86 protein-coding genes (1 of these 86 cut by a window edge) are annotated in these 88,289 nt (G+C 70.0%); 50 read left to right on the forward strand and 36 right to left on the reverse strand.

Annotation, left to right across the window (positions count from 1 at the left end):
* Together JI746_RS04910 and tsaE are read right to left on the reverse strand one after the other, a co-directional pair.
* On the reverse strand, window positions 1–62 hold the 5' end (the start) of the coding sequence (locus JI746_RS04910) for an N-acetylmuramoyl-L-alanine amidase (RefSeq protein WP_201687671.1). The gene continues 1,258 nt to the left of window position 1, outside the view; only the first 62 of its 1,320 coding nucleotides appear in the window; it begins with the start codon at window positions 60–62; the stop codon falls past the left edge of the window.
* Window positions 59–565, reverse strand: a complete 507-nt coding sequence (gene tsaE, locus JI746_RS04915) for a tRNA (adenosine(37)-N6)-threonylcarbamoyltransferase complex ATPase subunit type 1 TsaE (protein ID WP_201687672.1) — start codon at window positions 563–565, stop codon at window positions 59–61. The genes JI746_RS04910 and tsaE overlap by 4 nt, the downstream gene beginning before the upstream one ends.
* 15 nt (window positions 566–580) lie before the next feature.
* Between tsaE and queG the strand changes: the two genes are divergently transcribed.
* Window positions 581–1,621 (forward strand): tRNA epoxyqueuosine(34) reductase QueG, encoded by a 1,041-nt coding sequence (gene queG, locus JI746_RS04920; protein WP_408004079.1) that lies wholly within the window; start codon window positions 581–583, stop codon window positions 1,619–1,621.
* Here the strand turns inward: queG and JI746_RS04925 are convergent.
* A complete protein-coding gene (locus JI746_RS04925; RefSeq protein ID WP_201687673.1) occupies window positions 1,618–2,082 on the reverse strand; it encodes a hypothetical protein in 465 nt (154 codons plus the stop codon). The genes queG and JI746_RS04925 overlap by 4 nt on opposite strands.
* A 37-nt stretch (window positions 2,083–2,119) precedes the next feature.
* Window positions 2,120–3,034: an AEC family transporter gene (locus tag JI746_RS04930; protein WP_201687674.1), complete on the reverse strand. Its 915-nt coding sequence runs from the start codon at window positions 3,032–3,034 to the stop codon at window positions 2,120–2,122.
* Between the two features lie 157 nt (window positions 3,035–3,191).
* On the opposite strand from JI746_RS04930, the gene JI746_RS04935 reads away from it, so the two are divergent.
* From JI746_RS04935 to JI746_RS04970, 8 genes are all read left to right on the forward strand, one after another.
* Window positions 3,192–4,163 (forward strand): tripartite tricarboxylate transporter substrate binding protein BugE, encoded by a 972-nt coding sequence (locus JI746_RS04935; RefSeq protein ID WP_201687675.1) that lies wholly within the window; start codon window positions 3,192–3,194, stop codon window positions 4,161–4,163.
* 39 nt (window positions 4,164–4,202) lie between these two features.
* On the forward strand, window positions 4,203–5,084 hold the full coding sequence (gene xerD, locus JI746_RS04940; protein ID WP_201687676.1) for a site-specific tyrosine recombinase XerD: 882 nt from the start codon (window positions 4,203–4,205) through the stop codon (window positions 5,082–5,084).
* 25 nt (window positions 5,085–5,109) lie between these two features.
* Window positions 5,110–6,081, forward strand: coding sequence for a Bug family tripartite tricarboxylate transporter substrate binding protein (locus JI746_RS04945; protein ID WP_201687677.1), 972 nt, complete (start codon window positions 5,110–5,112; stop codon window positions 6,079–6,081).
* 133 nt (window positions 6,082–6,214) lie between these two features.
* Window positions 6,215–6,739 (forward strand): DUF4142 domain-containing protein, encoded by a 525-nt coding sequence (locus tag JI746_RS04950; protein ID WP_236599561.1) that lies wholly within the window; start codon window positions 6,215–6,217, stop codon window positions 6,737–6,739.
* Window position 6,740: 1 nt separating this feature from the next.
* Window positions 6,741–7,061: a cupredoxin domain-containing protein gene (locus tag JI746_RS04955; protein ID WP_201687679.1), complete on the forward strand. Its 321-nt coding sequence runs from the start codon at window positions 6,741–6,743 to the stop codon at window positions 7,059–7,061.
* 5 nt (window positions 7,062–7,066) lie between these two features.
* Window positions 7,067–7,756, forward strand: coding sequence for an RNA polymerase sigma factor (locus JI746_RS04960; RefSeq protein ID WP_236599562.1), 690 nt, complete (start codon window positions 7,067–7,069; stop codon window positions 7,754–7,756).
* Between the two features lie 287 nt (window positions 7,757–8,043).
* Complete coding sequence (locus tag JI746_RS04965; protein WP_201687681.1) at window positions 8,044–8,856, forward strand: formate/nitrite transporter family protein; 813 nt, start codon at window positions 8,044–8,046, stop codon at window positions 8,854–8,856.
* A 27-nt stretch (window positions 8,857–8,883) separates the two neighbouring features.
* A complete protein-coding gene (locus JI746_RS04970) occupies window positions 8,884–10,677 on the forward strand; it encodes a bifunctional protein-serine/threonine kinase/phosphatase (RefSeq protein WP_330892942.1) in 1,794 nt (597 codons plus the stop codon).
* A 66-nt stretch (window positions 10,678–10,743) separates the two neighbouring features.
* Here the strand turns inward: JI746_RS04970 and JI746_RS04975 are convergent, their stop codons facing one another.
* The 3 genes from JI746_RS04975 to JI746_RS04985 form a co-directional block, all read right to left on the reverse strand.
* Window positions 10,744–12,528, reverse strand: a complete 1,785-nt coding sequence (locus JI746_RS04975) for a cation:proton antiporter domain-containing protein (RefSeq protein WP_201687682.1) — start codon at window positions 12,526–12,528, stop codon at window positions 10,744–10,746.
* 59 nt (window positions 12,529–12,587) lie between these two features.
* Window positions 12,588–13,727 (reverse strand): flavin-containing monooxygenase, encoded by a 1,140-nt coding sequence (locus tag JI746_RS04980; RefSeq protein ID WP_201687683.1) that lies wholly within the window; start codon window positions 13,725–13,727, stop codon window positions 12,588–12,590.
* 108 nt (window positions 13,728–13,835) lie between these two features.
* Complete coding sequence (locus JI746_RS04985; RefSeq protein ID WP_201687684.1) at window positions 13,836–14,171, reverse strand: hypothetical protein; 336 nt, start codon at window positions 14,169–14,171, stop codon at window positions 13,836–13,838.
* A gap of 81 nt (window positions 14,172–14,252) precedes the next feature.
* On the opposite strand from JI746_RS04985, the gene JI746_RS04990 reads away from it, so the two are divergent.
* From JI746_RS04990 to JI746_RS05000, 3 genes are all read left to right on the forward strand, one after another.
* Entirely contained in the window at window positions 14,253–15,041 is a 789-nt protein-coding gene (locus JI746_RS04990) for a trypsin-like serine peptidase (RefSeq protein WP_201687685.1), read from the forward strand.
* 242 nt (window positions 15,042–15,283) lie between these two features.
* Complete coding sequence (gene infA, locus JI746_RS04995; protein WP_201687686.1) at window positions 15,284–15,553, forward strand: translation initiation factor IF-1; 270 nt, start codon at window positions 15,284–15,286, stop codon at window positions 15,551–15,553.
* 8 nt (window positions 15,554–15,561) lie between these two features.
* On the forward strand, window positions 15,562–15,864 hold the full coding sequence (locus tag JI746_RS05000; protein WP_201687687.1) for a GlsB/YeaQ/YmgE family stress response membrane protein: 303 nt from the start codon (window positions 15,562–15,564) through the stop codon (window positions 15,862–15,864).
* A gap of 12 nt (window positions 15,865–15,876) precedes the next feature.
* Here the strand turns inward: JI746_RS05000 and JI746_RS05005 are convergent, their stop codons facing one another.
* On the reverse strand, window positions 15,877–16,674 hold the full coding sequence (locus JI746_RS05005; RefSeq protein ID WP_201687688.1) for a ferritin-like domain-containing protein: 798 nt from the start codon (window positions 16,672–16,674) through the stop codon (window positions 15,877–15,879).
* Window positions 16,675–16,710: 36 nt separating this feature from the next.
* Here JI746_RS05005 and JI746_RS05010 point away from each other — a divergent pair, with 36 nt between their 5' ends.
* The 3 genes from JI746_RS05010 (at window position 16,711) to JI746_RS05020 (ending at window position 18,552) form a co-directional block, all read left to right on the forward strand.
* On the forward strand, window positions 16,711–17,232 hold the full coding sequence (locus tag JI746_RS05010; protein WP_201687689.1) for a gamma carbonic anhydrase family protein: 522 nt from the start codon (window positions 16,711–16,713) through the stop codon (window positions 17,230–17,232).
* Entirely contained in the window at window positions 17,232–18,197 is a 966-nt protein-coding gene (gene hslO, locus JI746_RS05015) for an Hsp33 family molecular chaperone HslO (protein ID WP_201687690.1), read from the forward strand. The genes JI746_RS05010 and hslO overlap by 1 nt, the downstream gene beginning before the upstream one ends.
* Before the next feature lie 127 nt (window positions 18,198–18,324).
* Complete coding sequence (locus JI746_RS05020) at window positions 18,325–18,552, forward strand: hypothetical protein (RefSeq protein ID WP_201687691.1); 228 nt, start codon at window positions 18,325–18,327, stop codon at window positions 18,550–18,552.
* Between the two features lie 34 nt (window positions 18,553–18,586).
* Here JI746_RS05020 and JI746_RS05025 read toward each other — a convergent pair whose 3' ends face one another.
* From JI746_RS05025 to JI746_RS05050, 6 genes are all read right to left on the reverse strand, one after another.
* Window positions 18,587–19,303, reverse strand: coding sequence for an ATP-binding protein (locus JI746_RS05025; RefSeq protein ID WP_330892943.1), 717 nt, complete (start codon window positions 19,301–19,303; stop codon window positions 18,587–18,589).
* 10 nt (window positions 19,304–19,313) lie between these two features.
* A complete protein-coding gene (locus JI746_RS05030) occupies window positions 19,314–19,589 on the reverse strand; it encodes a septum formation initiator family protein (protein ID WP_201687692.1) in 276 nt (91 codons plus the stop codon).
* Window positions 19,590–19,605: 16 nt separating this feature from the next.
* Window positions 19,606–20,898: a phosphopyruvate hydratase gene (eno, locus tag JI746_RS05035; RefSeq protein WP_201687693.1), complete on the reverse strand. Its 1,293-nt coding sequence runs from the start codon at window positions 20,896–20,898 to the stop codon at window positions 19,606–19,608.
* A gap of 137 nt (window positions 20,899–21,035) precedes the next feature.
* Window positions 21,036–21,326 (reverse strand): DUF1330 domain-containing protein, encoded by a 291-nt coding sequence (locus JI746_RS05040; protein ID WP_201687694.1) that lies wholly within the window; start codon window positions 21,324–21,326, stop codon window positions 21,036–21,038.
* Window positions 21,319–22,173 (reverse strand): 3-deoxy-8-phosphooctulonate synthase, encoded by an 855-nt coding sequence (kdsA, locus tag JI746_RS05045; protein WP_201687695.1) that lies wholly within the window; start codon window positions 22,171–22,173, stop codon window positions 21,319–21,321. Before kdsA ends, JI746_RS05040 begins: the two co-directional genes overlap by 8 nt.
* Window positions 22,173–23,855, reverse strand: coding sequence for a CTP synthase (locus tag JI746_RS05050; RefSeq protein ID WP_201687696.1), 1,683 nt, complete (start codon window positions 23,853–23,855; stop codon window positions 22,173–22,175). The genes kdsA and JI746_RS05050 overlap by 1 nt, the downstream gene beginning before the upstream one ends.
* Before the next feature lie 152 nt (window positions 23,856–24,007).
* Between JI746_RS05050 and coaBC the strand changes: the two genes are divergently transcribed.
* The 3 genes from coaBC (at window position 24,008) to JI746_RS05065 (ending at window position 26,349) form a co-directional block, all read left to right on the forward strand.
* Entirely contained in the window at window positions 24,008–25,231 is a 1,224-nt protein-coding gene (coaBC, locus tag JI746_RS05055) for a bifunctional phosphopantothenoylcysteine decarboxylase/phosphopantothenate--cysteine ligase CoaBC (RefSeq protein ID WP_201687697.1), read from the forward strand.
* 15 nt (window positions 25,232–25,246) lie between these two features.
* Window positions 25,247–25,693: a dUTP diphosphatase gene (dut, locus tag JI746_RS05060; RefSeq protein WP_201687698.1), complete on the forward strand. Its 447-nt coding sequence runs from the start codon at window positions 25,247–25,249 to the stop codon at window positions 25,691–25,693.
* Between the two features lie 164 nt (window positions 25,694–25,857).
* Complete coding sequence (locus JI746_RS05065; RefSeq protein WP_201687699.1) at window positions 25,858–26,349, forward strand: outer membrane lipoprotein; 492 nt, start codon at window positions 25,858–25,860, stop codon at window positions 26,347–26,349.
* 200 nt (window positions 26,350–26,549) lie between these two features.
* Here JI746_RS05065 and JI746_RS05070 read toward each other — a convergent pair whose 3' ends face one another.
* On the reverse strand, window positions 26,550–27,044 hold the full coding sequence (locus JI746_RS05070) for an FKBP-type peptidyl-prolyl cis-trans isomerase (RefSeq protein ID WP_201687700.1): 495 nt from the start codon (window positions 27,042–27,044) through the stop codon (window positions 26,550–26,552).
* A gap of 22 nt (window positions 27,045–27,066) precedes the next feature.
* Here JI746_RS05070 and JI746_RS05075 point away from each other — a divergent pair, with 22 nt between their 5' ends.
* The 3 genes from JI746_RS05075 to JI746_RS05085 all read left to right on the forward strand — a co-directional run bounded on the left by JI746_RS05075 (window position 27,067) and on the right by JI746_RS05085 (window position 29,124).
* Window positions 27,067–28,197: a JmjC domain-containing protein gene (locus tag JI746_RS05075; protein ID WP_201687701.1), complete on the forward strand. Its 1,131-nt coding sequence runs from the start codon at window positions 27,067–27,069 to the stop codon at window positions 28,195–28,197.
* A complete protein-coding gene (locus tag JI746_RS05080; protein ID WP_201687702.1) occupies window positions 28,194–28,706 on the forward strand; it encodes a hypothetical protein in 513 nt (170 codons plus the stop codon). Before JI746_RS05075 ends, JI746_RS05080 begins: the two co-directional genes overlap by 4 nt.
* Before the next feature lie 160 nt (window positions 28,707–28,866).
* Complete coding sequence (locus JI746_RS05085) at window positions 28,867–29,124, forward strand: hypothetical protein (RefSeq protein WP_201687703.1); 258 nt, start codon at window positions 28,867–28,869, stop codon at window positions 29,122–29,124.
* Window positions 29,125–29,202: 78 nt separating this feature from the next.
* On the opposite strand, the gene JI746_RS05090 is transcribed toward JI746_RS05085, so the two are convergent.
* The 6 genes from JI746_RS05090 to JI746_RS05110 all read right to left on the reverse strand — a co-directional run bounded on the left by JI746_RS05090 (window position 29,203) and on the right by JI746_RS05110 (window position 34,284).
* Complete coding sequence (locus JI746_RS05090; protein WP_201687704.1) at window positions 29,203–29,982, reverse strand: MBL fold metallo-hydrolase; 780 nt, start codon at window positions 29,980–29,982, stop codon at window positions 29,203–29,205.
* A 1-nt stretch (window position 29,983) separates the two neighbouring features.
* Window positions 29,984–31,060 (reverse strand): outer membrane protein assembly factor BamC, encoded by a 1,077-nt coding sequence (gene bamC / locus JI746_RS05095; RefSeq protein WP_201687705.1) that lies wholly within the window; start codon window positions 31,058–31,060, stop codon window positions 29,984–29,986.
* A gap of 28 nt (window positions 31,061–31,088) precedes the next feature.
* A complete protein-coding gene (gene dapA, locus JI746_RS05100) occupies window positions 31,089–31,976 on the reverse strand; it encodes a 4-hydroxy-tetrahydrodipicolinate synthase (protein ID WP_201687706.1) in 888 nt (295 codons plus the stop codon).
* The gene (locus JI746_RS05105; RefSeq protein WP_201687707.1) at window positions 31,973–32,545 is read right to left on the reverse strand and encodes a class I SAM-dependent methyltransferase; all 573 of its coding nucleotides are present in this window, start codon (window positions 32,543–32,545) and stop codon (window positions 31,973–31,975) included. Before JI746_RS05105 ends, dapA begins: the two co-directional genes overlap by 4 nt.
* Window positions 32,546–32,932: 387 nt before the next feature.
* Entirely contained in the window at window positions 32,933–33,064 is a 132-nt protein-coding gene (locus tag JI746_RS27955) for a hypothetical protein (RefSeq protein ID WP_269129402.1), read from the reverse strand.
* On the reverse strand, window positions 33,064–34,284 hold the full coding sequence (locus tag JI746_RS05110) for an MFS transporter (protein ID WP_201687708.1): 1,221 nt from the start codon (window positions 34,282–34,284) through the stop codon (window positions 33,064–33,066). The genes JI746_RS27955 and JI746_RS05110 overlap by 1 nt, the downstream gene beginning before the upstream one ends.
* A 161-nt stretch (window positions 34,285–34,445) precedes the next feature.
* Between JI746_RS05110 and JI746_RS05115 the strand changes: the two genes are divergently transcribed.
* The 7 genes from JI746_RS05115 to JI746_RS05145 all read left to right on the forward strand — a co-directional run bounded on the left by JI746_RS05115 (window position 34,446) and on the right by JI746_RS05145 (window position 42,924).
* Window positions 34,446–36,410, forward strand: coding sequence for a DNA topoisomerase IV subunit B (locus JI746_RS05115; protein WP_201687709.1), 1,965 nt, complete (start codon window positions 34,446–34,448; stop codon window positions 36,408–36,410).
* 24 nt (window positions 36,411–36,434) lie between these two features.
* Window positions 36,435–36,986, forward strand: a complete 552-nt coding sequence (locus JI746_RS05120; RefSeq protein ID WP_201687710.1) for a GNAT family N-acetyltransferase — start codon at window positions 36,435–36,437, stop codon at window positions 36,984–36,986.
* Complete coding sequence (locus JI746_RS05125) at window positions 36,983–37,825, forward strand: lytic transglycosylase domain-containing protein (RefSeq protein ID WP_201687711.1); 843 nt, start codon at window positions 36,983–36,985, stop codon at window positions 37,823–37,825. The genes JI746_RS05120 and JI746_RS05125 overlap by 4 nt, the downstream gene beginning before the upstream one ends.
* A 31-nt stretch (window positions 37,826–37,856) precedes the next feature.
* Window positions 37,857–39,008: a diguanylate cyclase domain-containing protein gene (locus tag JI746_RS05130; protein WP_236599596.1), complete on the forward strand. Its 1,152-nt coding sequence runs from the start codon at window positions 37,857–37,859 to the stop codon at window positions 39,006–39,008.
* 6 nt (window positions 39,009–39,014) lie between these two features.
* Complete coding sequence (parC, locus tag JI746_RS05135) at window positions 39,015–41,348, forward strand: DNA topoisomerase IV subunit A (RefSeq protein ID WP_201687713.1); 2,334 nt, start codon at window positions 39,015–39,017, stop codon at window positions 41,346–41,348.
* A gap of 105 nt (window positions 41,349–41,453) precedes the next feature.
* Entirely contained in the window at window positions 41,454–41,654 is a 201-nt protein-coding gene (locus JI746_RS05140; protein ID WP_201687714.1) for a hypothetical protein, read from the forward strand.
* A gap of 319 nt (window positions 41,655–41,973) precedes the next feature.
* On the forward strand, window positions 41,974–42,924 hold the full coding sequence (locus JI746_RS05145) for a universal stress protein (protein ID WP_201687715.1): 951 nt from the start codon (window positions 41,974–41,976) through the stop codon (window positions 42,922–42,924).
* 3 nt (window positions 42,925–42,927) lie between these two features.
* Here the strand turns inward: JI746_RS05145 and JI746_RS05150 are convergent, their stop codons facing one another.
* From JI746_RS05150 to JI746_RS05170, 5 genes are all read right to left on the reverse strand, one after another.
* Window positions 42,928–43,380: a RidA family protein gene (locus JI746_RS05150; protein ID WP_201687716.1), complete on the reverse strand. Its 453-nt coding sequence runs from the start codon at window positions 43,378–43,380 to the stop codon at window positions 42,928–42,930.
* 65 nt (window positions 43,381–43,445) lie between these two features.
* Window positions 43,446–44,393, reverse strand: a complete 948-nt coding sequence (locus JI746_RS05155) for a transglutaminase family protein (RefSeq protein WP_201687717.1) — start codon at window positions 44,391–44,393, stop codon at window positions 43,446–43,448.
* A complete protein-coding gene (locus JI746_RS05160; protein ID WP_330892944.1) occupies window positions 44,368–46,992 on the reverse strand; it encodes a circularly permuted type 2 ATP-grasp protein in 2,625 nt (874 codons plus the stop codon). Before JI746_RS05160 ends, JI746_RS05155 begins: the two co-directional genes overlap by 26 nt.
* Window positions 46,993–47,041: 49 nt before the next feature.
* Window positions 47,042–47,803, reverse strand: coding sequence for a metallophosphoesterase (locus JI746_RS05165; RefSeq protein ID WP_330892945.1), 762 nt, complete (start codon window positions 47,801–47,803; stop codon window positions 47,042–47,044).
* A gap of 6 nt (window positions 47,804–47,809) precedes the next feature.
* The gene (locus JI746_RS05170; RefSeq protein ID WP_201687718.1) at window positions 47,810–51,301 is read right to left on the reverse strand and encodes a transglutaminase family protein; all 3,492 of its coding nucleotides are present in this window, start codon (window positions 51,299–51,301) and stop codon (window positions 47,810–47,812) included.
* Between the two features lie 219 nt (window positions 51,302–51,520).
* Here JI746_RS05170 and JI746_RS05175 point away from each other — a divergent pair, with 219 nt between their 5' ends.
* From JI746_RS05175 to JI746_RS05240, 14 genes are all read left to right on the forward strand, one after another.
* The gene (locus JI746_RS05175; RefSeq protein WP_201687719.1) at window positions 51,521–53,134 is read left to right on the forward strand and encodes a serine/threonine-protein kinase; all 1,614 of its coding nucleotides are present in this window, start codon (window positions 51,521–51,523) and stop codon (window positions 53,132–53,134) included.
* The gene (locus tag JI746_RS05180) at window positions 53,134–53,982 is read left to right on the forward strand and encodes a serine/threonine-protein kinase (RefSeq protein WP_201687720.1); all 849 of its coding nucleotides are present in this window, start codon (window positions 53,134–53,136) and stop codon (window positions 53,980–53,982) included. Before JI746_RS05175 ends, JI746_RS05180 begins: the two co-directional genes overlap by 1 nt.
* A complete protein-coding gene (locus JI746_RS27960; protein ID WP_201687721.1) occupies window positions 53,979–54,854 on the forward strand; it encodes a response regulator in 876 nt (291 codons plus the stop codon). The genes JI746_RS05180 and JI746_RS27960 overlap by 4 nt, the downstream gene beginning before the upstream one ends.
* Entirely contained in the window at window positions 54,851–55,213 is a 363-nt protein-coding gene (locus JI746_RS05190; RefSeq protein WP_201687722.1) for a response regulator, read from the forward strand. Before JI746_RS27960 ends, JI746_RS05190 begins: the two co-directional genes overlap by 4 nt.
* A gap of 24 nt (window positions 55,214–55,237) precedes the next feature.
* Entirely contained in the window at window positions 55,238–57,442 is a 2,205-nt protein-coding gene (locus JI746_RS05195; RefSeq protein WP_201687723.1) for a chemotaxis protein CheA, read from the forward strand.
* A gap of 128 nt (window positions 57,443–57,570) precedes the next feature.
* Complete coding sequence (locus tag JI746_RS28155) at window positions 57,571–59,250, forward strand: methyl-accepting chemotaxis protein (RefSeq protein ID WP_330892946.1); 1,680 nt, start codon at window positions 57,571–57,573, stop codon at window positions 59,248–59,250.
* 93 nt (window positions 59,251–59,343) lie between these two features.
* Window positions 59,344–59,853 carry a chemotaxis protein CheW gene (locus JI746_RS05205; protein WP_408004077.1) on the forward strand — a complete coding sequence of 170 codons (510 nt, stop codon included), beginning with the start codon at window positions 59,344–59,346 and terminating at the stop codon, window positions 59,851–59,853.
* An 88-nt stretch (window positions 59,854–59,941) separates the two neighbouring features.
* Window positions 59,942–61,363, forward strand: coding sequence for a methyl-accepting chemotaxis protein (locus JI746_RS05210; RefSeq protein WP_201687724.1), 1,422 nt, complete (start codon window positions 59,942–59,944; stop codon window positions 61,361–61,363).
* A gap of 7 nt (window positions 61,364–61,370) precedes the next feature.
* Window positions 61,371–62,249, forward strand: coding sequence for a CheR family methyltransferase (locus JI746_RS05215; protein ID WP_236599598.1), 879 nt, complete (start codon window positions 61,371–61,373; stop codon window positions 62,247–62,249).
* A complete protein-coding gene (gene cheD, locus JI746_RS05220; RefSeq protein WP_236599563.1) occupies window positions 62,246–62,866 on the forward strand; it encodes a chemoreceptor glutamine deamidase CheD in 621 nt (206 codons plus the stop codon). The genes JI746_RS05215 and cheD overlap by 4 nt, the downstream gene beginning before the upstream one ends.
* A complete protein-coding gene (locus JI746_RS05225) occupies window positions 62,863–63,906 on the forward strand; it encodes a protein-glutamate methylesterase/protein-glutamine glutaminase (RefSeq protein ID WP_201687726.1) in 1,044 nt (347 codons plus the stop codon). The genes cheD and JI746_RS05225 overlap by 4 nt, the downstream gene beginning before the upstream one ends.
* 61 nt (window positions 63,907–63,967) lie before the next feature.
* Entirely contained in the window at window positions 63,968–66,421 is a 2,454-nt protein-coding gene (locus JI746_RS05230) for a DNA internalization-related competence protein ComEC/Rec2 (protein WP_330892947.1), read from the forward strand.
* A gap of 68 nt (window positions 66,422–66,489) precedes the next feature.
* Window positions 66,490–67,989: a circularly permuted type 2 ATP-grasp protein gene (locus JI746_RS05235; protein WP_201687727.1), complete on the forward strand. Its 1,500-nt coding sequence runs from the start codon at window positions 66,490–66,492 to the stop codon at window positions 67,987–67,989.
* A gap of 19 nt (window positions 67,990–68,008) precedes the next feature.
* Window positions 68,009–68,962, forward strand: coding sequence for an alpha-E domain-containing protein (locus JI746_RS05240; RefSeq protein WP_201687728.1), 954 nt, complete (start codon window positions 68,009–68,011; stop codon window positions 68,960–68,962).
* 8 nt (window positions 68,963–68,970) lie between these two features.
* On the opposite strand, the gene JI746_RS05245 is transcribed toward JI746_RS05240, so the two are convergent.
* From JI746_RS05245 to JI746_RS05270, 6 genes are all read right to left on the reverse strand, one after another.
* A complete protein-coding gene (locus tag JI746_RS05245; protein ID WP_201687729.1) occupies window positions 68,971–69,348 on the reverse strand; it encodes a SpoIIAA family protein in 378 nt (125 codons plus the stop codon).
* A gap of 132 nt (window positions 69,349–69,480) precedes the next feature.
* The gene (locus tag JI746_RS05250; RefSeq protein WP_201687730.1) at window positions 69,481–70,101 is read right to left on the reverse strand and encodes an HD domain-containing protein; all 621 of its coding nucleotides are present in this window, start codon (window positions 70,099–70,101) and stop codon (window positions 69,481–69,483) included.
* A 22-nt stretch (window positions 70,102–70,123) separates the two neighbouring features.
* Complete coding sequence (gene mltB / locus JI746_RS05255) at window positions 70,124–71,251, reverse strand: lytic murein transglycosylase B (RefSeq protein ID WP_201687731.1); 1,128 nt, start codon at window positions 71,249–71,251, stop codon at window positions 70,124–70,126.
* Window positions 71,251–73,257, reverse strand: a complete 2,007-nt coding sequence (locus JI746_RS05260; protein WP_201687732.1) for a transglutaminase family protein — start codon at window positions 73,255–73,257, stop codon at window positions 71,251–71,253. Before JI746_RS05260 ends, mltB begins: the two co-directional genes overlap by 1 nt.
* Window positions 73,251–74,300: a DUF58 domain-containing protein gene (locus JI746_RS05265; RefSeq protein ID WP_408004078.1), complete on the reverse strand. Its 1,050-nt coding sequence runs from the start codon at window positions 74,298–74,300 to the stop codon at window positions 73,251–73,253. The genes JI746_RS05260 and JI746_RS05265 overlap by 7 nt, the downstream gene beginning before the upstream one ends.
* A 10-nt stretch (window positions 74,301–74,310) precedes the next feature.
* Window positions 74,311–75,231 carry an AAA family ATPase gene (locus JI746_RS05270; RefSeq protein ID WP_201687733.1) on the reverse strand — a complete coding sequence of 307 codons (921 nt, stop codon included), beginning with the start codon at window positions 75,229–75,231 and terminating at the stop codon, window positions 74,311–74,313.
* Window positions 75,232–75,276: 45 nt separating this feature from the next.
* On the opposite strand from JI746_RS05270, the gene JI746_RS05275 reads away from it, so the two are divergent.
* Genes JI746_RS05275 through JI746_RS05285 form a run of 3 tightly spaced genes read left to right on the forward strand, consistent with a single transcriptional unit; the run spans window position 75,277 to window position 78,260 of the window.
* Entirely contained in the window at window positions 75,277–76,230 is a 954-nt protein-coding gene (locus JI746_RS05275) for a histone deacetylase family protein (protein ID WP_201687734.1), read from the forward strand.
* A complete protein-coding gene (locus JI746_RS05280) occupies window positions 76,223–77,002 on the forward strand; it encodes an enoyl-CoA hydratase (RefSeq protein WP_201687735.1) in 780 nt (259 codons plus the stop codon). The genes JI746_RS05275 and JI746_RS05280 overlap by 8 nt, the downstream gene beginning before the upstream one ends.
* A gap of 19 nt (window positions 77,003–77,021) precedes the next feature.
* Complete coding sequence (locus JI746_RS05285) at window positions 77,022–78,260, forward strand: mechanosensitive ion channel family protein (RefSeq protein ID WP_201687736.1); 1,239 nt, start codon at window positions 77,022–77,024, stop codon at window positions 78,258–78,260.
* A 229-nt stretch (window positions 78,261–78,489) separates the two neighbouring features.
* On the opposite strand, the gene JI746_RS05290 is transcribed toward JI746_RS05285, so the two are convergent.
* From JI746_RS05290 to JI746_RS05300, 3 genes are all read right to left on the reverse strand, one after another.
* On the reverse strand, window positions 78,490–79,782 hold the full coding sequence (locus JI746_RS05290) for a TRAP transporter large permease (protein ID WP_201687737.1): 1,293 nt from the start codon (window positions 79,780–79,782) through the stop codon (window positions 78,490–78,492).
* Complete coding sequence (locus JI746_RS05295) at window positions 79,779–80,264, reverse strand: TRAP transporter small permease (RefSeq protein WP_201687738.1); 486 nt, start codon at window positions 80,262–80,264, stop codon at window positions 79,779–79,781. Before JI746_RS05295 ends, JI746_RS05290 begins: the two co-directional genes overlap by 4 nt.
* 89 nt (window positions 80,265–80,353) lie before the next feature.
* Complete coding sequence (locus JI746_RS05300; RefSeq protein ID WP_201687739.1) at window positions 80,354–81,376, reverse strand: TRAP transporter substrate-binding protein; 1,023 nt, start codon at window positions 81,374–81,376, stop codon at window positions 80,354–80,356.
* A 230-nt stretch (window positions 81,377–81,606) separates the two neighbouring features.
* On the opposite strand from JI746_RS05300, the gene JI746_RS05305 reads away from it, so the two are divergent.
* The 5 genes from JI746_RS05305 (at window position 81,607) to JI746_RS05325 (ending at window position 87,497) form a co-directional block, all read left to right on the forward strand.
* Window positions 81,607–82,356: an electron transfer flavoprotein subunit beta/FixA family protein gene (locus JI746_RS05305; protein WP_201687740.1), complete on the forward strand. Its 750-nt coding sequence runs from the start codon at window positions 81,607–81,609 to the stop codon at window positions 82,354–82,356.
* A gap of 160 nt (window positions 82,357–82,516) precedes the next feature.
* On the forward strand, window positions 82,517–83,449 hold the full coding sequence (locus tag JI746_RS05310; protein WP_201687741.1) for an electron transfer flavoprotein subunit alpha/FixB family protein: 933 nt from the start codon (window positions 82,517–82,519) through the stop codon (window positions 83,447–83,449).
* Between the two features lie 91 nt (window positions 83,450–83,540).
* Complete coding sequence (locus tag JI746_RS05315) at window positions 83,541–85,331, forward strand: acyl-CoA dehydrogenase (protein ID WP_201687742.1); 1,791 nt, start codon at window positions 83,541–83,543, stop codon at window positions 85,329–85,331.
* A complete protein-coding gene (locus JI746_RS05320) occupies window positions 85,331–86,299 on the forward strand; it encodes an NAD(P)H-dependent flavin oxidoreductase (protein ID WP_201687743.1) in 969 nt (322 codons plus the stop codon). The genes JI746_RS05315 and JI746_RS05320 overlap by 1 nt, the downstream gene beginning before the upstream one ends.
* An 85-nt stretch (window positions 86,300–86,384) precedes the next feature.
* A complete protein-coding gene (locus tag JI746_RS05325) occupies window positions 86,385–87,497 on the forward strand; it encodes a PA0069 family radical SAM protein (protein WP_201687744.1) in 1,113 nt (370 codons plus the stop codon).
* Window positions 87,498–87,500: 3 nt separating this feature from the next.
* On the opposite strand, the gene JI746_RS05330 is transcribed toward JI746_RS05325, so the two are convergent.
* Complete coding sequence (locus JI746_RS05330) at window positions 87,501–88,049, reverse strand: hypothetical protein (RefSeq protein WP_201687745.1); 549 nt, start codon at window positions 88,047–88,049, stop codon at window positions 87,501–87,503.
* Window positions 88,050–88,289: the final 240 nt, after the last annotated feature.

Raw genomic sequence — 88,289 nt, forward strand, 5'->3', positions numbered from 1 at the left:
ATCTGGTGGGCGCCGAGCGCCAGCACCACGCTGCCCTGCAGGAGGCGTCGGCGCTGCATCATGACAGCAGCTCCGCGCCGCGGCGCGTGTTGGCGCGCAGGATGACGCGCCGCTGCGCCTCGTCGTCGGCCAGCGCCAGGTGGATGTCGAGATCCGCCAGCGGCAGCAGCGCGCCGGCCTTCTCCGGCCATTCGGCCAGCTTCAGGCCCGGGCCGGAGAAGATGTCGCGCAGGCCCGCGTCCTCCCACTCGCGCGGGTCATCGAAGCGGTAGAAGTCGAAGTGCCAGGCGGCGTGCGCCGGCAGTTCGTACGGTTCGACCACCGCATAGGTCGGGGACTTGATGCGGCCCTGCGCGCCCAGCGCGCGCAGCAGGTGGCGCACCAGGGTGGTCTTGCCGGCGCCCAGGTCCCCGTGCAGCGCGATGAAGGCATCGGCGATGGCGGGGTGCGCCGCCAGGCGCTCGGCGAAGGCGCGCGTGTCTTCCTCGCCGGCCCAGAGCAAGGGTCGGGAGGTGCTTCCTACAATCGGCGGGTGCTGGTCGACCGTGTTCAATTCGATGCTCATGTCCTGCTCGCCCGGATACGGCAGTGGGCGCGCGAGCTCGGATTCTCCCAAATCGGAGTGGCCGGTGTGGACCTTTCCGCCGCCGAACCCGGCTTGCTCGCCTGGCTGGCCAACGGATTCCACGGCGAAATGGCCTACATGGAAACCCACGGCGTGCGGCGCGCGCGCCCCGCGGAACTCGTTCCGGGCACCGTCAGCGTGATTACCGCACGCATGGATTACCTCGCCGCCACACCCGAAGGCTGGCAGGCGATCGAATTCGACCGATTGCAAAGATCGCGTGAAGGCGTCGTCTCGCTGTACGCAAGGGGCCGCGATTACCACAAGGTGCTGCGTTCACGGCTGCAGAAACTCTCGGAGCGCATCGCGGCGGAGATCGGACCCTTCGGCCACCGCGTCTTCACCGATTCGGCGCCGGTGCTGGAAGTGGAACTGGCCGCCCGCAGCGGACAGGGCTGGCGCGGTCGCCACACGCTGGTGCTGAACCGCGAAGGCGGCTCGATGTTCTTCCTGGGCGAGGTCTATGTCGACCTGGCGCTGCCCGCCACGGAGGCGGTGGCGGACCACTGCGGCACCTGCAGCGCGTGCATGGACGTCTGCCCGACGGGTGCGATCGTCGGCCCCTACCGGCTCGATGCGCGCCGGTGCATCTCGTATCTCACCATCGAGCACGCGGGTGCGATTCCGCCCGAACTGCGTCCGCTGATCGGCAACCGCATCTACGGTTGCGACGACTGCCAGCTGGCGTGCCCGTGGAACAAGTTCGCCCAGCCCGCCGTGCTGCCGGACTTCGCGCCGCGCGCGGGCCTGGTCGGCCAGCCGCTGGCGGCGCTGTTCGCCTGGACCGAAGAGGAGTTCCTGCGCCACACCGAAGGCAGCCCGATCCGCCGCATCGGCCACGAGCGCTGGCTGCGCAACATCGCCGTGGCCATGGGCAATGCGCTGCGCGCAGCCGACGATCCGCAGATCCGCGCTGCCCTGCAGGCGCGGGCCGAACATCCCAGCGAAGTGGTGCGCGAGCACGTGGCCTGGGCGCTCGCGCAGGGGGGCGACTAGTCGCGCGGGCAGTTGCCGTCGTCGAGGTTGGACTCGATGCCGCGCAGCTGCCGCTGGTACATCCGGATCGTCTCGGGCCGGCCGCCGGCACTCAGGCGCGCCTCGATGGCGGTGCGCTGCTCGCGCAGGTTGGGGCAGGCGAGGCTGGGCGGCCCCTTGCGCACGCGCGGCGGCGGGGCCGGGAGGGGCACGGACGCCGCGGCCGCCGCGGACGCTTCCACGGTGGGTGCAGCCGATGCCGGCGGCTGCGCCGCATGGGCGGGTTCCGCCGTCGCCGCACTCGCGGCCCGCTTTGGCGCAGGCACGGCGGCGCTGGCGGCGCGCTCGGCCTCCTTCGCGACGGGCACCTCGCACGGCCGATCCTGGAACACGTTGCCGCACCGGTACAGAGCCGCCGAAGCCGGCGCAGCCGCACACAAGGCCAGGGCGCCGAGCAACACGGGCATGTTGTTCTTTTTCATCCCGCTCTCTCCTAACGATGAGGAGATCGTAAACGGCTCAGCCGCCCCGGCCCAGCACCCCGAGTGCAAAAGGCAGGCTCGCCATGCCCAAAAGCGTGGAGAGTGTCACGAGTCCGGCGACATAGGGGCCGTTGTAGCCCATGCGCGAGGCGAGCACATAGCAGCTCGAGGCGGTCGGCAGGGCGGAAAAGACGAGCAGGACGAGGGTCTGGGCGCCGTCCAGCCGCAAGGCCCACGCGAGCAGCGCTGCCACCAGCGGAAGCAGCAGGTGCCGGATCGCCAGCAGCCCCACGGTCAGCGCCTTTTGCTGCGCGAGGTGGCCCAGCTGCATGCCGGCGCCGGCCGCCATCAGCCCCAGGGGCAGCGAGGCGCCGCCGACGCGGTTCACGCTCGGCTCGAGGAAGGCGGGAACGCGCAGCCCGGCGAAATTGGCCGCCAGCCCGAGTGCGGTGGCGATGATCAGCGGGTTGCGCAGCAGCGCCCGGCCGAAGCCGATGCCGCCATGGCGCGCCATCGGCCACACCGCACCGACGTTGAACAGGGGCACGCACACGCCGATCAGCACGGCGATCAGCAGCAGGCCCCGCGGACCGGCGAGCCGCTCCGACAGCGCCAGCGCGATGAAGGAATTGAAGCGAAAGGCCACTTGCGCCGCCCCCGCGTGCTCGCGCGCGTCGATCAGCCGGGCCAATCCGGGCAGGTGGGGCAGCGCATAGGCCAGGCCGATGCCGCTCACCCCCAGCAGCAGGCCGGCGGCCATCATGCTGGAGGCGCCGCCCAGGTCGAGCGGGCTGCGAACGATCGACTGGAACAGCAGCACCGGAAACAGGAAGTAGTACACGAGGCTTTCCACCTGCTCCCAGACCTTGCGGTTCAGGGCCGTGTAGCGGCACACCAGGTAGCCGCACAGGATCAGCGAGAAGTCGGGCAGCAGGAGCTGGACAAGGTGCACGCGCGCGAGGATAGCCGCAGCGCGGCTCCTTCATTTCCGCCGTGTGAACGCAAGCTTGCGGCTGGCTGAGGGCTGCCGAGCTTGCCCCTGGCCGGCCCCGGCAGGGGGCGCATCTGCACTTACGATGGTCCCTTCGGCAAATCGCAAGGAGACTGGAATGAAACGACGTGTCTGGATCGCCGCCGCGGCCACCCTGCTTGGCGCAGCGGCCGCTCCGGCGCTCGCGCAGGGCTATCCGAACAAGGTGGTGAAGCTGACGGTGCCGTTCGCACCGGGCGGCACCACCGACATCATCGGCCGCGTCATCGCCGATCCGCTGGGCCGCGTGCTGGGCCAGCCCGTGATCGTGGAAAACAAGGCGGGCGCCGGCGGCGTCGTGGGCGCCACCGACACGGCCCGCCAGGCGCCGGACGGCTACACGCTGGGCATCGCCACCGTCTCCACCACGGCGGCCAACCCGGCGATCAACCCGAAGATCCCGTACAACCCGCTGACGGACTTCACGCCGATCATCAACATCGCGGCCACGCCCAACATCATCGCAGTCAACCCGAGCTTCCCGGCGAAGGACTACAAGACCTTCATCGAGGTGATCAAGAAGAACCCGGGCAAGTACTCCTATGCCTCCTCGGGCACGGGCGGCATCGGCCACCTGCAGATGGAGCTGTACAAGAGCCTGTCGGGTGCGTTCGTCACGCACATCCCCTACCGCGGCGCCGGTCCGGCCCTGAACGACGTGGTGGCCGGCCAGGTCCCGATCATGTTCGACAACCTGCCGTCGGCGCTGCCCTTCATCAAGGAAGGCCGGCTGGTGCCCATCGTGGTGGCCGCGCCGCAGCGCCTGAAGGAACTGCCGAACGTGCCCACCTTCAAGGAAGTGGGCCTGGAGCCGGTGAACCGCCTGGCCTACTATGGCATCGTCGGCCCCAAGGGCCTGCCCAAGGAAGTGGTGACCAAGATCCACGACGCCACGAAGAAGGCGCTGGAGGATCCCGCGGTGCGCAAGCGCATCGAGGACACCGGCTCGATCGTCATCGGCAACACCCCGGAGCAGTTCGGCGAGCAGATCAAGAACGAGTACGCGGTGTACAGGAAGGTGGTGGAAGGCGCGAAGCTGAAGCTGGACTGATTCCCGTCATCCCCGCCTGCGCGGGGATGACGTCACGTCATGTCCGAAGCCATCGACACCTTCATCGACGCCCTCTGGCTCGAGGAGGGCCTGTCGCGCAACACGCTGGCGGCGTACCGGCGCGACCTCGCGCTGTACGAGCAATGGCTCGCGGCCGAGCGCGGTCGCCGCCTTCCCGCGACCGAGGAACACGACCTCCAGGGCTACTTCGCCGCCCGCGCCCGCGGCAAGGCCACTTCGGCCAACCGCCGGCTGACCGTCTTCAAGCGCTACTTCCGCTGGGCGCTGCGCGAGCGCCTGATCGCCGTCGATCCCACCCTGCGCCTGCAGTCCGCCCGGCAGCCGCTGCGGGTGCCCAAGACCCTGACCGAAGCGCAGGTCGAGGCGCTGCTGGCGGCGCCCGACGTCGACATCCCGCTCGGACTGCGCGACCGCACGATGCTGGAGCTGATGTACGCCAGCGGCCTGCGCGTGAGCGAACTGGTCGGCCTCAAGACCTTCCATCTCGGCATGAACGAGGGCGTGCTGCGCGTGCTGGGCAAGGGCAACAAGGAGCGGCTGGTGCCCTTCGGGGAAGTGGCGCGCGACTGGATCGTGCGCTACCTGGCCGAGGCACGCGCCGCGATCCTGGCCGGCCAGCAGACCGAGGACCTGTTCGTCACCGCGCGCGGCCATGGCATGACGCGCGCCATGTTCTGGGTGATCGTGAAGAAGCACGCGGCGGGCGCGGGGATCACCGCGCCGCTGTCGCCGCACACCCTGCGGCATGCCTTCGCCACCCACCTCCTGAACCACGGCGCCGACCTGCGCGCCGTGCAGATGCTGCTCGGGCACGCGGACATCTCGACCACCACGATCTACACTCATGTGGCCCGCGAACGGTTGAAGGTGCTGCACGCGCAGCACCACCCCCGCGGCTGAGAGCGAGAGCCAAGGGAGCCACGGCATGTCGCATCCATCGCGCCGCGCCCTGCTGGCCGCTGCCGCGGCGGCCCTGGCGCTGCCCGTGCGCGCGCAGCAGTGGCCGGGCCGGCCGGTGCGGCTGATCGTGCCTTACCCCACCGGCGGCATCAGCGACCTGATCGCCCGCGCCATGGCCGAACGCATGGCGGCCGCCATCGGGCAGCCGGTGGTCGTCGAGAACCGTGCGGGCGCGAGCGGCACGATCGGCATGGAGGCGCTCGCCAAGGCGGCGCCCGACGGCCAGACGCTGGCCTTTTCCGCCATCAGCCCGCTGGTGCTGAGCCCCGTGCTCGGCAAGGTCTCCTACGATCCGACGCGCGACTTCACGCCCGTGGCCAGCGTGATGGTCTCGCCGGTGCTGTTGCTCGCCACCCAGGCGATCACGGTGCGCGACTTCAAGGAGTTCCTGCAGCGGGCCCGCGACTGGCCCGACACGATCCGCTGGGCGACCTCGGGGCTCGGCTCGCTGGGGCACCTGATGCTCGAGGAAATCCAGGCCACGGCCAAGGTGCGCTTCGTGCACATCCCCTACAAGGGCGGCAGCCAGCAGATCAACGATGCCTTGGGTGCGCAGTTCGAGGTGCTGTCGGCGAACGCGGCGCCGGCGCTGGTCGACTCCATCCGCTCGGGCCGGCTGCGGCCGCTGGCGGTCGGCGCGCCGCGCCGGCTGGACAGCCTGCCGCAGGTGCCCACGCTGGCCGAGCTGGGCTTTCCGCACGCCAACTTCGCCTCGCACTTTGGCATCTTCGCGCCGGGCAACCTGCCGCTGCGCTTGCTGGACCGCATCAACAGCGAAGTGAACGCGGCACTGGAAGACCCGGCGGTGCGGGCCCGCATGCTGGTGGCCGAGAACGTGCCCACCGGCGGAACGGCGCGGGACTTCGCACACCAGATCGCGGCCGAGGCGGACAGCACGCTGGCCATCGTGCGTTCGGTGGGCATCCGGGCCGAGTGAGCGCTGATCCCACGGCTGCGCGGAAGAGCGTCGCGCCGGCGCCGGAACGCGCGGGCGGGACGTGGCGTCTATGCAGGCAGACCCGGTTTTCCGGACCAAACGGTCCGGCTGGGCGCCTAGGAGAAGCCACACCATGATCCGAACGATGCGTCCCCTCGCACTGGCCGCGCTGGCCGCTTTCGCCCTCTCCGCCCAGGCCCAGGGCGGGCCCACCGACCCGCAGATCGCCCATATCGTGGTGACCGCGAACCAGATCGACATCGACGCGGGCAAGCTGGCCAAGAGCAAGTCGAAGAACAAGGAAGTCGACAAGTTCGCCCAGCAGATGATCACGGACCACGGCGCCGTCAACAAGCAGGCGGTGGCGCTGGCCAAGAAGCTCAAGGTCAAGCCCGAGGACAACGACACCAGCAAGAGCCTGATGAAGGGCGCGCACGAGGAAACGGCCAAGCTGAAGAAGCTCAAGGGCAAGGAATTCGACAAGGAGTACGTCGACCACGAGGTGGCCTACCACCAGGCGGTGCTCGACGCGATCGACAAGACCCTGGTCCCTTCGGCCAAGAACGCCGAACTCAAGGGCCTGATCGAGAAGGTGCGCCCCGCGATCCAGGCCCACCTGGACCACGCCAAGCACCTGCAGGCCGACTTGGGGAAGTGAAATGACTGGAGCGCGCAAGCTGCTGCTCGTCGCCGGCCTGGCCGCAGCCTGCGCGCTGCCCGGGTTGTGCGCCGCCGCCACGCACACGGTGAAGATCGAGGGCATGAAGTACCTTCCCGAGACGATCACGGTCCAGCGCGGCGACAAGATCGTCTGGCAGAACAAGGACATGGTGCCGCACACGGTGACCGCCAAGGGATCGTTCGACTCCGGCAACATTGACGGCGGCAAGAGCTGGAGCCATGCCATGAAGAAGGCCGGGCGTTTCGACTACGTCTGCACCTTCCATCCTGGCATGAAGGCCGTGGTCGTGGTGGAATGACAGGCATGAACCTCAAGACCGAAGCCGTCCGCCAGGAGCTGGACGACGTCACGCTGGCGCAGCGGGTGCAGGCGGGCAGTGCAGGGGCTTTCGAGCTGCTGATGCGCCGCTACAACCAGCGCCTGTACCGCCTCGCGCGCTCGATGCTGCGCGATGCGGCCGACGCCGAGGACGCGGTGCAGGACGCCTACCTTGCCGCCTACCAGGCCATGGGCACGTTCCGCGGCGAGGCGAGCCTGGCGACCTGGCTGTCGCGCGTGGTGGTGAACCAGTGCCTGGCCCGCATGCGCCGGCAGGCGCGCCGCGACAACATCATCCCCATGGTTTCCATGGGCGGCCCGGACGAACAGGAGGCCCCGGTCATGCCTGCCGACGAGAAGGACACGCCGGACCGCGCCCTCCTGCGGGCGGAACTGCGGGCGGTGCTGGAGCGCAAGCTCGACGAACTGCCCGAAAGCTTCCGCACCGTGTTCGTGCTGCGCTCGGTCGAGGAACTGAGCGTGGAAGAAACGGCGCAGACGCTCAACCTGCCCGAAGCCACGGTGCGCAGCCGGCACTTCCGCGCCCGCAGCATGCTGCGCGAGTCCCTGGCGCAGGACATCGACATCGCCGAACGCGACGTGTTCTCCTTCGACGGCGAACGCTGCGACCGCATCGTGGCAAGCGTGCTGGGCAAGGTCGCCGCCAAGCCCTGACGCTCTTGCTCCCTCCCCCGCCGGGGGAGGGCCGGGGTGGGGGCGCTCCGGTGCACATTCGCGGCGCACCCTTGCGCTCCATGCGCTGCGGCGGTGCGAAATCTCCCCGCCTCCCGCACCAATCCCGCCCTGAACGCCCCTTTCCCTCTGGCACACCCCTTGCGTTGACTCCTGCATCCCGCGCGGTGCACGACGCAGTGCGCCGCGGCTGCACAACGGCGTGCATCCCTGGTCCGGTTCGCAGCGCGTCCGGGCCGCCCGCGATCCCGCATCAGGAGTCAACGTCCGTGGCCTACCTCGTCCCTTCCGAATTCGTCACCAAGATGGTCGACGCCGGAGAGTCCAAGATCTTCATGTCGACGCGCGACACGCTCGTGCGTTCCACCATGGCCGGCGCCATCCTGGCGCTGGCCGCCTGGTTCTCCATCACCATCAACGTGCAGACCGGGCAGCCGCTGGCCGGCGCCATCCTGTTCCCGGTCGGCTTCTGCATCCTCTACCTGCTCGGTTTCGACCTGCTCACCGGCGTGTTCGTGCTGGCGCCGCTGGCCCTGATCGACAAGCGCCCCGGCGTCACCTGGCGCGGCGTGCTGCGCAACTGGGGGCTGGTCTTCACCGGCAACTTCGCCGGCGCCTTCACGGTGGCGGGGATGATGGCGATCATCACCACCTTCGCCTTCTCGACCGAGCCGAACGCCGTCGGCAAGGCGATCGGCGTGATCGGCGAAACCCGCACCCTGGGCTACGCGCACTATGGCGCCGCCGGCATGCTGACGCTGTTCGTGCGCGGCATGCTGTGCAACTGGATGGTTTCCACCGGCGTGGTCGGCGCGATGATCTCCACCACGGTCGGCGGCAAGGTGATCGCGATGTGGATGCCGGTCATGCTGTTCTTCTACATGACCTTCGAGCACTCGATCGTCAACATGTTCCTGTTCCCCTCGGGCCTGCTGCTCGGTGCGAAGTTCTCCCTCATGGACTACCTGGTCTGGAACGAGATCCCCACCGTGCTGGGCAACCTGGTCGGCGGGCTGTCGTTCACGGGGCTCACGCTGTATGCGACGCACCTGAAGACGGCGCCGAAGCGGGCGCTGGCGTGAGGCGTGGAGGCGTTTCGTAGGCTGGCGGTGAGCGCCGAAGGCCGAACCCCAGCGCTTGCGCGCAGCACTGGGGTTCCGGCGCTGGCGCGCGTCACCGCCAGCCTACGGGTCGCCGTCGGCGCGTACTCGGACCAGGGCCCCAAGCCCTCCAACCAGGACGCCCACGGCCTGCACATCCCCCGCGAGCCGCAACGCGCGTCCAAGGGCGTCGCGCTCGCGATCGCCGACGGCATCAGCAGCAGCGACTGCGCCGCGCAGGCCAGCCAGGCCGCGATCCGCGGCTTCCTCGGCGACTACTACTGCACCTCCGAAGCCTGGTCGGTGAAGAAATCCGTGGAGCGCGTGCTGGCCGCCACCAACGCCTGGCTGTTCGCCCACACCCAGGCCGGGCAGGGGCGCTACGACCGCGACCGCGGCTGGGTCTGCACCTTCAGCGCGCTGGTGATCAAGTCGCGCACGGCGCACCTGTTCCACGTCGGCGACGCCCGCATCTGGCAGGTGCAGGGTCGGGCGCTGGAGCAGCTCACGACCGATCACCGCATCGCCGCCGGCGGCGGCCGGAGCTACCTGGGGCGGGCGCTGGGCATCGCCCCGCACCTGGAGATCGACTACCGCAGCCTGCCGCTGCAGGAGGGCGACACCTTCCTGCTCACGACCGACGGCGTCCACGAAGCCCTGGCGCCGCAGGCGATGCTGGCGGCCCTCGACCGCCACGGTGCCGACCTCGATGCCGCGGCGCGCGACATCGCGCAGGAGGCCCTGCGCCAGGGCAGCCGCGACAACGTGACGGTGCAGATCCTGCGCGTGCAGCAGTTGCCGGCGCCGCAGGTCAGCGAGCTGCAGCGGCTGGCCGGCGAACTGCCCCTGCCGCCCTTGCCCGAGCCGCGCGGCGTGTTCGACGGCTGGCGCATGCTGCGCGAACTGCACGCCAGCAGCCGCAGCCACCTGTGGCTGGCGCAGGACCTCGGGACCGGCGCGCGGGCGGTGCTGAAGCTGCCGTCGCTGGACCTGCGGGGCGATCCGGCGACCATCGAGCGCCTGCTGCTGGAGGAGTGGGTGGCGCGCCGCGTGGCCAGCGCGCACGTGCTCCAGGCCGCCGACGTGCCGCGGCCGCGCGGCTTCGCCTACGTGGCGATGGAATACGTGCAAGGCGCGACGCTGCGCCAATGGATGCTCGACCACCCGCGGCCCGCGCTCGAGACTGTGCGCGACATCGTCGACCAGCTCGCGCGCGGCCTGCGGGCGCTGCACCGGATGGAGATGGTGCACCAGGACCTGCGGCCGGAGAACATCATGATCGACGCCGCCGGCACCGTGCGCATCATCGACTTCGGCGCCGTGCAGGTGGCCGGCCTCGCGGAGACCGCGGAGGCGCCTGCGCACCGGCTCGGCACGCCGCAGTACACGGCGCCCGAAGCCCTCCTCGGCGCCCCAGGTTCGCCGCGCAGCGACCTGTTCGCGCTGGCCGTGATCGCCTACGAGCTGCTCTCCGGCCGCTTGCCCTATGGCGCGCAACTGGCGCAATGCCGCACCCTCCCGCAGCAGAAGCGCCTGCGGCTGCCCTCCTTGCGCGCCTCGCGCCCGGAGCTGGCGCACTGGGTCGACGATGCGATCGCCCGCGCGCTGCAGCTCGAGCCGCAGCGCCGCCACGAAGACGTGGCGGAGTTCGCGTACGCGCTCCGCCGGCCCGATCCGGGGCTGCGGCCGCGGCGCGCCCGGCCGCTGATCGAACGCGACCCGGTGGTGTTCTGGAAGGGGCTTGCGCTGCTGCTGGCGCTCGCCTGCGTTGCGCTGCTGGCGGTCCGGGCGTCGGGTTCGTAGGCTGGCGGTGAGCCGCGCAGCGCGAACCCCAGCGATCGAAGCGCTGGGGTTCGGCGCTTCGCGCGCTCACCGCCAGCCTACTTCGGCGCCGCTGCGGCGCGCCCGCTCGGCCGCGATGATGCCTTCGATGTCGCCGGCGCCCAGCCCCTGCGAGCCCAGGGCGTGCGACGTGAGCAGCAGTCCTGCTTCCAGCATCTCGGGCACGACGCGGGTCGCGCCGGCCGCTTCCAGCTCGCGCGCATGCGCCTCGTCGTGCGAGCGGGCGAAGATCTTCAGGTGCGGCGCCTGTTCGCGGGCGGCCTGCACCACGCGCCGGGCCGCGGAAGGCGAGTCCATGGTCACGACCAGGCTGGCCGCCTCGTCCAGCTTCAGCTTGCGCAGCAGCTCGATGCGCGCGGCGTTGCCGTAGTACACGGGGAAGCCCTGTTCGCGCAGCCGCGCCGCCCGGTCGCCGTCGTGTTCCACCGCGATGAAGGGCACCGCCTGCGCGGCCAGCACCTCGCCGAGCATGCGGCCGACGCGGCCGAAGCCGATCACGACCACGTGGCCGGTGGCGCGCGGCAGCACGCTTTCCTGCCCCTCGTGCTGGTGCTGCAGGGATTCGGCGTCGATCCAGCGCCCCACCCGGTGCCCCAGGCGCGCCGCCAGTGGCGTCACCAGCAGGCTCAGGCTGACGACCAGGAACATGAACTGCCCGATCGACTGCGTCAGGGTGCCGGCGGCCATGGCCGTCCCGATCACGATGAAGGCGAATTCGCCGCCCTGTCCGAGCAGCAGGCCGGCCTCGATGGCCTGGCCCCGCTTCAGCCCGGCGACCTTCAGCACGGAGGCGGCGACCACGGCCTTGAGCGCGAGCAGGCCCACCACCGAGGCCGTGAGCCACAACGGCTCGCGCAGCACTTCGCGCGGATCGATCTCCATGCCCACCGACATGAAGAACAGGCCCATCAGGAGGCCCTTGAAGGGTTCGACGGTGATCTCGACCTCGTGCCGGTATTCGGTCTCGGCCAGCAACAGGCCGGCCAGGAAGGCGCCCATGGCCATCGACAGGCCGGCCGCGGCCGTTGCCCCGCCGATGCTCAGGACCACCAGCAGGCACAGGGCGGTGAACACCTCGGGCTGGTGCCGCCGCGCGAAGGTGCGAAACAGCGGCCGGACCAGGCGCGGGCCGAGCGCCAGGACCAGCACCACCACCAGCAGTGCGGCGAGCACCTGGAAGCCCAGCTTCTGGAACAGGCCGCTGCCGGATTCCCTGCCCACCAATTCGACCACGATCAGGATCGGCACCACCGCCACGTCCTGGAACATCAGGACCGAGAAGCTCGCCTGTCCCACCGGCGTCGCGAGCGCGCGCGACTCCACCAGCAGCTGCATCACCACCGCGGTGGACGACAGCGACAGCACGAGTCCCAGCACCAGCGCCACGCTGGCCTTGTTGCCGAACATCCAGGCCAGCGCGGCGATCAGGAAGCCGCTCAGGAGCACCTGGGCGGAGCCGGCCCCGAACACCCATCGGCGCAGCTCCCACACGCGCGGGATCGACAGCTCCAGCCCGATCAGGAACATGAGGAAGATCACGCCCAGGTCCGCCAGGGCGTGCACGCCCTCCTGGCTGGGAAAGGTGAGGACGGACAGGACGGGGAACTGCGCCACCAGGCTGCCGCTGCCATAGGGCCCGGCGATCACGCCGACCACCAGGAAGCCGATCACCTGGTTGATGCGGAAGCGTTGCAGCAGGGGGATCAGGATGCCGACCAGCGCCAGGAACAGCAGGGTCTCGCGGAGAAAGGGCAGGGAGGCGGCGTGGTCCATCAGGGGTGCGGTGCGCGGACGCGCGGGGCGGCCGGGCATGCCGGCTTCGTCCGAAGCTTCATTCTAGAAACGCGCCCGGGCAGGCGCACTGAGCTGGATCAGGCAAGCGGCGCGGCGGCGATCGCGGCCGCGACTTCGCGTGCCTGCTGCCCGATGCTGCGCAGCAGCCCGCCCGGCTGGCGCAGGTCGAAGCCGACGAAATAGAGGCCGGCCAGCGCGCCGGTGCCGATCACGTCGCGCGGCAGCTCGCGTTCGTCCAGCGGCACGTGCACGCCGGCCAGCAGCTTGTGCACGTCCGGCCGGTACCCGGTGGCGAGGATCACGCTGTCGAAGGCTTCGCTGCGGCCGTCGGTGAAGCGCACGCCGTCGGCCGTGAAGGACTCCAGGCCCGGGCGCACCGCGATGCGCCGTTGCCGGATCAGGCGCAGCGTGCCGACGTCGATCACCGGCGTGCGGCCTTCCTCCATCAGCTGCTGCAGCGGCGAAGCCCTGGGCGTGCGCAGGCCGTAGGGCCGCAGGTCGCCGATCGTCCAGTCGCGGAACTTGCCGGCGATCGCGAAGGCGATGGGCCTGGGCAGCCGTGCCAGCAGCATCGCCGTCACCTGCGTCGGGCGACCGAGCACGTCGCGCAGCACCATGTTCACCGGCGAGCGCACCGCCAGCGTCACGTCGGTGCCGGCCTGCGCCAGGTCCAGCGCGATCTCGGCGCCCGTGTTGCCCATGCCGACCACCAGCACGCGCTGGCCGCCATAAGGGGAGGGTTCGGCGTAGCTGCGGCTGTGGATCACCCGGCCGCCGTACTGCGACTGGCCCGGATACGCCGGCTCGTGCGGCCGGTTGTTGGCCCCGGTGGCGAGCACCACGGCCTGCGACAGCACCTGCAGGCCGCTGCGGCAGGCCGTGCGCCAGCGGCCATCGACGCGCGTGATCGCCACGGCCTCCTCGCCGAAGCGCGGCTCGATGCGGAAATGCGAAGCGTAGTCGGCCAGGTAGTCCACCACCTGCTCGCGCGCGACGTAGCGCGGGTAGTGCGCGGGAAAGCCGCGTCGCGGCAGGCCGGAGTGCTCCTTGACGGTGTGCAGGTGCAGGCGCCGGTAGTGGCCGCGCCAGGACTGGCCGACGGCCTCGCCGCGCTCGATCACCTCGGGCCGGATGCCATGTTCGAGCAGGCTCGCGGTGGTGGCCAGCCCCGCGGGGCCGGCGCCGATCACGAGCACGGGAGTGGCGACGGGCTGCATGGCGCGCAGCATAGCCAGACGGGCCGCAGTCCTACACCCTGGCCTGCGCCGCCACGGGCCAAAGCAGGCACACTGGCGCATGAACCAGAAACTGGCGGCGCCCCTTCGTCACCCGCGGGGCCGCCCGCTGGCAGGCGCGTTGCGGATGTCGCTGCCGATGGCGCGCGCCGTGGCGCCGGCGGCGCGCAGCTCCGCTTGCGTGAAGGCGCCGAAGGCCTCGCGCAGCCTGGCCTCCGAGCCCCAGCGATCGGCGATCGCCGCGCAGCGTTCCCGCTCCGCCGCCACCGCATCCGCCACCGCTGCCGCGAGCTGGTCGGCGCTGTATGGCAACGGGCCTTCGACGGGCGTGTGCGTGCCGCCGGCGGCGTGCTGCTGCGCTTCGAGGGCCCTGGCCTCGTCCTCGATGTGCTCGGCCCATTGCTTGCGTTGCTCGTTGCCGCTCATGGGGCGCTCCCTGGTCGTTCTCGGTGCCTGCATTCTCGCCCGATTCCGGCGCGCCACCGGCCGGGCCCGCGGAGGCCGCAAGTGACCGAGCCGCTGCTTTTCAGCGCCACGCGCATGTCGACCTTCCGCGGCAAGCAGTTGCTGACGGCGGCGACCTGCTTCTTCTTCGCCCGCAAGGAGCGGCTGTTCGCCGTGACCAGCCGCCACGTGCTGCACGACGAGCCCACCGGGCACTTCCCGGACCGGGTGGAACTCGTGCTGCACGTCGACGCCACGGACCTCACGCGCCGCACGGTGCTGTCGGTTCCCCTGTACCTCGACGCCCGCGCCGTGTGGCGCCAGGGCATGGATTCCGCCGGGCCGGTCGATGTCGCCGTGCTGGAACTCGATCGCGCCACGCTGCCGGAAGGCATCGTGCTGCGCGCCTTCGAGCCGCACCACGTGCAGGCCTCGATCGCCGACGTGGAGGTCGGCGCCTCGCTGCTGGTGGTCGGCTTTCCGCTCGGCTTCTACGACACGCTGCACCACCTGCCGGTGGTGCGCCACGCGATCATCGCCTCCTCGTTCGGCGTGCGCTTCCAGGGCGAGGGCTACTTCCTCACCGACGGCCGCATGCACCGCGGCTCCAGCGGGGCGCCGGTGGTGATGCGCTGGCCGGCGGCCGAGGGTGCGATGCCCTGGCGGCTGCTGGGCGTGCACTCCGCCCGCATGGACATGGGCGGGCGCGACCTCATGCAGGACGAATCGCTGGGCCTCAACTGCGCCTGGTATGCCGACATCCTGATGACGCTGACCGAGGACCACGCCGCCTGCAGCGCCTCGGAAATGGGGCCGCGTCCGCGCCGCCGGGCCAGCGCCCCCGGCAGCTGAATCGTGCAGTGCGCGGCGACGCCGTACGCGGTACAATACCGTTCCTGCTCCGCCCCGCACCGGCGGCTCTTCTCACAGGCAAATTCCTGATCGACCGAGAGGATCGTTCCTCCGGGATTTGCGTGCCCCGCCCGCCAGGGCCGGCTTTCCACCTTCCCCATGCTCCGCCCGCCTGGCGCGACCCGGACATGGCCCCTCCCTGTCCGGCCGCTTGGCCGGACCGCACGCACAAAGGAATTTCCATGTCCAAAGAGGAGTTGATCGAAATGCGCGGCCGCGTCGACGAAGTGCTGCCCGACTCGCGCTTCCGGGTGACGCTCGACAACGGCCACGAGCTCGTGGCGTACAGCGGCGGCAAGATGCGCAAGCACCGCATCCGCGTGATCGCCGGCGACGACGTGACGCTGGAACTCTCGCCCTACGACCTGAGCAAGGGCCGCATCATGTTCCGCCACCTGCCCGAGCGCAGGGGCGCGCCGCCGGCCGCCCGCCGGCCGCCCGTCAAGCGCTGACAGCGGCCATGAACCCCTTCATCTGGTGCGTCGTGGGCGCCGCTGCGGGCTGGATGGCTGGCACGGTGATGCGGGCACCGGGTCTGGCGAGCCGGGTCGAGAACGTGCTCGTCGCCATCTTCGGCGCCTTCATCGGCGGCGAATTCCTGGCCGCACTGCTCGCCGGCCCCGAGCCGGCCACCGCGTTCCGCACCTCCGCGCTGGGCCTCGCCATCGCCGGTGCGCTCGGCCTGCTGGGCCTGCTGGCCGTGTTCCGCAAGGCGGTCGGGCCGATGCGGCCGCACAAGCTGCGCAGGAAGGCGCGGCCGTAGGAGCCGCGCGGCTCAGGTCCCGCGTTCCAGGTCTTCCAGCTCCGCCGGCGTGAAGCCGGCCCGGCGCCGCGCTTCGGTATTGAACGGCGGATGCAGCCGCGGCGCCCCATGGCGCTGTGCCAGCGTCGCGTAGTGCGCCACCGCATCCAGCCCCTCGCGCTCACACAGGAAGCGGTACCAGCGATTCCCGATCGCGACGTGGCCCACTTCGTCGCGCAGGATCACGTCCAGGATCTCGACCGCGCGCAGCGCGGGCGCCGTCCCCACCTGGCGCAGCCGCGCCTGGATCTGCGGCGTCGCATCGAGGCCCCGCGCCTCCAGCGTGCGCGGCACCAGCGCCATGCGCGCCACGACATCGTCCTTCGTCTTCTCGCACATGGCCCACAGCCCGTCGTGCGCCTCGAAGTCGCCGTAGGCGCAGCCCAGCGTGGCCAGGTGATCGGCCAGCAAGCTGAAGTGCAAGGCCTCCTCGGCCGCGACGCGCAGCCAGTCGTGGTGGAACTCGGCGGGCAATCCTTCGAAGCGCCAGACGGCATCGAGCGCGAGATTGATCGCGTTGAACTCGATGTGCGCGATGGCATGCAGCAGGGCCGCCAGGCCCTCCGGCCGCGTGGGTGAGCGGCGCGGCACCCTGGCGGGATGCACCAGGCGCGGCCGTTCGGGCCGGCCGGGCAGCACGGCCGGCGGTTCCGGTGCAGTCGGGGAGACCGGCAACGGGCGGCCCTGCTCGAACAGCGCGCGCGCCTGCGCGGCTTTGCGGCGCGGGTCGGGCTCGCACAGGGCCCGCAGCGCCTCATGGCGAAGCTCCATCCCTACAATTCTAGTTTTTGCCAAAGGCAGCATCGAATGGCGATCTACGAACTCGACGGCATGGCGCCCAAGCTGGGGCAGGGCGCATGGGTCGCCGACAGCGCGGAGGTGATCGGGCAGGTGGAGATGGCGGACAACGCGAGCGTCTGGTACGGCTGCGTGGTCCGCGGCGACACCGAGCAGATCCGCATCGGCCGCAACACCAACATCCAGGACCTCTCCGTGCTGCACGCCGACCCGGGTTCGCCGCTGGTGATCGGCGACGACGTCACCGTCGGCCACCAGGTCATGCTGCACGGCTGCACCATCGGTGACGGCACCCTGGTCGGCATCCAGGCGGTCATCCTGAACAACGCGAAGATCGGCAAGAACTGCATTGTGGGCGCCGGCAGCGTGATCACCGAGGGCAAGGAGTTTCCGGACAACTCCCTGATCGTCGGCGCGCCCGCCAAGGCGATCCGCACGCTCGACGCCGATGCGGTGGCGAAGTTCCAGCGCATCCCGCCGCACTACGTGCAGAACGCCCAGCGCCACGCCCGCGCGAAGAAGATCGGCTGATGTCCGAGCTGCACAAGTTCCTGTTCGAAGGCCTGCCGGTGCGCGGCAACATCGTGCGCCTGACCGACGCCTGGACGGAGATCCTCTCGCGCCGCCGCGCCGACGACGCCGCCTCCAGCTGGCCCTGGCCGGTGGTGGAACTGCTCGGGGAGATGGCTGCCGCCGGCGCGCTGATGCAGTCCAACATCAAGTTCAACGGTGCGCTGGTGATGCAGATCTTCGGCGAGGGGCCGGTGAAGGTGGCCGTCGCCGAAGTGCAGCACGACCTGAGCCTGCGCGTGACGGCCAAGGTGGTCGGCGAAGTCGCCCCCGGCGCGCACCTGCAGGAGCTGGTGAACGTGAACGGCCGCGGCCGCTGCGCGATCACGCTCGATCCCAAGGACCGCCTGCCCGGGCAGCAGGCCTACCAGGGCGTCGTGCCGCTGAACGCCACCACCGGCACCGGCGCGCCCCGCCTGGCCGACGTGCTGGAGCACTACATGCGGCAGTCGGAGCAGCTGGACACGAAGATCGTGCTGGCGGCGAACGAATCGGTCGCCGCCGGCCTCCTGATCCAGCGGCTGCCGGCCGAGGGCGGCAGCCATGTCGCCGCCGGCACCGAGATGGACCCGGCCGACCAGCTGGAGCACTTCAACCGCATCGCGACGCTGGCGGGCAGCCTGACCCCGAAGGAACTCCTGGAGCTCGACGTCGAGACCATCCTGCGGCGCCTGTTCTGGGAGGAGAAGCTGCTGCGTTTCGATCCGCAGGTCCCGCGCTTCGCCTGCACCTGCAGCCGCGAGCGCGTGACGGCCATGATCCGCGGCCTGGGCGAGGAGGAGGCCGAGGGCATCCTGGAGGAACGCGGCGAGATCGACGTGTCCTGCGACTTCTGCGGCCAGCACTACCGCTTCGACGCGGTGGACACGGCGCAGATCTTCACCTCGCCCGGGGATCGCCCGCCGGGATCGTCCACCATGCATTGAGCGTGCGCGGGCGCAAGGTCGGTACATTCCGAAACGAGCGGGGCGCGCGGCCTGTCACCGCAAAGGCGGGGTCGCGCGTTGCAAGCAGCGGGGCGTCTGTGCGCCCTTTCAACCCCAAGGAACAATGATGAACAAGCTGCTTGCTGCCCTGATCACCTCGCTGGCCGTCTCCTTCGCCTTCGCGCAAGGCACCACCCCGGCCGCGCCGGCCACCGGCGGCGCCACGGCACCCGCCGCCGCCCCGTCTGCCGACACCAGCGCCGACAAGCCGGCTGCCGCCGCCAAGAAGTCCACCAAGGTCGCCAAGAAGACGGCCAAGAAGTCGAAGAAGGTCGCCAAGAAGGACAAGAACTGAGCGCGCACGGTGGCCGGGAGCCTGCCGCGCAGGCTCACTGACCGCTTTCGCCTTTCAGTTGCCTGAAAAGCCGGTGCTCGCAGGCCGGGTCGCTGCACTTGTCGCAGAGCCAGACCCAGCCGGCGGCGCCGGCTTTTCGCGTCTCTTCGCGCAGGTCCCTGGCTTCCGCGAGGATGCCGCAAGCCGTCAGCGCCTGCAGCGCGGAGTGCAGCCGCTGCGGACCGTGGCCGTACACCACCTGGTAGGGCAGGCCGGCGCGCTGCAGGTGGTCGCGCACCAGCGCGTCGACCTGTTCGCGCGAGGCGGCTTCGCGGTGCAGGCCGTCGGGCGTCCAGGCGATGTCCAGGCCGGTGACCAGCGTGGCGTCGTAGCGGCGTTGCCGTGCGAGGGCGAAGCGGTAGAGCGCGCCCTCCTCGAACAGCATGCCGGCGTAGATCGCCACCATCAACGCGCTGGTGTCGGCGATCACGAGGTCGGCCTGCGTGGCGGCGGCGTCGACGCGCGCTTCCTGTTCCTCGGCGATCGCGAGCTGTTCGTCGGGGCGGGGCAGGCGGCCGGTGCGCGTGCACCATTCGCGCAGGACTTCGGGGACGGCGACGGCGTCCAGGCCGCGCCCCCGCAGGTGGTCGGCGAGATCGGCCGCGAGGGTCGTCTTGCCGGTGCTTTCGGCGCCGAGCAGCGCGATGCGCTGGTTCTGGGTCCCCGCCTGCGCGGGGATGACGGCTTCGCCCGAAGCGCCTGCGCGCGTCACGGTTTCGCCGTCACTTCGCGATCTGGACCAGCACCTCGTTGGGCCGCACCATGCCCAGTTCGGCGCGGGCCTTTTCTTCCACGATCTCCAGGCCTTCCTGCAGGTCGCGCACCTCGGCGGCGAGCTGCTCGTTGGCCTGCTGGGCGGCGGCGTTGCGCGCCTTCTGCTCGTCCAGTTTCTGCTGCATCTGGGCGACGTCGCCGACGCTGCCGCGGCCCAGCCAGAGCTGGGCCTGCACCACGGCCAGCAGGCCGATCAGCAGCGCGGTGACGAGGCGGCCCTTCAAGCAGCGATCCTTGCGCTCAGCGCAGGTTGTAGAAGGCCGAGCGGCCGGGATACTGGGCGATCTCGCCCAGGTCTTCCTCGATGCGCAGCAGCTGGTTGTACTTGGCCATGCGGTCCGAGCGCGAGAGCGAGCCGGTCTTGATCTGGCCGGCGTTGGTGCCCACCGCGATGTCGGCGATGGTGGAATCTTCGGTCTCGCCGGAGCGGTGCGAGATCACGGCGGTGTAGTTGGCGCGCTTGGCCATCTCGATGGCGGCGAAGGTCTCGCTCAGCGTGCCGATCTGGTTGATCTTGATCAGGATCGAGTTGGCGATGTTCTTCTCGATGCCTTCCTTCAGGATCTTCGTGTTGGTGACGAACAGGTCGTCGCCCACCAGCTGCACGCGCTGGCCCAGGCGCTCGGTCAGCAGCTTCCAGCCGTCCCAGTCGCCTTCGGCCATGCCGTCCTCGATGCTGATGATCGGGTACTTGCCGGCCCAGCTCTCGAGCGTGTCGACCCACTGGCCGGGCGAGAGCTTCTCGCCTTCCGAGCCGGACAGGTCGTACAGGTTCTCGCCTTCCTTGTAGAACTCGCTGGAGGCGCAGTCCAGGCCGAGGGCGATCTGCTCGCCGGGCTTGTAGCCGGCGCGCTCGATGGCCTGCAGGATCATCTGGATCGCGGCCTCGTGGTTCTCGACGTTCGGCGCGAAGCCGCCTTCGTCGCCCACCGCGACGCTCATGCCCTTGTCGTGGATGATCTTCTTGAGCGCGTGGAACACCTCGGCGCCGTAGCGCAGCGCCTCGCGGAACGACGGCGCGCCCACGGGGATGATCATCAGCTCCTGCAGGTCGAGGTTGTTGTTGGCGTGGGCCCCGCCGTTGACGACGTTCATCATCGGCACCGGCAGCAGGCAGCCGTTCATGCCGCCGAAGTAGCGGTACAGGGGCAGCCCGGATTCCTCCGCGGCGGCGCGGGCCACCGCCATCGAGACCGCCAGCATCGCGTTGGCGCCCAGCCGGCTCTTGTTCTCGGTGCCATCGAGGTCGATCAGCGTCTTGTCGAGGAAATTCTGTTCGGAGGCGTCGAGGCCCAGCACCGCTTCGGAGATCTCGGTGTTGATGTGGTCGACGGCCTTGAGCACGCCCTTGCCCAGGTAGCGCTTGGGATCGCCGTCGCGCAGTTCGATGGCCTCGCGCGAGCCGGTGGAAGCGCCGGAAGGCACGGCGGCGCGGCCCATGGTGCCGGATTCCAGCAGGACGTCGCACTCCACGGTGGGATTCCCCCGCGAGTCCAGGATCTCGCGGCCGACGATGTCAACGATTGCGCTCATTCAGTTTCTTCTCCGGGTTCAAGGATTTTTTCAACGCAAAAACCGCAAAGGTGACGCAAAAGCCGCAAAGAACATCCTTGAACTCTTTTGCGGTCTTTGCGTGACCTTTGCGGCTTTTGCGTTGAAGGTGTTCGTCTTCAGGTGCCCTCGATCAGCACCATGCGCATCACCGCCGCTCCCTCGCGCGCCTTCTTCGCGGCGCCGTATTCGGGGGAGTCGTAGAAGGCGCGCGCCTTTTCGAGCGAGGGGAACTTCAGGAGCACGGTGCGGGCCGGGGTCCAGTCGCCTTCCAGCACCTGCACGGCGCCGCCGCGCACGCAGACTTCGGCGCCATGCGCCTTCATCGCGAGCGTGGACAGGCGCTTGTACTCTTCGTACTGCTGCGGGTCGGTGACTTCGACGTTGGCGAGGATGTAGGCACTAGGCAAAGTCGTTCTCCATGAAACGGTTCTTCTTGGTCACCCGATCGAGCTCCACCAGAGTTTCCAGCAGCGGGCGCATGTGCTTGAGCGGCACCGCGTTCGGCCCGTCGGACAGGGCCTGGGCCGGATCGGGATGGGTCTCCATGAACAGGCCTGCCACGCCCACGGCGACGGCGGCACGCGACAGCACCGGCACGAATTCGCGCTGGCCGCCGGAGCTGGTGCCCTGGCCGCCGGGAAGCTGCACCGAGTGCGTGGCATCGAACACCACCGGCGCACCCGTCTCGCGCAGGATCGCCAGCGCGCGCATGTCCGAGACCAGGTTGTTGTAGCCGAAGCTGGCGCCGCGCTCGCAGGCGAGGAAGCTGTCTTCCGGCAGGCCCTTCTCGCGCGCGGCCTCGCGGGCCTTCCGGATCACGTTCTTCATGTCGCCGGGCGCGAGGAACTGGCCCTTCTTGATGTTCACCGGCTTGCCCGATTGCGCCACGGCGCCGATGAAATCGGTCTGGCGGCACAGGAAGGCCGGCGTCTGCAGCACGTCGACGACCTCGGCGACGTGCGCAATCTCCTGCTCGGTATGGACGTCGGTGAGCACCGGCACCTTCAGCTCGCGCCTGACCTTGCCCAGGATCTCCAGGCCCTTTTCCATGCCCGGGCCGCGGAAGCTCGCGCCGGACGATCGATTGGCCTTGTCGTAGCTGCTCTTGAAGATGAAGGGGATGCCCAGCGCAGCGGTGATCTCCTTGAGCTGGCCGGCAACGTCCATCTGCAGTTGCTCGGACTCGACGACGCAGGGCCCCGAGATGAGGAAGAAGGGGCGGTCGAGCCCCACCTCGAAGCCGCAGAGCTTCATCAGGCCACCGCCTTGAGCGACTTGGGGCTGGTCCCCTGCCGCTGCGCCTGGTGCTGGCAGGCGGCATGGATGAAGGCGTTGAACAGGGGATGGCCGTCCCAGGGCGTGGACTTGAATTCCGGGTGGAACTGCACGCCCATGAACCAGGGATGCACGTCCTGCGGCAGCTCCACGATCTCGGTCAGCTGCTCGCGCTGCGTCAGCGCGGAGATCACGAGGCCGGACTTGCGCAGCTGGTCCAGGTACTTCACGTTGGCTTCGTAGCGGTGGCGGTGGCGCTCGGTGACGACGTCGCCGTAGATCTGGTGGGCCAGCGTGCCCTTGGCGATGTCGGAGCTCTGCGCGCCCAGGCGCATCGTGCCGCCGAGGTCGGACTGCTCGCTGCGCTGCTGGATGGCGCCGCTCGCGTCCTGCCATTCGGTGATCAGCGCGATCACCGGGTGCTTCGTCTGCGGATCGAATTCGGTGCTGTTGGCGCCTTCGAGGCCGGCGACGTCGCGCGCGTACTCGATGGTGGCGACCTGCATGCCCAGGCAGATGCCCAGGTAAGGCACCTTGTTCTCGCGGGCGAAGCGCGCCGCCAGGATCTTGCCTTCCACGCCACGCTTGCCGAAGCCGCCCGGCACCAGCACGGCGTCGAACTTGGCCAGCTGGTCCACCGTTTCCGGCGTGATCGTCTCCGAGTCGACATAGTCGATCTTCACGCGCATGTGGTTCTTCAGGCCGGCGTGGCGCAGGGCCTCGTTCAGGGACTTGTAGCTGTCCGACAGGTCGACGTACTTGCCGACCATCGCGATGTTGACCTCGCCGCGCGGATGCTCCACCTCGAACACCAGCTGGTCCCAGCGCTTGAGGTTGGCCGGCGGCGTGTTCAGCCGCAGCTTGTCGCAGATGAGGCCGTCGAGCCCCTGCTCGTGCAGCACGCGCGGCACCTTGTAGATCGTGTCCACGTCCGGCATGGAGATCACGCCCCACTTGGGCACGTTGGTGAACAGGCTGATCTTGTCGGCCTCGTCCTCGGGGATGTTGCGGTCGGCGCGGCACAGCAGCGCGTCGGGCTGGATGCCGATCTCGCGCATCTTCTGCACCGTGTGCTGCGTGGGCTTGGTCTTCAGTTCGCCCGCCGCCTGGATGAAGGGCACGTACGTGAGGTGCACGAAAGCGGAGTTGTTCGGCCCGAGCTTGAGCGCCATCTGGCGCACGGCTTCGAGGAAGGGCAGGGACTCGATGTCGCCCACCGTGCCGCCGATCTCGACGATCGCCACGTCCACTTCGCCGGCCGTGCCCATGCCGGCGCCGCGGCGGATGAATTCCTGGATCTCGTTGGTCACGTGCGGGATGACCTGCACCGTCTTGCCCAGGTAGTCGCCGCGGCGTTCCTTCTCGAGGACGGACTTGTAGATCTGGCCGGTCGTGAAGTTGTTGGCGCGGCGCATCCGCGTGGTGACGAAGCGCTCGTAGTGGCCCAGGTCGAGGTCGGTCTCGGCACCGTCGTCGGTCACGAACACCTCGCCATGCTGGAAGGGCGACATCGTGCCCGGATCCACGTTGATGTACGGATCGAGCTTGATGAGGGTGACTTTGAGGCCCCGCGACTCCAGGATCGCTGCGAGGGAGGCTGAGGCGATTCCCTTGCCGAGGGAGGACACCACACCGCCGGTGACGAAGACGAATTTGGTCATGTCGGTCGGGAGGCGCGCTCCCGGGAGGTGGTAAAGCGGAATTATACGGTCGCCTCCCGGCGACCTCTCGGTGGGGCGTTCGGCGTTGCGCGTTGGGCGTGAACCCGGACTGCCTCGCTCGACGCCCAACGCTGAACGCTAAACTTCCCCCGATGAACGACCTCGCCGGCAAGCACATCGTCCTCGGGCTCACGGGTGGGATCGCGTGCTACAAGGCCGCGGAGCTGTGCCGCGGGCTGGTCAAGCAGGGTGCGACGGTGCAGGTCGTCATGACGCAGGCCAGCGAGCAATTCATCACGCCGGTGACCATGCAGGCGCTGTCGAACCGCCCCGTCTTCACATCGCAGTGGGATGCGCGCGAGCCGAACAACATGCCGCACATCAACCTGTCGCGGGAAGCGGACGCCATCCTGATCGCCCCCTGCAGCGCCGATTTCATGGCCAGGCTGGTGCAGGGCCGGTCCGACGAGCTGCTTTCGCTGCTGTGCCTGGCGCGCCCGATCGCGAGCGTGCGGCTGCTGATCGCACCGGCGATGAACCGCGAGATGTGGGCCCATCCCGCCACCCAGCGCAACATGGCGCAGCTCGCCGCCGACGGCGCCACGCTGCTGGGCGTGGGCAGCGGGCTGCAGGCCTGTGGCGAAACCGGCGACGGCCGCATGCTGGAGCCGCAGGAACTGCTGGAGGACGTGATCGCCTTCTTCCAGCCGAAGCTGCTGGCCGGCCGCAAGGTGGTGGTCACCGCGGGTCCCACCTTCGAGGCGCTCGACCCGATCCGCGGCATCACCAACCACTCCTCCGGCAAGATGGGCTTCGCGATCGCCCGCGCGGCGCGCGAAGCCGGCGCCGACGTGGTCGTGATCGCCGGCCCGGTGCGGCTGGCCACGCCCCGCGGCGTGCGCCGCGTCGACGTGACTTCAGCGCGCCAGATGCTGGCCGCCACCGAAGCGGAAACCCCGCAGGCCGACGTCTTCGTCGCGACCGCCGCGGTCGCGGACTGGCGGCCGGCCACCGAATCGGGCCAGAAGATCAAGAAGGACGGCAGCGGCCAGCCCCCCGCGCTGAGCTTCACCGAGAACCCCGACATCCTCGCCACCGTGGCGCGCAGCGAACGCGCGCAACGCGGGGCCTTGTTCTGCGTCGGCTTCGCCGCCGAGAGCCACGACCTGGTGGACAACGCCAGGGCCAAGCGCGAACGCAAGGGCGTGCCCCTGCTGGTGGGCAACATCGGCCCGAGCACCTTCGGCCAGGACGACAACCAGCTGCTGCTGGTCGACGCGCAAGGCGTGGTCGAACTGCCCCGCGCCTCCAAGCTGGCGCTCGCGCGGCAGCTGGTGGCGGAGATCGCCCGCCGCGCGCGCCCGGCCGGCACCTGACCTTCTTCCCCTCGAATGCAAGTCGACGTCAAGATCCTCGATCCGCGCATGGCGGACCAGTTGCCCACCTATGCCACGCCCGGCAGCGCCGGCCTGGACCTGCGCGCCTGCCTGGACGCGCCGCTCACGCTGGCGCCCAACGCGTGGCAGCTCGTGCCCACCGGCATCGCCATCTGGCTGAAGGACCCCGGTTACGCGGCGCTGATCCTGCCGCGCTCGGGCCTGGGCCACAAGCACGGCATCGTGCTCGGGAACCTGGTCGGCCTGATCGACAGCGACTACCAGGGGCAGTTGATGGTGAGCGCCTGGAACCGCAGCGACATCGCCTTCACGCTGCAGCCGATGGAGCGGCTCGCGCAACTGGTGATCGTCCCGGTGGTGCAGGCCTCCTTCCAGGTGGTGTCGGACTTCCCGGCCACCGAGCGCGGCGTCGGCGGCTACGGGTCCACAGGGAAGAGCTGATCTCCTGTTGCGTCCGCAGGCGCTGACAGCCTGTCCACTGCTGTCCTACGTGTAAGTGCGGAAAAGACTGCACCCGTGCCCGGCGTGCTCCCGATTCAATGAGCTGTACAGGGCGCACCCGTGGTGGGTGGCGCTGTGCAGATCAGCAAACGAAGGAGAATTCCATGCGCACCATTTCCCGTCTGACATCGCTGGTGACCGGTGGCCTGGCCATCGCGACGCTCGCGGCGTGCTCGTCCTACGGCCCGATGGCTTCGACGTATCCGACCTCGACGTACCCGGTGGCCAGCTACCCGGTGGCGGGCAGCGAGTACGGCCGCATCGTCAACATCGAATACCTGCCCGTGGGCACGACCGCCCCTGGCGGCACCAACATCCTGGGCGCGGTGGTGGGCGGCCTGGCGGGCGGCCTGCTGGGCAACCAGATCGGCAGCGGCGCGGGCCGCACCGCTGCGACGGTGCTGGGTGGCGTGGCGGGCGCCGCGGTGGGCAACCAGATCGCGCGCAACTCGCAGGGCGTGACGACGCAGGCCGGCTACCGCATCACGATGCAGACGGACCAGGGCCAGATGCGCACGTACGAAGTCCCGGCAACGGGCGACCTGCGCGTGGGCGACCGCGTGCGCGTGGACAACGGCGTGATCTATCGCGGGTAAGCGAGCGCATCGCCAGTGAAAACGCCCGGTGCAGGCCGGGCGCCTTTTTTGTGCGCACCTCGCCAAGAATTCGAACGCAAAAGCCGCAAAAGCTACGCAAAAGCCGCAAAGGCAAAGCCATGGTCATGGCTTCGTTTGGCGGCTTTCGTTTTCCTTTGCGGCTTTTGCGTTGAGATTGATCGGTCAACACCGAAACCCGTTCAGTCCCCGATGCGGAAGAAGCCCGTCCCCAGCGTGCCGCGGCCCACTTCTTCTTCCGTCGCCTCGCGCACGTCTTCCACCTTCAGGTGCAGCCGGATCGCGATGCCGGCCAGCGGGTGGTTGCCATCGAGGACGACGTGTTCGGGGTAGATCTCCGTCACCGTGTAGAGCAGGTTCTTCGGCGCGTCCGTGCTGGTCGCGCCGGCCGGCAGGCCCTCGAAGGTCATGCCTTCCTCCAGCTCCTGCGGGAAGACGCCGCGCGGCTCCAGGAACACGCGCTGTTCGTCGTAGTCGCCGAAGGCGTCCTCCGGCTCGATGTGCAGGTCGAGCCGGTCGCCCGGCTCGTGGCCCTGCAGGGCCTCCTCCACCTTGGCCAGCAGGTCGCGGCCGCCGACGAGGAACTCCACCGGCTCCTCGAGTCGGTCCAGCTCCTCGCCCAGCGTGTCCTTCAGCGTCCAGGTCAGGGCGACGACGCAGTTCGGTGTGATTTCCATAGGAGAATTGTCGCAGCTCCCCATGGATCCCACTGCACCCCTGCCCCTGCTCGGCGGCCTCAGCCCGGCCTTGTTCATGAAGCGGCACTGGCAGAAGAAGCCGCTGCTGGTGCGCCAGGCCATCCCCGGCTTCCAGGCCCTGCTGCCGCCGCGCGAGCTGTTCGCGCTGGCTGCACGCGACGAGGTGGAGTCGCGCCTGGTCGCGCGCGAAGGGCGCTCCTGGCGCCTGCAGCGCGGCCCCTTCGCACGGCGCGCCCTGCCGGCGCTGAAGCAGCCCGGGTGGACGCTGCTGGTGCAAGGCGTCGACCTGCACCATGCCGGCGTGCACGCGCTGCTGCACCAGTTCGCCTTCGTGCCGGCCGCGCGCCTCGACGACCTCATGATCAGCTACGCCACCGACAGCGGCGGCGTCGGTCCGCACTTCGACAGCTACGACGTGTTCCTGCTGCAGGCGCAGGGACGCCGCCGCTGGCGCATCGGCCGCCAGACCGATCTGCAGCTGCAGGAAGGCCTGCCGCTGAAGATCCTGGCGAACTTCGAGCCCGAGCAGGAGTTCCTCCTCGAACCCGGCGACCTGCTGTACCTGCCACCGCGGTATGCGCACGACGGCATCGCCGAGGGCGAGTGCCAGACGTATTCGATCGGCTTCCGGGCCCCGGCGCAGGCGGAGCTGGCGCGCGAGCTGCTGCAGCGCATCGCCGACGAAGCGGCGGAAGAGGGGCCGCAGCGCCTGTACAAGGATCCCGCGCAACCCGCGACGCAGTCACCCGGTGCGATCCCCGAAGGGCTGCGCCACTTCGCCCAGGAGGCGCTGGCGGCGGCGCTGAAGGACCCGTCGGCGCTGGACCGCGCCCTGGGCGAATACCTCACCGAGCCCAAGGCCAGCGTGTGGTTCGAACCGGGCCGCGCGCCGCGCCGCCTGCGCTCGCTGGCGCTCGATGCGCGCACGCGCATGCTGCATGATGGGCGCCATGTCTTCATCAACGGCGAGGCCTGGCGCGCCGGCGGTGCCGATGCGAAGCTGATGCGCCGGCTGGCCGATCGGCGTCGCCTCGAGCCGGCGGAGCTGGCGCACGCGAGCGACGGTGCGCGCGCGCTGCTGCTGTCCTGGTGCGAGGCCGGCTGGGCGCACGCCAACGAGGGGGAGCCATGAACGACCAGCCGATCTCCGCGCCGCCAGCGCCGCTGCCCTCGCGCCGCTTCGACAGCCGCGACGACTTCCGCCAGCTCGTTCGCGATGCGCTGGCCTGCGCGACGCGCGAGGGCTGGCGCGAGATCATCCTGAGCGACGCCGATTTCCAGGACTGGCCGCTCGGCGAGCGCGCGGTGGCCGAATCGCTGCAGGCGTGGTCCGCCGGCGGACGCAGGATGGTGCTGCTCGCGCGCAGCTACGACGGGGTGCTGCGCCAGCATGCGCGCTTCGTGCAGTGGCGCCGGCTCTGGTCCCACATCGTCACGCCGCTGGCGTGCGCGGGCGCGGGCCGGCTCGAAATCCCCAGTGCGCTGTGGAGTCCGGCGTGGGTGCTGGAGCGGCGCGACGTGGACCGCAGCAACGGCTATTGCGGCAGCGAGCCGCAGCGCCGGGTGCTTCTGCGCGAGACGCTGAACGAGTGGCTGGCGAAGGCGACGCCCGCCTTTCCGCCCACCCTGCTAGGACTATAGGTTCCGAAGTAAGGGTCTGCCCCGAAGTAAAAACCCTTTGAGGTTATAATTTTTGGCTGAGTTGGAAAGGGCTCGAGCCTCTCCGCTCGGTCACTAGCGGCTTCGCCCGCCAGGACAAAGTTCCGGAATCGTTGTCCCCATCCCTAAGAAGGAAACTGAAATGAAAAAATCGCTCGTTCTGGCCACCCTGGTCGCCGCCGTTGCCCTGGCCGCCTGCGGCAAGAAGGAAGAGCCGGCGCCCGCGCCCGCCCCGGCCCCCGCTGCTGCTCCGGAACCCGCGCCCGCCCCGGCTCCCGCTGCGGCGCCCGCCGCCGACGCTGCCAACAGCGCTGCTTCCGCCGCTGCCGGCTCGGCTTCTGCCGCTGCCGACTCCGCTGCCGCCGCTGCTTCCGCCGCGTCGTCCGCTGCATCGCGCTGATCGCCGCGCTGCGCGACTGCGCAACGCAAGAAAGCCGCCCTCGGGCGGCTTTCTTGTTGCCGCCGTCTGCTGGGCTCGCTAGGCGGTCAGCCAGCCGCTGCCACTGGGGCCATCGGCGACGTGCACGTCGTCGCTGGCGCAGTTCAGGGCCTGCGCGAGCGCGGCGCGCACCAGTTCCGGTTTGTTGTTCTGCTCGCTCAGGTGCCCTGCGACCACCTGCCGCAGCGCGCCGGCGGCCAGCACCGCCTGCGCCAGCGCCGCGGCCGCGCTGTTGGCGAGATGCCCGTAGGGTCCGCCGACGCGGCGCTTGAGGAAGGCCGGATAGCTCGAGGTGCGCAGCAGGTCCTCGTCGTGGTTGCACTCCAGCAGCAGCGTGGCGCAGCCGGCCAGTTCCTGCAGCACGTGCGCGGTGACATGGCCCAGGTCGGTCACGACGCCCAGGCGCGTGCTGCCGTCGGTGCAGGTCAGTTGCAGCGGTTCGCGAGCGTCGTGCGGCACCGTGAAGGGCCGCACCTGCATCGCCCCCACCTCGAAGGCCAGGCCGTCGCAGGCCAGGCGCAGCAGGCCTTCGAAGTCCGGCTGGCCGATGGCCGCATAGGTGCCTTCGCTCATGTAGACCGGGATGCGCTCGCGCAGCGCGAGCGTCCGCGCGCAGCCGATGTGGTCGCCGTGCTCGTGCGTGATGAACACCGCATCGATCTGGTCGGCCATCATGCCGGCGGCGCGCAGGCGCTTGTCGAGCTCGCGGATGCCGAGCCCGCAGTCGACCAGCAGGTGCGCCGCCCCGGCGCCACTGCGCGCCTGGACGACGGTGGCGTTCCCCGAACTGCCACTGCCCAGGCTCTTGAACCGGATCACGCTACTTCAGGTCGTCGGCGATGACCTGCACGATGCGCTGCGCGTTGTCCGAAGTCTCGGGCGCGCCGTTCGCGTTCAGCACGGAGACGGTGGTGGTCTGGCCTTCGGACTTCACGTTGATGCGGTACTTCAGCGGCGCCTCGGCGCTGTCGCGGCGGAACAGGCGGCCGAAGAAGCCCGCATTCTTCTTGTCCGGGTTCGGCGGCACGTAGCGCACGAAGTAGGTGCCCTGGCTGCGATCGCGGTCTTCGACGGTGAAGCCCGTGCGATCCAGCGCCAGGCCGACGCGGCGCCAGGCGCGGTCGAAGCCTTCGTCGATCAGCACCACCGGCTGGCTGTTGACCGTGGCGATGCGCGAGCTCGGGCGGTCGGGCGCGACGTTGGTCGCGGCCGCGGCCTGCAGTTGCGGGGCGCCGAGCTTGACCATCAGGCGGCGCAGGAATTCGGCTTCCAGCTCCGGATCCGAGGGGCGCGGCTGCCAGGCCGTGTTCTCCTTCTGCTGGCTGGTGTAGACCTCCACCATGCCGCGGTGGCTGATGAAGATCTCGGTGCCGCCGGTGGGCGAGCGCTCCAGGCGGGTGCGGAACTTGTCGCGCTCCGACGTGGAGTAGGCCGAGTCGATCAGCTTGCCCAGCGTGTTGCGGATGATGTCCTGCGGGATCTTGGCGCGGTTCTCCGCCCAGTCCGTCTCCATGATGCCCAGGTTCGGCTGGTCCATGGCCAGCAGGAAGCCGGCTTCCTGCCAGAAGTCGCGCACCGGCCCCCACAACTGGTCGGCGGGGCGGTTGACCACCAGCCAGCGCTGGTTGCCGGCGCGTTCGATGCGCACGTCGCCCACCGCGGTGGCGGCCGTCGGCAGGTTGGGCACGGCCTGGCCCAGGCTGTAGCTGTTGGCGGACACGGCGGCGCCGGGGGCGACGTAGCGCGAGTCGCGCGAGAGCTGCGTCAGGTCCGGCGGGACTTCGAGCGTCGGGCCCTTGGTCGCGCTGCGGTAATCGATTCGATCCTCCTGCAGGAACGAGCAGGCGGACAGCGCGGCGGCCAGGGCGACCAGGCCGAACTTCGCGATCAACTTCATGGAATTCCCTCTTGGATACTTGGCGTGCTCAGCCCAGCAGGCCGGCGGCACGCAGCGCGCCCTCGACCACGGCTTCATTGGCCTTGGCGAGCGGCGTCATCGGCAGGCGCAGCGCCCCGCCCATCAGGCCCATGCGGGCCATCGCCCACTTCACGGGGATCGGATTGGCCTCGACGAACAGGTGCTTGTGCACGGGCATCAGGCGGCGCTGGATCTCCATCGCCTTCTTCGCCTCGCCCGCCATCGCGGCGACGCACAGTTCATGCATCAGGCGCGGCGCCACGTTGGCCGTGACGCTCACGTTGCCCTGGCCGCCGCACAGCATCAGGGCCACGGCGGTGGGGTCGTCCCCGGAATAGACCGAGAAGCCCTTCGGCGCTTCCTTGATCAGCCACTGGGCGCGCTCGATGTTGGCCGTAGCTTCCTTGATGCCGACGATGCCGGGCACCTGCGCCAGGCGCAGCACCGTTTCGTGCAGCATGTCCGCCACCGTGCGGCCGGGCACGTTGTACAGCACCATGGGCAGGTCGCCGGTGGCCTCGGCCACGGCCTTGAAGTGCTGGAACAGGCCTTCCTGCGTGGGCTTGTTGTAGTAGGGCACCACCTGCAGTTGCGCGTCGGCGCCGACCTGCTGCGCGAACTTCGCCAGCGCGATCGCTTCGAGCGTGGAGTTGGCGCCGCAGCCGGCCATGATCGGCACGCGCTTGTTCGCCTGTTCGACGGCGACGCGGATGATCTCCTGGTGCTCCTCGACGTCGACGGTGGGCGATTCGCCCGTGGTGCCGACGACGCACACGCAGTCGGTGCCCTGCTCGATGTGCCAGTCGACGAGCTTGCGCAAGGTGGGGTAATCGACGCTGCCGTCGTCCAGCATCGGTGTGACGAGCGCGACGATGCTGCCAGTAATCGGAGTCATGGTTGTTCCCGGGGAATGCCCGATTCTAACGAGAGCATGTAACGCGCCCTTGTAGGGCCGGGTCGCTCGCGCACCGCCGCGATCCGCTGCACGAACCGGGGCGGCGGCTCGAGGAAGCCGTCCTCGAACGCCACCACCCGCAGCTCGCCACCGTAGGCCCGCAGCAGTTCGCCGGGCGCCAGCAGGAAATCCGGCCGGGAGGGCTTGCCGACCGTCTCGTTGCCCAGCGCGAAGGTCTCGTGCAGCAGCACGCCCCCGGGCGCGACGCTGGCCAGGATCTGCGGGAACAGCGGGCGCCAGAGGTAGTTGGTCACGATCACGGCATCGAACTGCCGGCCGGGGAGCGGCCAGGGGGCGTTCTCGATGTCGGTCTGGATGGTTTCTCCCACACCCTGCAAGGTGGCCAGCGCATCGGCATCGCGGTCGACGGCGGTGACGGCGTGACCATTCGCGGCGAAGAAGCGCGCATGCCGGCCTCTACCGCAGGCGAGGTCGAGCACCGTACCGCCGGCGGGCACGAGGTGCGCCCAGCGTCGGATCCAGTCAGAAGGTTCTTCGGTGCCGTGCATTTCAGTCGGTGGGCTGGAGTCCACGGGCGACGGTGCCCCCCGGGGCCGGACCAGGACGTGACAGTCCGCCTCTGCGACTGTCCCCCGGCGCGGATGGGAACCGTTGCCCGTGAGGGCCGCGCGCCCGCGCCTCCTCCTTGATGTCGCCGAGTCGGACTGTCACGCCCTGGTCCTGGAGCGCGCGGGTACGACGGAAGCGGCCTGCGCTACCCGTGTCTTCGGCAGTGCTGGTGGCACGAGTCAGCGAAGCCGCACCGTTGCGGTCCGCACCCGGCAGGGCTGGTCCGGCGAGGCGGCAACGGGTGTGCACCAGCAATGGAACCAGCCATGGCACCAGCAGCGGTGCCTCCTGGATCCCCGCCTGCGCGGGGATGACGGCTTCGCCTGTCACCGGAAGCACGCCCAGATCATGTCCCCGATGCTGACCATCATCTCGGGCCGCGTATAGAGCGTGAACACCCCCACGAGCACGACGACCGCGAGTGCATAGCCAGCGATCCTGCGGGCTCGGGCCGGCATCACGCCCCCTGCGGCACCGGCGTGCGCGCGATCGGCGATTCACGCACGGGCAGGTTCACGATCGCGGCGAAGATGCCCAGCGCGATCGCGAGGTACCAGACGATGTCGTAGCTGCCGGTGCGGTCGTACAGCAGGCCGCCCAGCCACACGCCCATGAAGGAGCCGATCTGGTGGCTGAAGAAGACGAAGCCGCCCAGCATCGACAGGTGCGCCACCCCGAAGATGTTGGCGATGGTGGCGTTGGTGGGCGGCACGGTGGACAGCCACAGCAGGCCGATCACGGCGGAGAAGATGTAGACCGACAAGGGCGTGAGCGGCGCCAGCAGGAACAGCGCGATCGCGATGGAGCGGCCGAAATAGATGCTGGCCAGGATCTTCCGCTTGGCCAGCTTCTGCCCCAGCATGCCGGCGATGTAGGTGCCGAACACGTTGCACAGGCCGATGATCGCCAGCGCATAGCTCGCCACCTGCGGCGATAGGCCCTTGTCCTTCAGGTAGCTCGGCATGTGCACGCCGATGAACACCACCTGGAAGCCGCACACGAAGTAGCCCGCCATCAGGAGCTGGAAGCTGGGGTAGCGGAACGCCTCGGTCAGCGCCTGCAGCATGGTCTGTTCGCGCCGCGCCGCATGCGCGCTGCCGGCACCCGGCTCGCGCAGGCCGATGGCCAGCGGCGCGATCAGCAGGGCGGCCGCGGCCAGCACCAGCAGGGCGTTCTGCCAGCCCAGGCTGCCGATCAGGGTCTGTTCGACCGGCACCATCAGGAACTGGCCGAACGAGCCTGCCGCGGCGGCCACGCCCATCGCCCACGAGCGCTTGCTCGCGTCGATCTGGCGGCCGATCACGCCGTAGACGATGGCGTAGGTGGTGCCCGCCTGGGCGGCGCCGATCAGCACGCCGGAGGTCAGCGCGAACACCAGCGGGTTGGTCGGGAAGGCCATGCCCGCGAGGCCCAGCGCGTAGAGGATGGCGCCGGCCACCAGCACGCGAAAGGCGCCGAAGCGGTCGGCCAGCATGCCGGCGAAGATGCCGATGCAGCCCCAGGCCAGGTTCTGGATCGCCAGCGCGAAGGAGAAGGTCTGGCGGTCCCAGCCCTGCGCCTGGGTGATCGGCTGCAGCCACAGGCCGAAGCCGTGGCGGATGCCCATCGACAGCGTCACGACCAGGGCGCCGCAGGCCAGCACCTGCGTCATCGAAAGCTTGGGAGCGGCGGTTTGCATCCGGGCGAATGTAGCGACAAAAGTGTTCCCCGCGCCGGGCGGGGGGTTGTCCGCGACGATGAAATCCGCGGCCTCGATTGATGACGACTCGGCATCGAGGCAACACCGCGGCTGGATGCCTATCCAGTGAGACGGCACGGGGCCACTACAATCCGGCTCCCATGGCCACGAAACCGTCCGACTATTCCGAAGCCTCGATCCGGGTGCTCAAGGGGCTGGAGCCCGTCAAGCAGCGCCCGGGCATGTACACCCGCACCGACAACCCGCTGCACGTGCTGCAGGAGGCCCTGGACAACGCCGCCGACGAAGCACTGGCCGGCCACGGCAAGCGCATCGGCGTGATCCTGCATGCCGACGGCTCCGTCAGCATCCTGGACGACGGCCGCGGCATCCCCTTCGGCCTGCACCCCGAAGAGAAGGCGCCGGTCATCGAGCTGGTCTACACGCGGCTGCATGCCGGGGGCAAGTTCGACAAGGGCAAGGGCGGGGCCTACAGCTTCTCCGGCGGCCTGCACGGCGTGGGCGTGTCGGTCACGAACGCGCTGGCCAGGCGCATGGAAGTCACCACCTACCGCGAAGGCCAGGTCGCGGCCATCGCCTTCTCCGGCGGCGACGTCGTCGAGAAGCTCCAGGTCCGCAAGGCCGGCCCGGAGGACCGCAAGCAAGGCACCACGGTGCGGGTCTGGCCCGATCCGAAGTACTTCGAGTCCAGCCAGGTCCCGCTGGGCGAGCTGGCCCACCTGCTGCGCAGCAAGGCGGTGCTGATGCCCGGGGTGATCGTGCAGCTCACCGACGAGAAGAAGAAGGACACCCAAAGCTGGCAGTACAAGGGCGGCCTGCGCGACTACCTGATGCAGACGCTGACCTCCGATCCGGTCATCCCGCTGTTCGAGGGCGAGGGCTTCGCCGAGAACAACGAGAACTTCGCCGAGGGCGAGGGCGCGGCCTGGTGCGTGGCCTTCACCGAAGACGGCCAGCCGGTGCGCGAGAGCTACGTCAACCTGATCCCCACCACCGCCGGCGGCACGCACGACAGCGGCCTGCGCGACGGCCTGTTCAACGCCGTCAAGAGCTTCATCGAGCTGCACAACCTGCAGCCCAAGGGCGTCAAGCTGCTGCCGGAGGACGTGTTCGCCCGCGCCTCCTACGTGCTGTCGGCCAAGGTGCTGGATCCGCAGTTCCAGGGCCAGATCAAGGAGCGCCTGAATTCGCGCGACGCCGTGCGGCTGGTCTCCAGCTTCGTGCGGCCGGCGCTGGAGCTGTGGCTCAACCAGCACGTCGAGTACGGCAAGAAGCTGGCGGAACTCGCGATCAAGGCGGCGCAATCGCGCCAGAAGGCCGGCCAGAAGGTGGAGAAGCGCAAGGGCTCCGGCGTCGCCGTGCTCCCCGGCAAGCTGACCGACTGCGAGAGCAAGGACCTGGCGCACAACGAGATCTTCCTGGTCGAGGGCGATTCGGCCGGCGGCAGCGCCAAGATGGGCCGCGACAAGGAATGCCAGGCCATCCTGCCGCTGCGCGGCAAGGTGCTCAATACCTGGGAGGTCGAGCGCGACCGCCTGTTCGCCAACACCGAGATCCACGACATCGCGGTGGCGATCGGCGTCGATCCGCACGGGCCGAACGACACGGTCGATCTCTCCGGCCTGCGCTACGGCAAGATCTGCATCCTGTCCGATGCCGACGTCGACGGCTCGCACATCCAGGTGCTGCTGCTCACGCTGTTCTTCCGCCATTTCCCCGGGCTGATCGCCTCCGGCAACGTGTACGTGGCGCGGCCGCCGCTGTTCCGCGTCGACGTGCCCGCGCGCGGCAAGAAGCCGGCCGGCAAGCAGTACGCGCTCGACGAGGGCGAGCTCACCGCCATCCTCGACAAGCTGCGCAAGGAAGGCGTGGCGGAAGGCAAGTGGACCATCAGCCGCTTCAAGGGCCTGGGCGAGATGAGCGCGGAACAATTGTGGGAGACCACGCTCAATCCCGACACCCGGCGCCTGCTGCCTGTCAAACTGGGCAAGGTCGACTTCTCCGGCACCGAGAACCTGATCACCAAGCTGATGGGCAAGGGCGAAGCGGCGGCGCGGCGCGAATTGATGGAACTGCACGGCGACGCGGTCGAAATCGATATCTGAAGACAGCCAGAGGAGGAGGTCACCATGAGCCCATCGCAACCCGAGACGAAAGCCGATCCGGCGCGCGTGCGCCTGCGCCCCACGATGCAGAGCGACCTGGAATACGTGCTGTCGCTCGAACAGGACCCGGAGAACCTCCCTTACATCACGCCCTGGGAGAAGATGCAGCACGAGGCGGCGATCCGCTTTCCCGACTTCCGCCACTTCATCATCGAGGCCGGCCCGGGCCTGGAGCGCGCCGGCTTCCTGATCCTGATCGGCTGCCGCAACCAGCACGCCTGCATCGAACTCAAGCGCATGGTGGTGCAGAACAAGGGCAGCGGCTACGGTCATGGGGCGGTGCGCGTGATCAAGAAGATCGCCTTCGACGACCTCGGCGCCCACCGCTTCTGGCTCGACGTGAAGATGCGCAACACGCGGGCCCAGGCGCTGTACCTGAAGGAAGGCTTCCTGCAGGAAGGCGTGCTGCGCGAGGCGGTGCGCGTGCGCGACGGCTACGACTCCCTGGTGGTGATGTCCATGCTGGCCGCCGAATACGCGCAGCGCCGCGGCCAGGCGCTGGAGCTGCAGCAATGAGGCTGCGCGCGGCGCTGACCGCGCTGCTGTGCGCACTGTGGCTGGCGCCGGCGCAGGCGGAGATCTGGGGCTTCGTCGATGCCCAGGGCACGGCGCATTTCGCCGCCGAGAAGCTGGATCCGCGCTACGAGCTGTTCTTCCGCGGCGGCGAGAGCTTCGACACGGCCGAAGGCGTAGCGCCGCCGCACACGGCGGCGCCCGCCGTCGCGAGCGGGCGCGTCCTCTCGTTCCTGCAGGTGTCCCCCGGCTTTCGCCAGGCGCAGCCGCAGGTGAGCGAAGCGGCGCGCGAGCACGGCATCGAACTGGCGCTGCTGCAGGCGCTGATCGCCGCCGAATCGGGCTTCGATCCCCGCGCGGTCTCGCCCAAGGGCGCGATCGGCCTGATGCAGGTCATGCCGGCGACGGCGGAACGCTACGGCCTGGCCGGCGACGCACGGGCGCCGCTGGAGAAGAAGCTCAAGGATCCGCGCGTCAACCTGCGCGCCGGCGCGCGCTACCTGCGCGACCTGATCCGCATGTTCCCGGGCCGGCTCGAACTGGCGCTGGCGGCGTACAACGCGGGCGAGGGCGCGGTGCAGCGCGCCGGCAACCGCATCCCGAACTATCCCGAGACGCAGAACTACGTGCGCACCGTCATGCAGCTGTATGCGATGCTCAAGCCGGCGCCCGCGCCCGAGCCGCCGACGGCCGCCGCCACGGGCGGCCAGCAGCCGCGGCGCGTCCGGATGGAACTGCCCGGGCCCGCCGGCACGGCGGCACGACGCAACATGCCCCCGGGCCTGGCCGCCGCGACGCCGCTCGAAGAGCCCGGCGCACCGGCCGGCGTGGTACACGATTGAGCGATCCCGGCAGCAGCAGTACGTGACCGAGATGATCGAACCGGCCCAGCTCTGGCTGGGCGCATTCGTGGGCGCCCAGGTGCTGCTGGTGTTCTTCTGCGCCATCCAGGCCAATGCCTACCACGACCGTTCGCTGCTGCTGCACTCGGCCGGCACGCTGATGGGGGTGCTGTCGACGCTGGCCCTGATCGGGCGGCAGCCGCTGGCGCCGACGGCGGTGCTGCTGCTGGTGCCGGCGCTGGCGGGGCTGCAACTGCTGGATCTCATGAGCCATGCGGGCGGCCTGCGGCAGGGGCGGCGCTGGCTGTTCGCCGCCAGCGCGATCGTGCTGCCGCTGGTGGCCGTGGGCGCGGCCTACAGCGCCTGGGCGCTCGTCGCCGGCATCGTGCTGTGGACGTCGATCGTCGTGCTGCTGATCGTCCGGACCGTGCGCCAGAGCCGGCCCTGGGTCTGGTGGCTGCTGCCGGCCCTGCTGGCTTTGGTGCTGGCGAGTTTCCGGCTGGCCGCCGACGCCCCGCCCTACGAGATGGACGACGCGATCTGGCAGGCCGGCCTGCTCACCGTCTGGTCCGCCTGCACCTACCTGGCCACCCTCTGGCGCGGGCGGATCGTCGGCGAGACGCAGGCGCGCATGCACGCGCGCAAGACGGTCGATCCGCTCACCGGCCTGGTCACGCCGCTGGTGCTGGCCGAACGCGTGCATGCGGCGCGGCACTTCACGCGCCGCTACGGCCACCCCAGCGTGCTGATGATCGTGCACATCGAGAACCTCGCCGCCCTCACGGCCGAATTCGGCCCCGAGGCGGCGGAGTCCGCGGTGCTGGCCGCCGCCAGCCGCATCCGCGAGTGCCTGCTGCGCGATGGCGACGTGGCCGCGCGCCTGACGCATTCGCGCATGGGCGTGCTGGCCGAGGGCTGCGCGCCGGGCGAAGCCTCCTCCACCGTGGCCACGCGCATCCTCGTGGCCGGGCTGAAGGAGCCGTTGGCGGCGGCGCGCGCAGAATACCTGCGGTTCCGCATCGTGCTGGCGGCCGTGCCGCCGGAGGAAATGCCCCCCAAGCTGCTGATGCAGAAGCTCAATCACCGCCTCGACCAGGAACTGCGCGCCGCCTCCGAGCGCCGCATCGTGACCCTGAGCCCGGAAGAACTCATCGCCCTCGATCCCCAGACGACCACCCGATAAGAAGCCATGGAGCAGGAACTCATTCCCCTCGCCGACGGCGGCGACGACGGCAACCTGGATCTCGCCAGCTACGCGCAGCGGGCCTACCTGGAATACGCGCTCAGCGTGGTCAAGGGCCGCGCGCTGCCCGACGTCGCCGACGGCCAGAAGCCGGTGCAGCGCCGCATCCTCTACTCGATGTGGCGCATGGGACTGGGCTTCGGCGGCGGCGCCGGCGGCGCCAAGCCCGTGAAGAGCGCACGCGTGGTCGGCGACGTGCTGGGCCGCTTCCACCCGCACGGCGACCAGGCGGCCTACGACGCGCTGGTGCGCATGGCGCAGGACTTCGCGCAACGCTATCCGCTGATCGACGGCCAGGGCAACTTCGGCAGCCGCGACGGCGACGGCGCCGCGGCGATGCGCTACACCGAAGCGCGGCTGGCGAAGATCGCCAACCTGCTGCTCGACGAGATCGACGAGGGCACGGTCGAATTCGTCCTCAACTACGACGGCAGCACGCAGGAGCCGGTGGTGCTGCCCGCGCGCCTGCCCTTCGCGCTGCTCAATGGCGCCAGCGGCATCGCGGTCGGCCTCGCGACCGAGATCCCTTCCCACAACCTGCGCGAAGTGGCCGAGGCCTGCGTGGCGCTGGTGAAGAACCCCAAGCTGTCCGACGAGGACCTGTTCGCGCTGGTCCCGGGGCCCGACTATCCCGGTGGCGGGCAGGTGATTTCCAGTGCCGCCGACATTGCGGAGGCCTACGGCAGCGGGCGCGGCTCGCTCAAGGTGCGGGCGCGCTGGAAGATCGAGGAACTCGCGCGCGGGCAATGGCAGCTGGTGGTGACGGAACTGCCCCCCGGTGTGAGCTCGCAGAAGGTGCTGGAGGAGATCGAGGAACTCACCAACCCGAAGGTCAAGGCCGGCAAGAAGGCGCTCACGCAGGACCAGACGCAGCTCAAGCAGACGCTGCTGTCGGTGCTGGACGCGGTGCGCGACGAATCGAGCAAGGACGCGGCGGTGCGCCTCGTGTTCGAGCCCAAGACCAGCCGGATCGCGCAGGAAGAACTGACCAACACGCTGCTGGCGCACACCTCGCTCGAAACGTCGGCGCCGGTGAACCTCACCATGGTGGGCCTGGACGGCCGGCCGGTGCAGAAGTCGCTGCGGCAGATGCTGGTGGAGTGGATCGACTTCCGCCAGCGCACGATCGAGCGGCGTTCGCGCCATCGCCTGGACAAGGTGCTGGACCGCATCCACATCCTCGAGGGCCGGCAGCTGGTGCTGCTGAACATCGACGAAGTGATCCGCATCATCCGCACCGCGGACGAGCCGAAGCCGGCGCTGATCGCGCGCTTCCGGCTCTCCGACCGGCAGGCCGAGGACATCCTCGAGATCCGCTTGCGCCAGTTGGCGCGGCTCGAGGCCATCAAGATCGAGCAGGAGCTGAAGGAACTGCGCGGCGAGCAGGCCAAGCTGGAGGAGATCCTCGGCTCGCCCGCGGCGCTGCGCCGGCTGATGATCAAGGAGATCGAGGGCGACGCGAAGCAGTTCGGCGATGCGCGCCGGACCCTGATCCAGGCCGAGAAGAAGGCCGTGGCGGAAGTGAAGGTGATCGACGAGCCGGTGACGGTGGTCGTCTCGCAGAAGGGCTGGGTGCGCGCACGCCAGGGCCATGGCCACGATGCCGCCAGCTTCGCCTTCAAGGCCGGCGACGGCCTGTACGGCACCTTCGAATGCCGCACGGTGGACACGCTGCTGGCCTTCGGCAGCAACGGGCGGGTGTATTCGGTCGCGGTGGCGACGCTGCCCGGCGCGCGCGGCGACGGCCAGCCGCTCACGACCCTCATCGAACTGGATGCCGGCACGCAACTCGTCCACTACTTCGCGGGGGCCGGCAACGTCTGGCTGCTGCTGTCGAATTCCGGCGGCTACGGCTTCGTGGCGGCGGTGGAGAACATGGTGTCGCGCCAGAAGGGCGGCAAGTCCTTCGTCTCGCTGGGCGCCGGGGAAACGGTGTGCCGGCCTTCGTTGATCGGGGTGCCCTCCACGCCGGGGTTCGCCACGCACGTGTGCTGCGCCTCCACGGGCCGGCGCATCCTGAGCTTCGAGATCTCCGAATTGAAGCCGATGGCCAACGGCGGCCGTGGCCTGATGCTGATCGACCTGGAGCCGAAGGAGGAACTCGCGGGCGCGGCGGCCTACACCCGCTCGGTGCGCATCACGGGCCTAGGCCGCGGCGACAAGGAGCGCGAGGAGGTGCTGGAGATCCGTTCGCTGAACAACGCCAGAGGCACGCGCGGGCGCAAGGGCAAGCAGGCCGACCTGGGCTTCAAGCCGCTGTCGGTCACGCGGGTCGAATGAGATGAGGATGGGTGCGCACCGCAGGGCGGGGCTGCTGGTCCGCGACTGCGAGTTGACCATGGTCCCCTTCCACGCCGACTGCGCGCGACCGCGCTAGGAGCCGCCATGGAACGAAGAAGGCTGCGCGCGGGGCAGGCGATCACGCCGCAGGAATTCGACGAGCTCTCCGACGAGGAGCTGGAACGGCTGGTGCCGAAGAAATACCGTGAGTATTTCCCCGGCAAGGACGGCTGCGCCGACGGCTTCTTCTACCTGCATGACGGCACGGCCTACAGCTTCTACCGCGGCGGCCTGCTGGACGAATAGCGGCAGCGCCGGCTGCGCAAGCCAATCCGGCAAGGCCAGCGCGGGCATTGCACCGCGCGGCGCGATCCTGGCCTAGACTGGTCCGCATGAACCTTGCGCGCGTCGCCCTCGCTCCCGCCTTGCTGCGGCGGCGAGGTGGGCGCGCCCCCGGCAGGAGTGCGGCACGCGCATCGCTGCGTGCGCAATCGCAAGCACTTTCCTGAGCCCGGCGGGGCCGGGCGTCCACAGCGACGTCCGCGCATCGCCGGGCCTGCACCCAGAACTTCCCCGCGTGCGGCGCCAGGCCGCCCGCGTGTCGTCCACTGGTCAGGAGAGTTCCATGTCCAAGCTCGTCCCGGTGGAGCGCACGCCCACCCCGTCCGCTCGCCCCTGCCTGCAGCCCCGGTCCGCCGCGGTCCTCGTCCCCGTGGACCTCTCGCGGCTGGGAGTCCACGCGGCGTGGCGCGCCGCGCTGGTGGCGCGCGACCTCGGTTGCGCGCTGCGGCTGCTGCATGCGGAGGCGGGCCGCGACGAGCGCGGGGCCACGGAGCGTTCGCTGCGCCAGCTCGCCAGCCAGATCCGCGGACACACGGGCGTGCGGGTGGAACTGGTGGAGGACCCGGACGAGCCGCTGCAGGCGACGGCGCGGGCCGCGCGCGACGCCGCGCTGGTCGTGGTCGGTGGGCGGCGCGGCAATCCGCTGCGCGAATGGGTGCTCGGCACGCCGGCCGAGCGGCTGCTGCGCCTGTGCCGCGTTCCGGTGCTGGTGGTGAAGAAGCCGCCTGCCGGTGCCTATCGGCGCGTGCTGGTGCCGGTGGAACTCGCGCCGGCGGCCGCGCCGGTGATCGCCGCGGCGGCGCGCCTGTCGCGCGGTCCCCGCATGGAGGTCCTGCATGCGCTGCGTCCGGGCGACGAGTTCGGCATGCGGGTGTTCGACCTGCCCGAGCAGGCCGTGCGGCGACTGCGGCGGCGCGCGGCCGACCGCACCGAGCGGGCGCTGGAGGAGCTGATCGCGCAGAGCGTCCCGCAGCCGGACGCCGCGCTGCCGGCCGTGGGCTTCGGCGACCCGGCGGCGCAGGTGCTGGCGCGCTCGCGCGCGATGCGGGCGGACCTGCTGGTGCTGGGCAAGCGGCGGCGCGCGCGGCTGGCGGACTTCTTCCTTGGCGGCGTCACGCAGCGCGTGCTGGCCGCGGCGCAGGTCGACGTGCTGCTGGTGCCGCCGGAGGGAGCGGGCGAGGCGCTGGGGTTCGCCTGCGCGCTCACCCCAGCCTACGCGAACCGGGCCAACTGAGGCTCAGAGCTCCGCGATCAGTTCGATCTCCACGCAGGCGCCCATGGGGATCTGGGCGACGCCGAAGGCACTGCGCGCATGGGCGCCGCGTTCGCCGAACACCTGCCCGAACAGCTCGCTGGCGCCGTTGGTCACCAGGTGCTGCTCGGTGAAGTCGGGCGAGGAGTTCACCAGGCTCATGACCTTCACGATGCGCTTGATCTCGTTCAGGTCGCCCACCGCCGCATGGAGCGTGCCGAGCAGGTCGATCGCGATCGCGCGCGCGGCCTGCTTGCCTTCCTCCGTCTGCATCGTCCTGCCCAGTTGCCCGACCCAGGCCTTGCCGTCCTTCTTGGCGATGTGGCCGGAGAGGAAGACCAGGTTGCCGCTGCGCACGAAGGGCACGTAGGCCGCCGCGGGCGTGGCCACCGCCGGCAGCGTGATGTTCATTTCCTTCAGCTTGTCGTAGACGCTCATGCGTGCTCCTGTGACGAAATGACCTCGCGCACCGCGCCTCGATGACGCGCTTCGCGCATGACCGGTCATTCTGTCATCGAAGGCGCAGCCGAGGTCGTTCCGTCATGGGAAGCCGGCGAAACGGTGACCGCCACCCGCAGCGTGTGGTGGGCGCCGCCGTGGATCACGCCGCGCATCGGCGAGACGTCCGAGTAGTCGCGGCCGATGGCGAGCGTCACGTAGTCCTCGCCCGCCGTGCGATCGTTGGTGGGGTCCAGGTCGAGCCACTCGCCGGCGCCTTCTTCGGCCGGCAGGTACACCGAGGCCCAGGCGTGCGAGGCATCGCTGCCCACCAGCCGCGGCTGCCCGGGTGGCGGCTCGGTGAGCAGGTAGCCGCTGACGTAGCGCGCCGGCAGCCCGAGGCTGCGCAGGCAGCCGAGCATGACGTGCGCCAGGTCCTGGCACACCCCCTTTCGCAGGGCGAGCGCCTGCAGCGCCGGCGTGTTGACGTCGGTGGCGCTGGTGGCGTATTCGAAGTCCGCGTGGATGCGCTGCATCAGGTCGCGCGCGGCCGCCAGCAGGGGCCGGCCCGGCGGAAAACTGGCCTGCGCGTAGGCGGCGAAGGCAGCGTCGTGCGGCACGTAGGGCGAGGCCAGTGCGAACTCCGCGGCCGGGTCGTAGCGGCTTGCGCGGTGGTAGCGGATGCGCCCCGCCACCTCCTCCCACGGCTGCTTCGAACACGGTTCCGCGGGGGGCGAGGTGCGCACCAGGCTTTCCGCCCGCACGCGCAGGGCCTCGTGCGAGGACTGCAGGCTGAAGAAGGTGCAGGTGTTGCCGTAGACGTCGGTCCACTCGCTGCAGCGCGCGGGCGCCGGAGCGATGGCCAGGCGGTGGTCGAGGACGCGCTGCGTCGCGGTGGTGGCCGGTTTCAGGTGCGCCATGTGCTGCGCGGTGCGCACCGGGGGCACGTAGTCGTAGGCCGTCTCGTGCAGCACGTGCAACAGCACTTCAGGCCCCCACCGAGAAGCGGGCATCGCCCGAGTGCGCGAAGTAGCGGGCGGTGAGGTCGTCCGACAGGCGATAGGAGGCGTCGACGCACAGCTGCAGCACCTCGAGCAGCGCCGCGTAGCGGCCCTCCGCGTCGCGCTGGCACAGGGCCTCGAGCGTCCAGCCCTGGGGGTCGGGCACGCACATCGCGATGGCGGGGATCGCGCCGGGGGCGGAGCCGGCCAGCCTGGCCAGGCGCCCGCGCAGCGTCTGCGCCACCCAGCCCAGCGAACGCGGGTTGTCGCGATCCAGCACCAGCAGGTCCAGCAGGGCTGGGACGTCGTGCCGCTGCTGGTATTGCGCATGGAAGGTGATGGTGCTGTCGAACAGCGCCACCACGGCCTCGAAGCCGCCTTCGTCGAACAGGGCGCCGGTGTCGAAGGCGGTGGCGAGCGCCTGCGCCAGGAAGCCGAGGCGCTCGAGGTGGCGGCCGGAGGAGAGCAGGCGCCAGCCGTCGTCGCGCGTCATGCGGTCGGTCTGCGCGCCCGTCATCGCCGCGGTATGGCCGGAGAGCACCTCCAGCACCCGCAGCGCCTCGACCGAGGAATATTCGCCTTCACTGGCCAGCGCCTCGCAGGCCAGGCGGAATTCCTGCTCGGCCCGCACGATCAGGTTCCACTGCTCCTTGGACAGGCGCTCGCGCACCGCCGAGGCCGCCGAGCGCACTGCGCACAGGTTGAAGCCGACGCTGGTGGCCTTGCGGCCTTCGGCGAGCGCCGCGATCAGGGAGCGCTCGAACACCCGCCGCGCCTGCGTGGCCGGCGGCACGGCGTTGAGCACGAGGCCGTTGGCGGCGGCGAGGTCGCTCAGCCAGGCCAGCAGCGGCTGCGAGTTCTGGTCCTCGCCGTTGAGGCTTTCGATCGCCAGCCGCGCGAGCCGCGCCGTGTTCTCGGTGCGCTCGGTGTAGCGCCCGAGCCAGAACAGGTTCTCCGCCGCGCGGCTGGTCACGCTGCGGCTGCGGTGCGGCGTGTCGATGGCCGGATGCTCGTGGTGCAGCAGCGTGGTGGCATCGACCTCGCCTTCGGTGAGCACCCAGGTGTCGGCGCTGCTGCCGCCGCGCTGCATGGAGGCGACTTCGGCCCCGGCGCCGGCCAGCCGCGTGAGGCCGCCGGGCAGCACGCGCCAGCCCTGCGCGCCGTCGGACAGGGCGAACACGCGCAGCAGCAGCGAGCCGGGCACCATGTGGTCGCCCGAGCGCTCGCTCTTCCAGGTGGGCATCTGCGACAGGCGGATGTGCGTCTGCACCGTGTGCCGGTCCGGCTCGCGCAGGATGCGGCCGGCGCACGCGTCGAGTTCGCGCCGGGACAGGTTCTTCCCGAGCACGGAGCCCGCCGCCGCGCCGCCATACGTCTCCTTGATCACGCACTGGGCAAGCTGCGGCAGGGCCTCGAGCATCGCGGCGCGCTCGCCGCACCACCAGCTCGGAAGCGAGGGCAACTGCAGCTCCTGCCCGAGCAGGCGCCGGCTCAGGGCCGGCAGGAATCCGAGCAGGGCCGGCGACTCCAGCAGGCCCGAGCCGGGGAAGTTGGCCACCAGCACGTGGCCGGCGCGGATCGCCTGCAGCAGCCCCGGCACGCCCAGGTGCGAGTCGGAGCGCAGCTCCAGCGGGTCGAGGAATTCGTCGTCGAGGCGCTTGAGCAGCCCGTGCACCGGCTCCAGGCCCTTGAGCGTCTTGAGGTACAGGCGCTCGTCGCGCACGGTGAGGTCGCTGCCTTCGACCAGCGTCAGGCCCAGGTAGCGCGCCAGGTAGGCGTGCTCGAAGTAGGTCTCGTTGTACGGTCCGGGCGTGAGCAGCACGATGCGCGGCTCGCCCGCGTCCCCGGCCGGGCTCATCGTGATGAGGCTTTCCAGCAGGGCGCGGTAGGTGGCGGCCAGGCGCTGCACCCGCAGGTCGCGGAAGGCCTCCGGGAACAGGCGCGAGATGATCAGCCGGTTTTCCAGCAGGTAGCCCAGGCCGGAGGGCGCCTGCGTGCGCTGCGTCAGCACCCACCAGGCACCGGCCGGATCGCGGGCCAGGTCGAAGGCGGCGATGTGCAGGCGCCGGCCGCCGGGGGGCCGCACGCCGTGCATCGGGCGCAGGTAGCCTGGATGGCCGTGCACCAGGGCCGGCGGCAGCAGGTTGGATTTCAGCAGTTCCTGTGCGCCGTAGACGTCATCGAGCACGGCTTCCAGCAGGCGCATGCGCTGCAGCACGCCGGCCTCGACCTGCTGCCATTGCGCGGCCGGCAGGATCAGCGGGAACAGGTCCAGTGACCAGGGCCGCTGGGGCCCGCCGGCATCGGCGTAGACGTTGTAGGTGATGCCGTTGTCGCGCACCTGCCGCTGCAGTTCGACGGTGCGCTGGTTCAGCTCGCCGAAGCCTTCGCGGCCCAGGTTCTCGAAGAAGCGGGCCCAGGGCCGCGTCGGCAGGGCGTGCGCGCCGACCACCGCACCCGCCGCGGCGGTGCCCTCCGCCAGCGGCGCGGAGATGCCGCCGCGCAGTTCGTCGTAGTGGCCGGGGGCGGCAGGCGGCGCCAGCGCCGCGGCGAGCGCGGCGGGCGTTTCCTCGGCCTGCATGCCGAACAGCGAATCCTCGGTGGAGTCCACGGTCCATTCTCCACCAGGAGCGGGGTGACTGCTCCGGCGCGGCGGCCAGCTAACCGACTTCGAGCACCAGGGCGGGATCGAAGCGGGCGTTCTCCGGCACGCCGTCGCGCACGTAGCCGCGCGGGTTGCACACCACGCGCGTCGCACCGACGCGGTAGTCGAAGCTGTCGTGCGTGTGGCCGTGGATCCAGAGGTCCACGCCGGGCAGCAGGTCCTCGGCGTCGGAGACGAAGCAGAGGTTGACCGGCGAGCCCGCAAAGCGCGGATGGATGCTGCGCATCGAGGGCGCGTGGTGGCTGATCACCACCGTGGGACCGGCATGGGGCTGCGCGAGCCGCTCGCGCAGCCACTGCGAATGGCGGGCGAACAGCGCGGCGCAGTCGTCGGCCTGCAGCAGCGCGTCGTCGCCTTCGCGCAGGCGGATGCGGGCGAAGTCGCGCATGAAGCTGGTGGCGGCCTGCACCGAGGCTTCGCGATCGGGCAGGGTGGGCAGGCGGAACGCGGTCCACAAGGTCGTGCCCAGGATGCGCACGCCGTCGATCACCACTTCCTCGTCGTGCAGCAGCCGCACCGGCGTGCCCTGGCACAGGGCGCGCAGTTCGGCGATGGTGCCTTCCAGGCTGCCGCCGTAGAACTCGTGGTTGCCGGGCACGTACAGCGCCGGCTTGCCCAGGCCCGTGGCCCAGGCCAGCGCCTCGCGCGGGCGCGCGAGGTCGCCGGCCAGCACGATGAGGTCGGCGTCCGTCGCCGGCAGCGCCAGGCCGGCCCGGCTCAGGTGCAGGTCGGAGACGATTTGCAGTTTCAGCGCCATGGTGATTCAGGCCGGCGTGCGGCGCAGGTCCAGCGTGAAGGGGAATTCGCGGCTGCCGGCGACGTCCACCGTGGCCGGGGCGACCTGCAGGCCGGCGGGGGAATGTCCCATGCGGAAGAAGCGCGCCAGGCGCCGGCTTTCCGCCTCGTAGGCATTGACCGGGAAGGTCACGTAGTTGCGGCCGCCCGGGTGCGACACGTGGTACTGGCAGCCGGCGACGGAGCGCTGCATCCAGCTGTCGACCAGGTCGAAGGTGAGCGGCGCATGCACGGCGATGGTGGGGTGCAGGGCCGAAGGCGCCTGCCAGGCGCGATAGCGCACGCCGGCGACGAATTCGCCGACCGTGCCGGTCGGCTGCAGCGGCAGCGGGCGGCCGTTCACCGTGACGACGTAGCGGCTCGGGTTGAGGCCGTTCACCTTGACCTCGATGCGCTCCAGCGACGAATCGACGTAGCGCACGGTGCCGCCGGCCGCGCCTTCCTCGCCCATCACGTGCCAGGGCTCCAGGGCGTTGCGCAGCGTGAGTTCCATGCCCAGCACCTGCAGGTCGCCGGCGACCGGGAAGCGGAACTCGAAATGCGGTGCGAACCAGTGCGCGTCGAAGGGGAAGCCGGCCTGCCGCATCTCGGTGAGCACGTCCTGCAGGTCCATCCAGATGAACGTCGGCAGCAGCCAGCGGTCGTGCAGCTCGGTGCCCCAGCGGGTGACCGGTGCGCGGTACGGCGCCTTCCAGAAACGCGCCACCAGCGCCCGCAGCAGCAGTTGCTGCACCACGCTCATGCGCGCGTGCGGCGGCATCTCGAAGGCGCGCAGTTCCAGCAGCCCCAGGCGGCCGGTGGCGGTGTCCGGCGAGTACATCTTGTCGATGCAGAACTCGCTGCGGTGCGTGTTGCCGGTGACGTCGATCAGGATGTTGCGCAGCGTCCGGTCCACCAGCCACGGCGGCATCGCGTCGCCATGCACCTGGCGGCTGCGCTCGATTTCCTTGAGCGCGATCTCCAGTTCGTACAGCTGGTCGTTGCGCGCTTCGTCGACGCGCGGCGCCTGGCTGGTCGGGCCGATGAACAGGCCGCTGAACAGGTAGCTGAGGCTGGGGTGGTTGTGCCAGTACAGCAGCAGCGAAGCGAGCAGCTCCGGCTTGCGCAGGAAGGGCGAGTCGGCCGGCGTGGCGCCGCCCAGCACGAAGTGGTTGCCGCCGCCGGTGCCGGTGTGGCGGCCGTCGGTCATGAACTTCTCGGCCGAGAGCCGGCACTCGAAGGCGGCCTGGTACAGGAACTCGGTGTGCTGCACCAGCTCGCCCCAGTCGTGCGCCGGGTGGATGTTGACCTCGATCACGCCGGGGTCGGGCGTGACCTGCAGCACCTTCAGGCGCGCATCGCGCGGCGGCGGGTAGCCTTCCAGCACGATCTTCACCTGGAGTTCCGCCGCCGTCGCCTCGACGGCCGTGAGCAGCTCCAGGTAGTCCTCCAGCCGGGCCAGCGGCGGCATGAACACGTACAGCAGGCCGCTCTTGCCGCCGTGCTCGCGTTCCGCCTTCGGGCCGTTGGCGCGCTGCGGGTCGCGCACCTCCACGCACAGGGCCGTGCGGGAGAGCCAGTGCGCGGATTCGAAGCGGGCCGGCTCGCGCGCGAGGTCTGCGGGGTGTCCGGCCTGCATGCGATGCGCGCCGGGCGGGCCGGGGCGCGTGCCGGCGTCGGCGTCCGCGCGCCCCAGGCCTTCCTGGAACAGGCGGGGCGCTTCGCCATGCGCGCTGGCGGGACCCTGCACCCATTGCCCGCGCACAGGGTCGTAGGCCGGCAGCGGCGGCGCCGGCGCCATCGGGTCCGCTTCCACCAGATAGGGGTAGTCGCCCTGGCTCACCCAGGGCAGGCTTTCGAGCGGCAGGCGATAGCCCATGGGCGAGTCGCCGGGGATGAGGTACAGCCGGTCGTCGCGCAGGAACCAGGGGCTGGTCTTCCAGCGTGCGCCGTCCGCGGCCGGGGCTTCGGGATCGGTGGGCGCGAGCGGCAGCACGTAGCCGACCACGGCATCGAGCTTCTGTTCGAACACGCGGCGCAGGCGCGTGCGTTCCAGCTCGTCGTCCAGCCGCGCGTCGAAGGGGTCCACGTTCACCGGCAGCTTGCGCTCGCGCCACAGGTAATAGAAGACGTCCTCGTAGCCGGCCTGCACGTGCTGGTCCGTGATCCCCAGGCGGGTGGCGAGGCGCTGCGTGAAGCGGCGCGCATCCTCGCCGGTGTAGCGCGCCGGCTGGCGTTCATCGGCGAACAGTTCCGGGTCGTTCCAGCACGGCTGGCCGTCGGCGCGCCAGCAGATGGACAGCGCCCAGCGGGGCAACTGCTCGCCGGGGTACCACTTGCCCTGGCCGAAGTGCAGGAAGCCGCCTTGCCCGTACTCCGCGCGCAGCTTGTGCACCAGCGCGGTGGCGTAGCCGCGCTTGGTCGGGCCGAGCGCGTCGGTGTTCCATTCGGCGGCGTCGCGGTCGCCCACCGCGACGAAGGTCGGCTCGCCGCCCATGGTCAGGCGCACGTCGCCGGATTCCAGTTCGCGATCGACCTGCTCGCCCAGGGCCAGCACCGCTCGCCACTGGTCCTCGGTGTAGGGCAGGGTGACGCGCGGCGATTCGTGGATGCGCGTGACCTGCATGTGGTGGCTGAAATCCACCTTGCATTCCTCGACCAGGCCCTCGATCGGGGCGGCGCCTGAAGGCTGCGGCGTGCAGGCGAGGGGGATGTGGCCTTCGCCGGCCAGCAGGCCGGAGGTGGGGTCGAGGCCCACCCAGCCTGCACCGGGAAGGTACACCTCGCACCAGGCATGGAGGTCGGTGAAGTCCACTTCGGTGCCACTGGGGCCGTCGAGCGCCTTCACGTCGGGGGCGAGCTGGATCAGGTAACCGGAGACGAAGCGGGCGGCGAGGCCCAGCCGGCGCAGCAGCTGCACCAGCAGCCAGCCCGAATCGCGGCAGGAGCCGCTGGCGCGTTCCAGCGTTTCCTCCGGCGTCTGCACGCCCGGCTCCATGCGGATCAGGTACTTGACGTCGCGCTGCAGCTGCTGGTTCAGCGCCACCAGAAAGTCGATGGTGACGCGGGGCGTGCGATCGATCTTTTCCAGGTAGGCCTGCACCCGCGGCGTCAGGGGCTCGCAGGCGAGGTAGGGCACCAGTTCCTCGGCCAGCCCCGGCTCGTAGCTGAAAGGGAATTTCTCGGCGCTCGGCTCCAGGAAGAAGTCGAACGGGTTGTAGACCGCCATCTCCACCACGAGGTCCACGGTGACCTTGAACTCGGTCGTCGGCTCGGGGAAGACCAGGCGGGCCTGGAAATTGGAGAACGGGTCCTGCTGCCAGTTGGTGAAGTGCTTCGCCGGCGCTATGCGCAGGGAATAGGAGATCACCTTGCTGCGGCTGTGGGGCGCGGGCCGCAGGCGCACCACCTGCGGGCCCAGCATCACCGGTCGGTCGTACCTGTAGTGGGTGACGTGGTTCAGCGCGGCGTGGATGGACATGGCGCTGCATCGTAGCAACAGCCGGGCCCGCGAGGTTTCCATGCGGCCGCACGTCGTCTGCAGTGCCCGGTCGGCGGAAGGCGCTGGGCGCGGCGCCGGGCTTCTGTGACATTCCACCGCTACCGATGGAAGTCGGCCAGATGAGCGGTGGCGGGGAGGTGACAGACAGGTGCGCGGCCCGTGTGACCAAATGTACACTGCAGGCCAGGATGTAACTGAATGCGACAACTGTTCGAAGCCCGCACCACCTCCGAGGCGCAACGTGCGCCGGCCGTGGGCGACTTCGTGTCGACCTCGCAGCTCGCGTCCACCCTGGACAGCGGCACCGCCGCCGAGACCACGGCGACGGTGGCCACCATCGTCTACGCCCGGCTGCACCACTTCTCCGACGTGTGCAATGCGCTCGGCAGCGATGGCGCGGCCAGCTTCGTCAACGAAGTGCGGCGCGTCCTCACCGAACCCGTCCTCAAGCTCGATGGCGAGGTCGCGACCCGCCGGCCCGATTCCATCCTCGCCGTCTTCAGCAACCGGCCGGAAGACAAGAAGCCGAACCACGCGCAGCGCGGCCTGCACGCCGCCATCCTGCTGGTGCACGAGGCGGTGCAACTGGCCCACGCCGTGGCCGAACGCCAGGAACTGGCCCACCTGCCGGCCCTCAGCCTCGCCGCGGGCGTGCACCTGGGCATCGCCGACCTCTCGCGGCGCGCCAATGGCAAGGTCCATGCGGCCGGCGAGGCGGTCGAAGTGGCCCGCCTGCTCGAACTCACGGCGATGGACCTGAACTGGAGCATCGCCACCTCCGCCGCCACGCAGCTCGCCTCCGCCGGGCGCGCCGAGGGCGGCCGCATCGGCTCGGTCGGCCTGCCGGACAACAGCTTCCTGGACATCGTCGAAGTCACGGGCCTCGTGCCGCGCCGCGGCTCGCACACCTCGCCGCAGGTCTTCCATAAGCTGCGCGACGCGCTGCAGGCCAACCAGAACGTGCGCCGCCGCGCCGTGGTGGCCGCGCCGGTGCCCAACGCGCCCATGTCCGGCACCCACCTGCTGATCGAGGGCTACCGGGTGCTGCGCAAGATCGGCGAGGGCGGCATGGCGGCGATCTACCTGGCGCAGGCGGCCGAAGGCGGGCCGGCGCAGGTGCTCAAGGTGATGCGGCTGGACCAGGGCCTGGAAGGCGACGCCCTGCAGCGCTTCATCCAGGAATACGCGCTGCTGGCACAGATCCACCACCCGAACGTGGCGCGCATCCACCGGCAGGATTTCTCGGTGGCCCACGCGTACATCGCGATGGAGTTCTTCCCGAACGGCGACCTGCGCCAGCGCATGCGGGCCGGCCCCATCGCCCCGGACACGGCGCTGTCGTACATCAAGCAGGCCGCCGCCGGGCTGGGCGCGGTCCACGACGTCGGCATCGTGCACCGCGACATGAAGCCGGACAACCTGATGCTGCGCCACGACGGCAGCCTGGCGCTGGCCGACTTCGGCGTGGCCAAGCAGACCTCGATGAAGATCACGGATACCGGCGCGGGCGACATCGTCGGCACGCCCTACTACCTGAGCCCCGAGCAGGCGCTGGGCCGGCCGGTGGACGCGCGCTGCGACATCTACAGCCTGGGCGTGATGGCCTACGAGCTGCTCACCGGCCGCAAGCCCTACCACGCCAGCTCCGCGCAGGAGCTGCTGCGCATGCACGTGCAGGAACCGGTGCCGCTGCTGCCGCCCGACCACGCCCACCTGCAGGCCGTGATGGAAAGCCTGATGGCCAAGGACCACGAACAGCGTTACCCGTCGGCGCAGGCGCTGCTCGACGACCTGGCGCGCATGGGCTTGTGATGATCTCCCTGCACCCTGCTTCGGCCGACGCCGACTCGCGTGTGGCGCGTGCCCCGCTGCCGGGCGCCGCCGCCACGCCGCGCATCCCGGGCTTTCGCCTGCTGCGGCACGTCGGGCGCGGGCGCCACGCACAGGCGTGGCTGGCCTGGGACGTGGCCGCGAGGCGCGAAGTGGTGCTGAAGGTGCAGCCCGCCGGCGATGGCTCGCTGATGCGCGAATACGCGATCGCGCAGCGCCTGGCCGGCCCGCGGATCGTGCAGGTCCACGGCTGCGGCGAGGCGGAAGGCCGCGGCTGGCTGGCCATGGAGTACCTGTCCGGCGGCAACCTGCGGCGCCTGATCGGCCAGGGCAGCACGGCGCAGGAAGCGCTCGCGCTGCTGCGCCAGGCCGCCGAGCCCGTCGCGCAATTGCATCGCCAGGGGCTGGTGCACCGCGACGTCAAGCCCGACAACCTGCTGCTGCGCGCCACCGGCGAACTGGTGCTGGCCGACTTCGGCCTGGTCACACCGGCCGGCGCGCTCGATCCGCGGGCCCAGCCCGGGGCGATCATCGGCACGCCTCGCTATGTCGCGCCGGAACAGCTCCAGGGCGCGGCCGCCGCGCCCGCGGCCGACGTCTACAGCCTCGGCGTGCTGCTGCACGAGATGCTCCGTGGCTGCCCCCCGTTTTCCGGCGAGACGCTGATGGAGGTGCTGTCGCAGCACCTCGTCGCACCGCTGCCGCGGCTGGCAGCCGACATCGCCGGCCTGCAGCCGCTGCTGGACCGAATGCTTGCCAAAGAGGTGAAAGACCGGCTTCCGGATGCGGATGCCGTACTCGGCCTTCTGGGCCAGAGGTGGTTACCGTGAATGTGAACGAACAATACCTGGTCGACGTGATCGGCTTCAACGCGGTGGAGCGTTCGATGCTCGCGAGCATCTTCGCCCTCGCCGCGCGGCGCGATCCCGGCTTCGTCCAGTACGACCCCGCGTCCACCGTGAGCGGCTCGGCCGACATCTACCTGGTGGATGCCGAGAACCCGGAGGCGCTGGGCGAATTCAAGATGCTGAGCCGCCGCGCCAACCTGCCGGCGGTGATGATCGGCTCCAACGCCGACAGCCTCGGCTTCCCGCTGCTGCCGCGGCCGCTGCAGTGGGCCCGCCTGCTGCAGGCACTGGAGGAAACGGTCACGGCGGCCGCCGGCTCCGGTGCCGGCCGCCATCGCGACGACGACGACGGCACGCTGCCCCTGGGCCACACGCTGTCGGCCAGCAGCGCCGGCCGCACCCATGCGCCGCACAGCGGCTTCGATCCCGCGGCGCAGAAGCGCGCGGCCGGCGACACGGTGCTGGTGGTGGACGACAACGCCTCGGTGCGCATGTTCATGAAGGCCAAGCTGGCGCCGTTCCAGTTCGAGGTCGACTTCGCCGAGACCGGCGAGGAAGCGGTGGGCCTGACCGGCCAGCGCGAATATGCCTGCGTGTTCCTGGACGTGGTGCTGCCCGGCATCGACGGCTACCAGGTCTGCAAGCTGATCAAGGCCAACAAGCACGCGATCAAGAAGACCGCGGTGGTGATGCTCACCAGCCGCAGCTCGCCGTTCGACAAGCTGCGCGGCTCGCTCGCGGGCTGCGACGAGTACCTGACCAAGCCCCTCGACGAGGACCGCCTCCTCGAGGTGATCGCCAAATTCCTTCCCAGCAGCCGCAAGCGCGACAAGTCCCGGAGTAAACAACAATGAGCAAATCGATCCTGGTGGTGGACGACACCCGCTCGATGCGTGCCATGGTGGCGGCGGTGCTGGAAGGCGCCGGTTACGAGGTGGCGCAGGCCGGCGACGGCGTCGAGGCGCTGGAGCTGGCACGCACGCGCGTGTTCGACCTCGTGGTGACCGACCACAACATGCCCCGCATGGACGGCGTGACGCTGGTGCGCGAACTGCGCCAGCTGCCCAAGTACGACCCGGTGGCGCTGATCGTGCTGTCGACGGAGGCAAGCCCCGAGCTCAAGCAGAAGGGCCGCGACGCCGGCGCGACCGGCTGGATGGCCAAGCCCTTCGATCCGCAGCGCATGCTCGACATCGTCGGCAAGTTCATCTGACGCGCAGGAAAAAAGGGAAGCGTCATGTTCCAGCCCTCGAACAGTTTCGGCGACCCGCTCGCCTTCCGCACCATCTTCTTCGAGGAAGCGCAGGAGCACCTCGGCAACGTCGAGGCCATCCTGCTGCGCATGGATGTCGATGCGCCGGCACCGGACGACCTGAACGCGATCTTCCGCGCGGTGCATTCCATCAAGGGCAGCGCGGCGATGCTGGGATGCAGCGAGATCGCGGCGCTGACGCACCTGCAGGAAAACCTGCTGGACCTGCTGCGCAAGAACGAGCGGCCGATCGCGCCGGACGACATCGACGCGATGCTCCAGGCCGGCGACGTCCTGCGGCTGCAGGTGCAGCACCGTCGCGGCGCGCTGGCCGAGACGCCGCACGCCGGCGCGGTGGAGGCGCTGCTGCGCGAGCGCGTCGCCCAGCCCGCGGCCGATGCGCGCGACGGGCAGGCCGGACCGGTGACCCGCAGCTTCCGCGTCACGCTCGGGCCGCTGGCCAGCGCCATCGACGAACTCGAACTGGACATGATGCTGACCGGCCTGGCCGAGATGGGCGCCGTGGCCAACACCGTCGTCGACAACGTCGAAGGCGGCAGCGTGTGCTTCGAAGTGGCGCTGCAGGGTGCCGCCGCCGACCTGCAAAGCGTGCTGGCGCTGGTCGTGGCGCCGGAGCAGATCGCGCTGCAGACCCTGGAGGCGCCGCAGCCGCAGGCCGACACCGCGGCCGTGGCGCCCACCAGCGTGCCGCAGGACCAGCCGCTCGCCCCGGCCGCATCGGCCGCCGATGAAGGCGAGGACGAGTTCTTCGTCGACCCGGAGGAATTCAGGAAGCGGGCGGTGCGTGCCAGCACGGAACCCGAGGCCGCGGCCGCGGCGGCCACGCAGCACGGCGGCTCGGTCGACCTGTTCGTGACGCCCGAGGACCTGAAGAAGGCGCGGGCGGCGCGCGAGCCGGATGCCCCGGCTTCCGCCGTCCCGGCGACCCATGCCGCGCCGACCGCCGCTTCCGATCTGCACGAGGCGCTCGCGAGCGCGGCCCAAGACACCACCTTCATCCGCGTGGCAACCGAGAAGATCGACCTGCTCGTCAACCTGGTGGGCGAACTGGTGATCACCGAAGCCATGCTCCAGCGCAATGGCGCGCTGGCCGAAACGGTCGCCGACGGCCGCTACAGCGCCAACAGCGGCCTGGCGGACCTGGCGCGCCACACGCGCAACCTGCAGGAGGCGGTGCTCGCGATCCGCATGCTGCCGATCTCCAACGTCTTCTCGCGCTTCCCGCGCGTGGTGCACGAGTTGTCCGGCCGCTTCGGCAAGCGCGTGGAGCTGAAGGTCTCCGGCGAGAGCACCGAACTCGATCGCGGCCTGATCGAGAAGATCTCCGATCCGCTGATGCACCTGGTGCGCAATGCGATCGACCATGGCCTGGAGACGCCGGAGGAGCGCGTCGCCGCCGGCAAGCCGCCGGTCGGCACGGTGTGGCTGCGCGCCAGCCAGCGCGGGGGCAACATCCTGATTGAGGTGGCGGACGACGGCCGCGGGCTGGATCGCGAGCGCATCCTGCAGCGTGCCATCGAGCGGGGCAGCGCCATCTCGCGCGAGGCGCCCGACGCCGAGGTCTGGCAACTGATCTTCGAGGCCGGCCTGTCGACGGCCGACAAGGTGACGGACGTCTCCGGCCGCGGCGTCGGCATGGACGTGGTTCGCCGCAACATCCAGGCGCTGGGCGGCGCGGTGGACCTGTCCTCGGTGGCGGGGCAGGGCATGCGCGTGACGGTCAGCGTGCCGCTCACGCTGGCGATCATGGAAGCCATGACGATCTCGGTCGGCAGCGAAACCTACGTGCTGCCGCTGGCCTGCGTCGTCGAGTCGCTGAGCGTCAACCCGGGCGAGCTGCACACGCTGCCGGGGCACGGCGACACGCTGCGCGTGCGCGACGAATACCTGCCGGTGCTGCACCTGGCGAAGCTGTTCCCGCCGCAGAAGCGCCGCGAGCAGCCCTCGGCGATCGCCGTGATCGTAGAGACCGACGGCTCCAAGGCCGTCCTGCTGGTGGACGAACTGGTCGGCCAGCAGCAGGTGGTGGTGAAGAGCCTGGAGGCGAACTTCCGCCGCGTGCCGGGACTTTCCGGCGCCACGGTGATGGGCGACGGCTCGGTCGCCCTGATCCTGGACGTGGCGTCCCTGGTGCGCATGTCCGGGCGCGAAGGCGCGCTGCAGCTGTGACATCGTTCCGGTCCGAGGGTTAAGTCGTTCGCCTCGCTTGACCTAGGTCTAGAGCCGTAAGCCTTTCGAATGCGATCCTCGCCAGGAGCGAGCCGTCGTCGCGGATCGCGTCACAGGAGAACGACTTGATGTTCCAGGACCTGCGGGTGTCCGTCCGGCTTGCGCTGGGTTTCGGCCTGGTGATCGCGCTGGCGGTGGCGACGTGCGTGCTGGGCATCGCCAGCCTGGCGGCCCAGAGCGCGCGGGTGGACGAACTGGCGAACAGCCATACGCCGGCCCTCGTCCACGCCGGCGAATGGCGGGCCCGCGTGGAAGCCGCCGCCAAGGACATGCGCAACCTGTTCATCGTGCCCGAGGAGGACATGCTGGAGGAGGTCGGCGCCATCCGCCTGGGACGCCAGGAGCGTGACCGGCTGCAGGGCGAGCTGGCGAAGCTCGCGCGCAGCCCCCAGGCGCGCGAGGCGCTGCAAGGCATCGCCGAGACCGGCAAGACCTACCTCGCGATGGAAGACGAGTTCCTCAAGCTCGCCGACGCCGGCAAGATGCAGGACGCGCGCGACATGATGCTCAATCGGATCCGGCGCGCACAGTTCGCCTACCTCGATGCCATCGAAAAGCTGGTGCAGGTGCTGGCCGCCGAGGCGCGCAGCCTGGCGGCGGAGTCCGCCGGCAGCGCGCACGCGAGCCTCACGCTTATGGCGGCGGCGACGGGCGCTTCGGTGCTGCTCGCCCTGCTGTTCGCGGTCGTGGTCTCGCGCTCGATCACGCGGCCGATGCGCGAGGCGGTGGCCGCGGCGCGGCGCGTGGCGCGGGGCGACCTCACCGTGGACATCCGCACCACCCGGCGCGACGAGGCCGGGCTGCTGCTCGCCGCCTTGCAGGACATGACGGGGCAGCTGCGCCACCTGATCGGCGAAGTCGCGGGGGGTGCCGACGTGGTGGCGCACACCAGCACGCAGATCGCGCAGGGCAACCACGACCTGTCGCAGCGCACCGAGGAACAGGCGAGCACGCTGGAGCAGACGGCCAGCTCGATGGAGGAACTGACTTCCACGGTGGCGCAGAACGCGGATTCGGCGCGCCAGGCGAGCCAGCTCGCGCAGAGCGCCTCGCAGGTGGCGCGCAGGGGCGGCGAGGTGGTGGGCCAGGTGGTCAGCACCATGGAGGGCATCACCGCCTCGTCGAGGAAGATCTCCGAGATCATCGGCGTGATCGACGGCATCGCCTTCCAGACCAACATCCTGGCGCTCAATGCGGCGGTGGAGGCTGCGCGCGCCGGCGAGCAGGGCCGCGGCTTCGCCGTGGTCGCGGCCGAAGTGCGCACGCTGGCGCAGCGCAGCGCCGCGGCGGCCAAGGAGATCAAGGCGCTGATCGGCGAGTCGGTCGAAAAGGTCGGGGCCGGGGCGAAGCTGGTGGGCCACGCCGGCGCGACGATGGACGAAATCGTGGCGGCGGTGAAGAAGGTGAGCGACCTCGTGGCGGACATCGCCGTCGCCAGCCAGGAACAGAGTTCCGGCATCCAGCAGGTCAATGCCGGGGTCGCGCAGATGGAGCACGTCGTGCAGCAGAACGCGGGACTGGTGGAGGAAGCCGCGGCAGCCACCGAGGCGATGCAGGCGCAGTCCGCCGGACTGATGCAGCTCGTCGCGCGATTCAGGCTGCGCGCCGAGGAGCCCGCACCGCAGGAGATCCAGGCCGAAGTGTGTGCGTTCGACGCCACGCAGGCCATCGGCTGGAAGGCGCCGGACGAACGACAGACGGACGCCGTTCGCGGCTTTTGCGCAGAGTCGGTCAAAACGGCGGTCTAGGTTCCGTTTACGAGTTGCAACACTTCGGCCGCGATGGCATTCTCGGACGGACGGTACCCGAAGCACCACGCGCGACACAGGAGAGAAGAAAGCATGCAAGCACCGATGGCCAGCGTCACTTCCACGGCCGGCAAGCCCACCGACGGGCCGGCCAGCGAGTTCCTCACCTTCCGGCTGGGCGCGGAGAGCTACGGCATCGAGATCCTGAAGGTGCAGGAGATCCGCGGCTACGAGACGCCCACCGCCATCGCCAACGCGCCTTCCTTCATCAAGGGCGTGATCAACCTGCGCGGCGTGATCGTCCCGATCCTGGACCTGCGCATCAAGTTCCGCCTGAGCGAGGCGCGCTACGACGAGTTCACGGTGGTGATCATCCTGAACGTCGCCGGCCGCGTGGTGGGCGTGGTGGTCGACTCCGTCTCCGACGTGCTCACGCTCGCCAGCGACGCGATCCGGCCGACCCCCGAGTTCGCCTCGGCCACCTTCGACACCAAGTACATCACCGGCCTGGGCACGGTCGATGACCAGATGATCATCCTGCTGGACATCGAGAAGCTGATGACGGGCGCCGACATGGCGCTGGTCGACGGCGCGGTCCACTGAGCGACATCCGCAGTCCGGCGGCCGCAGGGGCGCGCGCGCGGCGCGGGCGCCCCGGGGTGGCCTTGGCAGCTTCGAGGAGGATTCCCCCTTGCACCATCCTGAGGTCCAGCGCGACGTCGACCGGGCCGCGCTCGGTTTCTTCCGGCGCTCCAGCATCCGTACGCGCCTGACGGCGGCTTTCGTCTGCATCGCCGCCGTGCTCGCGCTGCAGGGCGCGATCGGCGTCTGGCAGTTGCAGCGGCTCGCCGCCGCGGCGGCCACGCACCCGAGTGCCGCGGCGCTGCAGGACGTGCTCGGTTCCGCGCAGTCGATCGTGTTCGGCTTCGCCACCGTGGTGGTGGTGCTCGCCTTTTCCCTGTGCTATCCGCTCACCGTGCACATCGTCAAGCCGGTGCGGGTGGCGGCCAAGATCGCCCAGCGCGTCGCCAGCGGCGACCTCACCGTGAAGGTGCGCACCGGCGGCGGCGACGAGGTGGCGCAGCTGATGCGCGCCCTGGCGGAAATGACCGACAACCTGCGCAACGTGCTGGGCAGCGTGGTGCATGGCGCGCACACCGTCAACGACACCAGCGGCCAGATCGTGCAGGGCAACCTCGAACTGTCGCAGCGCACCGAGGAACAGGCCAGCACGCTGGAGGAGACGGCCAGCTCGCTGGAGGAACTCACGACCACCGTGGCCCAGAACGCCGAGCATGCGCGCGAGGCGAGCCAGCTCGCGCTGGAGGCATCGGCCGTGGCGCGGCGCGGCGGCGACGCCGTCGACCAGGTGGTGCGCACGATGGACCAGATCTCCGATGCCTCGCGCAAGATCACCGAGATCATCGGCGTGATCGACGGCATCGCCTTCCAGACCAACATCCTGGCGCTCAATGCGGCGGTGGAAGCCGCGCGCGCCGGCGAGCAGGGCCGCGGCTTCGCCGTGGTGGCGGCCGAAGTGCGCAGCCTGGCGCAGCGCAGCGCCGCGGCGGCACGCGAGATCAAGGGCCTGATCGGCGCCTCGGTGGACAAGGTCAACACCGGCTCCAGCCTGGTGGACGCTGCCGGCCACACCATGGTGGAAGTGGTGATGTCGGTGGAGAAGGTCAGCGGGCTGATCGCCGAGATCGCGCAGGCGAGCCAGGAGCAGAGCGGCGGCATCGGCCAGGTGAACACGGCCGTCACGCAGATGCAGCGCGTGGTCGAGCGCAATGCGGCGATGGTGGAACATGCCTCCCGTGCGACCGAGACCATGAACGGCCAGGCCGCGGAACTGCTGAAGATGGCTTCGCGATTCCGGCTGGCGGGCGCCGCCAGCCAGCCGCAAGCCGCCGCGCCGCAGCCGCAGCCGCAGCCGCAGCCGCAGCCGCATGTTCCCGCGCAGGCGAAGGTCGCCGCCGCGGCGCTGCCGGTCCGCGCTGCCGCGCCGGTCCCCGGCATCCGCGTGCGGCGACCCGCCGCGCCGGCCGTGGGGCGCGCCGCCGCACCCGTGCGGACGCCGCCTGCAGCCGCCGGGGAGTGGACGGAGTTCTAGCGTGAAGATGCAGTCCCTGCGCTCGCGCGAACCCGCTGCGCGAGCGCCGATCGCAGACACCGTGCCGCCGCTGCCCGATGCGGCTTCGCTGCTGGGCGAGCGCGAGTTCGGCACCGTGCGCCACCTGATCGCGCAGTACGCCGGCATCAAGCTGAGCCCGCAGAAGCGCAACATGGTCTACAACCGGCTGCAGCGGCGCCTGCGCGCCCGCGGGCTGGGCAGCTTCGGCGAGTACCTGGAACTCGTGCAGCGCGAAGGCTCGGACGAGCGCGAGGCCTTCGTCAACGCGCTCACCACCAACCTCACCGCGTTCTTCCGCGAGCCGCACCATTTCGAGATCCTGCTGGAACGCGCCCGCGCGCGCGCGCAGCAACGCGGCGCGCCGCTGCGCTGCTGGAGCAGCGCCTGCTCCACCGGCGAGGAAGCCTGGTCGATCGCGATGGTGCTGCGCGAGGCGCAGTGCCCCGGCAGCGTGCTGGCCACCGACATCGACACCGACGTGCTGCACACTGCGCAGTCCGGCATCTACCGCATGGAACGCGCCGCCACGCTGGCGCCGGAGCGATTGCGCCGGCACTTCCTGCGCGGCTCCGGCGGCAACGAGGGACTGGTGAGCGTGCGGCCCGAGCTGCGCCAGATCGTGCGCTTCGGCCAGCTGAACCTGCAGTCGCCCGTGTGGCCGGCGCAGGAACAGTACGACGTGATCTTCTGCCGCAACGTGGTGATCTATTTCGACCGCGAGGTGCAGAAGAAGCTGCTCGCGCGCTTCGCCGACCTGCTGGTGCCCGGCGGCCTGCTGATGGTCGGCCACTCGGAAAGCTTCCCCTCGGCGCACGCGGGCTTCCGCTCCTGCGGGCGCACGGCCTACGAACGGGTGGGTGCTTGAGCGCAGGCCTGAACAACGACGGCGACGGCGAACCCCTGCGGTACTTCGACCGCGAGTTCCGCATCGATACGGTCAAGATCCTGCCCGGCCAGTACCTCGCGGCCCGCGGCGGTGCGGTGACGACGGTGCTCGGCTCCTGCGTCTCCACCTGCCTGTGGGACCCGGTCGAGCGCATCGGCGGCATGAACCACTTCATGCTGCCCGGCGACACGGCCCACCCCGATTCGCCCTGGGCGGCCTCGGCGCGCTTCGGTGTCTATGCGATGGAAGTGCTGATCAACGAGATGATCCACCTGGGCGCCGACCGCCGCCGCATGGTCGCCAAGGTGTTCGGCGGCGCGCGCCTGCTGGCCGGCTTCGACCGGCTGGACGTGGGCGCCAAGAACTGCGAGTTCGTGCTCGAATTCCTGCGCGTGGAGGGCATCCGCGTGCTGGCGAAGGACCTGCTGGACGTCTGCCCGCGCAAGGTGCACTTCTTCGTCGACAGCGGCAAGGTGCAGGTCAAGCGCCTGGCCCTGACGCCGAGCGAGACGGTGCAGCGGCGCGAGCGCGAATACCTGTCGCGGCTGGACGCGCGGTCCGGCGGCGAGATCGAAATCTTCAAGCCGCCGAAATGATCCGCGTCCTCGTCGTCGACGATTCCGCGGTGATGCGGGCCTTCCTCGGCCGCGTGGTCGCCTCGCAGCCGGACATGGAGCTGCTGGGCGCCTCGCCCGATCCGCTGCTGGCGATCGACCGCATCCGGCGCACGCCGCCGGACGTGATCACGCTGGACGTCGAGATGCCGCGCATGAACGGCCTCGATTTCCTGCGCAACCTGATGATGGTGCGACCGCTGCCGGTCATCATGATCTCGTCGCTCACGCGCGAGGGCGCCGAGACCACGATGAAGGCGCTGGAACTCGGCGCGGTGGACTTCATCCCCAAGCCGGCCAGCTACGACCAGCTCGAACAGAACGCGCAGGAGATCGCGGACAAGATCCGCGCGGCGGCCGGTGCGCGCGTGAGCCGGCGGCGGCCGGTGCTGGCGCAGCCGGCGCTGAAGTCGCGGCCGGCACCGCTGCTGCATGCGGCGCCGCCTGCGGCACAGCACCGCGTGATCGCCATCGGCGCCTCCACCGGCGGGGTGGAGGCGCTGCGCGACGTGCTGACGCACCTGCCCTCGGCGATGCCGCCGATCGTGATCGCGCAGCACATGCCCCCGGGCTTCACGGAAACCTTCGCCAAGCGGCTCGACACGCTGTGCCGCATCCACGTCAAGCAGGCCGGGGACGGCGAGCCGGTGCACGGCGGCGTCGCCTACATCGCCCCCGGCGGGCGGCACCTGGTGGTGGTGCGGCGCGGCAGCGGCTATTCCCTGCGCGTGACGGACGACCCGCCGGTCAACCGGCACCGTCCTTCGGTGGACACGCTGTTCCGCTCGATCGCCAAGGCGGCGGGTCCGCAGGCGCTGGGCGTGATGCTCACCGGCATGGGGGGCGACGGCGCCGAGGCGATGCTGGAGATGCGCCGCGCCGGCGCCTACAACATCGCGCAGGACGAAGCGAGCTGCGTCGTGTTCGGCATGCCGCGGCAGGCGATCGCGGCCGGCGGCGTCAACGAGATCGCCTCGCTGCCCGACATCGCCGGCCGGCTCGAAGCCCTCGCGGCCGGCTGACGTTCCTCCACCTGGGGGAGGTCCGCCTTTCCCGCCGGGGTCCTTCATGCGTTGATGGGGCGTGGACACGCCTGCCGCCGCGCAACCCGGTTCCGCCCTCGCGCCCCTGCTGCTCGGGGTGGTGCTGGGCGCTGCCCTGCAGTTGCGCCAGCCGCGGCTGTGGCCGCTGGCGTGGTACGTGGCGGGGGCGGCCCTCGCGTGCGCGCTGCTGGTGATCGTGCTGCGCTCCCGGGTTCGGGGCGCACTGCGCACCTTCGCCCTGCTGCTGCTGGCCACGGTGCTGTGCGCCGGCACGACCGGCTGGCGTGCCGCCTCCTTCCTGGAAACCCGGCTCGATCCCGCGCTGGAAGGCGCGGACCTGCAGGTGACGGGCATCGTCGCCGCCATGCCGCATCGCAGCGAGGCCGGCCTGCGCCTGCGCTTCGAACCCGGGTCGGCGCAGCACGAGGGCCGCGCCGTCGCGCTGCCGCCGCAGGTCATGGTGGGTTGGTATGTGGGGGGTGAGGGCGGGGGCGAGGGTCTGGCCGCCGCGGACCGGCTCCCCGGCGACGTGCGCCCCGGCGAGCGCTGGCAATGGACGGTGCGCCTGAAGGCGCCGCACGGCAACGTCAACCCGCAGGGCTTCGACTACGAGCTGTGGTTGTGGGAGCAGGGCATCCAGGCCACGGGCTACGTGCGCGCGGGGCCGCGCGATCCGCCGCCGCGGCGCCTCGCCGCGACCTGGGCGCACCCGGTGGAACGGGCGCGGCATGCGGTGCGGGCTGCGATCTACGCGCAGGTGAGCGATCCACGGCTCGCCGGCGTGCTCGCGGCGCTGGTGGTCGGCGACCAGGGGGCGATCGAACGCGCCGACTGGGACGTGTTCCGCGCCACAGGGGTCGCCCATCTGATGAGCATATCCGGCCTGCACGTCACCATGTTCGCCTGGGCCGCGGCGGCGCTGGTGGGGCGCCTGTGGCGGCGCAGCCGGCGCCTGTGCCTGGCCTGGCCGGCGCAGCATGCGGGGCTGGCGGGCGGCATCCTGCTGGCCGCCGGCTACGCGCTCTTCAGCGGCTGGGGCGTGCCGGCGCAGCGCACGGTGTTCATGCTCGCGGCGGTGGGGCTGCTGCGCCTGGCCGCCCGCGCCTGGCCCTGGCCGCACGTCTGGCTGCTGGCGTGCGCCACCGTCGTCGCCATCGACCCCTGGGCGCTGACGCAGGCCGGCTTCTGGCTCAGCTTCGTGGCCGTGGGCGTCCTGTTCGCGAGCGGGCCGGCGTCCGCTGCGCCGGCGCAGGACGAGCGGCGCGGCCGCGTCGCCCGGCTGCTGCGGGCGATCGCGTCCCTGGCGCGCGAGCAATGGGTGGTGACGCTCGCCCTGGCGCCGCTCTCGCTGCTGCTTTTCGGCCAGGTGTCGCTGGTCGGCCTGCTGGCCAACCTGGTCGCCATCCCCTGGGTCACGCTGGTGGTGACGCCGCTCGGCCTGGCCGGCGTGCTGGCCGCGCCGCTGTGGAACCTGGCGGCGCAGGCGCTGGACCTGCTCGGCGCGGTGCTGCGCGTGCTGGCGCAACTGCCTTTCGCCACCTGGTCGGCGCCCGCCCCGCCGCTGTGGGCCGGCGCGGCCGCGGTGCTGGGCGGACTGCTGCTCGCCGCGCGCGCCGCACCGGCGCTGCGCCTGCTCGGTGTGCCGCTGATGCTGCCGGTGCTGCTATGGCAGGCACCGCGCCCACCCGCCGGCGAATTCGAACTGCTGGCAGCCGACGTCGGCCAGGGCAACGCCGTGCTCGTGCGCACCGCGACGCACACGCTGGTCTACGACGCCGGCCCGGGCTACAGCCGCGAGAGCGATGCCGGCCAGCGGGTGCTGGTGCCGCTGCTGCGTGCCGGCGGCGAGACGGTGGACCTGGTCGTTCTCAGCCATCGGGACAGCGACCACACCGGCGGTGCGACCGCGGTCCTGCGCATGCAGCCCGGCGCGCGCCTTCTCAGCTCGCTGGAAGAGGGCCACCCGCTGCAGGCGATCCGCCCTTCCACCCGTTGCAGCGCCGGCCAGCACTGGGACTGGGACGGAGTGCGCTTCCAGGTCCTCCATCCGGCGGCCGAAGACTACGAGGGCCGCGGGAAGCCCAACGCGCTCAGCTGCGTGCTGCGGATCGACGCCGGCCATGCCAGCGCACTGCTGGCCGGCGACATCGAGCAGCCGCAGGAAACTGCGCTGCTCGCGCGCGGCGCGCCGCTCGCCGCCGACGTCTTGCTGGTGCCGCACCATGGCAGCCGCACTTCCTCCAGCGACGGCTTCCTGGATGCGGTGCATCCCTGGGCGGCCGTGGTGCAGGCGGGCTACCGCAACCGCTTCGGCCACCCGGCACCGGCCGTGCAGCATCGCTACCAGGAACGGGGCATCGTCCTGGCGCTGTCGCCTCGCTGCGGTGCGGCGCGCTGGGATTCGCGCATAGCGCGGGTGCTGCGCTGCGAGCGCCGCGAGGCGCCGCACTACTGGCATCACGACGCGGCGCGCTCCGACACGGGCGAGCAGTGAATCCAGGCCGCGCGCGGCCCAGCCATGGCCGGGAAGTTGCTATCCTGTCTGCCGGAGAACGCGCACCCATGCAGAAATTCGACGAGATGTTCGCCCAGCTGCCCCAGGACGGTGCGCTCCAGGTGCAGTCGCAGTCCATGGGCGGCATGTCGCAGCTGCAGGTGCAGGGCGTGCGCGACCATTACCGCACCTACGCCGAGTGGCTCGGTCGCCAGCCGCAGGAGATGATGCGCTCGCGCCGCGACGAAGCCGAGATGATCTTCCGCCGGGTGGGCATCACCTTCGCGGTGTACGGCGCCAAGGACGAGGACGGCTCCGGCACCGAGCGGCTGATCCCCTTCGACCTGATCCCGCGCATCATCCCCGCCGCCGAATGGCGGCTGATGGAAAAGGGGCTGGTGCAGCGCGTCACCGCGCTGAACCGCTTCATCCACGACGTGTACCACGGGCAGGAGATCGTCAAGGCCGGCATCGTGCCGGAGCAGCAGATCACCGCCAACGCGCAGTTCCGCCGCGAGATGATGGGCGTGAACGTGCCGAACGACATCTACTCGCACATCGCCGGCATCGACATCGTGCGCGCGCCGCGCCCGGGCGGCCAGGAAGCCGAGTACTACGTGCTGGAAGACAACCTGCGCGTGCCCAGCGGCGTGAGCTACATGCTGGAAGACCGCAAGATGATGATGCGGCTCTTCCCCGACCTGTTCAGCGCATACCGGGTGGCGCCGGTCATGCACTACCCGGACCTGCTGCTCGAGACGCTGCGCGCCTCCGCGCCGGCCACCACCGACGACCCGACGGTCGTGGTGCTCACGCCCGGCATGTACAACAGCGCCTACTTCGAGCACGCGTTCCTCGCGCAGCAGATGGGCGTGGAACTGGTGGAGGGGCAGGACCTGTTCGTCAAGGACAGCTTCGTCTACATGCGCACCACGCGCGGCCCCAAGCGGGTCGACGTGATCTACCGGCGCGTCGACGACGACTTCCTCGATCCGCTCGCGTTCCGGCCGACCTCCACGCTCGGCTGCGCCGGGCTGCTGAAGGTCTACCAGGCCGGCAACGTGACGCTGTGCAACGCCATCGGCACCGGCGTGGCCGACGACAAGTCGATCTATCCCTTCGTGCCGAAGATGATCGAGTTCTACCTCGGGGAAAAGCCGATCCTGTCGAACGTGCCCACGCACATGTGCCGCAACCCCGAGGACCTCGCGTACGTGCTCGCGAACCTGAAGGACCTCGTGGTGAAGGAAGTCCACGGCGCCGGCGGCTACGGCATGCTGGTCGGCCCCGCGGCCAGCAAGGCCGAGATCGAGGAATTCCGCAGGGTGCTGCAGGCCCGGCCCGAAGGCTACATCGCGCAGCCCACGCTTTCGCTTTCCAGCTGCCCGACCTTCGTCGAGCAGGGCATCGCGCCGCGCCACATCGACCTGCGGCCCTTCGTGCTCTCGGGCAAGGATGTGCAGATGGTGCCCGGCGGCCTGACGCGCGTGGCGCTGAAGGAGGGCTCGCTGGTCGTCAACTCCTCGCAGGGCGGCGGCACGAAGGACACCTGGATCCTCGAAGTCTAGACCCGGAGAAAACAAGCACATGCTGTCGCGGACCGCCGACCACCTGTTCTGGATGGCGCGCTACACGGAGCGGGCGGAGAACACCGCGCGCATGCTGGACGTCAACTACCAGACCTCCCTGCTGCCGCAGTCCGCCGCGGTGTCCAAGGTCGGCTGGCAAGGCATGCTGTCCATCAGCGAGCTGATGCCGGCCTACCAGGCCAAGCACGGCGAGGTCGAGCCGCAGCGGGTGATGCAGTTCATGGTGAAGGACGAGAGCAATCCCTCGTCCATCCTGTCCTGCCTGCGGGCGGCGCGCGAGAACGCCCGCGCCGTGCGCGGCTCGCTCACCACCGAAGCGTGGGAAACGCAGAACCAGACCTGGCTGGAGCTCAATCGCATGCTGCGCATGGGCGACTTCGAGCGCGATCCCGGCCAGTTCTTCGAATGGGTCAAGTTCCGCTCGCACCTCTCGCGCGGCGTGACGGTCGGCACCATGCTGATGGACGAGGCGCTGTACTTCATGCGCCTGGGCACCTTCCTGGAGCGGGCCGACAACACGGCGCGCCTGGTCGACGTGAAGTTCCATGCCGTGCAGAGCGACTTCTTCGGCGCCGCCAGCGAGAAGGACCAGGAGTACGACTTCTACCACTGGAGCTCGATCCTGCGCAGCGTCTCCGGCTTCGAGATCTACCGCAAGGTGTACCGCGACGTGATCAAGCCGGAGCGCGTCGCCGACCTGCTGATCCTGCGCGCCGACATGCCGCGTTCGCTGCACGCCAGCATGAACGAGGTGGTGCACAACCTCGCGATGGTCTCCAGCGAGCAGTCCACCGAAACGCAGCGCCGCGCCGGGCGGCTGCGCGCGGAACTGCAGTACGGCGACATCGACGAGATCCTCGCCACCGGCCTGCACGCCTTCCTCACGCAGTTCCTCGACCGCGTCAACGACCTCGGCGGCCGCATCAGCCGCGACTTCCTGATCCCTGCCTGAGGGCCGCTTCAGCCGGCCGCGCGCAACCAGGCCAGCGCCGCCTGCTCGCTGCCGAACACCCGCACGTTGGTGCCGTTGCGCCGCGCCGCCTTCTCGCTGATGCGGGTGATGCGTTCCGGCCGCGTCAGCGAGGCGACCTTGCGCAGGTGGGCCAGGCTCAGCGCGGCCTCCAGCCCGATGCGGAACTGCTGCTCCGGAGTGAACACGGTCTCCACTTCACGCAGGTCGACCAGCAGCTTCTCGAAGGCCCACTCGCCGCTGTCGACGCCGAGCAGGTGGATCATCGACAGCACCTGCTCGTACGACGGGTGCCCGGCCACCGCCACGCGGGCGTGGTCGGCCTCGTGGGCGACGTGGAGGTCGAAGTTGGTGACCGTTTCCTGCATGGCAACTTGAATTTGCCAGACGGCGGGCAACGCCTGTGCGGCGAATGTCACGCCGCACGTGCAGGCGAAGGTGTGTTACCGAAGTAACCCGCAGCGCGTGACGTGCACCACGCGGGGAACCGTCTTGTCGGATCAGCCTTGCAGGGCGGCGAGGCTGCGTCCGAGGTTCTCGCGCGCCCGGTGCTCCAGCGCGTCGTGGAAGGCGGGCGTGAGGTAGATGCGCGGCCGCTCGAGGAAGGATTCCAGCACCTGTGCGCGGCGGGCGCGGAACTCCGGCCCGGGCACGTGGGCGTACTCGGCCCGGATCTGGTCTTCGTAGTCGTCGAAGCGCGCCGGCGCCGCGCCCAGGATGGCCAGGTCGATGTCCAGCAGCAGGCGCGTGTCGGCGTCGTCGCTCTCGGCGTGGCCGCGGGTCGCCAGCACGAGCGCCTGCACACGCTGCGCCACGTCCTCGCCGCAGCCCGCGGCCAGGATGCTGCGCCAGGCCCATTGGGCGCTGCGTTCCTCGTTGTCGCCGCAGCGCGGATCGTAGATGGCGTCGTGGAACCACAGGGCCAGTTCGACTTCCGCCGGGTGCGGCGCGAGCGAGGCGGCAGCCTGCAGGTGGGCGAGGCAGGCGCGCAGGTGCTGCAGCGTGTGGTAGTGGCGATGCGGCTCGCTGTAGGCGGCGACCAGCTGGTTGTACAGGCCGTTGGGCACCGGGTCGGCGCCGAGCTCCCGCCAGAGCCGCTGCCAGGAAGCGTTGCTGATCATCGGGAGGGCCTGGGCGTGCCGCTCACGGGTTGCTGGCGCTCTGCTGGCGCGTGTAGGCCTGCCTGACTTCGCGGCCCAGTTCGATCACGGCCATCGCGTAGTAGCTGGACCAGTTGTAGCGCGTGATGGCGTAGAAGTTCTCGGTGCCCGCCACGTAGGTGGGCGCATCGCCGCCGTTCTGCAGCTCGATCAGCGCCAGCGGACCCTTGTGCTCCAGGGCCGGGCCTTCCAGCACGGCGCCCTTGGCCTGGAAGCTGGCGACGCTGAAGGTGGGCAGGATGTCCGGCGCGAGCAGGGCATCGAGGTCCAGCTTCTCCGGGTCGAAGCTGACCGGGTAGTGCGTCGGCATGCCGGTGATCCAGCCGTAGCCCTTGAAGTAGTTGGCCACCGAGGCGATCACGTCGTCGGGGCTGGCGGCGAGGTCCACCTTCTTGTCGCCGTCGTAGTCCACGCCCCAGCGCGCCAGGCTGCTCGGCATGAACTGCGGCATGCCCCAGGCGCCGGCATAGCTGCCGCGCGGCGTCAGGGGACTGGTCTTCTCCGTGTAGTGGAAGGCCAGGAACTGCTCCAGTTCGCCGCGGAAATACTGGGCCCGTTCGGCCGCGCGCGGATGGCTGTCGGGGAAGTCGAAAGCGAGCGTGGCGAGCGCGTCGAGGATGCGGAAGTCCCCCATCTGCTGGCCGTAGATCGTCTCCACGCCGACGATGCCGACGATGATTTCCGCCGGCACGCCGTATTGCGTCTCCACGGCGTCCAGCGTGCGGCGGTGCTCCTCCCAGAAGCGCACGCCGGCGCGGATGCGCACCGGGTCGATGAAGCGGCTGCGGTACAGCGCCCAGTTCTTCGCCGTGGTGGCCGGCGCCGGCTGCATCAGGCGCGACACCACGGCCAGGTTCTGCGCCTGTCCCAGCATGCGCCGCGCCCAGGCCGGGTCGATGTTGCGGCGCTCCGCCAGTTCGTCGGCGAAGCGCATGGCCTCCTCGCGTTCGGCATAGGCCGGGCCGCTGCGCTGGGGCGGCGCTTTCACGCGCTGGGCGGCACGGCCCTTGCCGGCCGCGACCAGTTCGTCGCCGCCTGGCTGCGGCACCTGCGCCGGCACGGCCAGCGGCAGCAGCAGGAAGAGGGTGCAGGCAAGGCGAAGGAGGGACATCAGCAGGGCCAGGCGATCTGTTGCAACTCGCGCCGCAGCGCGGACAGGCTGGCCTCGCTGGCGCGCGCATAACGCTGCGCTTCCAGTTTCAGCAGCCACTCCGCCAATGGTCTCGCATCCGGCCCGAACCGTGTCGTGACAAGATTCGCGATCAGGCGCGGGGGATCGGAGCGGCCGACCTCCAGCCCGGCCTTGCGCAGCCGCCGGCGCGTGCGCCCCAGCAGGCGCAGCCAGGGATCGTGCTGGCGCCGGTCCCACCAGCTCCACAGGGCGCCCAGCAGCGCGGCCAGCACGATCACGCCGATCAGCAGGCGCGCCAGGTCTTCCCAGTTGGGGGACTCGAAGCCGAGGATGCGCAGCAGGCTGAGCTGCCGGCTCTGCGTGTAGTTGAGGATCCACTGGTTCCAGCTGTTGTTCAGGGCATCCCACGCGGTGCGCACCATGGCCGTGAGGTTCGGGTTCACCGTCTCCATCGCGGTCTCCAGCGCGCCGCGCGGCGGTGTCAGCCGCTGCAGCGAGCCGGTGCGCCCCGGCGCCACCGCGCCCGTCGGGTCCACGCGCACCCAGCCGCGGCCGTCGAGGAACACCTCCGTCCAGGCGTGGGCATCGCTTTGCCGCACGACCCAGAAGTTGCCCAGCGCATTGAACTCGCCGCCCTGGTAGCCGGTGACGATGCGCGCCGGGATCCCCGCCGCCCGCATCAGCACCGCGAAGGCGGAAGAGATGTGCTCGCAGAAGCCCACCTTGCGGTCGAACCAGAATTCGTCGGCGGTGTTCTCGCCGTACACCCCCGGTTCGAGCGTGTAGGTGTAGCCCCCGGTGCGCAGCTGTCGCAGCGCCGCCTGCACGATGGCGGGCGGGTCGCGCGGGTGCTCGCGCAGCAGCGTGGCCGCGAATTCCCGCGTGCGCGGATCGAAGCCTTCGGGCAGCTGGCGGTATTGCGCCAGCACCGAGGCACTGGAGGGCGGGCCGTGGCGGAAGTTGACGTAGCTTTCCGCCTCGTAGCGCAGCAGGTCGACCACCGGCCGCGACGACACCCATTGCAGCTCGCTGCTCATGGCGACTTCCAGCCCCGGCACGGTCGGCGGCGTGACGGCGGCATCCAGCGTCAGCAGCCACGGGCGGTTGTTCGGCTCCAGCGTCACCTCGTAGTGCACCGGCGTGCCCGTGCCCTTCAGGCGCGGGTTGCCCAGCTGCGGCGGCGGAAAGCGCGTGCCCAGGCGCGCGAACAGGGGCTGCCAGTTGCGGCCGTCGAACTCGGTCAGCACCGGGCCGCGGAAATACAGGTCGCGCTGCGGCGGCGCCGGGCCCAGGAACTTCACGCGCATGGCCACGGCGTCGTTGAGAGCGAGCGAGGCGATGGCACCGACTTCCATGTGGGCCGACAGTCCGTTGCGCCCCGACATCGCATCGCCGGGAATGCCCCACAGCGGCGCCAGGCGCGGGAACAGCAGGAACAGCACCGCCATCACGGGCGCCCCCAGCAGCGTCATCCAGCCGGCGGTGCGGGCCGCTTCCAGCAGTGGCGGCCGGCCGACCGGCATGTGGGCGTTGACGAGGGCCGTGAGCAGCCCCAGCAGCCCGATCAGCATCGCGGCGGCGACCAGCAGCGACTGCGAGAAGAAGAAGTTCGTGAGCATCGTGAAGAAGCCCAGGAAGAAGATGACGAAGGCGTCGCGCCTCGCCCGCAGTTCCAGCGTCTTCAGGGCCAGCAGCGCCACGATCAGCGTGACCCCGGCATCGCGCCCGAGCAGTGTCCGGTGCGTGAACCAGGTCGCCCCCAGGCAGGCGAGCAGCAGCCCCACGACCCACCAGCGTCCCGGCAGCGGTCTGGCCTGCACGGCCAGCCGGCCGCGCCAGACCAGCACCCAGGCGACGAACAGCGAGCACCACCAGGGCAGGTAAGGCACGTGCGGCAGCACCACCCAGCCGATGACGGCGAGCAGGAACAGCGTGTCGCGGCTGTCGCGCGGCAGCGCCGACAGGCGGGCGGCAACGCTCAGCACAGCGCCAGCGCCTCCAGGCAGCGGCGCTTGTGGGCCTCGCCGGTGCCGGGCGCGATCTGCTGGTTGCCCAGGCGCAGCCCGTAGTCCTGCCCCAGCTTGTCGGCCTGCAGCACCCAGGCGGCCAGGCGCGACAGGCGCTCTTCCGGATCGGCGACTTCGGTGCGGCTGGCATCCAGCCAGAGTTCGAGCCGCTGCGCCTGCAGCGTGTCTCGGCTCACCAGCTCCTGCGACTTGGCCGCCTTCTTCCACACCACGAGCTTGAGCGGGTCGCCGCGGCGATAGGCGCGCACGCCCTCGAACTCGCCGCTGTTCTGCACCCGGTTGGCCGCGACGCCGCCGGCCCGCGGTTCGCCGGCGGGCAGCGGCGGCGGGTGGGGCTCGGGCTGGGGATACACCAGCACCTGCGCGGCCGGCCGCCAGACCGTCCAGACCCGGAAGGTGCCGAGCGGAAAGCGCGTCTCCGCCGTCAGCGGCGGCACCCGGTGCAGGCCGCGCCGCTCGGGTCGGAAGGCCACCTGCACGGTGCAGGTGCCCTGGGCCGGCACGTCGGTCCACGACCAGTGGTCGCTGTGGGTGGTATCGAGCACGGCCAGGCCGATGCCGTGCCGCACCGAGCGCCGGGTGTTGTTCAGGGTCACCGAAAAAGTCGCGCTGGAGCCGGCGAACTGCGGCGCCGGCGGCATGAGGATCAGCGTGAGGCCCCGCAGCGTGGCGTGGCACACGTGCATGCCCACCGCGGCGCTGCCGGCCAGCAGGAACGTGAGCAGGTAGCCCAGATTGAGCTGGTAGTTGATCGAGCCGACCAGCAGCACGACCAGCGTGATGCCCAGCATCAGGCCGGGCCGCGTGGGCAGGATGTAGACGTTGCGTTGCGTGAGGGTCAGCGTGTCGGTGACGGGCAGGCGCGCCTCCCACCAGCGCTGCATGCGGTCGCGCGTGTCGATCACCGGACCGAAGACGGAGCGCAGCACGCGGCACGGCGCGCGGCCGAATGACGCCCGCCGCTGCGCGGGGCGCGTCATCGAGGCCGGAGGCGAACTCATCGCATCATTCTCATGGCAATGGCACCGCCTGCATCATCGCGCGAACCTGCTCCATCGGCCCGCGGCCCGCGTCGCCCGTCGGAACGAGCCGGTGCGCCACGGTCTGCGGCAGGATCGCCTGCACGTCGTCCGGCGCCACGTAGTCGCGGCCGGACAGCAGCGCCTGCGCCTTGGCCGCGCGGATCACGGCGATGCCGGCGCGCGGGCTCAGGCCCTGCAGGAACCAGCGGCCGGAACGGCTGGCGGCGATCAGGTCCTGCACGTAGTCCAGCAGCGGTTCGGCGGCGTGGATGTCCAGCACCCGCTGCTGCAGCACCTGCAGCTCGATCGGCGACAGGGTGTTGCCCAGTCGTTCCACCATGTCGCGGCGGTCCGCCCCCGAGTACAGCGCCCGTTCGGCGGCGCGGTCCGGGTAGCCGAGCGAGATGCGCATCAGGAAGCGGTCGAGTTGCGACTCGGGTAATGCGAAGGTTCCAAGCTGGTCGTGCGGATTCTGGGTGGCGATCACGAAGAAGGGCGAGGGCAGGGCGCGCGTCTCGCCTTCCACCGTGACCTGCTTTTCCTCCATCGCTTCCAGCAGGGCGCTCTGCGTCTTGGGGCTGGCGCGGTTGATCTCGTCGGCCAGCAGCACCTGCGCGAAGATCGGCCCGGGGTGGAACACGAAGTTCTCGCGCCCGCGGTCGTACACCGAGACGCCCGAAAGGTCGGAAGGCATCAGGTCCGCCGTGAACTGCACCCGCGAGAACTGCAGCCCGAAGGCGCGCGCCAGGGCGTGCGCCAGCGTCGTCTTCCCCACTCCCGGCACGTCCTCGATCAGAAGGTGTCCCCCCGCCAGCAGGCAGGCGACACAGTCGCGGACCTGGGACGGCTTGCCGACGATCACCGTGTTAAGCTGGTCGAGGAGCGTTTTGAGTTTTTGTCGTGCTTCCATGAAGTGCGACCTTATCTGAATTTCGAACGGCCCCCGAGACGAGCAATGCACAAGACCGGCTTTTATACGCACCCGGATTGCAGAAGACACGACATGGGGCGCGGGCATCCGGAATGCCCGGAGCGGCTCGATGCCATCGAGGACCGGATGCTCGCGGCGCGCCTGCTCGATGTCGTGGAGCGGCGCGAGGCGCCCCTGGCCAGCACCGACAGCCTCGAGCGCGCGCACGACCGCATGCACGTGGCGGCCATCCGCGGCTTGGCCGACGAACTGCGCGAGCAGGAAGACGCAGGCGGCACCGACCTGGTCTACATCGATCCCGACACGGCCCTGAACCGCCACACCTGGAACGCGGTGCTGCGTGCCGCCGGCGCGGCGATGGCCGCGACCGACGCGGTGATCGCCGGCGAGCTGGAAAACGCCTTCTGCGCCGTCCGTCCGCCGGGACACCACGCCTGTCGCAGCCGCGCGATGGGCTTCTGCTTCTTCAACAACGTGGCCGTCGCGGCGCTGTATGCGCTGGAGCGGCATGCGCTGCAGCGCGTGGCCATCGTCGATTTCGACGTCCACCACGGCAACGGCACCGAGGACATCTTCTCCGGCGACCCGCGCGTGCTGATGGTGGGCATCTTCCAGCATCCCTTCTATCCCTACAGCGGCGCCGATGCCAAGGCGCAGAACATGCTGAACGTGCCGGTGCCCGCGTACACGCGCGGGCCGGCCATCCGCGAGATCGTCGAGACGGCGTGGCTGCCCCGGCTGGAGGAATTCAGGCCCGAGATGATCTTCATCAGCGCCGGCTTCGACGCCCACCGCGAGGACGACCTCGGGCAGCTCGGGATGGTCGAGGCGGACTACGCCTGGATCACGCAGAAGCTGCGCGAAGTCGCCAGGAAGCACGCCAGGGGCCGCATCGTCTCGTGCCTGGAAGGCGGCTACAACCTCGACGCGCTGGGGCGCAGCGTCGAGGCGCACGTGCGGGCGCTGGCCGATGTCTGAGCCCGCGCTGCTCGAAAGCCGCGACACGCGCGGCGTGGTCACGCTGACCATGAACCGGGCGGCGAGCTTCAATGCCCTGTCGGAGGAAATGATCGCCGCCCTGCAGTCCGCGCTGGACCGCCTGGCCGGCGACGAGGGCGCGCGGGCCGTGGTCCTGGCGGGCAACGGCAAGGCCTTCTGCGCCGGCCACAACCTGAAGGAAATGATCGCGCAGCCCGAGCTGGCGTACTACCAAAAGCTGTTCGCGCAGTGCAGCCGCATGATGCTCGCGATTCAGCAACTGCCGGTGCCGGTGATCGCGCGCGTGCACGGCATCGCCACGGCGGCAGGCTGCCAGCTGGTGGCCCAGTGCGACCTGGCCGTTGCTTCGACCGAGGCGCGCTTCGCCGTGAGCGGCGTCAACTACGGCCTGTTCTGCGCCACGCCCAGCGTGCCCCTGCTGCGCAACGTCCCGGCCAAGCAGGCGATGGAAATGCTGGTCACGGGCGAGTTCATCTCCGCCGGACAGGCGTGCGAGCGGGGGCTGGTGAACCACGCCGTGGCACCCGATGCGGTCGATGCCGAGATCGCGCGCCTGCTCGAAAGCATCCTCGCCAAGCCGCGGCTTGCGCTCGCCATGGGCAAGGAGCTGTTCTACCGCCAGCGCGAGATGGGCATCGCCGCCGCCTACCAGCTGGCCGCGCAGACGATGGCCGCGAACATGATGGACAGCTGCGCCCTGGAGGGCGTGACCGCGTTCACCGAGAAGAGAAAACCCAACTGGTCTCAATGAGGGCGCGCCCGGGGTGGGCATGGACGAACTGAGGCGATTCCTCGCCGATCTCGATCGTGGCGCGACGCCGTGGGAAATCGGCACGCTCGCCGCCAGCCTGCTGGTCGCCTACGGCATCTCCTGGCTCGTGGGGCGCAAGCGCCGCGGCGACTCGGTGTGGTTCGGACAGGCGCTGGTCGACGGCCTGCTGTTCCCGCTGCTGGCGCTCGCCCTCACCTACACGGCTTCGCTGGTCCAGGGTCGCTTCCAGCCGGTGCCCTTGCTGCGCATCGCGGTGCCGGTGCTGCTGGCCCTCGCCGGCATCCGGCTGCTGGCGCGCGTGTTCACGCTGGTGTTTCCGCATTCGGCGATGGCGCGGCTGGTGGAGCGCCTGTTCTCGTGGCTCGCCTGGCTTGCCGCGGCGCTGTGGATCCTGGGCCTGCTGCCGGCCGTCATGCGCGAGATGGAGAACATCCAGTTCGCCTTCGGCACGACGGACGTCAGCCTGCTGGCGATCGTGCAAGGCGTCCTGTCCTCCGGGCTGGTCATGGTGCTGGCCCTGTGGCTGTCGGCGGCGCTGGAGCGCAAGGTGCTGCAGGACACCGTCGCGGACCTGTCGCTGCGCAAGGTGGCCGGCAACGCCATCCGCGCGGTGCTGCTGACGGTGGGCTTCCTGTTTGCCCTGTCGGCCGTCGGCGTGGACCTGACGGCCTTGTCCGTGCTCGGGGGCGCGCTGGGCGTGGGCCTCGGTTTCGGGCTGCAGAAGCTGGCCGCCAACTACGTCAGCGGCTTCGTGATCCTGGCCGAGCGCAGCCTGCGCATCGGCGACACGGTGCGCGTCGACAACTTCGAGGGCGTGGTGGCGGACATCAAGACCCGCTACACGCTGATCCGCTCGCTGGGCGGGCGCGAGTCGATCGTGCCGAACGAGAAGCTGATCACGGAGCGCATCGAGAACCTGTCGCTCGCCGATCCCAGGATCCTGCTGACGACCGAGGTCGCGGTCACCTACGAAGCCGACGTGGACCAGGTCCGCGCGATCCTGCTGGAGGCCGCCCGGGGCGTGCCGCGCGTGATCGCCGAACCCGGCCCGGGCGTGCACCTGGTGCGCTTCGGCGCCGACGGCCTGGAGTTCCGCCTGCTGTTCTGGATCGCCGACCCGCAGAACGGCTCCGGCGGCGTCGTTTCGGAAGTGAACCTCCGCGTGCTCAAGGGCCTGCGTGCCGCAGGCATCGACATCCCGTATCCGCAGCGGGTGGTGCACATGGTGCAGCGCTGAATGTGCCTTGCACCCTCCCCCTACGGGAGAGGGCTGGGGTGGGGGCACTCGCGCTGCTTCGCTCCCTCTCCCGCTTGCGGGAGAGGGCTGGGGTGAGGGTCCGCGTGCGACGAAGGAAGGCGCTGATTCGCGCCGCTCTGGATTCCCGCCTACGCGGGGATGACGGCTGGGGCGGAGATGACGGCTGGGGCGGAGATGACGGCTGGGGCGGGGATGACGGATATTCGCGCTACTTCATCAACGACGGCAACCACAGACTCAGCTGCGGAAACGCGATCAGCACCGCCAGCATCACCACCATCACCAGCACGAAGGGCCAGCAGCCGCGGAAGATCTGGTTCAGGCCCACGCCGGGCAGCAGCGCGTTGAGCACGAACAGGTTCATGCCCACGGGCGGAGAGATCAGGCCGATCTGCACGATCATCACGATCAGCACGCCGAACCACACCGGGTCGAATCCGAGCGAGGTCACGATCGGGAAGAACAGGGGGATCGTCAGCAGCACCATCGTCAGTTCTTCCATGACGGTGCCCAGCACGACGTAGATCGCCATCATCGCCACCACCACCATGGTCGGCGACAGCCCCAGGTGCGTGATGCCGTCCTTCAGGTCGCCGGGCAGGGTCGTGAAGTTCACGAAGTTGGCGAACAGCGTCGCGGCGATCAGCAGGGCGAACAGCATCGCCGTCGTGCGGGCCGATTCCACCAGCACTTCGTACAGGCTCCTCCAGGTGAGCTTGCGCCGCAGCAGGGCGAACAGGAAGGCCCCCGCCGCGCCGAAACCGGCGCCCTCGGTGGCCGTGAAGAAGCCGCCGTAGATGCCGCCCAGCACCACCAGCACCAGCACCAGCACGCCCCAGATGCCGCGCAACGCGCGCCACCGTTGCGGCCAGGTCGCGCGCTCCCCGGGCGGGGCATGCTCGGGGTCGCGCGAGGTGACCACCACGATGGCCAGCATCAGCATCGCCGCCGTGAGCACGCCCGGGATCACGCCGGCGGCGAATAGCTTGCCGATGTTCGTCTCCGTCACGATCCCGTAGATCACCATGATGGTCGACGGCGGGATCATGATGCCCAGCGTGCCGCCCGCCGCCATCACGCCGGTGGACAGCGCATCGCTGTACCCCAGCTTGCGCATCGACGGATACGCCACCTTGCTCATGGTGGCCGCCGTCGCGATCGAGGAGCCGCAGATCGCGCCGAAGCCGGCGCAGGCGGCCACCGTGGCGTGCGCCAACCCGCCGCGCAGGTGCCCGATGAACGCATAGGCGGCGGCGAACAGTTCGTGCGCCAGCCCGGCGCGGGCCACGAAGTTGCCCATCAGGATGAACAGCGGGATCACCGAGAGCGTGTAGGCGAAGCCGGTCTCGTACACGACCTGCGCCGTGCTGGCCAGCGCCGGTTGCCAGCCGCGCGTGAGGCCGATGCCGGCGAAGCCCACCAGGCCCATCGCGAAGGCCAGCGGAACGCGCAGCAGCGCGAGCAGGAAGATGCCCGCAAAACCGATCAGCGCCGCGGTCACAGGGCCGTCCCTTCGCCTTCGCCGCGCTGCTGCGGCCCCTGCCGCAACAGCGCCAGGTGCACCAGCCCGGTCAGGCCGCACAGCACGCCCATGCCGTAGATGAAGGGCGCCTTGCGGATCTGCAGTTGCGCGGTGGTCTCGCCGGTTTCGGAGAACTGCCCGCCGGTGCGCCACATCAGCCACGCGAGTCCGAGCAGCACGGCGCCGCACAGGAGGTTCACGACCAGCCATTGCGCGCGACGCACCCACGGCGGCAGGTACGGGTCCAGCGAATCGAATTCGACGTGCTCGCCGCGCCGCGAGACCAGCGGCAGCGCACCGAAGATCACCACCACCATCAGCAGTTCGGTCATCTCCAGCGAGCCGGGAATGGAGTTGGACGCGAACTTGCGCCCGAGCACGTCGAAGAAGGTGAGCGCCATGATGGCGAACAGCGCGATGCCGGACAGGAGCCCGCACAGCAGGTCCAGGAGCTTGTTCATGTTGTTGTTGGTTCCCTCGACGTTCCCTCGAACGAAAGCGGCACCGGGTCGCCCCGGGTGCCGCCTTTGTACCAGAGTCGTTGCCGCGCTTACTTCGACAGCTTCGCGATCTCGGAGCGGAACTCCGCGAGCACCTTGGCGGCGTCCTTCAGGCCCTTGGCCTCGGCTTCCTTGACCCAGCGCTGTTCCAGCGTCGAGGTCTTGCTCTTCACGTCCGCCACGAACTTGGCGTCGGCCTTGGTGACCTGCACGTTGTTGGCCTGCATCAGGCCGTAGGCCCGGCGGTCCACCTTGTCCCAGTGGCGGCCCATGATGCGCGCGGCCACTTCGCCCGAGGCGTCGTCGACGGCCTTCTTCTCCGCCGGCCCGAGCTTCGCGTAGGCGGCGGGATTCATCATGAAGACGAAGCTGGTGTTGTACAGGCCGCCGGGAAAGGTGGTCGCGTACTTGATGATCTTCTCGATCTTGAAGGACTCGATCGATTCGGCCGGGAACAGCGTGCCGTCCATCACGCCGCCGGACAGCAGCTCGTACGAGTCGGGCGCCGGCTTGAGCGTGACGTTCATGCCCAGCACCTTGGAGATCTCGTTGACCATGCCGCCGCCCACGCGCCACTTGAGGCCCTGCAGGTCTTCGAGCTTGGTGACGGGCCGCTTGGTGTTGAAGACGATGCCGGGGCCGTGCGTGAAGAAGGCCAGCACGTGCACGCCCTGGTGTTCCTGGGCGAACTGCGGATGCTTCATCGCCACGCGGTTGAAGGCCACCGACAGCGGCTCGGCGCCGTCGCCGAGGAACGGGAATTCCGCCATCTGCGTGAGCACGAAGCGCCCCGGCGTGTAGCCGTGCACGGTGAAGGAAACATCGGCCAGGCCGTTCTTCACGGCGTCGTAGGTGCCGGGCGGGTTGGCCACTGCGCGCGGCAGGATGTTGCACTTCACCTTGCCGGCGCTGTTCTTCTCGACGAGGTCGCACCACTCCTTCTGCGCGAGGCTCAGCGCGTGGGTGGGCGGCACCCAGCTCGACGCGGTGAGCACCGTCTGCGCGCCGGCAGGCGCGGCCGCTGCCGCGGCCAGGGTGACGAGAGCGGGCACGAAGAACAGGCGGTGTTTCATCCAACGAACTCCTTGTAATGTCCCGGCACTGTAAGGCGGCCCCCTAAGTCGGCCGGTCCTGAATTACCCGGAGCGCGCCCTGCTGCCCCTATAATCCAAAATCGAACGGTCGTTCTTTTTTGCGCTGGCGCAGCATCCAGGCACGCGGTCGGAACGCTGCCGTGCCCGCCGCATAGAATTCCGTTTACGTCAACGTCAATTCCCACAGAACAACCCTAGGAGTGCCGAGCATGAAGGTCCTGGTCCCGGTGAAGCGGGTGGTGGACTACAACGTGAAAGTCCGGGTCAAGTCGGACGGCAGCGGTGTGGACATCGCCAACGTGAAGATGAGTATGAACCCCTTCGACGAGATCGCCGTGGAAGAGGCGGTGCGGCTGAAGGAGAAGGGTGTCGCCACCGAGGTGATCGCGGTGTCCTGCGGGGTGCAGCAGTGCCAGGAGACGCTGCGCACGGCGATGGCGATCGGCGCCGACCGCGCGATCCTGGTGCAGACCGACGAGGAACTGCAGCCGCTGGCGGTGGCCAAGCTGCTCAAGGCGCTGGTGGACAAGGAGCAGCCGGGCCTGGTGATCCTGGGCAAGCAGGCGATCGACGACGACTGCAACCAGACCGGCCAGATGCTCGCCGCGCTGGGAGACCTGCCGCAGGCCACCTTCGCCTCGAAGATCGAAGTGGCGGACGGCAAGGCGAAGGTCACGCGCGAGGTCGACGGCGGCTTCGAGACGGTGGAACTGTCCCTGCCGGCCGTGGTGACGGCGGACCTGCGCCTGAACGAGCCGCGCTACGTGACGCTGCCGAACATCATGAAGGCGAAGAAGAAGCAGATGGACGTGGTCAAGCCCGAGGACCTGGGCGTGGACGTCAAGCCGCGCCTGAAGACCCTGAAGGTCTCCGAGCCGCCCAAGCGCGGCGCCGGCGTCAAGGTCCCCGACGTCGCCACGCTCGTTGCGAAGCTGAAGAACGAAGCGAAGGTGATCTGAAAACGGGAAGCAGAACGCAGAAGCCGCAAAAGTGACGCAAAAGCCGCAGAAGAAACCGCCAGAAGGCCTGAGGGTTTTCTTTCGCGGCTTCTGCGTCGTTTTTGCGGCTTCTGCGTTCAGAAATCCTTGAACACCTCCGCACCCCAACATCGGAAACACCATGACCTCCCTCGTCATCGCAGAACACGACAACGCGCACATCCGCGGCGCGACCCTCAACACCATCACGGCGGCCGCGCAGTGCGGCGGTGAGGTGCACGTGCTGGTGGCCGGCGCCAATGCCGGCGAAGCGGCCAAGGCGGCCGCGCAGATCGCCGGCGTGAGCAAGGTGCTGCACGCCGACGGCGCCCAGTTCGAGCACGGCCTGGCCGAGAACGTGGCCGCGCAGGTGCTCGCCCTCGCCGGCAACTACAGCCACATCCTCTTCGCGGCCACTGCCAGCGGGAAGAACATCGCGCCGCGCGTCGCCGCGAAACTCGACGTCGCGCAGATCTCCGAGATCAGCAAGGTCGACAGCCCGGACACCTTCGAGCGCCCGATCTACGCCGGCAACGCGATCGCCACCGTGCAGAGCGCCGACAAGGTCAAGGTGATCACCGTGCGCACCACGGCCTTCGATCCTGCCGCCAGCAGCGGCGGCACGGCGGCGGTCGAGAGCGCCAGCGCGGCGGCCGATGCCGGCAAGTCGAAGTTCCTGGGCCAGGAGATCGCCACCAACGACCGGCCCGAGCTCACGGCGGCCAAGGTCGTCGTCTCCGGCGGCCGCGCGCTCGGCTCCAGCGAGAAGTTCCATGAAGTGCTGGAGCCGCTGGCCGACAAGCTCGGTGCCGCCATCGGCGCCTCGCGCGCGGCGGTGGACGCGGGCTACGCGCCCAACGACCTGCAGGTCGGCCAGACCGGCAAGATCGTGGCTCCGCAGCTGTACATCGCCTGCGGCATCAGCGGCGCGATCCAGCACCTGGCCGGCATGAAGGACTCCAAGGTGATCGTCGCGATCAACAAGGATCCGGAAGCGCCGATCTTCAGCGTCGCCGATTACGGGCTGGAAGCGGACCTGTTCCAGGCCGTTCCGGAACTGATCAAGGCGCTGTAAGGCAGTTCGGCGTCGGGCGTTCAGCGTTGAGCGTGAACGTCCGGCCCTCTCCTTTTTCGCTCAACGCCTAACGCTTCACGCCCACCCTCCCATGAGCTACACCGCCCCACTGAAGGACATGCTGTTCGACATCCAGCATCTCGCTGGCCTCGAGCAGATCGCACGCTTGCCCGGCTTCGAGGAGGCCGGCCTGGAAACGGCGCAGGCCGTGCTGGAGGAATGCGCGAAGTTCAACGAGGGGGTGGTGGCGCCGCTGAACGTCGAGGGCGACCGCAACCCTTCGAGCTGGAAGGACGGGCGCGTCACGACCACGCCGGGCTTCCGGGAAGCCTACCGCCAGTACCGCGAAGGCGGCTGGCAGGGCCTGCAGCATCCGCAGGACTTCGGCGGCCAGGGGCTGCCCAAGACCATCGGCGCGGCCTGCACCGAGATGCTCAATTCGGCGAACCTGAGTTTCGCGCTGTGCCCGCTGCTGACCGACGGCGCCATCGAGGCGCTGATCACCGCGGCTTCGGACGAAGTGAAGGCGGTGTACCTGGAGAAGCTCGTGACCGGCGAGTGGACCGGCACGATGAACCTCACGGAGCCGCAGGCCGGCAGCGACCTGGCGCAGGTGCGCACGCGCGCCGAGCCGCAGCCCGACGGCACCTACAAGGTCTTCGGGACCAAGATCTTCATCACCTACGGCGAGCACGACATGGCGGACAACATCGTCCACCTGGTGCTGGCCCGCATCCCCGGCGCTCCCGAAGGCGTGAAGGGCATCAGCCTGTTCGTGGTGCCCAAGTTCCTGGTGAACGCGGATGGCTCCAAGGGTGCGCGCAACGACGTGCAGTGCGTGAGCATCGAGCACAAGCTGGGCATCAAGGCCTCGCCGACGGCGGTGCTGCAGTTCGGCGACGCGGGCGGCGCGACCGGCTACCTCGTCGGCCAGGAGAACCGCGGCCTCGAGTACATGTTCATCATGATGAACGCGGCGCGCTACGCCGTCGGCGTGCAGGGGATCGCCGTTTCCGAGCGCGCCTACCAGAAGGCGGTGGAATACGCGCGCGACCGCGTGCAGTCGCGGCCGGTGGACGGTTCGGTGAACGGCCCGGCGCCCATCATCGTGCACCCCGACGTGCGCCGCATGCTCATGACCATGCGCGCGATCACCGAAGGCTGCCGCGCGATGGCCTGCGTGGCCGCCGCGGCCTACGACGCCGCGCACCACCATCCCGACCCCGGCGCCCGCAAGCAGAACCAGGCCTTCTACGAATTCCTGGTGCCGCTGGTGAAGGGCTACAGCACCGAGAGCAGCATCGAAGTCGCCTCGCTGGGCGTGCAGGTGCACGGCGGCATGGGCTTCATCGAGGAGACCGGCGCGGCGCAGTACTACCGCGACGCCCGCATCCTGACCATCTACGAAGGCACCACCGCCATCCAGGCCAACGACCTGGTGGGGCGCAAGACCGCGCGCGACGGCGGCCAGACGGCGCAGGCCATCGCGGCGCAGATCGAGCAGACCGAAGGCGAACTGGGCAGGAGCGGCAGCGCGGAGGCCAAGGCTGTCGCGAAGCGGCTGAGCGCGGCGCGCAAGGCCTTCCTCGACGTGGTCGGCTTCGTCGTGCAGCAGGGCAAGGGCTCGCCCAATGCGGTGTTCGCCGGCTCGGTGCCCTACCTGATGCTCGCCGGCAACCTCGTCGCAGGCTGGCAGCTCGCACGCGCGCTGCTGGTCGCGCAGGACCTGCTCGCCACGGGCGAGGACGCCGATTTCCTGCGCGCCAAGATCGCCACCGCCCGCTTCTATGCCGACCACGTTCTCGCCCGCGTGCCGGGGCTGCGGGACAGCATCGTCGAAGGCGGCGAGAGCGTGACCGCGCTGCCGCTGGAGGCGTTCTGATGCGGCAGCTGCCCCGGGCCCTGCGCAACCTGCCCTTGCCGGTGATCGCGTCGCCGATGTTCATCGTCAGCAACCCGAAACTGGTGATCGCGCAGTGCACGTCCGGGGTGGTCGGCTCGATGCCGGCGCTCAACGCGCGGCCGGCGGCGCAACTCGACGAGTGGCTGCACGAGATCGAGGAGGCGCTGGCCGCCCACGACCGCGCGCATCCCGACGCCCCCGCCGCGCCGTACGCGATCAACCAGATCGTGCACAAGAGCAACGACCGGCTGGAGCACGACATGGAAGTGGTCGTGCGCCGCAAGGTGCCGATCGTGATCACCTCGCTGGGCGCGCGCACCGACGTCAACGAGGCTGTCCACAGCTACGGCGGCGTCGTGCTGCACGACATCATCAACAACACCTTCGCGCGCAAGGCGATCGAGAAGGGCGCGGACGGCCTGATCGCGGTCGCCGCGGGCGCGGGCGGACATGCCGGCGTCAAGAGCCCCTTCGCGCTGGTGCAGGAGATCCGCCAGTGGTTCGACGGCCCGGTGGCGTTGTCGGGATCGATCGCCACGGGCGGTGCGGTGCTGGCGGCGCAGGCCATGGGCGCGGACTTCGCGTACATCGGCTCGGCCTTCATCGCGACGCACGAGGCCCGCGCGGCCGACGCGTACAAGCAGATGATCGTGGAGGGCACGTCCGACGACATCGTGTACTCGAACCTGTTCACGGGCGTGCACGGCAACTACCTCAAGCCCAGCATCCGTGCCGCGGGCCTGGATCCGGAGGACCTGCCGGAGAGCGACCCCAGCAAGATGAGCTTCGGCAGCGACCGCAAGGCGTGGAAGGACATCTGGGGCTGCGGGCAGGGAATCGCCGCGGTCCGGGACGTCGCCCACGCCGCCGAGTACATCGCCCGGCTGAAGCGCGAATACGCCGAGGCGCGCGAGCGGCTGGCCATCCCTTCGCTGGCCAGCGCCTGAGCGGCGGCGCCTAGCGGGCGCCCGGCCGCGAGGCCTTTACACCTCGTCGTGTGCCGGCGTCCTTGATCTGGGTCATACTGTATGCATGAACAGTGTCGACCGCAGCACCGCCAACACGGCGGAAGAAGTGCGCGTGCCGCTGTCGGCGATCAAGGGCCGCGGCACCGCCACCCGCTTCCCGCACCGCTTCGAGAAGGACGCCCGCGAAGCCTTCGATGACGGCTGGCAGCGCGACGAGGAAGACGTCGCGGCGCTGCCGCGCACCGAGGTGATCTGGGAGACCGCCAGGAGCCTCATCGCCAGCAACGATTCGCCGGACATCTACTTCAATCTCTCCATCAACCCCTACCGCGGTTGCGAGCACGGCTGCATCTACTGCTACGCCCGGCCGACCCACAGCTACCTGAATCTCTCCCCGGGGCTGGATTTCGAGACGAAGATCATCGCCAAGCGCAACGCGCGCGAACTGCTGCATGCGGAACTGGCGCGCAGGTCGTACCGGCCGGAGCTGATCGCCATCGGCACGGCGACGGACTGCTACCAGCCGGTGGAGCGGGAGCTTCGGCTCACCCGCGCGGTGATCGAGGAACTGCACGCGGCGCGCCACCCGTTCGCGCTGGTCACCAAATCCAGCGGGGTGGAACGCGACCTGGACCTGATCGCCCCGATGGCGCAGCAGGGCCTCGCGGCCGTCTACGTCACCATCACCACCCTGGATGCGGAACTGGCGCGCAAGCTGGAGCCGCGCGCGGCGGCGCCGCACCGGCGGCTGCGCCTGCTGCGCACGCTGGCCGAGCACGGTGTCCCCTGCGGGGTGAGCCTCGCGCCGCAGATCCCGTTCCTGAACGACGACATGGAGCAGGTGCTGCAGGCCGCCTGGGAGGCCGGTGCACGCGAGGCCTTCTACCACGTGCTGCGGCTGCCCTGGGAAGTGGCGCCGCTGTTCCGGCAGTGGTTGCAGACGCACTACCCGGACCGCGCCGAGCGCGTGATGCACCGCATCCAGGAGATGCGCGGCGGCAAGGACTACGACAGCGACTTCGCCACCCGCATGAAGGGCAGCGGCGCCTGGGCCGACCTGATCGCGCAGCGTTTTCGCAAGGCGGCGGCGCGCATCGGCTTCAATGCCAAGAAGACGGACTTCCGCACCGACCTGTTCCGGCCGCCTTCGCCGGCAGGGCAAGGCAGCCTGTTCTGAGGATCAGCCCGCCGCGAGCAAGCCGGCCACGAAGACGACGGCCGCAAGCACGCCGCTCGCCAGGTTGGCCTTGAGCTGCGCCGGGCCGGACATGCGCCGCAACCCGTGGTTCCAGACCCAGACGATGGGCACCACGGCCAGCACGAGGATGAGGGCGATCACCTGCCAGCGCAGGAAGCTGGCCCAGCCTGGCAGCAGCGAACGCGAGGGGCCGTGCCACAGCGTCTCGATCGGCAGTTGCTGGCTCCACAGCCCGCAGGCCACGAGCGCGCCGGCCAGCAGGGCCACGGTGGTGGCGAAGCGGATCGTGCGGCGCCAGCCGAACAGGCTGAGGAAGACGCCGTTGGCGCCGGCGAGCAGGAGCACGGAGGCGAGGGCGCTGCGCACGTCGGCGGCCGTCCCCGCCGCGAGCCGCCACAGGCCCACGTTGCAGGCGAGGGCGAGCCAGAGGCTGGCGCCGAACACCAGCCGTGAGGGATGCGTCGCCAGCCGGCTCTCGCCCGGCATCAGGAGGGAGGAGTAGCCTGTGCTGCGAAAGAGCTTCAGGGCCATGCCCGACATTGTCGCCCCGGTGCCCCGTTCTGCCCACCGGCGGTGCATGGGATGTGTGATTTCGGGGCGACACAGGATCGTCATCCCCGGACCGCTTTCATCGTCATCCCCGCGAAGGCGCACTGCTGTCCGGAATAGATCCGGGCCAGTGCGCCAAGTCGTTCCGGCACAACGGAAAAGCTGATTGAGCGGGGGGAGAGATTCAAACACTGTATGACCCGTTGGCCGCAAAGCCGCGGC

The sequence above is a fragment of the Ramlibacter alkalitolerans genome (genome assembly GCF_016722765.1).
In the GTDB taxonomy this organism is placed as follows: Bacteria; Pseudomonadota; Gammaproteobacteria; order Burkholderiales; family Burkholderiaceae_C; genus Ramlibacter; species Ramlibacter alkalitolerans.

Coding starts and splice junctions, on each gene's coding strand:
- kdsA (WP_201687695.1), bottom strand. CDS start 22,173: ATGAAGCTCTGCGGCTTCGAGGTGGGGCTCGACCGCCCCTTCTTCCTC.
- JI746_RS05330 (WP_201687745.1), bottom strand. CDS start 88,049: ATGGCCCTGAAGCTCTTTCGCAGCACAGGCTACTCCTCCCTCCTGATG.
- JI746_RS05085 (WP_201687703.1), top strand. CDS start 28,867: ATGAAAAAATCGCTCGTTCTGGCCACCCTGGTCGCCGCCGTTGCCCTG.
- JI746_RS05150 (WP_201687716.1), bottom strand. CDS start 43,380: ATGAGCGTCTACGACAAGCTGAAGGAAATGAACATCACGCTGCCGGCG.
- JI746_RS05245 (WP_201687729.1), bottom strand. CDS start 69,348: ATGCAGGAAACGGTCACCAACTTCGACCTCCACGTCGCCCACGAGGCC.
- JI746_RS05205 (WP_408004077.1), top strand. CDS start 59,344: ATGCAAGCACCGATGGCCAGCGTCACTTCCACGGCCGGCAAGCCCACC.
- JI746_RS05180 (WP_201687720.1), top strand. CDS start 53,134: ATGATCTCCCTGCACCCTGCTTCGGCCGACGCCGACTCGCGTGTGGCG.
- JI746_RS05110 (WP_201687708.1), bottom strand. CDS start 34,284: ATGCAAACCGCCGCTCCCAAGCTTTCGATGACGCAGGTGCTGGCCTGC.
- JI746_RS04985 (WP_201687684.1), bottom strand. CDS start 14,171: ATGAGCGGCAACGAGCAACGCAAGCAATGGGCCGAGCACATCGAGGAC.
- JI746_RS05250 (WP_201687730.1), bottom strand. CDS start 70,101: ATGATCAGCAACGCTTCCTGGCAGCGGCTCTGGCGGGAGCTCGGCGCC.
- JI746_RS05010 (WP_201687689.1), top strand. CDS start 16,711: ATGGCGATCTACGAACTCGACGGCATGGCGCCCAAGCTGGGGCAGGGC.
- JI746_RS05080 (WP_201687702.1), top strand. CDS start 28,194: ATGAACGACCAGCCGATCTCCGCGCCGCCAGCGCCGCTGCCCTCGCGC.
- JI746_RS05280 (WP_201687735.1), top strand. CDS start 76,223: ATGTCTGAGCCCGCGCTGCTCGAAAGCCGCGACACGCGCGGCGTGGTC.
- tsaE (WP_201687672.1), bottom strand. CDS start 565: ATGAGCATCGAATTGAACACGGTCGACCAGCACCCGCCGATTGTAGGA.
- JI746_RS05170 (WP_201687718.1), bottom strand. CDS start 51,301: ATGTCCATCCACGCCGCGCTGAACCACGTCACCCACTACAGGTACGAC.
- coaBC (WP_201687697.1), top strand. CDS start 24,008: ATGAACGACCTCGCCGGCAAGCACATCGTCCTCGGGCTCACGGGTGGG.
- JI746_RS04980 (WP_201687683.1), bottom strand. CDS start 13,727: ATGCAGCCCGTCGCCACTCCCGTGCTCGTGATCGGCGCCGGCCCCGCG.
- JI746_RS05175 (WP_201687719.1), top strand. CDS start 51,521: ATGCGACAACTGTTCGAAGCCCGCACCACCTCCGAGGCGCAACGTGCG.
- eno (WP_201687693.1), bottom strand. CDS start 20,898: ATGAGCGCAATCGTTGACATCGTCGGCCGCGAGATCCTGGACTCGCGG.
- JI746_RS05075 (WP_201687701.1), top strand. CDS start 27,067: ATGGATCCCACTGCACCCCTGCCCCTGCTCGGCGGCCTCAGCCCGGCC.
- JI746_RS05225 (WP_201687726.1), top strand. CDS start 62,863: ATGATCCGCGTCCTCGTCGTCGACGATTCCGCGGTGATGCGGGCCTTC.
- JI746_RS05155 (WP_201687717.1), bottom strand. CDS start 44,393: ATGCCCGCTTCTCGGTGGGGGCCTGAAGTGCTGTTGCACGTGCTGCAC.
- JI746_RS05325 (WP_201687744.1), top strand. CDS start 86,385: ATGAACAGTGTCGACCGCAGCACCGCCAACACGGCGGAAGAAGTGCGC.
- JI746_RS05300 (WP_201687739.1), bottom strand. CDS start 81,376: ATGAAACACCGCCTGTTCTTCGTGCCCGCTCTCGTCACCCTGGCCGCG.
- JI746_RS04945 (WP_201687677.1), top strand. CDS start 5,110: ATGTCGCATCCATCGCGCCGCGCCCTGCTGGCCGCTGCCGCGGCGGCC.
- JI746_RS05195 (WP_201687723.1), top strand. CDS start 55,238: ATGTTCCAGCCCTCGAACAGTTTCGGCGACCCGCTCGCCTTCCGCACC.
- JI746_RS05265 (WP_408004078.1), bottom strand. CDS start 74,300: ATGAGTTCGCCTCCGGCCTCGATGACGCGCCCCGCGCAGCGGCGGGCG.
- JI746_RS05070 (WP_201687700.1), bottom strand. CDS start 27,044: ATGGAAATCACACCGAACTGCGTCGTCGCCCTGACCTGGACGCTGAAG.
- JI746_RS04960 (WP_236599562.1), top strand. CDS start 7,067: ATGAACCTCAAGACCGAAGCCGTCCGCCAGGAGCTGGACGACGTCACG.
- bamC (WP_201687705.1), bottom strand. CDS start 31,060: ATGAAGTTGATCGCGAAGTTCGGCCTGGTCGCCCTGGCCGCCGCGCTG.
- JI746_RS05275 (WP_201687734.1), top strand. CDS start 75,277: ATGCACAAGACCGGCTTTTATACGCACCCGGATTGCAGAAGACACGAC.
- JI746_RS05105 (WP_201687707.1), bottom strand. CDS start 32,545: ATGCACGGCACCGAAGAACCTTCTGACTGGATCCGACGCTGGGCGCAC.
- JI746_RS05140 (WP_201687714.1), top strand. CDS start 41,454: ATGGAACGAAGAAGGCTGCGCGCGGGGCAGGCGATCACGCCGCAGGAA.
- infA (WP_201687686.1), top strand. CDS start 15,284: ATGTCCAAAGAGGAGTTGATCGAAATGCGCGGCCGCGTCGACGAAGTG.
- JI746_RS05310 (WP_201687741.1), top strand. CDS start 82,517: ATGACCTCCCTCGTCATCGCAGAACACGACAACGCGCACATCCGCGGC.
- hslO (WP_201687690.1), top strand. CDS start 17,232: ATGTCCGAGCTGCACAAGTTCCTGTTCGAAGGCCTGCCGGTGCGCGGC.
- JI746_RS05215 (WP_236599598.1), top strand. CDS start 61,371: ATGCAGTCCCTGCGCTCGCGCGAACCCGCTGCGCGAGCGCCGATCGCA.
- JI746_RS05125 (WP_201687711.1), top strand. CDS start 36,983: ATGAGGCTGCGCGCGGCGCTGACCGCGCTGCTGTGCGCACTGTGGCTG.
- JI746_RS05240 (WP_201687728.1), top strand. CDS start 68,009: ATGCTGTCGCGGACCGCCGACCACCTGTTCTGGATGGCGCGCTACACG.
- JI746_RS05305 (WP_201687740.1), top strand. CDS start 81,607: ATGAAGGTCCTGGTCCCGGTGAAGCGGGTGGTGGACTACAACGTGAAA.
- JI746_RS05120 (WP_201687710.1), top strand. CDS start 36,435: ATGAGCCCATCGCAACCCGAGACGAAAGCCGATCCGGCGCGCGTGCGC.
- JI746_RS05000 (WP_201687687.1), top strand. CDS start 15,562: ATGAACCCCTTCATCTGGTGCGTCGTGGGCGCCGCTGCGGGCTGGATG.
- JI746_RS05270 (WP_201687733.1), bottom strand. CDS start 75,231: ATGGAAGCACGACAAAAACTCAAAACGCTCCTCGACCAGCTTAACACG.
- dut (WP_201687698.1), top strand. CDS start 25,247: ATGCAAGTCGACGTCAAGATCCTCGATCCGCGCATGGCGGACCAGTTG.
- JI746_RS05020 (WP_201687691.1), top strand. CDS start 18,325: ATGAACAAGCTGCTTGCTGCCCTGATCACCTCGCTGGCCGTCTCCTTC.
- JI746_RS05190 (WP_201687722.1), top strand. CDS start 54,851: ATGAGCAAATCGATCCTGGTGGTGGACGACACCCGCTCGATGCGTGCC.
- mltB (WP_201687731.1), bottom strand. CDS start 71,251: ATGTCCCTCCTTCGCCTTGCCTGCACCCTCTTCCTGCTGCTGCCGCTG.
- JI746_RS28155 (WP_330892946.1), top strand. CDS start 57,571: ATGTTCCAGGACCTGCGGGTGTCCGTCCGGCTTGCGCTGGGTTTCGGC.
- JI746_RS05130 (WP_236599596.1), top strand. CDS start 37,857: ATGATCGAACCGGCCCAGCTCTGGCTGGGCGCATTCGTGGGCGCCCAG.
- JI746_RS05320 (WP_201687743.1), top strand. CDS start 85,331: ATGCGGCAGCTGCCCCGGGCCCTGCGCAACCTGCCCTTGCCGGTGATC.
- JI746_RS05165 (WP_330892945.1), bottom strand. CDS start 47,803: ATGGCGCTGAAACTGCAAATCGTCTCCGACCTGCACCTGAGCCGGGCC.
- JI746_RS05145 (WP_201687715.1), top strand. CDS start 41,974: ATGTCCAAGCTCGTCCCGGTGGAGCGCACGCCCACCCCGTCCGCTCGC.
- dapA (WP_201687706.1), bottom strand. CDS start 31,976: ATGACTCCGATTACTGGCAGCATCGTCGCGCTCGTCACACCGATGCTG.
- JI746_RS04950 (WP_236599561.1), top strand. CDS start 6,215: ATGATCCGAACGATGCGTCCCCTCGCACTGGCCGCGCTGGCCGCTTTC.
- JI746_RS05235 (WP_201687727.1), top strand. CDS start 66,490: ATGCAGAAATTCGACGAGATGTTCGCCCAGCTGCCCCAGGACGGTGCG.
- JI746_RS05295 (WP_201687738.1), bottom strand. CDS start 80,264: ATGAACAAGCTCCTGGACCTGCTGTGCGGGCTCCTGTCCGGCATCGCG.
- JI746_RS04975 (WP_201687682.1), bottom strand. CDS start 12,528: ATGCCCGGCCGCCCCGCGCGTCCGCGCACCGCACCCCTGATGGACCAC.
- JI746_RS04935 (WP_201687675.1), top strand. CDS start 3,192: ATGAAACGACGTGTCTGGATCGCCGCCGCGGCCACCCTGCTTGGCGCA.
- JI746_RS05115 (WP_201687709.1), top strand. CDS start 34,446: ATGGCCACGAAACCGTCCGACTATTCCGAAGCCTCGATCCGGGTGCTC.
- JI746_RS04955 (WP_201687679.1), top strand. CDS start 6,741: ATGACTGGAGCGCGCAAGCTGCTGCTCGTCGCCGGCCTGGCCGCAGCC.
- JI746_RS27955 (WP_269129402.1), bottom strand. CDS start 33,064: ATGCCGGCCCGAGCCCGCAGGATCGCTGGCTATGCACTCGCGGTCGTC.
- parC (WP_201687713.1), top strand. CDS start 39,015: ATGGAGCAGGAACTCATTCCCCTCGCCGACGGCGGCGACGACGGCAAC.
- JI746_RS04925 (WP_201687673.1), bottom strand. CDS start 2,082: ATGAAAAAGAACAACATGCCCGTGTTGCTCGGCGCCCTGGCCTTGTGT.
- xerD (WP_201687676.1), top strand. CDS start 4,203: ATGTCCGAAGCCATCGACACCTTCATCGACGCCCTCTGGCTCGAGGAG.
- JI746_RS05050 (WP_201687696.1), bottom strand. CDS start 23,855: ATGACCAAATTCGTCTTCGTCACCGGCGGTGTGGTGTCCTCCCTCGGC.
- JI746_RS05315 (WP_201687742.1), top strand. CDS start 83,541: ATGAGCTACACCGCCCCACTGAAGGACATGCTGTTCGACATCCAGCAT.
- JI746_RS05065 (WP_201687699.1), top strand. CDS start 25,858: ATGCGCACCATTTCCCGTCTGACATCGCTGGTGACCGGTGGCCTGGCC.
- JI746_RS05285 (WP_201687736.1), top strand. CDS start 77,022: ATGGACGAACTGAGGCGATTCCTCGCCGATCTCGATCGTGGCGCGACG.
- JI746_RS05005 (WP_201687688.1), bottom strand. CDS start 16,674: ATGGAGCTTCGCCATGAGGCGCTGCGGGCCCTGTGCGAGCCCGACCCG.